Origin of the sequence: Bradyrhizobium sp. R2.2-H (assembly GCF_004346455.1) — a bacterium.
GTDB lineage: Bacteria > Pseudomonadota > Alphaproteobacteria > Rhizobiales > Xanthobacteraceae > Bradyrhizobium > Bradyrhizobium diversitatis.
The window spans coordinates 227,618-338,507 of the sequence record NZ_SMBR01000005.1 but is presented as its reverse complement, the minus strand read 5'-3'; the positions used below and the strand labels follow the sequence as shown (position 1 = coordinate 338,507).

General features: G+C 65.3%; 113 protein-coding genes and 1 riboswitch (2 of these 114 cut by a window edge). Of the genes, 63 read left to right on the top strand and 50 right to left on the bottom strand.

Annotation, left to right across the window (positions count from 1 at the left end; translation table 11 throughout):
- Together EDE08_RS15740 and EDE08_RS15735 are read left to right on the top strand one after the other, a co-directional pair.
- Positions 1–612, top strand: the 3' portion of a protein-coding gene (locus EDE08_RS15740) for a TetR/AcrR family transcriptional regulator (protein WP_131869709.1). The gene continues 24 nt to the left of window position 1, outside the view; 612 of the gene's 636 nt are visible here — the last part of the coding sequence; its start codon lies beyond the left edge, outside the window; it ends in the stop codon at positions 610–612.
- Positions 613–655: 43 nt separating this feature from the next.
- Positions 656–1,000 (top strand): DUF6665 family protein, encoded by a 345-nt coding sequence (locus EDE08_RS15735; protein WP_131869708.1) that lies wholly within the window; start codon positions 656–658, stop codon positions 998–1,000.
- Between the two features lie 40 nt (positions 1,001–1,040).
- Here the strand turns inward: EDE08_RS15735 and EDE08_RS15730 are convergent, their stop codons facing one another.
- Together EDE08_RS15730 and EDE08_RS15725 are read right to left on the bottom strand one after the other, a co-directional pair.
- On the bottom strand, positions 1,041–2,246 hold the full coding sequence (locus EDE08_RS15730; protein WP_131869707.1) for an extensin-like domain-containing protein: 1,206 nt from the start codon (positions 2,244–2,246) through the stop codon (positions 1,041–1,043).
- Between the two features lie 350 nt (positions 2,247–2,596).
- Positions 2,597–3,499, bottom strand: coding sequence for a hypothetical protein (locus EDE08_RS15725; protein ID WP_131869706.1), 903 nt, complete (start codon positions 3,497–3,499; stop codon positions 2,597–2,599).
- A gap of 608 nt (positions 3,500–4,107) precedes the next feature.
- On the opposite strand from EDE08_RS15725, the gene EDE08_RS15720 reads away from it, so the two are divergent.
- Positions 4,108–4,851 carry a DUF2147 domain-containing protein gene (locus tag EDE08_RS15720; protein WP_131869705.1) on the top strand — a complete coding sequence of 248 codons (744 nt, stop codon included), beginning with the start codon at positions 4,108–4,110 and terminating at the stop codon, positions 4,849–4,851.
- Between the two features lie 322 nt (positions 4,852–5,173).
- Complete coding sequence (locus EDE08_RS15715; RefSeq protein ID WP_165935974.1) at positions 5,174–6,556, top strand: FecR domain-containing protein; 1,383 nt, start codon at positions 5,174–5,176, stop codon at positions 6,554–6,556.
- A gap of 105 nt (positions 6,557–6,661) precedes the next feature.
- Here the strand turns inward: EDE08_RS15715 and EDE08_RS15710 are convergent, their stop codons facing one another.
- On the bottom strand, positions 6,662–7,228 hold the full coding sequence (locus tag EDE08_RS15710; protein WP_131869703.1) for an NUDIX hydrolase: 567 nt from the start codon (positions 7,226–7,228) through the stop codon (positions 6,662–6,664).
- Between the two features lie 66 nt (positions 7,229–7,294).
- Positions 7,295–8,158 carry an archaetidylserine decarboxylase gene (gene asd, locus EDE08_RS15705; RefSeq protein ID WP_131869702.1) on the bottom strand — a complete coding sequence of 288 codons (864 nt, stop codon included), beginning with the start codon at positions 8,156–8,158 and terminating at the stop codon, positions 7,295–7,297.
- A gap of 35 nt (positions 8,159–8,193) precedes the next feature.
- Between asd and EDE08_RS15700 the strand changes: the two genes are divergently transcribed.
- Entirely contained in the window at positions 8,194–9,858 is a 1,665-nt protein-coding gene (locus tag EDE08_RS15700) for an aminotransferase class III-fold pyridoxal phosphate-dependent enzyme (RefSeq protein WP_131869701.1), read from the top strand.
- A gap of 306 nt (positions 9,859–10,164) precedes the next feature.
- On the opposite strand, the gene EDE08_RS15695 is transcribed toward EDE08_RS15700, so the two are convergent.
- From EDE08_RS15695 to EDE08_RS15685, 3 genes are all read right to left on the bottom strand, one after another.
- Positions 10,165–10,824 (bottom strand): hypothetical protein, encoded by a 660-nt coding sequence (locus tag EDE08_RS15695; protein WP_061877543.1) that lies wholly within the window; start codon positions 10,822–10,824, stop codon positions 10,165–10,167.
- A gap of 176 nt (positions 10,825–11,000) precedes the next feature.
- The gene (locus tag EDE08_RS15690; RefSeq protein ID WP_061877542.1) at positions 11,001–11,690 is read right to left on the bottom strand and encodes a class I SAM-dependent methyltransferase; all 690 of its coding nucleotides are present in this window, start codon (positions 11,688–11,690) and stop codon (positions 11,001–11,003) included.
- Between the two features lie 33 nt (positions 11,691–11,723).
- Positions 11,724–12,776: a glycosyltransferase family 4 protein gene (locus tag EDE08_RS15685; protein ID WP_131869700.1), complete on the bottom strand. Its 1,053-nt coding sequence runs from the start codon at positions 12,774–12,776 to the stop codon at positions 11,724–11,726.
- Positions 12,777–13,049: 273 nt separating this feature from the next.
- Here EDE08_RS15685 and EDE08_RS15680 point away from each other — a divergent pair, with 273 nt between their 5' ends.
- Positions 13,050–13,775 (top strand): L,D-transpeptidase, encoded by a 726-nt coding sequence (locus tag EDE08_RS15680; RefSeq protein ID WP_131869699.1) that lies wholly within the window; start codon positions 13,050–13,052, stop codon positions 13,773–13,775.
- 97 nt (positions 13,776–13,872) lie between these two features.
- Positions 13,873–14,298 (top strand): c-type cytochrome, encoded by a 426-nt coding sequence (locus EDE08_RS15675; protein ID WP_131869698.1) that lies wholly within the window; start codon positions 13,873–13,875, stop codon positions 14,296–14,298.
- A 203-nt stretch (positions 14,299–14,501) separates the two neighbouring features.
- Here the strand turns inward: EDE08_RS15675 and EDE08_RS15670 are convergent, their stop codons facing one another.
- Both EDE08_RS15670 and EDE08_RS15665 read right to left on the bottom strand, forming a co-directional pair.
- On the bottom strand, positions 14,502–14,780 hold the full coding sequence (locus EDE08_RS15670; RefSeq protein ID WP_131869697.1) for a hypothetical protein: 279 nt from the start codon (positions 14,778–14,780) through the stop codon (positions 14,502–14,504).
- The gene (locus EDE08_RS15665; protein ID WP_131869696.1) at positions 14,777–15,571 is read right to left on the bottom strand and encodes a DUF899 domain-containing protein; all 795 of its coding nucleotides are present in this window, start codon (positions 15,569–15,571) and stop codon (positions 14,777–14,779) included. Before EDE08_RS15665 ends, EDE08_RS15670 begins: the two co-directional genes overlap by 4 nt.
- A gap of 147 nt (positions 15,572–15,718) precedes the next feature.
- On the opposite strand from EDE08_RS15665, the gene EDE08_RS15660 reads away from it, so the two are divergent.
- The 7 genes from EDE08_RS15660 (at position 15,719) to EDE08_RS15630 (ending at position 24,276) form a co-directional block, all read left to right on the top strand.
- Positions 15,719–16,939, top strand: coding sequence for a helix-turn-helix domain-containing protein (locus EDE08_RS15660; RefSeq protein WP_131869695.1), 1,221 nt, complete (start codon positions 15,719–15,721; stop codon positions 16,937–16,939).
- 29 nt (positions 16,940–16,968) lie between these two features.
- Positions 16,969–17,607 (top strand): Vgb family protein, encoded by a 639-nt coding sequence (locus EDE08_RS15655; RefSeq protein ID WP_131869694.1) that lies wholly within the window; start codon positions 16,969–16,971, stop codon positions 17,605–17,607.
- A 236-nt stretch (positions 17,608–17,843) separates the two neighbouring features.
- On the top strand, positions 17,844–19,412 hold the full coding sequence (locus EDE08_RS15650) for a DUF4403 family protein (protein ID WP_131869693.1): 1,569 nt from the start codon (positions 17,844–17,846) through the stop codon (positions 19,410–19,412).
- 323 nt (positions 19,413–19,735) lie between these two features.
- The gene (locus EDE08_RS15645) at positions 19,736–20,845 is read left to right on the top strand and encodes an ABC transporter ATP-binding protein (RefSeq protein WP_131869692.1); all 1,110 of its coding nucleotides are present in this window, start codon (positions 19,736–19,738) and stop codon (positions 20,843–20,845) included.
- A gap of 56 nt (positions 20,846–20,901) precedes the next feature.
- Positions 20,902–21,960, top strand: a complete 1,059-nt coding sequence (locus EDE08_RS15640; RefSeq protein WP_131869691.1) for an ABC transporter substrate-binding protein — start codon at positions 20,902–20,904, stop codon at positions 21,958–21,960.
- Between the two features lie 238 nt (positions 21,961–22,198).
- The gene (locus EDE08_RS15635; RefSeq protein WP_131869690.1) at positions 22,199–23,449 is read left to right on the top strand and encodes an ABC transporter permease; all 1,251 of its coding nucleotides are present in this window, start codon (positions 22,199–22,201) and stop codon (positions 23,447–23,449) included.
- Positions 23,446–24,276: an ABC transporter permease gene (locus EDE08_RS15630; RefSeq protein ID WP_165935942.1), complete on the top strand. Its 831-nt coding sequence runs from the start codon at positions 23,446–23,448 to the stop codon at positions 24,274–24,276. The genes EDE08_RS15635 and EDE08_RS15630 overlap by 4 nt, the downstream gene beginning before the upstream one ends.
- Before the next feature lie 108 nt (positions 24,277–24,384).
- Here EDE08_RS15630 and EDE08_RS15625 read toward each other — a convergent pair whose 3' ends face one another.
- Both EDE08_RS15625 and EDE08_RS15620 read right to left on the bottom strand, forming a co-directional pair.
- The gene (locus tag EDE08_RS15625) at positions 24,385–24,900 is read right to left on the bottom strand and encodes a PRC-barrel domain-containing protein (protein WP_131869689.1); all 516 of its coding nucleotides are present in this window, start codon (positions 24,898–24,900) and stop codon (positions 24,385–24,387) included.
- Positions 24,901–25,128: 228 nt separating this feature from the next.
- Entirely contained in the window at positions 25,129–25,707 is a 579-nt protein-coding gene (locus EDE08_RS15620) for a hypothetical protein (RefSeq protein ID WP_131869688.1), read from the bottom strand.
- A gap of 179 nt (positions 25,708–25,886) precedes the next feature.
- Between EDE08_RS15620 and EDE08_RS15615 the strand changes: the two genes are divergently transcribed.
- Together EDE08_RS15615 and EDE08_RS15610 are read left to right on the top strand one after the other, a co-directional pair.
- Positions 25,887–26,627, top strand: a complete 741-nt coding sequence (locus EDE08_RS15615) for a response regulator (RefSeq protein WP_061877526.1) — start codon at positions 25,887–25,889, stop codon at positions 26,625–26,627.
- An 11-nt stretch (positions 26,628–26,638) separates the two neighbouring features.
- Positions 26,639–27,961: an ATP-binding protein gene (locus tag EDE08_RS15610; RefSeq protein WP_131869687.1), complete on the top strand. Its 1,323-nt coding sequence runs from the start codon at positions 26,639–26,641 to the stop codon at positions 27,959–27,961.
- 6 nt (positions 27,962–27,967) lie between these two features.
- Here EDE08_RS15610 and EDE08_RS15605 read toward each other — a convergent pair whose 3' ends face one another.
- Positions 27,968–28,183, bottom strand: coding sequence for a hypothetical protein (locus EDE08_RS15605; RefSeq protein WP_028178064.1), 216 nt, complete (start codon positions 28,181–28,183; stop codon positions 27,968–27,970).
- A 286-nt stretch (positions 28,184–28,469) separates the two neighbouring features.
- On the opposite strand from EDE08_RS15605, the gene EDE08_RS15600 reads away from it, so the two are divergent.
- From EDE08_RS15600 to thiC, 6 genes are all read left to right on the top strand, one after another.
- A complete protein-coding gene (locus tag EDE08_RS15600; RefSeq protein WP_131869885.1) occupies positions 28,470–29,012 on the top strand; it encodes a lytic transglycosylase domain-containing protein in 543 nt (180 codons plus the stop codon).
- Between the two features lie 194 nt (positions 29,013–29,206).
- Positions 29,207–29,335, top strand: a riboswitch (TPP riboswitch).
- Positions 29,323–30,345, top strand: a complete 1,023-nt coding sequence (locus tag EDE08_RS15595; protein ID WP_131869686.1) for an FAD-dependent oxidoreductase — start codon at positions 29,323–29,325, stop codon at positions 30,343–30,345. (Overlaps the previous riboswitch by 13 nt.)
- A gap of 24 nt (positions 30,346–30,369) precedes the next feature.
- On the top strand, positions 30,370–30,567 hold the full coding sequence (gene thiS, locus EDE08_RS15590; protein ID WP_131869685.1) for a sulfur carrier protein ThiS: 198 nt from the start codon (positions 30,370–30,372) through the stop codon (positions 30,565–30,567).
- Positions 30,568–30,823: 256 nt separating this feature from the next.
- Entirely contained in the window at positions 30,824–31,606 is a 783-nt protein-coding gene (locus tag EDE08_RS15585) for a thiazole synthase (RefSeq protein ID WP_131869684.1), read from the top strand.
- On the top strand, positions 31,593–32,201 hold the full coding sequence (locus EDE08_RS15580; RefSeq protein WP_131869683.1) for a thiamine phosphate synthase: 609 nt from the start codon (positions 31,593–31,595) through the stop codon (positions 32,199–32,201). Before EDE08_RS15585 ends, EDE08_RS15580 begins: the two co-directional genes overlap by 14 nt.
- 184 nt (positions 32,202–32,385) lie before the next feature.
- A complete protein-coding gene (gene thiC, locus EDE08_RS15575) occupies positions 32,386–34,284 on the top strand; it encodes a phosphomethylpyrimidine synthase ThiC (protein WP_131869682.1) in 1,899 nt (632 codons plus the stop codon).
- A gap of 92 nt (positions 34,285–34,376) precedes the next feature.
- On the opposite strand, the gene EDE08_RS15570 is transcribed toward thiC, so the two are convergent.
- Entirely contained in the window at positions 34,377–35,390 is a 1,014-nt protein-coding gene (locus EDE08_RS15570; RefSeq protein ID WP_131869681.1) for a hypothetical protein, read from the bottom strand.
- Positions 35,391–35,588: 198 nt separating this feature from the next.
- Between EDE08_RS15570 and EDE08_RS15565 the strand changes: the two genes are divergently transcribed.
- The 4 genes from EDE08_RS15565 (at position 35,589) to EDE08_RS15545 (ending at position 38,767) form a co-directional block, all read left to right on the top strand.
- Complete coding sequence (locus tag EDE08_RS15565) at positions 35,589–36,101, top strand: mismatch-specific DNA-glycosylase (protein WP_131869680.1); 513 nt, start codon at positions 35,589–35,591, stop codon at positions 36,099–36,101.
- 259 nt (positions 36,102–36,360) lie between these two features.
- Positions 36,361–37,011, top strand: coding sequence for a glutathione S-transferase family protein (locus EDE08_RS15560; RefSeq protein ID WP_131869679.1), 651 nt, complete (start codon positions 36,361–36,363; stop codon positions 37,009–37,011).
- A gap of 260 nt (positions 37,012–37,271) precedes the next feature.
- Positions 37,272–37,811, top strand: coding sequence for a hypothetical protein (locus EDE08_RS15550; RefSeq protein ID WP_131869677.1), 540 nt, complete (start codon positions 37,272–37,274; stop codon positions 37,809–37,811).
- 260 nt (positions 37,812–38,071) lie between these two features.
- The gene (locus tag EDE08_RS15545) at positions 38,072–38,767 is read left to right on the top strand and encodes a glutathione S-transferase family protein (protein ID WP_131869676.1); all 696 of its coding nucleotides are present in this window, start codon (positions 38,072–38,074) and stop codon (positions 38,765–38,767) included.
- 144 nt (positions 38,768–38,911) lie between these two features.
- Here EDE08_RS15545 and EDE08_RS15540 read toward each other — a convergent pair whose 3' ends face one another.
- On the bottom strand, positions 38,912–39,346 hold the full coding sequence (locus EDE08_RS15540) for a hypothetical protein (protein WP_131869675.1): 435 nt from the start codon (positions 39,344–39,346) through the stop codon (positions 38,912–38,914).
- Positions 39,347–39,827: 481 nt separating this feature from the next.
- On the opposite strand from EDE08_RS15540, the gene EDE08_RS15535 reads away from it, so the two are divergent.
- From EDE08_RS15535 to EDE08_RS15525, 3 genes are all read left to right on the top strand, one after another.
- A complete protein-coding gene (locus EDE08_RS15535; RefSeq protein ID WP_131869674.1) occupies positions 39,828–40,211 on the top strand; it encodes a RidA family protein in 384 nt (127 codons plus the stop codon).
- Positions 40,212–40,352: 141 nt separating this feature from the next.
- Complete coding sequence (locus tag EDE08_RS15530) at positions 40,353–40,613, top strand: hypothetical protein (RefSeq protein WP_131869673.1); 261 nt, start codon at positions 40,353–40,355, stop codon at positions 40,611–40,613.
- 183 nt (positions 40,614–40,796) lie between these two features.
- Entirely contained in the window at positions 40,797–41,048 is a 252-nt protein-coding gene (locus EDE08_RS15525) for a hypothetical protein (RefSeq protein ID WP_131869672.1), read from the top strand.
- 88 nt (positions 41,049–41,136) lie between these two features.
- Here the strand turns inward: EDE08_RS15525 and EDE08_RS15520 are convergent, their stop codons facing one another.
- On the bottom strand, positions 41,137–41,622 hold the full coding sequence (locus EDE08_RS15520; RefSeq protein WP_131869671.1) for a J domain-containing protein: 486 nt from the start codon (positions 41,620–41,622) through the stop codon (positions 41,137–41,139).
- A 111-nt stretch (positions 41,623–41,733) separates the two neighbouring features.
- Here EDE08_RS15520 and EDE08_RS15515 point away from each other — a divergent pair, with 111 nt between their 5' ends.
- The 3 genes from EDE08_RS15515 (at position 41,734) to EDE08_RS15505 (ending at position 43,731) form a co-directional block, all read left to right on the top strand.
- Positions 41,734–42,501: an SDR family NAD(P)-dependent oxidoreductase gene (locus tag EDE08_RS15515; RefSeq protein WP_131869670.1), complete on the top strand. Its 768-nt coding sequence runs from the start codon at positions 41,734–41,736 to the stop codon at positions 42,499–42,501.
- Positions 42,502–42,765: 264 nt separating this feature from the next.
- Positions 42,766–43,014, top strand: a complete 249-nt coding sequence (locus tag EDE08_RS15510; RefSeq protein WP_061879477.1) for a helix-turn-helix domain-containing protein — start codon at positions 42,766–42,768, stop codon at positions 43,012–43,014.
- A 183-nt stretch (positions 43,015–43,197) separates the two neighbouring features.
- A complete protein-coding gene (locus EDE08_RS15505; RefSeq protein ID WP_131869669.1) occupies positions 43,198–43,731 on the top strand; it encodes a collagen-like protein in 534 nt (177 codons plus the stop codon).
- 9 nt (positions 43,732–43,740) lie between these two features.
- Here the strand turns inward: EDE08_RS15505 and EDE08_RS15500 are convergent, their stop codons facing one another.
- Together EDE08_RS15500 and EDE08_RS15495 are read right to left on the bottom strand one after the other, a co-directional pair.
- A complete protein-coding gene (locus EDE08_RS15500; protein ID WP_028182408.1) occupies positions 43,741–43,956 on the bottom strand; it encodes a hypothetical protein in 216 nt (71 codons plus the stop codon).
- A gap of 94 nt (positions 43,957–44,050) precedes the next feature.
- The gene (locus tag EDE08_RS15495) at positions 44,051–44,320 is read right to left on the bottom strand and encodes a DUF2277 domain-containing protein (protein ID WP_131869668.1); all 270 of its coding nucleotides are present in this window, start codon (positions 44,318–44,320) and stop codon (positions 44,051–44,053) included.
- Positions 44,321–44,602: 282 nt separating this feature from the next.
- Here EDE08_RS15495 and EDE08_RS15490 point away from each other — a divergent pair, with 282 nt between their 5' ends.
- Complete coding sequence (locus EDE08_RS15490; RefSeq protein WP_131869667.1) at positions 44,603–44,956, top strand: hypothetical protein; 354 nt, start codon at positions 44,603–44,605, stop codon at positions 44,954–44,956.
- A gap of 71 nt (positions 44,957–45,027) precedes the next feature.
- Positions 45,028–45,630, top strand: coding sequence for an MSMEG_1061 family FMN-dependent PPOX-type flavoprotein (locus EDE08_RS15485; RefSeq protein WP_131869666.1), 603 nt, complete (start codon positions 45,028–45,030; stop codon positions 45,628–45,630).
- A gap of 182 nt (positions 45,631–45,812) precedes the next feature.
- On the opposite strand, the gene bfr is transcribed toward EDE08_RS15485, so the two are convergent.
- The 3 genes from bfr to EDE08_RS15470 form a co-directional block, all read right to left on the bottom strand.
- Complete coding sequence (bfr, locus tag EDE08_RS15480; protein WP_024339472.1) at positions 45,813–46,301, bottom strand: bacterioferritin; 489 nt, start codon at positions 46,299–46,301, stop codon at positions 45,813–45,815.
- A 131-nt stretch (positions 46,302–46,432) separates the two neighbouring features.
- Positions 46,433–46,705 carry a (2Fe-2S)-binding protein gene (locus EDE08_RS15475; protein ID WP_061879473.1) on the bottom strand — a complete coding sequence of 91 codons (273 nt, stop codon included), beginning with the start codon at positions 46,703–46,705 and terminating at the stop codon, positions 46,433–46,435.
- Positions 46,706–46,867: 162 nt separating this feature from the next.
- Positions 46,868–47,176 carry a hypothetical protein gene (locus EDE08_RS15470; RefSeq protein WP_131869665.1) on the bottom strand — a complete coding sequence of 103 codons (309 nt, stop codon included), beginning with the start codon at positions 47,174–47,176 and terminating at the stop codon, positions 46,868–46,870.
- Positions 47,177–47,305: 129 nt separating this feature from the next.
- On the opposite strand from EDE08_RS15470, the gene EDE08_RS15465 reads away from it, so the two are divergent.
- Both EDE08_RS15465 and EDE08_RS15460 read left to right on the top strand, forming a co-directional pair.
- The gene (locus EDE08_RS15465) at positions 47,306–47,626 is read left to right on the top strand and encodes a hypothetical protein (RefSeq protein ID WP_131869664.1); all 321 of its coding nucleotides are present in this window, start codon (positions 47,306–47,308) and stop codon (positions 47,624–47,626) included.
- Between the two features lie 213 nt (positions 47,627–47,839).
- Positions 47,840–48,124, top strand: coding sequence for a hypothetical protein (locus EDE08_RS15460; RefSeq protein WP_028179902.1), 285 nt, complete (start codon positions 47,840–47,842; stop codon positions 48,122–48,124).
- A gap of 81 nt (positions 48,125–48,205) precedes the next feature.
- Here the strand turns inward: EDE08_RS15460 and EDE08_RS15455 are convergent, their stop codons facing one another.
- Complete coding sequence (locus EDE08_RS15455; protein ID WP_131869663.1) at positions 48,206–49,432, bottom strand: lytic murein transglycosylase; 1,227 nt, start codon at positions 49,430–49,432, stop codon at positions 48,206–48,208.
- 7 nt (positions 49,433–49,439) lie between these two features.
- On the bottom strand, positions 49,440–51,089 hold the full coding sequence (gene ettA, locus EDE08_RS15450) for an energy-dependent translational throttle protein EttA (protein WP_028179900.1): 1,650 nt from the start codon (positions 51,087–51,089) through the stop codon (positions 49,440–49,442).
- A 233-nt stretch (positions 51,090–51,322) separates the two neighbouring features.
- Between ettA and EDE08_RS15445 the strand changes: the two genes are divergently transcribed.
- Together EDE08_RS15445 and EDE08_RS15440 are read left to right on the top strand one after the other, a co-directional pair.
- Complete coding sequence (locus EDE08_RS15445; RefSeq protein ID WP_131869662.1) at positions 51,323–51,538, top strand: hypothetical protein; 216 nt, start codon at positions 51,323–51,325, stop codon at positions 51,536–51,538.
- A gap of 129 nt (positions 51,539–51,667) precedes the next feature.
- On the top strand, positions 51,668–52,630 hold the full coding sequence (locus EDE08_RS15440; RefSeq protein WP_131869661.1) for a D-2-hydroxyacid dehydrogenase family protein: 963 nt from the start codon (positions 51,668–51,670) through the stop codon (positions 52,628–52,630).
- Between the two features lie 57 nt (positions 52,631–52,687).
- Here the strand turns inward: EDE08_RS15440 and EDE08_RS15435 are convergent, their stop codons facing one another.
- Positions 52,688–53,872, bottom strand: coding sequence for a L,D-transpeptidase family protein (locus tag EDE08_RS15435; protein ID WP_165935975.1), 1,185 nt, complete (start codon positions 53,870–53,872; stop codon positions 52,688–52,690).
- 367 nt (positions 53,873–54,239) lie between these two features.
- On the opposite strand from EDE08_RS15435, the gene EDE08_RS15430 reads away from it, so the two are divergent.
- Positions 54,240–55,007 carry a hypothetical protein gene (locus tag EDE08_RS15430; protein ID WP_165935943.1) on the top strand — a complete coding sequence of 256 codons (768 nt, stop codon included), beginning with the start codon at positions 54,240–54,242 and terminating at the stop codon, positions 55,005–55,007.
- Positions 55,008–55,148: 141 nt separating this feature from the next.
- Here EDE08_RS15430 and sseA read toward each other — a convergent pair whose 3' ends face one another.
- The 3 genes from sseA to EDE08_RS15410 form a co-directional block, all read right to left on the bottom strand.
- Complete coding sequence (sseA, locus tag EDE08_RS15425) at positions 55,149–56,003, bottom strand: 3-mercaptopyruvate sulfurtransferase (RefSeq protein ID WP_131869658.1); 855 nt, start codon at positions 56,001–56,003, stop codon at positions 55,149–55,151.
- 139 nt (positions 56,004–56,142) lie between these two features.
- Positions 56,143–56,556 carry a rhodanese-like domain-containing protein gene (locus EDE08_RS15415; protein WP_028179894.1) on the bottom strand — a complete coding sequence of 138 codons (414 nt, stop codon included), beginning with the start codon at positions 56,554–56,556 and terminating at the stop codon, positions 56,143–56,145.
- Between the two features lie 129 nt (positions 56,557–56,685).
- Positions 56,686–57,861 (bottom strand): vWA domain-containing protein, encoded by a 1,176-nt coding sequence (locus EDE08_RS15410; RefSeq protein ID WP_131869656.1) that lies wholly within the window; start codon positions 57,859–57,861, stop codon positions 56,686–56,688.
- Positions 57,862–58,126: 265 nt separating this feature from the next.
- Between EDE08_RS15410 and EDE08_RS15405 the strand changes: the two genes are divergently transcribed.
- Both EDE08_RS15405 and EDE08_RS15400 read left to right on the top strand, forming a co-directional pair.
- Positions 58,127–58,372, top strand: coding sequence for a GlsB/YeaQ/YmgE family stress response membrane protein (locus EDE08_RS15405; protein ID WP_131869655.1), 246 nt, complete (start codon positions 58,127–58,129; stop codon positions 58,370–58,372).
- Between the two features lie 106 nt (positions 58,373–58,478).
- Positions 58,479–59,321 (top strand): AAA family ATPase, encoded by an 843-nt coding sequence (locus tag EDE08_RS15400; protein WP_061027206.1) that lies wholly within the window; start codon positions 58,479–58,481, stop codon positions 59,319–59,321.
- A gap of 810 nt (positions 59,322–60,131) precedes the next feature.
- Here EDE08_RS15400 and EDE08_RS15390 read toward each other — a convergent pair.
- The 6 genes from EDE08_RS15390 to EDE08_RS38460 form a co-directional block, all read right to left on the bottom strand.
- The gene (locus EDE08_RS15390; RefSeq protein WP_131869654.1) at positions 60,132–60,578 is read right to left on the bottom strand and encodes a hypothetical protein; all 447 of its coding nucleotides are present in this window, start codon (positions 60,576–60,578) and stop codon (positions 60,132–60,134) included.
- Between the two features lie 130 nt (positions 60,579–60,708).
- Positions 60,709–62,355, bottom strand: coding sequence for a GMC family oxidoreductase (locus EDE08_RS15385; protein ID WP_131869653.1), 1,647 nt, complete (start codon positions 62,353–62,355; stop codon positions 60,709–60,711).
- A 222-nt stretch (positions 62,356–62,577) separates the two neighbouring features.
- Positions 62,578–63,171, bottom strand: a complete 594-nt coding sequence (locus tag EDE08_RS15380; RefSeq protein WP_131869652.1) for a GNAT family N-acetyltransferase — start codon at positions 63,169–63,171, stop codon at positions 62,578–62,580.
- Between the two features lie 160 nt (positions 63,172–63,331).
- Complete coding sequence (locus EDE08_RS15375) at positions 63,332–64,258, bottom strand: SMP-30/gluconolactonase/LRE family protein (RefSeq protein WP_131869651.1); 927 nt, start codon at positions 64,256–64,258, stop codon at positions 63,332–63,334.
- Between the two features lie 244 nt (positions 64,259–64,502).
- Entirely contained in the window at positions 64,503–65,348 is an 846-nt protein-coding gene (locus tag EDE08_RS15370) for an AraC family transcriptional regulator (protein WP_131869650.1), read from the bottom strand.
- Between the two features lie 12 nt (positions 65,349–65,360).
- On the bottom strand, positions 65,361–65,522 hold the full coding sequence (locus tag EDE08_RS38460; protein WP_165935944.1) for a hypothetical protein: 162 nt from the start codon (positions 65,520–65,522) through the stop codon (positions 65,361–65,363).
- On the opposite strand from EDE08_RS38460, the gene EDE08_RS15365 reads away from it, so the two are divergent.
- Positions 65,521–66,624 (top strand): mandelate racemase/muconate lactonizing enzyme family protein, encoded by a 1,104-nt coding sequence (locus EDE08_RS15365; RefSeq protein ID WP_131869649.1) that lies wholly within the window; start codon positions 65,521–65,523, stop codon positions 66,622–66,624. The genes EDE08_RS38460 and EDE08_RS15365 overlap by 2 nt on opposite strands.
- Positions 66,625–66,633: 9 nt before the next feature.
- On the opposite strand, the gene EDE08_RS15360 is transcribed toward EDE08_RS15365, so the two are convergent.
- The gene (locus EDE08_RS15360) at positions 66,634–66,990 is read right to left on the bottom strand and encodes a hypothetical protein (RefSeq protein ID WP_131869648.1); all 357 of its coding nucleotides are present in this window, start codon (positions 66,988–66,990) and stop codon (positions 66,634–66,636) included.
- A gap of 184 nt (positions 66,991–67,174) precedes the next feature.
- Here EDE08_RS15360 and EDE08_RS15355 point away from each other — a divergent pair, with 184 nt between their 5' ends.
- The gene (locus EDE08_RS15355) at positions 67,175–67,399 is read left to right on the top strand and encodes a hypothetical protein (RefSeq protein WP_024339451.1); all 225 of its coding nucleotides are present in this window, start codon (positions 67,175–67,177) and stop codon (positions 67,397–67,399) included.
- A 279-nt stretch (positions 67,400–67,678) separates the two neighbouring features.
- Here EDE08_RS15355 and EDE08_RS15350 read toward each other — a convergent pair whose 3' ends face one another.
- Complete coding sequence (locus EDE08_RS15350; RefSeq protein ID WP_131869647.1) at positions 67,679–68,335, bottom strand: glutathione S-transferase family protein; 657 nt, start codon at positions 68,333–68,335, stop codon at positions 67,679–67,681.
- Positions 68,336–68,484: 149 nt separating this feature from the next.
- On the opposite strand from EDE08_RS15350, the gene EDE08_RS15345 reads away from it, so the two are divergent.
- Positions 68,485–69,708: a polyhydroxyalkanoate depolymerase gene (locus EDE08_RS15345; protein ID WP_131869646.1), complete on the top strand. Its 1,224-nt coding sequence runs from the start codon at positions 68,485–68,487 to the stop codon at positions 69,706–69,708.
- Between the two features lie 6 nt (positions 69,709–69,714).
- Here EDE08_RS15345 and EDE08_RS15340 read toward each other — a convergent pair whose 3' ends face one another.
- The 6 genes from EDE08_RS15340 to EDE08_RS15315 are packed head-to-tail and all read right to left on the bottom strand — an operon-like array spanning position 69,715 to position 77,443.
- Positions 69,715–71,583 (bottom strand): ABC transporter ATP-binding protein, encoded by a 1,869-nt coding sequence (locus tag EDE08_RS15340; protein ID WP_131869645.1) that lies wholly within the window; start codon positions 71,581–71,583, stop codon positions 69,715–69,717.
- A 9-nt stretch (positions 71,584–71,592) separates the two neighbouring features.
- The gene (locus tag EDE08_RS15335) at positions 71,593–72,519 is read right to left on the bottom strand and encodes a 2-hydroxyacid dehydrogenase (protein WP_131869644.1); all 927 of its coding nucleotides are present in this window, start codon (positions 72,517–72,519) and stop codon (positions 71,593–71,595) included.
- A gap of 7 nt (positions 72,520–72,526) precedes the next feature.
- Positions 72,527–73,855 carry an NAD(P)/FAD-dependent oxidoreductase gene (locus tag EDE08_RS15330; RefSeq protein ID WP_131869643.1) on the bottom strand — a complete coding sequence of 443 codons (1,329 nt, stop codon included), beginning with the start codon at positions 73,853–73,855 and terminating at the stop codon, positions 72,527–72,529.
- A 40-nt stretch (positions 73,856–73,895) separates the two neighbouring features.
- Positions 73,896–74,771, bottom strand: coding sequence for an ABC transporter permease (locus EDE08_RS15325; protein ID WP_131869642.1), 876 nt, complete (start codon positions 74,769–74,771; stop codon positions 73,896–73,898).
- A gap of 2 nt (positions 74,772–74,773) precedes the next feature.
- Positions 74,774–75,724, bottom strand: coding sequence for an ABC transporter permease (locus EDE08_RS15320; protein WP_131869641.1), 951 nt, complete (start codon positions 75,722–75,724; stop codon positions 74,774–74,776).
- A gap of 27 nt (positions 75,725–75,751) precedes the next feature.
- A complete protein-coding gene (locus EDE08_RS15315; protein WP_131869640.1) occupies positions 75,752–77,443 on the bottom strand; it encodes a peptide ABC transporter substrate-binding protein in 1,692 nt (563 codons plus the stop codon).
- A 220-nt stretch (positions 77,444–77,663) separates the two neighbouring features.
- Between EDE08_RS15315 and EDE08_RS15310 the strand changes: the two genes are divergently transcribed.
- Positions 77,664–78,296 carry a cupin domain-containing protein gene (locus EDE08_RS15310; protein WP_131869639.1) on the top strand — a complete coding sequence of 211 codons (633 nt, stop codon included), beginning with the start codon at positions 77,664–77,666 and terminating at the stop codon, positions 78,294–78,296.
- A gap of 58 nt (positions 78,297–78,354) precedes the next feature.
- Here EDE08_RS15310 and EDE08_RS15305 read toward each other — a convergent pair whose 3' ends face one another.
- Positions 78,355–79,380 carry an AraC family transcriptional regulator gene (locus EDE08_RS15305; RefSeq protein WP_131869638.1) on the bottom strand — a complete coding sequence of 342 codons (1,026 nt, stop codon included), beginning with the start codon at positions 79,378–79,380 and terminating at the stop codon, positions 78,355–78,357.
- 188 nt (positions 79,381–79,568) lie between these two features.
- On the opposite strand from EDE08_RS15305, the gene EDE08_RS15300 reads away from it, so the two are divergent.
- The 6 genes from EDE08_RS15300 to EDE08_RS15275 all read left to right on the top strand — a co-directional run bounded on the left by EDE08_RS15300 (position 79,569) and on the right by EDE08_RS15275 (position 88,430).
- Positions 79,569–80,018, top strand: coding sequence for a cupin domain-containing protein (locus EDE08_RS15300; RefSeq protein ID WP_024339447.1), 450 nt, complete (start codon positions 79,569–79,571; stop codon positions 80,016–80,018).
- A 184-nt stretch (positions 80,019–80,202) separates the two neighbouring features.
- On the top strand, positions 80,203–81,696 hold the full coding sequence (locus EDE08_RS15295; protein WP_131869637.1) for a flavin-containing monooxygenase: 1,494 nt from the start codon (positions 80,203–80,205) through the stop codon (positions 81,694–81,696).
- 99 nt (positions 81,697–81,795) lie between these two features.
- Positions 81,796–82,866, top strand: coding sequence for a hypothetical protein (locus EDE08_RS15290; protein WP_131869636.1), 1,071 nt, complete (start codon positions 81,796–81,798; stop codon positions 82,864–82,866).
- Positions 82,867–82,935: 69 nt separating this feature from the next.
- Positions 82,936–83,931 (top strand): NAD-dependent epimerase/dehydratase family protein, encoded by a 996-nt coding sequence (locus EDE08_RS15285; protein WP_131869635.1) that lies wholly within the window; start codon positions 82,936–82,938, stop codon positions 83,929–83,931.
- Between the two features lie 136 nt (positions 83,932–84,067).
- Positions 84,068–85,261, top strand: a complete 1,194-nt coding sequence (locus tag EDE08_RS15280) for an efflux RND transporter periplasmic adaptor subunit (RefSeq protein ID WP_131869634.1) — start codon at positions 84,068–84,070, stop codon at positions 85,259–85,261.
- 13 nt (positions 85,262–85,274) lie between these two features.
- A complete protein-coding gene (locus EDE08_RS15275) occupies positions 85,275–88,430 on the top strand; it encodes an efflux RND transporter permease subunit (RefSeq protein ID WP_131869633.1) in 3,156 nt (1,051 codons plus the stop codon).
- A 120-nt stretch (positions 88,431–88,550) separates the two neighbouring features.
- On the opposite strand, the gene EDE08_RS15270 is transcribed toward EDE08_RS15275, so the two are convergent.
- Both EDE08_RS15270 and EDE08_RS15260 read right to left on the bottom strand, forming a co-directional pair.
- Positions 88,551–90,818, bottom strand: coding sequence for a cation:proton antiporter domain-containing protein (locus EDE08_RS15270; RefSeq protein ID WP_131869632.1), 2,268 nt, complete (start codon positions 90,816–90,818; stop codon positions 88,551–88,553).
- A gap of 397 nt (positions 90,819–91,215) precedes the next feature.
- Entirely contained in the window at positions 91,216–92,388 is a 1,173-nt protein-coding gene (locus EDE08_RS15260) for an MFS transporter (RefSeq protein WP_131869630.1), read from the bottom strand.
- 50 nt (positions 92,389–92,438) lie between these two features.
- Between EDE08_RS15260 and EDE08_RS15255 the strand changes: the two genes are divergently transcribed.
- Together EDE08_RS15255 and EDE08_RS15245 are read left to right on the top strand one after the other, a co-directional pair.
- Positions 92,439–93,275, top strand: coding sequence for an AraC family transcriptional regulator (locus tag EDE08_RS15255; RefSeq protein WP_165935945.1), 837 nt, complete (start codon positions 92,439–92,441; stop codon positions 93,273–93,275).
- A gap of 295 nt (positions 93,276–93,570) precedes the next feature.
- Positions 93,571–94,923 carry a malonyl-CoA decarboxylase gene (locus EDE08_RS15245; protein WP_131869627.1) on the top strand — a complete coding sequence of 451 codons (1,353 nt, stop codon included), beginning with the start codon at positions 93,571–93,573 and terminating at the stop codon, positions 94,921–94,923.
- A 689-nt stretch (positions 94,924–95,612) separates the two neighbouring features.
- Here the strand turns inward: EDE08_RS15245 and tarD are convergent.
- From tarD to EDE08_RS15220, 5 genes are all read right to left on the bottom strand, one after another.
- A complete protein-coding gene (gene tarD / locus EDE08_RS15240; RefSeq protein ID WP_131869626.1) occupies positions 95,613–96,782 on the bottom strand; it encodes a D(-)-tartrate dehydratase in 1,170 nt (389 codons plus the stop codon).
- A 154-nt stretch (positions 96,783–96,936) separates the two neighbouring features.
- Entirely contained in the window at positions 96,937–97,179 is a 243-nt protein-coding gene (locus EDE08_RS15235) for a DUF3297 family protein (RefSeq protein ID WP_029674077.1), read from the bottom strand.
- Positions 97,180–97,190: 11 nt separating this feature from the next.
- The gene (locus tag EDE08_RS15230; RefSeq protein ID WP_061879436.1) at positions 97,191–97,667 is read right to left on the bottom strand and encodes a glutathione peroxidase; all 477 of its coding nucleotides are present in this window, start codon (positions 97,665–97,667) and stop codon (positions 97,191–97,193) included.
- A 2-nt stretch (positions 97,668–97,669) separates the two neighbouring features.
- Positions 97,670–99,070 carry an amidase family protein gene (locus tag EDE08_RS15225; RefSeq protein WP_131869625.1) on the bottom strand — a complete coding sequence of 467 codons (1,401 nt, stop codon included), beginning with the start codon at positions 99,068–99,070 and terminating at the stop codon, positions 97,670–97,672.
- Between the two features lie 140 nt (positions 99,071–99,210).
- A complete protein-coding gene (locus tag EDE08_RS15220; protein ID WP_028177529.1) occupies positions 99,211–99,468 on the bottom strand; it encodes a DUF6894 family protein in 258 nt (85 codons plus the stop codon).
- A gap of 247 nt (positions 99,469–99,715) precedes the next feature.
- On the opposite strand from EDE08_RS15220, the gene pqqA reads away from it, so the two are divergent.
- The 10 genes from pqqA (at position 99,716) to EDE08_RS15165 (ending at position 109,992) form a co-directional block, all read left to right on the top strand.
- Positions 99,716–99,796: a pyrroloquinoline quinone precursor peptide PqqA gene (gene pqqA / locus EDE08_RS15215; protein WP_007595659.1), complete on the top strand. Its 81-nt coding sequence runs from the start codon at positions 99,716–99,718 to the stop codon at positions 99,794–99,796.
- Positions 99,797–99,930: 134 nt separating this feature from the next.
- The gene (gene pqqB / locus EDE08_RS15210) at positions 99,931–100,860 is read left to right on the top strand and encodes a pyrroloquinoline quinone biosynthesis protein PqqB (RefSeq protein WP_131869624.1); all 930 of its coding nucleotides are present in this window, start codon (positions 99,931–99,933) and stop codon (positions 100,858–100,860) included.
- A complete protein-coding gene (gene pqqC, locus EDE08_RS15205; protein ID WP_131869623.1) occupies positions 100,857–101,636 on the top strand; it encodes a pyrroloquinoline-quinone synthase PqqC in 780 nt (259 codons plus the stop codon). The genes pqqB and pqqC overlap by 4 nt, the downstream gene beginning before the upstream one ends.
- Before the next feature lie 10 nt (positions 101,637–101,646).
- On the top strand, positions 101,647–101,958 hold the full coding sequence (gene pqqD, locus EDE08_RS15200; protein ID WP_131869622.1) for a pyrroloquinoline quinone biosynthesis peptide chaperone PqqD: 312 nt from the start codon (positions 101,647–101,649) through the stop codon (positions 101,956–101,958).
- Positions 101,955–103,136 carry a pyrroloquinoline quinone biosynthesis protein PqqE gene (pqqE, locus tag EDE08_RS15195; RefSeq protein WP_131869621.1) on the top strand — a complete coding sequence of 394 codons (1,182 nt, stop codon included), beginning with the start codon at positions 101,955–101,957 and terminating at the stop codon, positions 103,134–103,136. The genes pqqD and pqqE overlap by 4 nt, the downstream gene beginning before the upstream one ends.
- Positions 103,126–104,112 (top strand): prolyl aminopeptidase, encoded by a 987-nt coding sequence (gene pip, locus EDE08_RS15190; protein ID WP_131869620.1) that lies wholly within the window; start codon positions 103,126–103,128, stop codon positions 104,110–104,112. Before pqqE ends, pip begins: the two co-directional genes overlap by 11 nt.
- A gap of 24 nt (positions 104,113–104,136) precedes the next feature.
- Positions 104,137–104,814 carry a DUF4286 family protein gene (locus EDE08_RS15185; RefSeq protein WP_131869619.1) on the top strand — a complete coding sequence of 226 codons (678 nt, stop codon included), beginning with the start codon at positions 104,137–104,139 and terminating at the stop codon, positions 104,812–104,814.
- 375 nt (positions 104,815–105,189) lie between these two features.
- Entirely contained in the window at positions 105,190–106,989 is a 1,800-nt protein-coding gene (locus tag EDE08_RS15180) for an FAD-dependent oxidoreductase (RefSeq protein ID WP_131869618.1), read from the top strand.
- On the top strand, positions 106,959–108,806 hold the full coding sequence (locus tag EDE08_RS15175; protein WP_165935946.1) for a 2-oxoacid:acceptor oxidoreductase subunit alpha: 1,848 nt from the start codon (positions 106,959–106,961) through the stop codon (positions 108,804–108,806). Before EDE08_RS15180 ends, EDE08_RS15175 begins: the two co-directional genes overlap by 31 nt.
- A 130-nt stretch (positions 108,807–108,936) precedes the next feature.
- Positions 108,937–109,992 (top strand): 2-oxoacid:ferredoxin oxidoreductase subunit beta, encoded by a 1,056-nt coding sequence (locus EDE08_RS15165; protein WP_131869616.1) that lies wholly within the window; start codon positions 108,937–108,939, stop codon positions 109,990–109,992.
- Here EDE08_RS15165 and EDE08_RS15160 read toward each other — a convergent pair whose 3' ends face one another.
- Entirely contained in the window at positions 109,993–110,442 is a 450-nt protein-coding gene (locus tag EDE08_RS15160) for a DUF4399 domain-containing protein (RefSeq protein ID WP_131869615.1), read from the bottom strand.
- Between the two features lie 117 nt (positions 110,443–110,559).
- Positions 110,560–110,890, bottom strand: partial view of an SUMF1/EgtB/PvdO family nonheme iron enzyme gene (locus EDE08_RS15155; RefSeq protein WP_131869614.1) — the final stretch only. The gene runs 1,199 nt beyond the window's last position; 331 of the gene's 1,530 nt are visible here — the last part of the coding sequence; its start codon lies beyond the right edge, outside the window; its stop codon occupies positions 110,560–110,562.

Sequence of the window (110,890 nt, the reverse complement as noted above, 5' to 3'; positions counted from 1 at the left end):
CCGCAGGTTGTCCATGAAGAGGACAGCTCCAAGCGCCGCCAGATCCTCGACGGCGCCCGCAAAGTGTTCATGGACCTCGGTTTCGATGGCGCCAGCATGGGCGAGATCGCGCGCGCCGCTCAGGTCTCGAAGGGCACGCTCTACGTCTACTTCGCCGACAAATGCGCGCTGTTCGAAGCCATCCTCGAGCAGGAAGCGCTCCAGCACGGCCAGGTCGTGTTCAATTTCGATCCCGCCCGTGATGCCAAGACCACGCTGAGGGAGTTTGGCCTCGCCTACCTTCACTTGGTCTGCCGGCCCGGTGGCGGATCGGCGATCCGCACCGTGATGGCGATCGCCGAACGCATGCCGGATGTCGGCCGCCGCTACTATGGGCGCGTGCTCGACAAGTCCATCAACCGCCTCTCCGGTTATCTCAAGGCCCGCGTCGCCGCGGGCGATCTCGAGATCGACGATTGCGATCTTGCCGCCTCGCAGTTCATGGAGCTGTGCAAGGCCTCGCTGTTCCTGCCCTTCGTCTTCCAGGCCGCGCCCGCGCCCTCGGAACAGCGCATGACCGAGGTGGTCGACAGCGCAACGCGGATGTTCCTGGCGGCGTACAAGGCGAAGTAGCAGCGCGTTGCGCAGACGGGCCGGGCGGCACTATATTGCGGCCATGTCTCGTGATCTTCGCCCGCCGGTCGACATCCTCCACTATGAGATCGTTCAGGAACAGGCCTCGGCGCTTGGACGGATGGGCCGCGCGCTTGAACAGAGTCTTGCGCGCTTGCGCGAATTCGACGCCGCCCACGCCCCCTCGGAGGTTCCGGCCGCGATGCAGCCGGCCAGGCGCAAGCTGGTGATGGAAGCCGGCCACGCGCTTTGGATGTTCGTCGTCCAACGTGAGGCGTCCGGCCTGCGCGACAGCCGCCACATCATGCGCACCTACAACGTCCCGAGTGAGGTGCAGCGCTGCATGGGGCTGGCCCCGGCACCGTCAAGCCGGGCTCGTAGATCGTAGCATGTATGGAGCGAAGCAGGATACGGTAACGATCGCGCCACTATTCGTCGATGTAATCGTCGTCTTCGTGCTTGCGTGCCATGCTCTTGCGCGCACCGAGTGAACCGGTCACCGATGGCTCGCGCGCACTCGCATAGGGGCTGCGCGATTGCGCGCGCGCGGCGACCTCCTCGCCGGACACGGCGGCTGGCTGGCAGATCAGGCGGCGGCTGGCGCGGCGCATCAGGTCGACGTGAATGTGATCGTAGTGAAAGACGTTCGAGCCAGGCGCGAGCACGGTGGTGAAATGCGCACACGCTCCCGATTGCACGTCGCGCAGGAAACCCTGTTCCTCCGGCATGCCGCGCCAGCCGCCCTTCACGGTCACGCGGCGGCCGTCGGCGAGCACGAAGGCGGAAATGTCGAGCGCGTTGCCGAAGGCGTGCTCCGAGATATGAGCCCGCGAGTTGCCGTTCATGCCGCGGCATGAATAGGCGGAGATCTGCTTGATCTCGGCGACGCGGACGCCGAACCAGCGCATCGCCGAGGGCTGCACCGTGTCGGCGAGCCAGCGGTCGAGTTCGGACACGATCGGACAGGCCAGCGTCGCCGTCGGCTTGATCGCGACGGGCCCGACCGCGGTGACGGGATTGCCCTGCGCCGGACCAAGGCGCGGCAGTGGCTGCTGCGCCGGCGCCTGCGAGTAAGGCGCTGGCCGTGCCGGATAGCTCGGCGCATTCATGTAGCGCGCAGCCCCGGCGGCATCGGTGCCTTCGGGCGGCAGATCGATCTCGTCTTCCTGCGGCGCCACGCCGGGCGCGTTCAGCGACATCGGCCCGGTCGCGGCCCCGTAACCGGACGGCTGGCGCGTCGTGCTCTCGGGATAGTTCGACCGCGGCGGATAGGAGGAGGCCGGGTAGTTCTGACCCTGCGGATAGTTCGATTGCGGTTGTGTCACCGGCCAGCGCGGCTGGTTTCCGATGCTCCCCGGCGGACGCAATGGCTCGTCGGCAAAGCCATAGGTGCTGGAGGCTTCTCCGATCGCTGCGACCTTGAGTGGAAACTCGGCACCGCACTGGCCGGGACCGGAAATCGGGTCGATGCGGACGATGTCCGCGCTCTCCTTCACCGCGCCCGATTTCAGGCATGCGGCTTCTGCCTCGGCCCGCCACGGTTCGCGTTCGGCCTGGAAGAAGCCGCGTCCGCAACCCGCTAGCGAAACAAGGACGATGGAGCCGACGAGATACAAACGAACTCCGCGCGTCATGCACGCACGTTCGGTGAATTTACTTAAAGACTCTTCAACATGTTGATTTCAGCCTTCCTTAACCATGGCGGGCGCGCGCTGCCGGCTGCCGACGATGAGCGACAGCGAGACTGCCTTTTTCGCGAGCTGACTCTCTGTTAACCATGATGGTCATGGCAGGGCGCGCGACCATCGGGAGCGACCTCATGACGTTGGCCGGCAGACTGAGCGTTATCACCGCCTACCTCGCCATGGCCTTCGTCGGCGCTATCGTCCTCGGCATGATCTAGAGGCGTTCACCGACCGCATCACAGCCTGCCATCAGGCCGCCGAGGCTCTAAAGCGGTGTGAATGCCGGCCTGAGCCGCGTGCTATCCAACCGAGCTCTGCATCAGCGAGTGAAACATCAGGTATCGCGGCATGGCGCCGTGGACGAACAGCGATGCACCCGGAACCGCTGCGACGTTGGGGTCGGCAACGTCGAGGAAGCTCGACGACTTGCCGAGGTCCTGCCACCGCGGCAGCGGAATGTGGATCCCCTTGTTGAGGCGGAATTCCTGCACGACCTGGTTCAGCTTCACCGGCCGCTGGTCGTAGGTCAACACTTTCGGGGCGAAAGACCGCAGTCCCTCACTCTTCTCCCTGCTCGTCGAGAAGCGGCCGTCATAGTCCCACACCTCTTTCAGAGCGGGCTTGAGGTCCTTGGCTCGGTTCAGGAACGTGCTCATGTACTGGACGCCGGCGCTGTAGCTCGCCGTGATCACCTCCTTGAGGTCCATATCCTCGCCTTTCCGTCCCGGAAAACGCTGGTCGCGGATATGCCTCAGGATCAACTCGATCAAATCTTTCCACTTGTCGGGAAACACGCCGCACGTTTCCGTCGACGCGAGGCTGAAGATCGGCATGATGAGCACGATCTTCTTGTTCGACGCGGCGAGCTGGGCGCCCTGCTGCTCGCAGTAACGGTAGATGTTGTGCCAGCCGCCGGTCTGGTCCGCGTACTGTCCGTCGTCGTATCCGGCCCGTGGTGTGGGCAGCGGATGGAAGAAGATGAGCGCGCGGGTGAACTCGGTCGTGCCGTCCGGCACCACGGCGCATACGCGCGCCGGCAACCCTCTCGCGTATGCAAACACGAAATTCCTGAACCCGTTGTGCCCGGTCGTCCCCGACCGCAACACCCTGTCGGCCACGACCGTATCCGGAGCGGCGACCTGGAGCCTGTCGTTCGCCGGAAACGCCTTGGCGCTCGGATGATCCTTGAGTTCTCGAATCATGGGGACGCTCTGCGTCTCGAGCGGCCTCTTTGGCTCCCGCTCGACTTCACGCGGCGAGCGGTGCTCCAGCTCGGGAACGTCTTTCACCATGCGTGACCCCTTGTTCGTCGTGGACGGAGGAGGAGCGCGTCAGTGACGGCTGGCTGCGCAGGAAGGCAGAGCGATCAATTCAAGCCGGAGCAATCAACTTAATCGAAGGGCTACAGGGAGTCCAGAAGTCGATGCGGTTGCAAATGGGCGAGAAGCGGACAGCGTCGACACATTCTGACGCGAATGATGGATGTCAGTTGCCCAATTGAGAAAGCCGCAACGATATTCATTCCCAAGTTCATTCCCAAGAACGCGTGGCACGGATTCATTGCTCCCGATAACGAGTTGTTGTTGCTCCGGGTCACGGCGCTTGCCGGTCTGGATGGCTTTCTCCGCAAGACCAAGCATGCAGCGAGGCGCTGTTCCGACCGCGAGCCGCCCGACACTTCGCGCTGCGCGGGCCGGTGGCCGTGACTTCAGTCACAGAGGGAGCGAGGCTTGCGGCCTAGGGTCGAACCACGCTCGCTGGCCTGGCGACATAGACCATACCCGCTCAAGGCTGCATCTTTGGAGGTCTCATGAAGAAGCTCTATTTCGCCGCCACCGCGCTGTTGCTCGCATCCACCGCCGTGGCGCATGCCGGCAACGTGATCACCTTCCAGATCGAAGGACAGAAGATCCAGATCCAGGCGCCGAAGAATTGCAGCTCGCTGAACTGCGTCACGATCGTCGCGCCAGGCCTGTCCAAGAAGCCGATCACGCTGAACAATCTCGATCTCAATGGTTTCGGCTCCGAGGACGATGATGATGACGCGACGTCCGGCGCGACGACGACGGCGCAGGGGGCGCCGGCGCCGACCGCTCAGCAGCCGGCACCGCCGACAGAGGTCCAGCCGACCGCGCCCGCCGCGCCCACGGTCACAGCGCGGGCTGCGCCGGCACCGGCGCCGGTCGCAGCACCCGCTCCCGTTACGGCACCCGCACCGGCCGTCACAACGCCGGCGCCTGCGCCGGTTGCCGCTACCCCTGCTCCTGCTCCGGTCACGCCGATCGGCCTGTGGGCGACCGAAGAGAACAAGGGCAATGTCCGCGTCGAGCCGTGCGGCGCCAATCTCTGCGGTTACGCCGAGAAGACCAATGCGCGCATCCTGATCAACATGAGGCCCGACGGCTCGAAGTGGAGCGGCCGCATCCACGATCCCGACTCCGGCCGCAACTACGATTCCACGATCTCGATGAAGGGTCCGAATGCGATGCGCGTGCAGGGCTGCGCCTTCGGCGGCATGTTCTGCGGCGGCCAGACCTGGAAGCGCGTGAGCTGATATTACCGCCGTCATCCCGGGGCGATGCGAAGCATCGCACCATGGTGCGCAATTGAGCACCTGAGGATCTCGCGCGACGGCTTCACTCTGTCCCCTCACCCTGAGGAGCCTGCGCAGCAGGCGTCTCGAAGGGCGAGGCCCAGATCCCGGCCTGCATGGTTCGAGACGCGCGCAAGGGCGCGCTCCTCACCATGAGGGGATAGAGCGCCCTCTGTTGTTCGCCTCTCCCGTGCGGCACCTATTCATCCACCATTCAGCTGCGCCCGGCTGAAATCCGCGGCTCTCGCCTCGCGTTCTTCACCGGGACCTCCTTGTGACTTCATTGGTGGTATGGCGCCGCTTCGCATTCGCGCTTGCTCTGATGGCCTTGCCGCCGGCAGGCAGCAGCGTAGCTTGTGCGTCCGATACCGTGGAGCTTGCACAGGCACAGCCGATACCCGGCCCCTCCCCGACGCCGTCGGCCTCACCGGCACCCGCTGCAGACGCGCAGCCCGCCGCCGTCGAGCCGATCGGCAACGTCGCGACGGTGACGGGGATCGCGACCGTGATCCGCGACAAGAACTCCTATCCGCTGCGCGTGCGCGACGACATCTATCTCAACGACGTGGTGCAGACCTCGTCGAACTCCTCGCTCGGCATCACCTTCAACGACGCCACCACGTTCAATCTCTCGGCCAGCGCCAAAATCACGATTGACAACTACGTCTACGAGGACGGCGGCAGGCAGAATTCGGCGATCTTCGACGTCGGCAAGGGCACGGTTGCCTTCGTGGCGGCAGCGGTGGCGAAGACCGGCGACATGAAGATCACCACGCCGACGGCAACGCTCGGCATCCGCGGCACCACCGGCGTCGTCGAGGTGCCGGAAGGCGCGGCGGCGAGCAGGGCCAGCAACGTCAACATCAAGCTCTATCCCGACGCCGACGGCCGGGTCGGTCACATCGACGTCGACGACCGCGGCAGCGGCACGCGGCTCGGCGCGCTGACACAGGCGTCCAGCGGCTTTGCGATCCGGCCCGACGCACGCGGCGCCGGCGGCGTCATGCGCTTTGCCGCGGTACCGATCACGATTCCCGCGCAGCAGATCGCGCGCGACCGCGGCTTCGTCAGCCAGGTGCATCTGGCACAAACCACGGGCCGGCAGATCGTCACCGAGCAGCGCGACTTCCGCCGCGCCAATCCGGGCGCGTTCAGCCGCATTCCGCGGCCGGTCCAGCCGCAGCAGCGGCAATTGCGGCCGACGACGGCACCCGGACAACAACCACAGCGCCGGAACGGACAGCCTGGTCAGGATACCCGCCCAGGTCAGCAGAAGGGCACACCAGGCCGCCAAGGCGCCCAGCCGCCGCGGCAGCAAGGACAAGGCGGCGCCATGCAGCCAGGCGCGCCGCGCGCCGGCCAGGGGCATCAGCGACAAGGCGAGCGGGGACGAGCGCCTCAACGTGAAGGCCAGCGACAAGGCACGGGTCGGCCCGTTGCTCCAGGCATCGGACGAAGCATGCAGCCTGGTGGCGAACAGCAGACACAGCCGCAAGCACCGCGCACGGGATTGCAGCCTGGCCAGCCAACTCAACCGCCTGCGGCCCAACAACCAGGCGGCATGCAGCGACAAGGTGGCTTCCAGCGGCGCCTCCCCGGCGCACAACGCCCCGCAGCGCCGCGCAGGCTGGCGCCAGCCCCGAGGGACAGGAGAGAGCGGCGGTGACAGCGTCGCCTCAGCGTGAGGCTCGGCGTCGAGCGAAATCCGCTGCTTCTCCTCGTCATTGCGAGTGCACCAAATTGCAGGCCGATTTGACGGCGTAGCGAGCGCTCACGCCTCGCCGCGCAGCCACGCCTTCACCTTCTGCAGCAAACCGTGGCGCAGCTCATCGACAGAGGCCGCCTCGGCCGGCGTCAGCGTCTGCAAGGCGGCATCGATGTCATCGGCCGCTTCCGCCGGCTCGGGCGGCGGCAGCGACGCTGCCAGCCCTGCCGCCTCGAGCGCGATCGGACCGACCTGGTTGAGAAACGCGCGTTCATATTCGCGCGACAGGCGGGCAATCGCATCGTCCAGCGTCAGCCAGTCGACCGCCTTGATGTCGTTCATCAGCTTGCGGACCGGTCCGCCGTCAGCTTCCATCCGCCAGAAATGCACGACCTTGGAGCGCCCACCGGACTGATAAACGAGGGTGCCCAGAAATTCGTGCACGGCGACGTCGTGACCGGTCTCCTCCAGCACCTCGCGGTGCGCGGCCTCCTTCGGCGTCTCGCCGTCGTCGAGCTTGCCCTTGGGGAGGACCCATTCGTTGCGCTTGCGCTGGCGCACGACCGCGATCAGCGGCGCCGAGCCACGCCGCAGCACAATACCACCCGCGGCCATGACCGGCGCCCGCGCCATCGCTCACACATCCGAAATCGTCGTTCCCGATAGACGATATAGCCAGCGGCGACGGCAGATTGAAGGCTACTTTTTCCTCAAGAGCGCTTGACCCGCGCGAATGCGCGAGCCCTCGCCGATGCCGTCGCAGAAGTTGAAATCGCCAGGCGCCAGGATGATGATGGTCGAGCCGTGCTCGAACCAGCCGAGCTCCTCGCCCTTGGCCACGTTGACGTCACAGGGGAAATTGACCGGCCCCTTCGTCTGCGCGTTCAGCACCATGTCGAGGAAGTGCAACCGGATGCTCGCGACCAGGATCGCCGCAACTGGCACCAGTGTCACCGCTTCGCCGGTGGAGAGGTGGGTGCGGATCACCGCGCGCTCGTTCTTGCAGAACAGACGCTCGACGCGCTTGAGCGCGATCGGGTTGACGTTCCAGACGTCGCCGTGGATCAGCGTGACACGTTCGATATGGGCGTCATAGGGCGCGTGGAAGCGGTGATACATGCTCGACGTCAGCCGCAGCGTGACGAAGGAGCCGTTGCGGTGCTGGTCGACCAGCGCGGAATCGCCGAGCAGGTCGAGCAGCGAATAGGGCGCACCCTTGACCTGGAACAGCTCGGTGTCGGCGATCTTGCCGTGGGCGCCGACGATTCCATCAGAGGGGCTCGCCACCACCGCCGGATCCGGATCAAACGGCCGCAAGCCCGGCTTCAGCTCCCGGGTGAAGCAGTCGTGCAGGCTCTTGAAATGGGTCTTGCGCGCCTCCGACAGATCGAGGTCCGAGAACAGCTTCCACAGCGCGATCGAGAAGTCGCGGACGAGCGGATTCTCGACCTTGGAGAACCAGCCCATGAAGCGGGTCAGGGCCGCGCGGGGGATGCGGTTGGTCAACAGGAAGTTGAGGTCTTCCTGCTGGGTGAAAGAGGCGATGAGGGCTTTGACTGTCATGAATCTGTCAGCTCGCAGGGTTAGCGCTTGTTGTCATGGAAACGACACTCCCGATTCTCTCGATGTCCGTGGCCGCCGCAGCGTCCGCTGCCGCCGCCTTCCCGAAGCTCAAGGCGCGCATCGAACTCTCCCGCGCCAAGCACCGGTCGCTCGCCGGGCACTCCAAGATGTCGCGCCGGGTAGCGCGGCTGCTGCCGTTCTACGAGTACGGAGAGAACGACTATTTCTCCTGCGACGGTGCGCCCGCGAACATCGCCGCGCAACGCAAGGACGGCTTCTTCCGCCTCGCCCGCCTCTACGCCGAGCGCTACCCGAAGGGCCGCGCGATGACGAAGGAGGCGGCGGAGAAGATCTCCGACCTGAACTTCACCGAGAGCTACCGCGTGCCGTTCCAGTTCTCGCGTCTCGTCCGCGAGCACCTGGGCACCTCGACCTTCATGGAGTCCTCGCGCGGCGCCACGGTCACCGACGTCGACGGCAACACCTCTTACGATCTCACCGGCTCGTACGGCGTCAACATCTTCGGCAACGACTTCTACAAGGAATGCATCGAGGGCGCCGAGAAGCGGGCGCATGCGCTCGGACCGGTGCTCGGCCCCTACCACCCCGTGATCCTCGACAACGTGACCCGGCTCTGCCGGATCTCGGGCCTCGACGAAGTCTCGTTCCACATGTCCGGCACCGAAGCCGTGATGCAGGCGGTGCGGCTGGCGCGCTACCACACCAGGCGTACCCATCTCGTCCGTTTCGCCGGCGCCTATCACGGCTGGTGGGGCGACGTGCAGCCCGGCGTCGGCAATCCCATCCCCGCGCACGAGACCTACACCCTCGCCGAGATGTCCGAGAAGACGCTGCACGTGCTGAAGACGCGCAAGGACATCGCCTGCGTGCTGGTCAATCCGCTGCAGGGCCTGCATCCGAACGCCAACGCGCCCGGCGATTCCTCGCTGGTCGATTCCTCCCGCGGCGGCAATTTCGATCGGGCCGCCTACACGGAGTGGCTGAAGAAGCTGCGCGAGGTCTGCACCGAACGCAGCATCGTCCTGATCTTCGACGAGGTCTTCGTCGGCTTCCGTCTCGCCGCCGGCGGCGCCCAGGAATATTTCGGTGTGCGCGCCGACATGGTGACCTACGGCAAGAGCCTCGCCGGCGGCCTGCCGGTCGGCGTGGTCTGCGGCAAGAAGGAATTGATGCGCCGCTTCCGCGACGATCGTCCCGCCGACATCTGCTTCGCCCGCGGCACTTTCAACTCCCACCCCTACGTCATGACGGCGATGGACGAGTTCCTGAGCCGGCTCGCCAGCCCGAACTTCCGCGCGGTCTATGACGGCCTCGAGGAAATCTGGAACGGCCGCGTTCAAAAGCTCAACCGGATGATGGAGAGCGCCGACCTGCCGGTGCGGTTCGCCAACTTCTCCTCGATCTGGACGGTGAAATACACCACGCCGTCCCGCTACAACTGGATGCTGCAATACTACCTGCGTGCCGAGGGCCTGGCGCTGAGCTGGGTCGGCACCGGCCGGCTGATCTTCAGCCTCAACTACACCGACGCCGACTTCACCGAGGTCGCCGAACGCTTCGTCCGCGCCGCGCAGAAGATGAAGGCGGACGGCTTCTGGTGGCACGACGGCGCGCTCACCAACAAGCAGATCAAGCGGCAGATACTGAAAGAGATGCTGGCCAAGCGCTTCGGGCGCTGAGGCTTCGTCACACACATCCCCGAACGCCGCTGCCAATTCCCCCTCGCCCCGCTTGCGGGGAGAGGGTCGGGGTGAGGGGGACTCTCCGCGCATGCGGTTAGAGTTAGTGGACACCCCGCCAGCAGCACCCCCGCGGAGAGCCCCCCTCACCCGAATTTGCGCTCCGCGCAAATTCGACCTCTCCCCGCACGCGGAGAGAGGTGAAGGAAGCATCGCGTTCGCAACCCCCAAGACGTGGATGCCCGGCACGAGGCCGGGCATGACGTAGCCATCAGACATCGGAGCGTGTCGCGTGCGCAGCGCGCTTCAGGCGTGCTGCTCTTCGAGCACGGGCTCATCGATGAAGCCCAGCGTGTGCTCGGGATTGAGGTGCAGGCCGGGATCCATCAGCTCGCCGCGCATCAGCGCCAGCGGCGCTTTGTGATAGAGCATCAGGTCGTGGAACGGATCGGTCAGGATCTTGGTCATCCAGACGAGGCCGGTCTCGACGTCGCGGATGAAGAACAGGTGCACGGTGCGGAACAACAGGCCGCCGCCGCCGACCACGAGCCAGATCTTCGCCACCTGCCGCATGAAGTCAGTCGCGCTCTGCCAGGGCGTGAAGATGCCGAACAGGGTGGGATCGACGACCAGCACCAGCGGCGAAAGCGCCCAGATCGCCATCAGCACCACCTTGCGCTGCAGGTTGTAACCGACCTTGATCTCTTCCTTGTATTCGTGCGTCGCCTGGTTGACGTGATCGTAAGTATGCGGCTCGAAGAAGAAGTGACCGGCCTGGCGCGAGGTCATCGACACCAGCCATCCGACCAGCGCGGACACGACGGGATCGATGAACAGCCAGACATAGGCGAACAGGAAGCTCAGCGCGCTGACGAAGTGCAGGCTCTGGTTGATGCGGCTGTGGTGATAGTAGCGATGGTCGTCCCAGCGCTGGATCCGCAGCTGCTCGAGATAGTTCTTGATCATGCTCTCCCCCAAAATGCTTTCGGGTACGGGATTACAGGGATTCGATGTAGGCCGTGTGACATCATCATTTTGTCATGTGACGATGCGCAGCGGCGCGGTGACGCACGGGTTACTCTCTCCCCTCATCCTGAGGAGCGCGCTCTTGCGCGCGTCTCGAAGGATGAAGGCCGAGGAACTCAAGCCGCCTTGGCGACGTCGACCTTGCGGAAGCGCACCAGCGAGAAATGACCGAGCGGCGGGATCAGGCGGCGCTCGGCGAGCTCGATACCGTTCGCACCGGAGAGCCACTTGGCATAGCGCGACCAGGCGAATTCGGCCGTGCGGAAGCCGAGCGGGCGCACCACCGGCTGCAGCTTCTGCTCGATGAAGCGGCGCATGCCGGTGTCGGCGCTGACGCGGGTGAGGATGATCAGCTCGCCGCCGGGGCGCAGCACGCGGGCGAATTCGTCGAGCGCCTTCTCCGGGTTCGGCACGGCGGTGACGACATATTGAGCCATCACCACGTCGAACGAATTGTCGGGGAATTCGAGCTTCTCGGCGTCCATCACCGCGAGGCCCTCGACGTTCTTCAGCTTCTGCTCCTTCACCCGGCGGCGGGCCTTGTCCAGCATCGCTTCCGAAATGTCGGTGCCGAAGATGCGAACATTGGGGGCATAGAGCGGCAGCGAGATGCCGGTACCGACCCCGACCTCCAGCACGCGGCCGCCGATCTTGTTGGTGGCCGCGATCGCGGCCTGCCGCCCCTTGGCGAACACGCCGCCGAACACGAGGTCGTAGACCGGCGCCCAGCGGTCATAGGCCTGCTCGACCGTGCCACGGGTGAGGTCGAGCTGCTGCGTGCCGTCAAGGTTCATGATCTTAGCCATCGATGTGGTTCTCGCTGTTGTTCGAATTGACGATCAGCTGCGCACCGGCCGCCGCGCCATGATCGGCGAGGCACGCAAGGCGCGGCTGGGCTGAAGAGAGGTGAGATTGCCGACGAACTGGCGCGCGCTGTTCTCCCAGGAGCGCTCCAGCGCGAAATTGCGGCAGGTCTCGCGCGACATCGTGAGCGCGCGCAGGCACGCGGTGCGCAGGTCGTGGTCGATCGCGCCGATCGGGTGATCGGCAATGACGTCCTTCGGTCCCGTGACCGGAAACGCCGCGACCGGCGTGCCGCAGGCGAGCGCCTCCAGCTGCACCACGCCGAACGTGTCGGTCAGGCTCGGAAACACGAAGACGTCGGCAGCGGCGAGATGCGCGGTCAGATCCGCGCCCTTCTTCTCGCCGAGAAAGACCGCGTCCGGGTACTTCTTTTCGAGCGCCGCCTTCTGCGGGCCGTCGCCGACGACGACCTTGGTGCCGGGCAGGTCGAGCGAGAGGAACGCTTCGAGATTCTTCTCCACCGCCACGCGGCCCATCGTCATGAAGATCGGGCGCGGCAGGTCGAGCTCGGCCGGACTATCGGGATGGAACAGTTCGGTGTCGACGCCGCGCGTCCAGAAGCCGAGCCGCTTGAAGCCGCGCTCGGACAGCTCCTGCCGCAGCGAGGGCGTCGCCACCATCGTCATGGCGGCGGCATCGTGGAAGTGGCGCAGCACGGCATAGCCGATTGCGGCCGGGATACCGGTCCGCACCGCGACATATTCCGGAAAGCGCGTCGTGTAGGAGGTGGTGAAGGCAAGCCGGTTGCGGCGGCAATAGGCGCGCGCCGCCCAGCCGATCGGGCCCTCGGTCGCGATGTGCAGCGCGTCCGGCGCCGCCCGCTCGATCCGCCGTGCGATCTCCTTCGCCGAAGGCAGCGCAAAGCGCAGGCCCGGATAGGTCGGCAGCGGCCAGGACGGAAAGCCGTCCGGGGTGAGGAAGTCGATCTCGACGTCGAGGGCCCTGGCCGCATTCGCCAGCGAAGTCAGCGTCCGGACCACGCCGTTGACCTGCGGATGCCAGGCGTCAGTCGCGATTAATACCCGCATGGGGAAATCCCGAGAGTTTGATGATTCTCAGGCATCGACCATCAACGAAGGATATTTCAGGCGTGTGACGTCACAGAAGTGTCGGCGTGCTGTTTTGTTCGTTAACGGGCGCACGGAGCCACGAAACCGTCATGAAACAATCCTTTCCGCGACGAAACCGTTTTCGGTTTTCCGCGCAAATGTCCCGAAACGTTTCGCCGTTAGGACTTGAGGCAACGGAGCACCGAAATGGTGCCGCGGTGATCAGAAACACCGAGCAAACAGGGGCGACCAATGTTCAATCTGGATATGTTCAAGACGTTTTCGCGCGCGGCTGCACTCAGTGCCGTCGCGGTCTCCGCAATCGCGTTCGCTAGCGCAGCCGAGGCCGCGCCGGTGCAGATCTTCCCGTTCTTCCAGCCGCTGCCGCCGATGACCGCGCCGCAGCCGCTGCAGCCCTATCAGCCGTATCAGCCCTATCAGGCGCCGACCTACCAGACCGAGCCCTCCGAGGAACAGGACGCGGTCGAGCTGCCGGCCCGCTTCCGCCGCCAGACCGTTGCTTACGCGACGCGAGAAGCGCCGGGCACGATCATCATCGATACGCCCAACACCTATCTCTATTACGTGCTCGGCAACGGCCAGGCGTTGCGCTACGGCATCGGCGTCGGCCGCGATGGCTTCACCTGGTCCGGCATCCAGTCGGTGAGCCGCAAGGCGGAGTGGCCGGCTTGGACTCCGCCGCCGGAAATGATCGCCCGCCAGCCCTATCTGCCGCGCCACATGGCCGGCGGCCCCGGCAATCCGCTCGGCGCCCGTGCGATGTATCTCGGCGGCACCATTTACCGGATCCACGGCACCAACGCGCCCGAAACCATCGGCAAGCGTGTCTCCTCGGGCTGCATCCGCATGACCAACGAGGACGTCACCCACCTCTATTCCCGCGTGAACGTCGGCACCAAGGTGATCGTGCTGCCGATGACCGAGCGCAGGGCCGAGCTCGGCACGGCAACGCGCTGAACGACCGGACATTGTGACGCAAGCGGCCCCGGAACCCGCCGGGGCCGTCTTTGTTTGCCCTCGACATCCCGACGCGCCTGTTGCGGCGCGATCCCCGATGGAGGCGCAAATGCAACCACGCCTGCAACCTTCGTCAAAAGCGTGGGTGCACGCGATCGGCGCCGGGGCACTGACGCTGCTGTTGTCCGCGCCCTTCTCACTCGCGCAGCAACCCGCGAGTGACGATAAAGGCCAGCAGGCCTTCAACAACTCCTGCCGCACCTGCCACTCCATGAAGGAGGGCGACAATCGGCTCGGTCCCAACCTCAACAAGATCGTCGGACGCAAGGCCGGCTCGCTGCCGAACTACAACTACTCCTCGTCGATGAAGGAAGCGGGCTTCGCCTGGGACCAGGACAAGCTCACCCGCTTCATGGTCAAGCCGGACGAGGTCGTCTCCGGCCACAAGATGCAGCCCTATGGCGGCGTCTCGGCAGAGGAAGCGAGCAAGGTGTTTGCGTATCTGCAGGGAGCTTCGCAGTAACAGGCCCGACAATGCCGGGCCGTTCTCGTTTGGCGCTGGTGCCCGTGGCCATCCTTCGAGACACCCGCCTTCGGCGGTCCCTCAGGATGAGGACTGAGTGCGGGGCAGCTCTGTAGCCGCGGCGGCGATGTCGATTAGCCTCATCCCGAGGAGATCGCGAAGCGGTCGTCTCGAAGGACGAGGCGTTCACGTCGGCGGCGCACTTACCGGCTGACTGCACGCCGCCATTCTGCGATCAATCTCAGCCACGCCGATGCATGAAACGCGCTCATCAAGAGATACATCGGTATCATCCCGCCGAGCACGGAATCGTGCCCGGCTGCGCACAGGATATCTGCCGAGCCATTGTCGAGCATGACCGTCAGCACGGCCATGATCGCGAAGGTCGGCGTGGCCGCCAGAGCGAGCCATCGGGCGAGGTGACCCGCGGTCCCGGCGCCGTCGTGGCCGGCGCCGGGAGCCGCGCTGAGCGGAGCGGTCATTTCCGTTCCCCCGCGGCCTCCTCGCGAAAGGCCTTCTCGCCGGCGTCCGAGATCTCGACCCATTTCTTGTCGGGCTCGGCGCATTCGGTGTAGCTGTCGTGCCAGTTCCACCATTTGTAGGTCGGCGTCTGCGGATAGCCCTCCGGCGAGTCCTCCCACACCTCCTGGCGGCCGAGCGGGGTGATGTCGAGATAGTTCCAGGTGCCGCCCATCTGCTCGTCACCCCGGCTCTTGACGAAATAGGTGCGAAAGATGCGGCTGCCGTCGCGATAGAACACGTTCGTTCCGTGCCACTCGCCGACGCCGAAATCGGCATCGAAGCTGTCGGTGATGGTAACCCAGGGCATGGTCCAACCCATCCGCTTCTTCAGCCGAGCGATGTCGGCCTGCGGCGCGCGCGAGGCGAACACCAGCGTGGTGTCGCGGGCGTTGAGGTGCGCGACATGGGCGACCTGGTCGGCCACCATGGAGCAGCCGCGGCAGGCATGTTCGGGCCAGCCGAACACGCCGGGCTCGAAGAACGCGCGATAGACGATCAGCTGCCGCCGGCCCTGGAACAGGTCGAGCAGACTGAGCTTGCCGCCGGGCCCCTCGAACGCATAGGTTTTGTCGACAGCCATCCACGGCATCCGGCGCCGCTCGGCGGCCAGGGCATCGCGGGCACGGGTATGCGCCTTTTCCTTCACGAGCAGTTGCTGACGGGCTGCCTCCCAGTCCTGCGGCGACACCACCGGCGGTGTCTGCATGGCGGTCTTTCCGTGCGTCGCTGCGTTGTCTGCTGAACTCATCATGGTCCTCCAATTCCCTTGCCTGGGCGAAGCTCCGCCGCACCTTGACGGTCGCGGAACCGATCGTCCCTCGCCGCACATCGTCGGCCGTCAGCGATTTCTGGCACCGGACAGCTGCGCGGTGGGAGTAACAAGTGTGGCGGGATTGACATGGAGTCGCTGATCACCGCCGCGGCGCGCGCGCTCGAAGCCGGCGATCCGCTCGGCGCGCTGAACCGCGTTGCGTTGCGCAACGATGCGCCGTCGCTCGCGCTACGCGGCATCGCGATGGCGCAGCTCGGCGATCTCGCCAAGGCCAAGACGCTGCTGCGAAGCGCCGCGCGCACCTTCGGTCCGCGCGAGGCGGTGGCACGCGCAAGATGCGTGGTGGCCGAAGCCGAGATCGCGCTGGTCTCGCGCGATCTGAGCTGGCCGGTGAAGACCCTCGCGGCGGCACGCGCGACGCTCGAGAACCATGGCGATCTCGCCAATGCCGCCCATGCGGGCCATATCGAGGCGCGCCGTTTCCTACTGGTCGGGCGCCTCGACGAGGCCGAGCGCACGCTGGCTGAAGTCCGTCCCGCGCCGCTCCCGCCCGCCTCCCAAGTCGTCCGCGAGCTCGTGGTCGCCGGCATCGCCATCAGGCGGCTCAGAACGAAAGACGCGCGCACGGCCCTCAGCCGCGCGGCTCACGCAGCGCGGCTGGCCAAAATCCCGGCGCTCCTGGCAGAGGTCGACAGCGTGAGCCTCATGCTCGACACGCCGGCGGCGCGCCTGATCGCGCGCGGCAGCGAACATCCGTTGCTGCTCGGAGAGATCGAACGACTGGCGACCTCGACGGCGCTCGTCGTGGACACCTTCCATCATGTCGTGCGCAGGCAAGGCATCGCGGTGTCGCTCGGAACGCGCCCCGTGCTGTTCGCGCTCGCGCGCCTGCTGGCGCAGGCATGGCCCGCCGATGTCTCGCGAGAGGCGTTGATATCAGGCGCCTTTCACGCAAGGCATGCCGATGAATCGCACCGCGCGCGATTGCGCGTCGAGATCGGACGGCTCCGCACCAAGCTGAAGCCACTGGCCGAAATCAGCGCGACGAAGCCGGGCTTTGTGCTGACGCCGCGGAAGACGCGCGACGTCCTCGTGCTGGCGCGGCCCCTCGAGGAGAAGCACGCGGCCGTGCTGGCCTTTCTCGCCGACGGCGAGCCATGGTCGAGCTCGGCGCTCGCCCTTGCGCTTGGGATCAGTCCGCGCACCGTGCAGCGGGCGCTCGACGAGCTGGCGCGGTCGCACAAGGTGCAGTGCTTCGGACACGGACGGGCACGCCGCTGGATGACGCCGCCTGTTCCGGGTTTCCCGACAGGCTTGTTACTCCCCACTCCGCTCCTGAAGACGTAGGATGCGTGCAAGCATCAGGGAGCGAGCACATGAAACGTTCAACCGCCGAGATCGTCACCGAATATGGGCCCTTTCCAGGCGTGGAAGCCGTGCATGGCGTCAGCTACGACGGCAAGCATGTCTGGTTCGCATCCGGCGACAAGTTGAACGCTGTCGATCCGGCCAGCGGCAAGATCGCGCGCTCCATCGACGTCGCCGCGCATGCGGGAACGGCGTTCGACGGCCGGCACCTGTTCCAGATCGCCGAGGATCGCATCCAGAAAATTGATGCCGCCTCGGGCGAGGTGCTCAGCACCATTCCGGCACCCGGCGGCGGCGGCGATTCCGGCCTTGCCTGGGCCGAGGGCTCGCTCTGGGTCGGACAATATCGCGAGCGCAAGATCCATCAGGTCGATCCCGAAACGGGAAAGGTCCTCCGCACCATCGAGAGCAAGCGCTTCGTGACCGGGGTGACCTGGGTCGACGGCGAACTCTGGCATGGCACCTGGGAAGGCGAGGAGAGCGATGTGCGGCGAATTGACCCTGATACGGGCAAGGTGCTGGAGCAGCTCGACCTGCCCGCCGGAACGGTGGTGTCGGGGTTGGAATCCGACGGCGGCGACCGCTTCTTCTGCGGCGGCGGAGATCGCGGCAATGTGAGGGCGATCCGCCGTCCTCGGCGCGGCTAAAGCATGATCCGGAAAAGTGCGCGGCGGTTTTCCGAGAAGATCATGCTTAAACGACAACCTGGAGCGCGATGCCGATTCATCCCGATCGCATCGCGCTTTAGCCCGCAATGCTTGAACGCTTGGTAACGGCGCGTTCGCTTCCGTTAACCTGTTCGCCCCAATTCCACCCCACCGGTGCGCTCTAGCGCCCTCTTCGCCCGCCCTGTAGAATCCCACCGGGGCTGCTTGGGGGATTGATGCGACCGACGTTGAATCTGAAGACCATCCTGATCGGCCTGGCAGTGCTCGCGGCGTCGTTCTTCATCAGCCTGAAGGCGATGGACTTCCTGTCGCCGCACGCGCCGAACGCGGCGCCGCCGGTCGCACAACTGCCGCCGCTGCCGCCGGCGTCGAAGAGCTCCATCGTCATCGCGCCGGTGGCCATCGCGCTATCTGCGATCCGCGAGCAGGCCGAGAAGGCCGCGCCGCGCAATTTCGCCGGCAAGGCCGACAACCCGATCTCGCAAATCCTGGAGAACGCCGATATCGGCTGGTCCGCGGCACGCGGCCCGATGGCAGCTAGCGGCGACAAGGACGTGCTGACGATCTCGACGCCGCTCAGCGGCAGGCTGAACGTGACGGGGTCGCTGTCGTCGAAGGCCACGGGCGCGCTCGGCGACGCGCTCGGCAGCGTGCTCGGCGGTGACGCGGCCAAACGGATCGGCGCCGTCAACATCAAGAACTTGAACGCCAGCGCCGAGATCAAGGGCAACGTGGTCGTCACCTCGCGCCCGAAACTCGCGGCCGCCTGGCATCTGGAGCCCAATCTCGGCGCCCAGGTCAATCTCGGCGACACCAATCTCGCGGTCGCCGGCGCCAAGGTCAACGTGCCGGCGCAGGTGAAGCCGCTGATCGACAAGACGGTCGGCGAGCAGATCAACGCGGTCGCCGAACGCATCCGCAACGATCCTTCGCTGCGAGAGAACGCCAGGGTGCAATGGGCCAAGGCGTGCCGCTCGATTCCGCTGCAAGGCTCGGGCTCCTCGGCCGCGCTACCGCCGCTCTGGCTCGAGATGAAGCCGGTGCGCGCGATCGCGGCGCAGCCGCGCGTCGATGCGCAGGCCGTGACGCTGCTGCTCGGCCTCGAGGCCGAGACACGCGTGACCTCGGCGGCGACCAAGCCGGAGTGTCCGTTTCCCGACAAGATCTCGATCGTGCCGCCGACCGGCACCGGTGTGAGCATCGGCGTGCCGATCGACGTACCGTTCACCGAGATCAACAAGCTGATCGCAGCGCAGATGGTCGGCCGCACTTATCCCGAGGACGGCTCCGGCCCGGTCGACGTCACCGTCAAGAGTGCCAACGTGACCCCTTCGGGCGACCGGCTGCTGATCTCGCTTCTGGTGCGCGCCAAAGAGAAGAAGAGCTGGTTCGGGCTCGGCGCCGAGGCGACGGTGCACATCTGGGGCCGGCCGATGCTCGACCAGGCGCGGCAGACGCTACGGCTCGCCGACATCGAGCTCGCGGTGGAATCCGAGGCCGCCTTCGGCCTGCTGGGCGCCGCCGCGCGCGCGGTGGTGCCGCAGCTGCAGCAGGCACTGCTGCAGAGGGCAACGCTCGATCTGAAGCCGATCGCCGCGAACGCCCGCGAGAAGATCGCGGCCGCAATCGCCGACTACCAGAAGAGCGAGGACGGCCTCAAGGTCGAGGCCAAGATCGACAGCCTGACTCTCGCCGACATCGCCTTCGATTCCAAGACCCTGCGCGTGGTCGCGGAAGCCGGCGGAACGCTGAATGTGTTCGTGACGAAGCTGTCGGGAATGTAGCACGCCTCCACAGAGCTATCGCATTTGACTTTGTTGCGCGACCTGCGCGCACGCCTCGTCCTTCGAGACGACGCTTACGCGCCTCCTCAGGATGAGGCTATTCGGCCTCAGTGCCCTTTGAACTGCAGCCACGCACTCCGTCCTCATCCTGAGGAGCCCGCCCAAGGCGGGCGTCTCGAAGGATGACCGCAGGAAAGAGCTCTGAAATGCAATAGCCCTGCCACTCACCGGACCCGCACACGTCCTCGTCGCTTGCGCCGCTGGCATTCTCGCTGCACGATGCTAATCTCGCATGGCATTGGACGGGACAACGCGAGGACGACATGGAAGCCGGCATGGTCACACCTGCGCCGGCACTGGTACGCTTTTCCGGCATTCAGAAGACCTATGATGGCGAGCATCTCGTGGTGAAGAACCTCGATCTCGACATCAGGAAGGGCGAGTTCATCACCCTGCTCGGCCCCTCGGGCTCGGGCAAGACGACGACGCTGATGATGCTGGCCGGCTTCGAGGTGCCGACCCATGGCGAGATCTACCTCGCGGACCGCCCGATCAAGAACGTGCCGCCGCACAAGCGCGACATCGGCATGGTGTTCCAGAACTACGCGCTGTTTCCACACCTGACGATCGCGGAAAACATCGCCTTCCCGCTCTCCGTTCGCAAGTCGAGCAAGGCGGACGTTCAGGACCGCGTGAGGGCGGCGCTGCGCATGATCAAGATGGAAACTTTTGCGCACCGGCGGCCCGGGCAGCTGTCCGGCGGTCAGCAGCAGCGTGTGGCGCTGGCCCGCGCGCTGGTTTTCAATCCGCAACTCGTGCTGATGGACGAGCCCCTTGGCGCCCTCGACAAGCGCCTGCGGGAGCAGATGCAGCTGGAGATCAAGCAGCTGCACGAGACCACGGGCATCACGATCGTCTACGTCACCCACGATCAGAGTGAAGCGCTCACCATGTCGGACCGCATCGCCGTGTTCAACGACGGCATCGTGCAGCAGATCGACAGGCCCGATGCGCTGTATGAGCAGCCGGTGAACAGTTTCGTCGCCCACTTCATCGGCGAGAACAACGTGCTCCCCGGCACCGTGGAAACCGTCGAAAGGGACTATTGCCGCGTCGCGCTGGCCGGTGGCGGCACTGTCGCCGCACGGGCGGTCAACGTGTCAGGCGCGGGCGCATCGACCTCCCTGTCGGTGCGGCCGGAGCGTGTCGCGATTGTTCGGGATGGCAGCGCCAGCGAGGGACCGAACCGGCTGCCGGCAAGAGTGCGGAACACCATCTATCTCGGCGACCACGCGCTGGCCGTGCTCGAGGTCGCCGGCAACGGCGAGTTCATGGTCAAGCTTCAACCGGGAGCGCATCACGGCCTCCCACAGGGCGAATGCGTCTTCATCACCTTCCGCCCGGAGGACTGCCTGGCCCTCGATCCCGTCTGATCAGGACCCGCATCGATCAACCTCAACGCAACTCACATGTAGAAGGAAAAAGAATCATGTTGAAGCGCAAGATTGGCAAGATCGCTCTGGGTTTGGTCGCGGCACTGAGTGCCAGTGCTGCGCTGGCCACGGTTGCAGAAGCGCGCGACCTCACCGTCGTGTCGTGGGGCGGCGCGTATCAGGATGCGCAGAAGAAGGTCTATTTCGAGCCGTTCAAGAAAGCTTCCGGGATTCCCATGAACGACGAGTCCTGGGACGGCGGCGTCGGCGTGTTGCGCGCCAAGGTGCAGGGCGGCGCTGCCACCTGGGACGTCGTCCAGGTCGAGAGCGACGAACTGGCGGTCGGCTGCGAGGAAGGCCTGTTCGAGAAGCTGGATTATTCCAAGATCGGCGGCGAGGCCGCCTATATCCCGCCATCGGTCAACCCTTGCGGCGTCGGCGCCATCCTCTACGATTTCGTCCTCGGCTACGACAAGGACAAGCTGAAGCAGGCCCCCGGCGGATGGGCCGACTTCTTCGATACCAAGAAGATTCCGGGCAAGCGCGCCTTGCGTCAGGGCCCGAAGACCACGCTGGAAATCGCCCTCATGGCCGACGGCGTTGCGCCGAAGGACGTCTACAAGGTGCTGGCGACCGACGAAGGCATCGATCGCGCGTTCAAGAAGCTGGACACCATCAAGGGCGACATCGTGTGGTGGAAGGCCGGCGCCCAGCCGCCGCAATTGCTCGCCTCCGGCGAGGTGGCGATGACCTCGGTCTACAATGGCCGCATCGACACCGCGAACAAGAACGAGAAGAAGAATTTCGGCATGGTGTGGGACGGAGCGCTGTTCACCCTCGACAGCTGGGTCATCCTGAAGGGGAGCCCGAACAAGGACGCGGCCTACAAGTTCCTGGACTTCGTCGGCAAGGCGGAGAACCAGTCAAAGCTGTCGGAGAACATTGCTTATGGCACGTCGAACAAGGATGCCGCCGCTCTGCTGGCGCCCGCCGTTCTGAAGGATCTGCCGACTGCGCCTGACAACATCAAGAACGCGGTTGAGATCAACGTTGCCTTCTGGCTCGAGAACATCGACCGCCTGACCGAGCGCTTCAACAAATGGGCGGCGAAATAGCGCGCGGCAGCACTGCCGTGCCAAGAGCATTGGAAGCAGTTTCGTTGCGGCCATCCTTCGAGACGCCCGCTTTAGGCGGGCTCCTCAGGATGAGGATGGAGTTTGGGGCAACGACTCTACGGGCACCGCTGTCGAGGAGCCTCATCCTGAGGAGACCGCGAAGCGGTCGTCTCGAAGGACGAGGCGCTTGCTCAGGCCGCCCTGAAACAAGAGACCATTGGTCAAAGAGGTTCGCGCGATGATAGCGGCGTCCCTGACCGCGACCGAGGTGCCGCTCAAGCGCCGATTGAAGCGCGCCGAGCGGACGCGCCAGGTCAAGGCGTTGGCGCTGGTAGCACCGCTTCTCGTCTTCCTGCTCTTCACCTTCGCCGGGCCCATCGCCGGCATGCTGTGGCGTGCGGTCGACGACCGCGAGGTCCGTCAGGTTCTGCCGAACACCTTGGCTGCGCTCGCCGCGTGGGACGGCAAGGACCTGCCGGACGAAAACGCCTACGCTGCGCTGGCAAGCGACATCCTGGCGGCGCGCGCCTCCGGCACCATCGCCATCGCAGCCAAGCGGCTGAACTACGCGCTGAACGGCTTCCGCACGATCCTGACCAGCACGGCCCGCAATCTGAAGGCGGAGCCGGAGCGAGGGACGGCCAAGGAGACGCTGGGCAGGATCAACCCCGCCTGGCGCGACCGCACCACCTGGACGACGATCAAGGGCGCCGGCGGTCCACTGACCAGCTTCTACCTGCTGGCGGCGCTCGACCTGACGCGGAACGTGGACGGCGCGATCGTCGCAGCCCCGCCGGACCAGGCGATCTATCGCAGCCTGTTTGCCCGCACCTTCATCATCAGCCTCAGCGTCACCGTACTCTGCCTGATCCTCGGCTTCCCGGTCGCTTACCTCCTGGCGACGCTGCCGCCGGCCCGGTCGAATCTGCTGATGATCTTCGTCCTGCTGCCGTTCTGGACGTCCCTTCTGGTCCGCACCTGCGCCTGGATCGTCCTGTTGCAGAGCAAGGGAGTCGTGAACGACAGCCTGCTGTGGCTCGGCATCGTCGACGAGCCGTTGCGCCTGATCTACAACCGCTTCGGCGTCTGCGTGGCCATGACCCACGTTCTGTTGCCGTTCATGATCCTGCCGCTGTACAGCAGCATGAAGGCGATCTCGCCTGCCTACATGCGTGCCGCGGCCTCGCTCGGTGCGCCACCCCTCACCGCCTTCCTGCGCATCTACCTGCCTCAGACCCTGCCCGGCATCGGCGCGGGAAGCCTGCTCGTCTTCATCCTGGCGCTCGGCTACTACATCACGCCGGCGCTCGTCGGCGGTGCCGCCGACCAGATGATCAGCTACTTCATTGCGCTCTACACGACCGAGACGGCCAATTGGGGCCTCGCTTCGGCTTTGGGTGCGGTGCTGCTGCTGGCCACCGTTCTGCTCGCCCTCGTCTACGGCAAGCTGGTGCAGGGACAACAGGTCACGGGAGGCATGAAGAATTGAGCGATAGCCCCTCCCTCCGCACGCCCAGCCAGCGCATCGCGTGGACCGCGACGATCATCGTCTCCACGCTGGTGTTCGTCTTCCTGATCGCGCCGATCCTGGCGTTCATGCCGCTGTCCTTCAGCTCGGGCTCGTACCTCACCTATCCGCTGCCGGGCCTTTCCTTGCGCTGGTACGACGATTTCATCAGTTCGCCGCGCTGGATGAACTCGCTGAAGAACAGCATGATCATCGGCGTCGCCTCAACGGCGCTGTCCATGGTCCTTGGCACGACGGCCGCGCTGGGGCTGGCGCAGTGGAAGAGCCGGTTCAAGCCGCTCGTGCTGGCTTTCGTGCTCTCGCCGGTGGTCGTGCCGGGGGTCATCACCGCGGTCGGCCTGTATTTCTTCTTCGCACCGATCGGGCTGACCGGCAGTTATCTCGGCCTGATCCTGGCCCACACCGCGCTAGCGACGCCCTTCGTGGTGATCACGGTCGGTGCGACGCTGCAAAGCTTCGACACCAATCTGGCACGCGCCGCCGCCTCGCTCGGCGCCTCGCCGCTTCAGGCGTTCCGCCGCGTGATCCTGCCGCTGATCCTGCCGGGCCTGGCGTCGGGTGCGCTGTTCGCCTTCGCGACCAGCTTCGACGAGGTCGTGATCGTGCTGTTCATGGCAGGCCCCGAGCAGCGCACCCTGCCGCGCGAGATGTTCAGCGGCATCCGCGAGAACATCAGCCCGACCATCACGGCAGCCGCGGTGATTCTGACGACGGTCTCGGTCATCCTCCTCGCCACCCTGGAGGGCCTGCGCCGGCGCAACGAACGGCTCAAGGGCACCGGGGCCTGACCGGCGGCGTCGCAATTTCGTGGCGAGCTGCTCGCGATGGCGAAAAGACACGACAGCGCGCCCAGTGAGAACCGGGCGCGCTTCGTTCAGGCAGTTACGCGAGCCGCATTACTCCGAGTACTTGAACTCGGGCATGTTCTTCAGCTCGTCCTTGCTGGCGTTGAACACGGCGTGGTCCGGATACCATTTCGACGTGGACGACGTCGCGGTCGCAGCGGGCCTGTCGGTCGCAGCGCCGGTGGTGGTGGTGGTGGTCGCGCCCGGCTTGGCGCTCGTGCCGGTATAGGCGACGGCCTCGTTGACGAACTTCAGCTTCTCATAGGGCACGGCGACCAGATGCTCGCCCACGCCGAGGAAGCCACCGACGCCGATCACGGCGATCTTGATGTCGCCGTTCTTGTCCATCAGCAGATCATTGATCGTGCCGATGTTCTCGTTGGCTTCGTTGTAGACCTTCAGGCCGTCCATCTTGGACGTACGCCACTGGCCCGTTGCGGTCGTGGAAATCGTCGTGGCGGCCGCGGTCGGCGCCTTGTCGGTGGTGGCGGTCGGCGCTTGCGCGAACGCGGCGGTTGCAAGAAGTGCGGTGCCGGCAAGGCCGGCGGCGATCGATTTCGTCAGCATGTTGTCCTCTCCTTCACAGAAAACTCGTGCTGGGAAAACAGCGCTGATCACTTGCAGTTCCTTGCGCGCTGCAATTTCGTCGCGCAATGCGCGAGCGGCGGAAATCACGGCTTGTGTTCCTGCGTCACTCAGGAACATTTTTGCGATGCACGGTTCCCCGCCGACAATCATGCGCCGGGGGCGACGCTTGACCGCGGCGAGGACCGCGCCGACCTCAACTCGCTCAGGTCAGCTCTTGAAGTCGATCAGGAGCGCGGAGAAATCCGAGCTGCTCGATGAGCTGCCGTTGGCTCCGTAGGACGATGCCGACGATTGCGACTGTTGCAGCGCCTGCAGGAACTGCTGGAGGATCTCGGCCGTGGTCTGGTCCGTCGAGCTGCTGCTCGTCGAGTCCGTCGTCGTCGAATCCGAAGAGTCGTCGCCCGGCGGCGGACCGGGCGGCGGGCCGCCTGCGCCACCGGCGCCACCGGCGCCACCGGCTCCACCCGCGCCGCCCGCGAAGGCGGATTGAAACACGTTTTTCAGCTCCTCGGCCTGGTCGGAGGTCAGCGTCCCATTCGACACTTCGGTCGAGATGAGGTCGTCAATCTTCGACTGCATCTCCTCCTTGGAGGGAGGCGCGCCGCTCGACTGCTCGCTCGATCGGCTCTGCTGGAGCGCCGTGTCGATATCGGTCAGCGCCGTCGAGAGCGCGGTCTGGTCCGACGACGAGATCGTGCCGGTGGAGACTTGCGATTGCAATTCCTGCTGAAGCCGCTGGAGCGGCGATTGATAGCTGCCGGCGGAGGCCGCCGAAATCGAGGTCATGATGGCTCCGTGCTGTTGCGGGGTTTCGTCGCGGACCACGCCACGGTATGGTTAACGGCCTTAACGCAGTCTTGCCGCTCCGCCATCCGTCGATTGCCGCTCGTTGCAGGCAGCCGAACAGAAACAAACCGAAACAAAAATATCCGCCATTTGGCCCGAATCCTGGTCAAATAAATCGCATGGCCATCCCCAATCCCAACATCCTCGTCGTCGAGGACGACCGCGAAACCCGGGCGTTGATCGCGAAATATCTGCGCAGCAACGCCTGCAACGTCACCGCCGTGAGCGATGGCCGCGAGATGTCGCGCGCGATGGCCGACCATCGCGTCGACCTCATCATTCTCGACGTCATGCTGCCCGGCGAAGACGGCCTCAGCCTGTGCCGCAAGGTGCGCGCCGAATCGCAGACGCCGATCATCATGCTGACCGCGCGCGGCGAGGACGTCGATCGCATCGTCGGCCTCGAGATGGGCGCGGACGACTATCTGCCGAAGCCGTTCAACCCGCGCGAGCTGCTCGCACGCATCAACGCGGTGCTGCGCCGCCAGGCCGCGGCGCAGGCGGCGAGCGCGGTCGAAGGCGCGAGCACGCTCGCCTTCGAAGGCTGGCGCATCGATCTGCGCCTGCGCGAATTGCGCAATCCCGAGGGCGCGCGCGTTGCGGTGACCAGCGCCGAGTTCGATCTGCTCAGGACGTTCTGCGAGCGGCCCGGCCGCGTGCTATCGCGCGACAGCCTGCTCGACCTCACGCAGGGGCGCAACGCCGGCTCGTTCGAGCGCTCCATCGACGTGCTGGTCAGCCGCATCCGCCGCAAGATCGAGCCCAATCCGGCCGATCCCACCCTCATCAAGACGGTGCGCTCCGGCGGCTATCTGTTCACGCCGAGGACGGAAGCAGTCGCGACGCCTCTGAGCGGCTGAGCCTGCCTGAGATGAAGCCGCCCGGGTTCTTCCACCTCAACGGCATCGGCGGGCAGATCGCCGCGCTGGTGCTGGCGTCGACTGTCGCACTCCATCTCGTCGTCACCACCGCTTTCCTGATCGGCCGGCCCGACCGCCAGGAGACGCCGCCGGACGGCGCCCATCAACTGACCGATGCCGCACAGCTGCTCGCCGCGGCCGAGGCGAGCGAGCGGCCGCGCCTCGTCGCCGATCTGGCGCGCGCCTTTCCCAGGCTCGGCATCGAAATGCTGGCACCCGGCACCGCGGCCGTCGAGACGAGCGACGGTCCGCACCTGCGCGAGATGCGCCGCCACCTCCCCCCGGGCTTCAAGGCGGTGCAGCTCGCCCCGGACGGGAATGCGCGCCGCGTCGGCATCGAATTTCCCGACGGCACGGTGATCGCAGCCCGTGGCGATGGCGGCCCGCGGCCGATGTTCTGGGGCGCGCCCTGGCTGATGGCGCTGATGACCGCCTTCATCTGTGTCACCGTGCTTGGCCTGTGGGCGGCGCGTACGCTGACGAGGCCGCTGTCGTCCTTCGCCAAGGCCGCCGAGAATTTCAGTCTCGACCGCACCTCCGAGCCGCTGCCCGAGCGCGGCCCGGAAGAGATCCGCCAGGTCGCGCGCGCGCTCAACCGCATGCAGGAGCGGATCGCGCGGCTGATGGCGGATCGCACGCGGATGCTGGCCGCGATCAGCCACGATCTGCGCACGCCGATCACGCGGCTGCGCCTGCGTGCCGAGTTCATCGAGGACGAGGGCAACCGCAGGCGCATGCTGATCGATCTCGACCAGATGCGCTCGATGCTGGAATCGGTGCTGTCGCTGCTGCGCAACGATCGCAAGATCGAGGCCTTGACGCTGGTCGACATCGCCAGCACGCTCCAGCTCATCGCCGACCAGTTCGGCGACATGGGTCATGTCGTGCGATACGACGGGCCGGCCTCCGCGACCGCCGCCGCGCGGCCCGACGATCTGCATCGCGGCGTCACCAACCTCGTCGAGAACGCGGTGCGCTTCGGCGCCGAGGTGACGATCCGCCTCGTCGTCTCGGGCACGACGCTCGTCATCGACGTCGAGGACGACGGCCCCGGCATTTCGGATGCGCGCAAGCAGGAGATGCTGGAGCCGTTCGTGCGCGGCGACGACGCGCGCACCATGGACGAGTCCACCGGCTTCGGGCTCGGCCTCTCGATCGCGCGCGCGATCGCGATCACCCATGGCGGCGAGCTGTCGCTGCACGACCGCGAGCCGCATGGCCTGATCGTGCGGATGCGATTGCCGATCTGGCAGGAGCCGCGGCTCGCGGCTTGACGCACCTCACGCCGCGAGCGGCGGGTGCTCGACAGCCTCATGCGGGAAGATTGCCACCGCCTCGAAGCGATAATTGCAGGCGCGGCAGGTCCAGAGGTAGGAGACGCGCCCCTCGCCCGGCTCGATCCAATCGGGCTGGGCGATCGGCGTGCCGCACTGGGCGCAAGGGTTGTGTCTGGGGATATCGCCGGTGTGTGCACTGACGAGGCTGGCTTTTGTCATGGCACCTCTCCCGATTTGCAGCGCTTGCGTGCTCGCTTTCGCGAGCCGGCACGAATAGACAGGCGTGCTGTCGCGCGCGGGGGTCATCCGCCCCGGAAGCCCAACTACGCCAGCTTTGAGTCGTAACGGCGGCACGGCACCGCAAAAACGTCAGCGGCGTCGTTTGGTCACATCATCGCCGTGTTCGCGGGCCTAAAGCATGATCCGGAAAAGTGCATCGCGGTTTTCCGAGCAGATCATGCTCAAACGATAAGGCAGCCGGACCCAGGCAAGTCGGGAATAAATGATGAAAATTTTACGCGTCGTCTCGCTGCTCGCGGCCGGATCGATTTTGCCGCAGGCCGCTATTGCCGGCGAAGCCGAATATGCCGAGATGGTCGCAGCCCATGCCCGCGCCAACGGCGTGCCGGAAGCGCTGGTGCATCGCGTCATCATGCGCGAGAGCCGTTACCAGCCGCACCTCGTCGGCCGCGGCGGCACGATCGGGCTGATGCAGATCAAGCTCGCGACCGCCCGCGGCGTCGGCTACACCGGCGACGCCGCCGGCCTGCGCGATCCCAACACCAATCTCACCTATGCGGTCAAATACCTCGCCGGCGCCTATCGCGCCGCCAACGGCGATCATGCCCGAGCTGTGCGTTATTTCGCGGGCGGCTATTACTACGCTGCAAAGCGCCAGCGGCTGGAGCAGCAGCAGGGGATGGTGCAACAGGCCAGCAACGAGACGTGGCTGGAGCCGAACGGCAATCCGCAGCCGATGTTCGGCGCGGCGCCGCAGCGCAAGCTGGCGCAGCGCGTCCGCAATGCGCGGGCGCAGGCCCTGAAGTAGTTTTCGTGTCCCGGAACAAGACGCAACGCTCGAGCGTTGCGTCGCAGAGCCGGGACCCAACGCTCCACGCAAAAATGGGCCCCGGCTCTGCGAGGCATCACGCCGCCAAGAGGCAGCGCGCTGCATCGCGTCCGGGGCACGGTCGGGTTCCCGGCAACACGCGTTGACCGCCCCGCCCCCCTGGCATACATTAGCACCGTTCCGAGGGGTGCTCCGAGGAGGAGCTGAGATACCGCTAAATGGGCAATAACGCCCAGGACCGCGGTGACCCTTTGAACCTGATCCGGGTCATGCCGGCGAAGGGACAGGGATGTTGCAGACCACCAAGCGACCGGATTCCCCGGTATCCATCATCGGCGCAGGCATTGCGGGAGCGTGGCAGGCCTTGCTGTTCGCACAGGCCGGTCACGCCGTCACCTTGCACGAGCGCGGTGACGAGGCGATGACGGACGCCACCAGCCATTGGGCCGGCGGCATGCTCGCGCCCTATTGCGAGGCCGAGGTCGCCGAGCCCATCATCAGCCGCCTCGGGCTGCGCTCGCTCGACATCTGGCGGCGCGAGCTGCCCGACACGCCTTTCAACGGCTCGCTCGTCGTCTCCCATCCGCGCGAGCGCAACGATTTCGAGCGCTTCGCCCGCATGACCGAGGGCCACGAGCGGCTGGACGCCGCCGGCCTCGCCGCGCTGGAGCCTTCGCTGGAGGGGCGCTTCCGCGACGCGCTGTTCTTCCCGGCCGAGGGCCATGTCGAGCCGCGCCGCGTGCTGCCGAAGCTGCACGAGCGCATCCGCGCCGCCGGCGGCACCATCCGGTTTTGCAGCGACGTCACTGCAAACGATCTCGCAAAGGATCCCGAGGGCATCGTGATCGACTGCCGCGGCATCAGTGCCCGCGGCGAGCAGCCCGAGCTTCGCGGCGTCAAGGGCGAGATGATCCTGATCGAGACGAACGAGGTGCAGCTGGCGCGTCCGGTGCGGCTGATCCATCCGCGCTGGCCGCTCTACGTGATCCCGCGCGAGGCGGGCCTGTTCATGCTGGGCGCGACCTCGATCGAAACAGAAGACACCGGCGTCAGCGTGCGCTCGGCGCTGGAGCTTTTGGGCGCGGCCTATACGGTGCATCCGGCGTTCGGCGAAGCCCGCATCCTCGAATTCGGCTCAGGGCTTCGGCCTGCCTATCCCGACAATTTGCCGCGCATCGGCATTCGCGATGGCAAGATCAGCGTCAACGGGCTCTACCGCCACGGCTTCCTGATCGCGCCTGCGCTCGCCGAGCTGACGCTGGCCTATGTCCAGCGCGGCCAGATCGACAATGAGGTGATGCAATGCGGGTGATCGTGCAATGCTGGTGATCGTCCAATGCTTGTGATCGTCAACGGCGAGCAGCGCGAGGTGACTTCCGCCAGCGTCGATGCGCTGCTCAACGAGCTCGACTACGAGGGCACCCATTTCGCCATCGCGCTGAACTACGACGTCGTGCCGAAAAGCCGCTGGGCCGAGACCGCGCTGAAGGCCGGCGACGAAATCGAGATCATCACGCCGCGGCAGGGAGGGTGAGCGGGATGAGTGAAGCTATCGCCGTCCTTCGCCTCTCCCCGCCTGCGGGGAGAGGCCGGAATTTGCAAAGCAAATTCCGGGTGAGGGGGACTCTCCGCGAGTCCGACTGTCACCGTCCCCGCGGAGGCTCCCCCTCACCCATAGCCGATGCTGCGCATCGGCGTTCTACTAAGAAGAGCGGCGGCCGCAGGCCGCCGATGCCTCTCCCCGCAAGCGGGGCGAGGGAGCGCAGTGAATTCGAGGAGACACCTTCAACATGGTGACCTTCTACGGCAAGACCTTCGCCTCGCGCCTCCTGATCGGCAGCGCGCTCTACCCCTCGCCCGCGATCATGCAGGACGCGATCCGCGCCTCCGGCGCGGGCATCGTCACGGTGTCGCTGCGGCGCGAATCCGCCGGCGGCAAGAGCGGCGACGCGTTCTGGAAGCTGATCCGCGAGCTCGACGTCACCGTGCTGCCGAACACAGCGGGATGCCGCACCGTGCGCGAGGCCGTGACCACCGCCAAGCTGGCGCGCGAACTGTTCGGCACCAGCTGGATCAAGCTCGAAGTCATCGCCGACAACGACACGCTGCAGCCCGATGTCGTCGGCCTGGTCGAAGCTGCCAGCATCCTGGTCAAGGACGGCTTCGAGGTGTTCCCCTATTGCACCGAGGATCTCTCGGTCGCGAGCCGCCTGGTCGAAACGGGGTGCAAGGTGGTGATGCCGTGGGCCGCGCCGATCGGCAGCGCGAAGGGCATCACCAACCGCGACGCGCTGAAGCTGCTGCGCGACCGGCTGCCCGACATCACGCTGGTGGTCGATGCCGGCCTGGGCGCGCCCAGCCACGCGGCGCAGGCGCTCGAACTCGGCTACGACGCCGTGCTGCTCAACACCGCCATCGCCAAGGCCGCCGATCCCGTCGCGATGGCCAACGCCTTCCGCCTCGGCTGTGATGCCGGCCGCACCGCCTACGAAGCCGGGCTGATGAACGCCCGCGACTTCGCCTCTCCTTCAACCCCTGTCGTTGGGACCCCGTTCTGGCATGCCGTATCCTGATCGATTCTATCCCGTCGTCGACAGCCTGCAATGGGTCGAGCGGCTGACAAAACTCGGCGTCGGCACCATCCAGCTGCGCGCGAAGGAACTCGACGATTCCCAGGCGCTGCAGATCGTCACCGACGCGCTGGCGATCACCAAAGGCACGCAGGCCAAGCTGGTGGTGAACGACTATTGGCGCGCGGCGGTCGTCGCCGGCGCAGAATATCTGCATCTCGGCCAGGAGGATCTCGCCGAGGCCGACCTCAAGGCGATCCGCGAGGCCGGCCTCAAGCTCGGCATCTCCACCCACGACGACGACGAGCTTGCGGCCGCGCTCGAAGCCCAGCCCGACTACGTCGCGCTCGGCCCGATCTTCTTCACCACGCTCAAATCGATGCGCTTCGAGCCGCAGGGCATCCCGAAGATCACCGAATGGAAGCAGCGCATCGGCAACATCCCGCTGGTTGCCATCGGCGGCATCAAGTTCGAGCACGCCGCGGAGATCTTTGCCGCCGGCGCGGATTCGATCGCGGTGGTCAGCGACGTCACCCAGAACCCCGACCCCGATGCCCGCGTGCGGCAATGGCTCGGCCTGTCAAAGGAGGCGGCGTGATGGTCGCTCCGCCCTCACCCCGCACTTCGCCGTCATCGCCCGGCTTGACCGGGCGATCCAGTACGCCGCGCCGTCTCGGCTTGAGCCGCACCGCCGCGGAGTACTGGATCCCCGCCTTCGCGGGGATGACAGCGGTAATTGCCTCTCGCGCAGCGAAACTAACGAATTAAACCGGAGGATCCCCATGAACATCCGCTCCAACCCGCAACAGACCGTCCCCGCCGTCACCACCGGCCCCCTTCCCTCCTCGCGCAAGATCTTCGCGACGCCTGACGCCGCGCCCGACCTGCGCGTGCCCCTGCGCGAGATCATCCTCTCCGAAGGCGCGGGCGAGCCGAACCTGCCGGTCTACGACACCTCCGGCCCCTACACCGACCCGAGCGTGACCATCGACGTCAACGCCGGCCTGCCGCGCGACCGCAAGCAATGGGTGCTGGAGCGCGGCGGCGTCGAGGAATATGAGGGCCGCCAGATCAAGCCGGAGGACAATGGCAGCGTCTCCACCGACAAGGCCGCGCGCGCCTTCTCGGCCTATCACAAGCCGCTGCGCGGCCTCGACGGCCACAAGATCACGCAGCTCGAATTCGCCCGCGCCGGCATCATCACCAAGGAGATGATCTACGTCGCCGCGCGCGAGAATCTCGGCCGCAAGCAACAGCTGGAGCGCGCCGAAGCAGCCCTCGCCGACGGCGAAAGCTTCGGCGCCTCGGTCCCCGCCTTCATCACGCCGGAGTTCGTGCGCAGCGAGATCGCGCGCGGCCGCGCCATCATCCCCTCCAACATCAACCACTCCGAGCTCGAGCCGATGATCATCGGCCGCAACTTCCTCACCAAGATCAACGCCAATATCGGCAACTCCGCCGTGACCTCGTCGGTCGAGGAAGAGGTCGAGAAGATGGTGTGGGCGATCCGCTGGGGCGCCGACACCGTGATGGACCTTTCGACGGGGCGCAACATCCACACCACCCGCGAATGGATCTTGCGCAACGCGCCGGTGCCGATCGGCACCGTGCCGATCTACCAGGCGCTGGAGAAGTGCAACGGCGATCCGGTCAAGCTGACCTGGGAGCTCTACAAGGACACCCTGATCGAGCAGTGCGAGCAGGGTGTCGATTATTTCACCATCCATGCCGGCGTGCGCCTGCAATACATCCACCTCACCGCGAGCCGCGTCACCGGCATCGTCTCCCGCGGCGGCTCGATCATGGCCAAGTGGTGCCTGGCGCATCACAAGGAGAGCTTCCTCTACACCCATTTCGACGAGATCTGCGACCTCATGCGCAAGTACGACGTCTCGTTCTCGCTCGGCGACGGCCTCCGTCCAGGCTCGATCGCCGACGCCAACGACCGCGCGCAGTTCGCGGAGCTGGAGACGCTCGGCGAGCTCACCAAGATCGCGTGGGACAAGGGCTGCCAGGTCATGATCGAAGGCCCCGGCCACGTGCCGATGCACAAGATCAAGATCAACATGGACAAGCAGCTCAAGGAATGCGGCGAGGCGCCCTTCTACACGCTTGGACCGCTGACCACCGACATCGCGCCGGGCTACGACCACATCACGTCAGGCATCGGCGCGGCCATGATCGGCTGGTTCGGCTGCGCCATGCTCTGCTACGTCACGCCGAAGGAGCATCTCGGCCTACCCGATCGCAACGACGTCAAGACCGGCGTCATCACCTACAAGATCGCCGCCCACGCCGCCGACCTCGCCAAGGGCCACCCCGCCGCGCAACTGCGCGACGACGCCCTCTCCCGCGCCCGTTTCGAATTCCGCTGGACCGACCAGTTCAACCTCGGCCTCGATCCGGATACCGCCAAGAGCTTCCACGACGAGACCCTGCCGAAGGAAGCCCACAAGGTCGCCCATTTCTGCTCGATGTGCGGCCCAAAATTCTGCTCGATGAAGATCACGCAGGACGTGCGCGACTATGCAGCGACGCTGAACGATCCGAACTCGGTGGGCATGTCGATGAGCGGCACGGCCGAGGACGGCATGGCCAGGATGAGCGCGAAGTTCAAGGAGATGGGCAGCAGCGTGTACTTGGATGCGGAGAAGGTGAAGGAGAGTAATCGGGTGTTGTGAGGGCTCTCTACTTCAAGCCGAAGAAGGAAGGCCGGGCGACACCCCGGCCTTCATTGATTGCAAGATTCGTTGTCAGGCTCGCCAGAACTTAGTCACTGATCCAGAATTGAGACGGAGTCTTTTGTCAGCTCGAATCGAACTTCATCTATTTGGAGCCGGCTTAGTGCATCGGCAAGGTCAGGCGCTAAAGATTCATCCGCGGGCAAGACGATGGTCATTCGGCACGGCTTCTTCCGACCATGCACCAAGAGCTGACCTACCGCCGAATAGATCGATGAACGATCTGCGCTTGGTTTGACCTCAAAGATTTCTACTAGGTCGTTACCGTTCGCGACGCCGAGATCGATATACACATTCTTCACAATACGACATCGCCTTGGAAGCCGTTTAGCTGATCGCCACAATTGCAGTGCATCGACTATCTCTCCATGTCTGGAGATATAGTCGATTTCGCTGCTTCGCCGTCCCTTTCGCCGACCGCGCCCTTCCGAGAAATAATGTTCGAACTCTCGCCGCTCCTTGAGGAACTGCGGTGACTGGATTTCACCTGTACGCGCCGCCTTCTTGAACCCCCTTACCAAGTCGATGTAGCGGGCTGCGGACTTCGCCGCGACTTGCCCCTCAATGGGCATTACTATCAGGCCAGATCGGACCTCCCCCGATGAATCAACAACATCAACTACATCGTAATGCTTACGGACTGCCCACGTAAGAAAGCTGCTCTTGCCTACTCCTTCCGTGCCTCCGCCTACACGCCCTGAATGCAAAAGGTATATAAGTCCGGTTTCGGTAGCCCGCGCGAAGAAGCCAGCGGCCAGATCGTTTCGACCTTCATAGGTCGTATTGACTTCGACCGTTATCGATACGCCGGGGTGCTCACTTAGTACGCCGAACCAATTTAGGCGCCTCTGAGTGAACGCATCCGCATCGCAATCATCAGTCCAGAACCAATGCTGCCCGTTTGTGGCTACCTTAGCTCCCTTCACCCGTCCGCCTGGATATCCGATGTCCCTTGTCGCCGTCTTCGCAAACGCGCTCCGCATAGTTCGGGAAAGCTTCTTGTGCGCACGGTCGATATCCGAGCGATCTTCGAGATATTGAAACAACTTATCCTCCGAGATCGTCAACTTTTAGATGAAATGACGAATCATACTACCTATTTCCGGAAGCGCAATCACATCTGCTTAGTTTGAGTTGAGTGCCACTCGAGCTCTTTTCCGTCGCCAGACTGCAAACTCTCCATCAGACTATGCATCATCGGAGATTCACTTTGCGACTTTAATGCCAACACTCGGACCGGCAAATTGACCAAGACGACACTCGATACCCTCCCCGACCAGCTCCGCCCCAACCTCCGCCTCGTCTTCGTCGGCACCGCCGCCTCGACGCGTTCGGCCGAGCTCGGGCACTACTATGCCCATCCCGGCAACCGCTTCTGGCGCGCGATCCATGAGGCCGGGATCACGCCGCGGCGCTATCAGCCGGGCGAGTTCGCGGAGTTGATCGCGCTCGGGATCGGCTTCACCGATCTCTGCAAGACGGGCGCCGGGATGGATTACCAGATCGCGGCGGAGACGATCGACGTGCGGGGCTTTCGGGCGAAGATGGAGAAGTACCGGCCGCGGACGATTGCGTTCACGAGCAAGAAGGCGGCGAGCTTGTTTTACGGCAAGCCGTCAGTTGCGATTGCGCTGGGACGGCAAACGCGCGATGGAAGCTGGCCGGAGACGTTCGTGCTGCCTTCGCCGTCAGGCGCGGCGTCCGGGCATTGGACGCTGGAGCCGTGGCGGGAGCTTGCGGCTTGGATCGCCGCGTAGGTTCAGCGAACAATAGCGCGTCACATTCCGCTGTCGTCCCCGCGAACGCGGGGACCCATAACCCCAGGGAGTAGTTTGGCGGAGACTCGGCATTTCGGTACTGCCACCAACCGCAACAGATAGATCTCGCGGTATGGGTCCCGGCGTTCGCCGGGACGACACCGTTGGTTTGGCGGCACGCGTATAAAAAGGAACGTTGTCGGAATCCGCGCAGCCCATTCGTCCTCTGGACCAGGCGCGACCACATGGAGCCCCCCAGATGCCTCCCACCATCACTGCCTTCGCGAACTCGCCCGATCGCGGCCGCGGGCAGGCGCGCGACATGCGGGTTCGCTGGGCGCTGGAAGAAGTCGGCCAGCCCTACTACGCTCGCCTCGTCTCGTTCGAAGAGATGAAGCAGCCGGCGCATCTTGCGCTGCATCCGTTCGGGCAGATCCCGACCTATGAGGATGGCGATCTCGTGCTGTTCGAGTCCGGCGCGATCGTGCTCAACATCGCCGAACGTCATGCCGGGCTGCTGCCGCTTGATGCGAACGCGCGGAGCCGTGCGATCGCGTGGATGTTCGCGGCCCTGAACACGCTGGAGCCGCCGATCGTCGAGCTCGGCATGGCCATGCTGGTCGAGCGCAACGAGAGCTGGTACGCGGAGCGATTGCCCCTGCTGCAGGACCGCGTCCGTGTCAGGCTCGGCGAACTGTCCCGCCGCCTCGGCGGTGCCGACTGGCTCGACGGCGCGTTCAGCGCCGGCGATCTCCTGATGGTGACGGTGCTGCGCCGGTTGAACGCATCTCGCCTGCTCGACGAGTACCCTGACATCGCCGCCTATGTCGCCCGCGGCGAGGCGCGGCCGGCGTTCAAGCGGGCGTTCGAGGCACAACTGGCGGTGTTCACCGCCGCGTCGCGTTCGTAATTCGTAGGGTGGGTTAGACGTGCGGCTGCGCGAAGCGCAGACCGGGGCTACCCCAACCCTACGACACCATCGCTCCCCTCTCCCCGATCCGCCTTGTCCCGATCCGCAATCACGGTCTTCCGCATCTGCGGCACGGCCTGCATGACGCGGCTCGCCCTCGTACGGTCGCGGCGTCTTGACTTGCGAGGCTCGCTCCCGCAAGACGAGCACCGGATGCATGTGCACGTCTGGTACAATTCGAGGGATGGGGCGTCTTGAAAATGGCGAACATCGCGTGGAATCAAATCCCGCGCCTTTGCATGGTCGGGCTCGCGTCCGCGCTGCTCTCGGCCTGCTTGTCTGCCCCGGAGCAGACGACGGCAACGTCCGCGACACCGGCTCCGCCAAAGGCAGGCCATGCGTCCGTCAACATCGGGCGGCCCTTCGGCTTCAATACCAGCGTCTTTGCCCTTCCAATCGAGGTCGATGGCAAGCGGCTGATGTCGCTTCCGCCCGGACAATACACGACGGTCGATCTGCCACCCGGGCCGCACAGCGTCGGCTCCCCCAACGAATACTGGACGCGGGTGATTTCGGGCGTGCCACATCCGGCTGAATTCACGGTGGAGGCCGGCAAATCTTATTACCTGCTCCCGAAGTCCTGGGGCGAGGACGCCGGCTACAGATACACGATGGTTGGCGCGTCCGTCGTTCCCGAGAAGAACGGAATCAACCACAGCACCTTCTCAGTTCAAGTCGCCGCAGTGAATGACGCCCCGCCGGCGGAATTCAGAAAACTCACCTACACCAAGGCGCAGTAGCGAACAACTCGCAGCTCGTAGGCGGGTCAGCGTCCTCCGTAGCTCGTAGGGCGTGGTTAGCCTCGGGCTGCGCGAAGGGCAGTTCCGTGCCGTAACCCACCTCTTCTTCATCCACGGCGACAGAAGTGGTGGGTTACGGCGCATGGCCTGCGCTTCGCGCAGCCGTGCGTCTAACCCAGAGAGCTGCGCCGGACCGCTGCCCATTGCGTCCATCGCGGCGCCCCTGCATTCTGGGCTCGCCAAGATAGAGGAGCCCGCCGATGCTGACCCTCTACTCCTACCCCAACCTCTTCGGCGTCGCCGACAACAACGGCTATGGCCTCAAGGTCTATGCCTTCCTGAAGCTCGCGGGCGTGCCGTTCGTCCAGGAGCACGTCTTCGATGCTTCCGCTGCGCCGCGCGGGCAGCTGCCTTACATCGTCGACGACGGTGAGACCATCGGCGACAGCGAGGCCATCATCGCGCATGCGGTCGCGAAATATCGCCTGACCATCGATGCAGCATTGTCCGCGGAGCAGCGCCGCGCCAATCACCTCATGACGCGCATGCTGGACGATCTCTACTGGGTGATGTCCTATTCGCGCTGGAAGGACGAGCGCTTCTACCCAGCGTTCCGCGACGGCTTCATCGCGCAGCATCCGCAGGTCAGTAGCGATGGCTTCGAGAAGGCGAAGGCCTACAACGCGCAGCGCTATCACTACCAGGGCATCGGCCGCTACACACCCGAGCAGGCCTATGCGCGGGGGCTTGCCGATCTGCAGGTGCTGGCCGAGATCGTCCCGGCCGCGGGCTTCGTCCACGGCGCGTCGCCGACCAGCGTCGATGCCGGCATCTACGGCTTCGTCGCCAACATCCACTATTTTCCGATCCCGACGCCGCTGAAGGTCTTCGTCGATGCGCACGAAAATCTCGTCGCGCATTGCGAGCGGATTCACGGGATGGTCGAAAAATCGTAGGGTGGGTTAGCTTCGGGCGGCGCGAAGCGCTGTCCGAAGCGTAACCCGCCGCTGTTCGTCTCCGGAGACGCCAAAGAGGTGGGTTACGCCCCGCGGATTCGCTTCGCGCATCCGCAGGGCTAACCCACCCTACGGCACCTCGCCTTACCGCATCGTGATCGCGAGCCCCGAGAGATCCGCGTTCGCCATCAACCCGACCTGATGACCCGTCAGCTCCAGCACCGCACCCTTCTGGTTGGTCAGCACGATGGCGCGGGCGCCGCGGCCGACGGCAAGGCCGGCACCGGCGGCGCCGTAGACGCCGGCGACGTCGGAGGGGCGGTTGATGTTGGAGACGCGCCCGCGCAGCACGGTTTTCGAGCCGCCGAACACGAGGCCGTAGTCGAGGCCGCCGGTGGAGAGCGCATAGGAGCGGCCGCGGAAGTTGAGCACGCCCGAGCCGCCGGAGCCGCCGATGATCCAGCCCGCCTTGTAGATCGTCAGCGTCACGAAGCCGCTGTCGGCCCGCGCCGCGGTCGAGAGGCCGGCCAGGGCGGCGATGGCGACCAGCGCGGCGCGAAGGGTGGATGCGATCTTCATGGGTGTCTCCGGGGGCTATTTTTCAAGAGTGGATTCGAATCAGACGCGGCGAATGTATCCGATCGATCGCGGCGGCAACATGATGGGGCGGAGGATGTGGGTTGCGAGGTGCAGCAACACCCTCAACCGCCATCGCCCGCCTGGTGCGCAATTGTGCACAGGGGCGGGCGATCCAGTATTCCAGAGGCCTGCGTTGGGAAGCTCACTCTCGCCACGTCCGCCGCGGCGTACTGGATGCCCCGGCCAAGCCGGAGCATGACAGCAGACATTGGGGCCGCGCACCGACCTTCGCCAGCATGCCATAATGCCCCTGTATTGCCCGACGGAGCAAGCGAATGCTTCGCCTTTCACGAATTCTGGAAAACATCAATGATTCCCGTGCGGCGCCTACTGTGCATGGGGTTGTTTTCGCACTTTCGTTTTGCGAGGCTCCTCCCTCGCCACCGTCCAAGCGTCCCGCGACCGTCCTTGAGGTGATCCCATGCCGATCCAGCATTTCGCGCCCCCGCCGCACGTCAAGGCGCCGCCGCTGTCCTTTGCGACGCGCGTCGGCGATCTCATGTTCGTCTCGGGCATTCCCGGCTTCGACGCATCAGGCGCGCTGCCCGACGGCTTCGAGGCGCAGTTCGCCAACGTCGTCGTCAACATCCGCCGCGTGCTGGACGAGGCCGGCGCCACCTTCCGCGACCTCGTCAAGGTCAACGTGCTCTTGACCCGCGCCGGCGACGTCGCCGCCATGAACGCGCTCTATGCCGGCGCCTTCGGCCCGCCGCCCTATCCGGCGCGGACGACGTGCGTGGTGCAGGCGCTGCCCAGGCCGGAGATGCTGATCGAGATCGAGGCGGTGGCGTCACTGGCGCGGTGAGCGTGTGGCCTGCCGGGCACGCGGCCGAACCAAATGCGAGCGGAACGACTGACATGTCCGTGAGCGGCTGCGCCCCGGCTTGCAAAGATCCTGCTTTTACCGCACGAACTCTAAGATCCACTTTCCCACAGGAGATAGTTCATGCGTCGCGTTCTCGCCCTCTGTGCCGTCGCCGGCATCACTAGTTCCGTGTTCGCCGTGCCGGCCTCGGCGGCGGTCGGCTATTACGTGATCCGCTGGGACAACACCGGCATCTGCCAGGTCTGGAACGAGGACTTGAAGTACAAGCCGTTCCAGATCGGCGCATCGACCTACAAGGTCGTCAGCAAGCCGTTCCCGACCTTCCAGCAGGCTTCCGACCTCCAGATCAAATTGCGCTCCGAGCGGAAGTGCACGCTCTGAACGCGCTCACGACGGACCGGATTCGAAGGGCGGGTCGCGCGAGCGATCCGCCCTTTGCTTTGAACCTCGGCGCCAGGCGGAACTACTCACATCTTGTCCGGGGCGCTGGCTCAACCGCGTCCCGCGCACCCCTCCCGTCATTGTCGGGAGGCGCATCACGTCTTTCATTTTGAGGAGCTGATCATGCGTCGTATTTCCCTGCTGTGCGCTGCCGTCGGTGTTGCCGTCACCGCCTTCGCCGCCGCGAGCCCAGCGGAGGCCAGCTATCATCTGATCCGCTGGCAGGACAGCGGCTTCTGCCAGATCTGGGACGAGAGCATCCCGACCACGCCGTGGCCGGCGGGCTACCACCGCGCCAGCGCGAGCGTGCCGACCTTCATCGACGCCCTCGTCATGAAGGACGCCGCCCTCAAGAACGGCCAGTGCACCTGGTAACAATTCGATCGGCGAACGAAGAACCGGGCAGGACGCCAGCGTCCCTGTCCGGTTTTTTTGTGCGGCGTGAACGAGAGCCGAGGCGCCCTCACGCGTCCTTGTGCGCGCCGGGATGGATCAGGAGATCGCGCGCGGCGGCGAGGTCGATGAAGCCTTGCGCGCTACCGCCCCGGTCGGGATGCATGCCTTTGGCGGCGCGGCGATAGGCCTGGTTGATGTCCTCGCAGGTGAGCTGCACCGCGAGCGGGAGGCCGAGCACCTCGCGGGCGCGGTCCTCCCTGGACATCTGCTTCGGCATGGCGTTGCGGCGGCCGAAGCGCGGGGCGGAGAGATCGTGGACGACCTCGAGCACAACGCCGAGACGGCGCTGGGCCGCCAGCGTCACACTGTGATCGTCATTGTCGACGGCCTGGCGCAGCACCGGCAGGGCCTGCTCGGCGGCCTGGCGCAGCGTGACGTCGCTGCTCATCCGCGCGATCTCGGCGACGAGCCGGCCCGCCTCGGCCCAATCGGGCGCGTCCGCCGACCGCAGCCGTTCGAGACCGAGTTTCCAGGAGTCCAGCCGTTCCATCATGCGCGCAACGTTTAGCAATCAGGATCAGTATGCCAAGGCCGCCGTTTCCGCCCTCTTAATTTCGAGTTAGCTTTTCATGAAACTTCGAAAAGAAACCGGGAGGAATATGTCATGGCATTGCTCGCAAACCACATCGCCGTCGTCACGGGTGCCGGCTCCGGCATCGGCCGGGCGATCGCGGCCGGCTACGCGCGCGAGGGCGCACAGGTGGTGCTGCTCGACGTCAACGCCGAGACGGTGGCGGAGGCCGCGCAGGAGATCCGAACAGCGGGCGGCAAGGCCGAGAGCTTTCCGCTCGACGTTGTCAGGCGCGAGGACTGCTTTGCCCTGGCCAAGCAGGTCGAGGCCAAGATCGGACAGGTCTCGATCCTCGTCAACAATGCCGGCATCACCCGCCGCAACGCCTTCACCGCCGAGACCGAGACGGTGGCGAAGGACTGGAACGACATCATCTCGCTCAACCTCAACGGCGTCTTCAACATGACGCAGGCGTTCCTCGCACCCTTGCGCGCGAGCAAGGGCCGCATCGTCAACATCGGCTCGATCCAGTCCTTCGTCCATCTGCGCACGCCGAGTTCGGCGGCCTACACGACCTCGAAGCACGGCGTGCTCGGCTTCACCAAGGCGCTCGCCGCCGAGCTCGGCAAGGAAGGCGTGCGCGTCAACGCGATCGGTCCCGGCTTCATCGAGACCAACATCAACGCCAACGTGCGCGCAACCAATCCGGCGCTGGTGCAGGCTTTCCTCGATCACACCCCGCTGGCGCGCACCGGCAAGCCCGAGGACATCGTCGGCCCCGCGATCTTCCTGGCGTCGGACCTGTCAGCCTATGTCACCGGAACGATCGTGATGGTGGACGGCGGGTACCGCACGGTGTGAAACCGCGCGGCCTCTCGGCACACGAAGTGTCATCGCCGGCGAAGTGGGGGATGACGGTGAGTTTGTCGCGCGAGATAGGTCCGCATCGCGATGCATCTTGCGCCAATCGCGGCGGCTTCGCGGCATTCCCGGGGTCAATTGGTGGGTTCGCTCCCGATTAACCTTTCATTAACCAAACAGGACCACCGTGAAATTACGGCTTGGGGTCGTTGTTCTCGATCCGCTTCCAATGATGGAAGCGGGCGTTGATCGGGGAGTGTGTTGATGACCACTGTTCATGTCGCTGCGTCCGAACCGGGCGCGCAATTCCTAGCCCCTAATCAGATCGTTCCGATGCTGATCGGCGCCACGGTCGACGAGGTCGAGCGTGAGCTCGTGCTTCAGACGCTCGCACGCTGCGACGGCAACCGCACGCGTGCAGCGCGCGTGCTCGGCCTGTCGGTGCGCACGCTGCGCAACAAGATCAGGCTCTACGCCGCCTCCGGCATCGAGGTGCCTGCCTATCAGGACTGACGGGTGACATCAGTCCGCCCGCGACAAGCGATGTAGCTCGCGCCGCAGATACATGCCCGCGATGACCGCAAGCGCGATCATCGCGACCGAGATGTTGATCAAGCCCGACACGGTGCGCGGGCAGAATTGCTGCTGTCGTCAAAGGCCGCTAAGTAGCTTGCTTCCGGTCAAGGGAGCAGTGACGTGGCAGACGATCAGGGACGACGGCAGGGACCTCAGGGTCCGCGCGGGCGGCAAGGCGAGCCGGGGCGGCCGGGGCCGCAGGGCCATCCGGGCCGGCGCGGCCCGGACGGGGCGCGCGGCAAGCCCGGACCGCAGGGCAAGCCGGGGCCGGTCGGAAAGGCTGGCCCGCCCGGCAAACCCGGTCCGCAAGGCAAGCAGGGCGAAGCCGGCCCGCGCGGCGAAGCCGGCCCGCGCGGCGCAGCCGGCGCGCCGGGACCTGCCGGACCTCAGGGACCGGCGGGGCCGCAAGGCCCGCGCGGCGAGCCGGGTCCGCCCGGCCAATTGCCGTCGATCGAGCAAGTCCTGCCCTGGCTCGACCAGCTCTTCGACGCCTGGGACGAACGCCGCCGCCAGCGCGAGCGCGAAGCCGCTGAGCGCGAAGCGCTCGCGGTCGCCGTCCAGGAGCCAGACGAGACATTCGTCGATGACGAGAGCGATGACGGCGACGACCACAAGAAGAAAAAGAAAAAGAAGAAGCACGGCGACAAGGCCTAGGAGACGGGTCTATTTCGGCCGATCCTCGTCTCGCGGCAACATGCCCATGCGCTCGAACTGCCAGCGCATCGCGCGATACCAGAGATAGCCGACCGCCGCGCCGCACAGGGCGAGGATGACCATGTTCGCGCTCGAGAACGAGCCGCTCCACCACATCATCCACGCAGTCCACAGCAGCGTGAAGGCGATGGCACCTGCTTTCAAGGGAAGAAGGGGGCGGCTCATGGTCGTGCTCCGGGCGGTCAAAACCCCGGCCGACACCATCGCAAGTTGACGCAGCAGATACCGTGAGCCAGATCACGGAGTGCGCCGTTCGAGCTCACGAACCGAAGCGCAGCCGCGAGCGCTCTCTCGCCTTTTCCGCCTCGACCTCACGGTCGCGCGCCGGCGCGTGGGTATGCAGCGACGTCAGGAGTTTTCGTGCGGCCTCCGCGACCTCCGCCACCGCACGCTCGAACGCCGCCTCGTTCGCCTGCGACGGCCTGTTGAAACCGGACAGTTTTCGCACGAACTGCAGCGCACTGGCATGGATCTCGTCCTCCGTCGCCGGCGGCTCGAAATTGAACAGCGTCTTGATGTTGCGGCACATGCACTCTCTCCCGACGTTTTCTCGAAGACGAAGGTCTGGGCCGAAATCCTACATCCGCCTTCGCGCTTCTGCGAAGTTCCATCGCGCCATGCCGATCAACTCCGTGGCTGCGCACCGCCACAAGCTGTCTCATCTCGCAACGCATCATGTGCGACGCCCCGGCGCAGCGTATTATTTGAGCATGCATTGCGCCGACAGCTCGGGCTTAATTGCGCCGACGATACGAATCGGCGCGCGGGACAATCGCGCGCCAGTGGCACGATACGCGATGAGGAGGATCGCATGCACAGGCTGGCACTGTGCGTCTGGCTGGCTGCAACGACAGCGCTCTCGAGCGCGGCGTTCGCGTTCGACAACGGCCAATACGACCACGTCCCGCCCGATATCCGCGCCTGGTTCAAGAGCGTGATCGCGCCGAACGGCGTGCCCTGTTGCGACATCTCCGATGGCCATCGCACCGAGTATGACGTGCGCGGCGGCGCCTATTGGGTGCCGATCGACGGACAATGGATGGAGGTGCCCGCGCGCGCCATCATCCGCGACCGCGGCAATCCGGTCGGCCAGGCCGTGGTGTGGTACGTCCACCATCGCGGTGCCATCATCATCAGTTGCTTCGTGCCGGCGGATGCAGTCTAGCGCGCCGGATTTCGTTGGCTGGGGGGGCCTGATCGGCTAGCTTGAGGACAAGCTGATACGGAGGCACGCCGTTGACCGATCTTAGCGCCGAAGACCTCGCCGCCATCTACGCCAAGCCGACCCCGCGCGTGATCGCGAAAGCGCGGCCGGCGATCGATGCGCATGCGAGGAAGTTCATCGAGATATCGCCGTTCTGCGTGCTCGCGACCTCGGGCGCGGACGGCAGCGTCGACGCCTCGCCGCGCGGCGGCGGCATCGGCTTCGTCCAGGTCGCCGGTCCCAACCAGCTATTGATGCCCGACCGCTCCGGCAACAACCGCATCGACAGTTTTCGGAACGTCGTCGAGGGCTCGGGCTTCGTGCAGCTGCTGTTCTTCGTACCGGGAATCGACGAGACGCTGCGCGTCGGCGGACGCGGCACGCTGTCGGCCGATCCGGATCTGCTCGCCGCCATGGTGGAGTTCGGCAAGCCGCCCCGCGCGGTGCTGAACGTCGCGGTCAGCGAGGTCTATTTCCACTGCGGCAAGGCGCTGATGCGCTCGAAGCTGTGGTCATCCGAGAAGGTACATCGATCGGTGATGCCGAGCATCATCGAGGTCATTCACGACCAGACGGGCTTGGGAGAACCGGAGAGCCAGGAGATCGTGGAGGCTCGGTACAAGACGCAGCTGTAGGCGAGCGACAATCGCGGTGTCGTCCCGGACAAGCGAAGCGCAGATCCGGGATCCATAGCCACAGGACATCGTTTGGCGAAGACTCGTCGTTCGGTACTGCTACTGGCGACGATCGATAGATTCCGCGGTATGGGTCCCTGCTTGCGCAGGGACGACGCCGGGTGCGCGGCTGGCGCCGGAGCTTAATGCCCCTCGCCCTCGAGCCCGCCGACGTGCTTCTGGGTGTAGAGCTCGAGACCGATGCGACCAATCAGGTCGAGCTGGGTTTCGAGGAAGTCGATGTGGTGCTCCTCGTCGCTCATCAGCTTCTCAAACAGGTCACGCGTGACGTAGTCCTTGGCGCCGTGACAGTAGGTCGCCGCTTCCTGGTAAAGCGCACGCGCGCTCATCTCGGCGGCGAGATCGCATTCGATGATCTCCTTGACGTTCTGGCCGATGCGCAGGGGATCCAGCACCTGCATGTTCGGAAAGCCGTCGAGGAACAGGATGCGCGCGGTGAGCTTGTCGGCATGCTCCATCTCCTCGATGGACTCCTTGCGCCAGACCTTGGCCATGTCCAAGAGGCCCCAATTGTCGAGGAAGCGGTAGTGCAGCCAGTACTGATTGATCGCAGTCAGCTCGTGACGCAGTGCCTTGTTGAGATAGTCGATGACCTTCGCGTCGCCCTGCATGGTTCACTCCAGCTTTGCAGTCCAAATCGGCCCTAACCGAGTTTAGAATGCTTCTAAATGAGTTTGCGCATGCCGGCAACCGGCTATGCGGACGCAGCCGGGGAAAAGGTCAGCTGAGGATGCGGAAGTTTTCAGCAGGCCGCGAGGGCGAATTGGGCGGGTTCGGCCGTCTCGTCATTGGCGGCGACGGTATGGCCATGGGGACAGCCGGCGCAGCAAGACTGGGCGCAGGGGCCAAGCGCTTCGTCGATGATGGTCTTGATGGTCCGGGCACAGCGGCCGCATTCGGCGCTGCAGCCGAGACATCCATAGACCTGCTTGGCATGGCGCACGGCGTCGTCGGAGTCGGCGACGGCGGCGCGGATGTCCTCATCGCTCAGCACGTTACAGGAACAAACGATCATGGAAGCGGCAGGCCCTTCGGTGATGCGCCATCATCGATATTTAACGGGCCGGCCGGATGCAAAAGGAAAAAGCGGTATTTGAAGCTATTCCAAACTGGCCCGGCAATCAGCCTAGAACGGCTCTAAAATCAGGTGTTGCGGTTGATCAAGCTCGTGGCGGAGCTAATCGCCGCCACCGCCTCCACCACCATCGCCGCCACCTCCGCAGTCCCCGCCATTGCTGCCGCCATCGCTGCTGGAACAGCTCCCGTCGGTTGAATTCCCCGAACGGTCGCTGGAGAACCAGCTTCCCAACGACAAGCCGTCGCTTGTCCCCATGTAGGTGTCGGCGCCACTACCACCGCTATCACCGCCGGCCCCGACGCGCGTGCGCCGCCGGCCCCGGTTCTGGAGGTGAGCGATCCAGCCGTAGCCGATCGCGAAGACGACCCCAGCAGCAATCAATGCATTGACCATCGCGTTGCCCATCATCGTCTCCTGATGAAACTGGGGGCCATGCCGGTTTGGTCGTCTCCGGCAAAGGGGCCGTTCATTGATCATTCAAGCGAAGTATGGAACCTTGTGCCCCCAAGAGTTCCCACGTGTGATAAGGTCAAGCGCATGAAGAAGTCGCTCCTGGCAGTCGCTGCCGTCCTCACTCTGGCCCTGACGGCCGGCACACCCGCCCATGCCCAGCGCGGTGTCGCAGCGGGCGTGGCGGCCGGGATCATCGGCGGCGCCATCGTCGGTGGCGCACTGGCCTCTCCGTATTATTACGGACCAGGCCCCCGTTATTACGAACCGGGCTACTACCCGCCCCGCTACTACGCTCCCGGTCCGGGCTATGTCGCCGACGACTACTACGGCAACTGCGTCTGGCAGAAGCAGCGCTTCTGGGACGGCTATGCCTGGCGCGTCCGCCGCGTCAGAGTTTGTGGCTGAGGCGCGCTTAACCGGTTCACTACGGATGCGCCGTTCATCTCCGAGCCCGAAAAAGACCGCTTTTTCTCGTCACAGCTCCGTGTGCGTTTACCGTGGATTGACCATTTGCGCGCTTCCTAACCGCAAGGCCAAATTCCATCAGAGTGTGCGTGAACCTTTGAAACCCGGGCCATCCCTTACAGGGGAAGTCCATCTCCCAGGAGAGCCAAGAGCATGAAGAAGACTTTGGTTGCCGCCCTCACGGTTGCAACGGTCGCCGGTTCGCTGGTGACCGCAACGCCGCCGGCGAAAGCCGGTGACAACATCGGTGCCGGTATCGCGGCCGGCCTGATCGGTGGCGCGATCGTCGGCGGCGCGATCGCCTCGAGCCGTCCGGCCTATGGCGGTCCCGTTTACGTGGCCGAGCCCGGCCCGCCGCCCCCGCCCTGCTACTGGCAGCGCCAGCGTTATTGGGACGGTTATGGCTGGGTCGTTCGCCCGGTTCGCGTCTGCTACTGATCTGATCCGCACGGCGCTCACAAGCGCCGCGATCAAAGCCCGGCCGAGACCATCGGCCGGGTTTTTTCTTTTGGTCCTGCGCTATCGCCCCGCCTGGATCGAGCGCAGCACTTCTTCGCTCGGCCAGCAATCGACCTTGAGGCCGGCCGACTTCTGATAGGCGCCGAGCGCGGCGCGCGTTTGCATGCCGGCCTTGCCGTCGATCTTGTCCTTGTAGAGCCCGACGCGCGCCAGCTCGCGCTGCATGGTCTCGACGTCTTTCGTGCGCAGCTGCTTCGAAGCCGACCACCGCGTTGCGAATGGCAGCGGGCCGGTCATGCGATCGCTGAGATGGCCGACGAACAGCACGTAGAGATCGGAGAAATTGTATTCCTTGATCACGAAGTAATTCTTCGTGGTCAGGAACGACGGGCCGTAGATGCCTTCCGGCTGGAGCAGCGAGGCCTGCTGCGCCTGCTCGGCGGCACTGAGCCTCGCGCCACGCACCGGCACAAAGCCTTCGCGCAGCCACTGGCCGATCGGCTTCGTCACCTCCGGTACGCCCGTGGTGCAATCGACCTTCGCGGGCGCCTGCACCTCATAGGCCCAGCGCACACCGCTCTGCCAGCCCTTGTTGACGAGCTGCTGCGCGGCGGAGGCCAGCGCATCCGGCACCGAACGCCAGATGTCGATACGGCCGTCGCCGTCGAAGTCGACGCCGTGCTTGTAATATTCCGACGGCAGGAACTGCGTCAGCCCGGTGGCGCCGGCCCAGGACGAGCGCATGTCCTTGCGCGTCACCACGCCCTCGCCGAGAATCTTGAGCGAGAGGATGAACTCGTTGCGATACTGGTCCTTGCGACGTCCGACATAGGCTTGCGTCGCCAGCACGCGCACGAGATCGTAGGGCAGCGTGTAGCGGCCGTAATCGGTCTCACGGCCCCAGATCGCCAGCATCACGGTGGCGGGCACACCGGAGCTTTTCTCGATCTCGGTCAGCGCGGTGCGATATTTTTGCAGCAGCCGCTGCCCTTCGCCGGCGAGCCGCGCGATCGACGCTTCCCTGACGTAATCGGCCGGCACCTGCACGAACTCGGCCTGCGACGGCGCACCTAGCGCAGGCCGGCCCGGCAGAAGCAGGTCGGGCAGCTTGTAATCAGGCTCGAGCCCGCGCGTCTCTCGCTCGAAGGTCGCGCGCGAGACGCCCGCGGCCTGCGCTTCCGGCCAGAGCGAAGCGATGAACTGCGTGAAGGCCGCGTCTGCTGCGCGGGCGGACGACCAGCCGCAGGTGAGCACGATCACCGCAGCGATGAGCGCCCGCCGCATCATGCCGCCATCACCGCGTCAGCTTCTTGTACTTCACGCGGTGCGGGATGATGCTGTCCTGGCCGAGGCGGCGCATCTTGTCCTTCTCGTAATCCTGGAAGTTGCCCTCGAACCATTCGACATGGCTGTCGCCTTCGAAGGCCAGGATATGGGTCGCGATACGGTCGAGGAACCAGCGATCGTGGCTGATGATGACGGCGCAGCCGGCGAAATCCTCCAGCGCCTCTTCGAGCGCGCGCAGCGTATCGACGTCGAGGTCGTTGGTCGGTTCGTCGAGTAGCAGAACGTTGGCGCCGGACTTCAGCATCTTGGCGAGATGAACGCGGTTGCGTTCACCGCCGGAGAGCGCACCGACCTTCTTCTGCTGGTCTGCGCCCTTGAAGTTGAACGCCGAGCAATAGCCGCGCGAGTTCACTTCCTTCTTGCCGAGCAGGATCAATTCGTTGCCGCCGGAGATCTCCTCCCACACGGTCTTCTTGCCGTCGAGCGCATCGCGCGACTGGTCGACATAGCCGAGATGCACGGTCTCGCCGACCGTGATCGTGCCTGCGTCCGGCTTCTCCTGGCCGGTGATCATCCTGAACAGCGTGGTCTTGCCGGCGCCGTTGGGGCCGATCACGCCGACGATGCCGCCGGGCGGCAGCTTGAACGTGAGATTGTCGATCAGGAGGCGATCGCCAAAACCTTTGCTGAGACCCTCGAAATCGACCACGTTGGCGCCGAGCCGCTCGGCCACGGGAATGATGATCTGCGCGGTCTGGGTCTGTTTCTCGCTGGCCTTCTTGAGCAGTTCCTCGTAGCGCTGGTAGCGGGCTTTCGATTTGGCCTGGCGAGCCTTGGGCGAGGACGCGACCCATTCCTGCTCGCGGGCGAGCGTCTTCTGGTGTGCCGCGTCCTCGCGGCCCTCCTGCTCCAGGCGCTTCTGCTTCTGCACCAGCCAGGACGAGTAGTTGCCCTCGTAGGGAATGCCTCGGCCGCGATCGAGCTCGAGGATCCAGCCCGTAACATTGTCGAGGAAGTAGCGGTCGTGGGTGACGATCAGGATCGCGCCGGGATAGTTGCGCAAATGGCCTTCCAGCCACGACACGGACTCGGCGTCGAGATGGTTGGTCGGTTCGTCCAGCAGCAGGAGTTCGGGCTGGTCGAGCAGCAGCTTGCACAGCGCGACGCGGCGGCGCTCGCCGCCGGAGAGCTTGGTCACGTCGGAGTCATCGGGCGGGCAGCGCAAGGCATCCATGGCCTGGTCGACCTTGCTGTCGAGATCCCACAGGCCCTGGGCCTCGATCTCGTCCTGGAGCTTGGTCATCTCGTCGGCGGTCTCGTCGGAATAGTTGACCGCGAGCTCGTTGTAACGGTCGAGGATCGCCTTCTGCTTGGCGACGCCCTGCATGACGTTCTCGCGCACGGACAGCTTGGGATCGAGCTGTGGCTCCTGTTCGAGATAGCCGACGCGGGCGCCCTCCGCGACCCAGGCCTCGCCGGTGTACTCCTTGTCGAGGCCCGCCATGATCTTGAGCAGCGTCGACTTGCCCGAGCCGTTGACGCCGAGCACGCCGATCTTGGCGTCGGGGTAGAAGCTCAGGTGGATGTTATCGAGCACCTTCCGGGTCGGGTAGCTCTTGGTCAGGCCCTGCATGAAATAGATGAACTGGCGCGCCATCGGTCCCGTGACACCTTCGATTTGAGGAAATTTGCTTGCCGCCGATGTAACGATCCCGCCCCAAAAGGGCAATGTTTTCCGTCCGTTCACCACGGATGAATACGGAATGGACACCATCCGGACGCCAATCCGGACAATTGAAACTATCTTTTAATAAATCAGGCCGAAAGCTCGGTTTCGCGCGGAAACAGCGCCACCCGCCAGAATGAACGGGAGCACAGCGAGGCCGCATCATGGCTCTGATCGAGACGCATTCTCATCCTGTTCCGGCAGGAGCCGGCCACGTCCTCGGGGTCGTTTCGGAGGTCAAGGGCTTCTGGAAGCGCTTCTTCACCACCGCCTTCAATCGCTACCGGCCCGAACTGCACTACATGCGTGGACCCGGTCCCGCCTGGCGCGCCAAACACGGCATGGATGCGCCGTTCCGCCTGACGCCCCGCGATCTCTGAGCGCCTCCTCCCTATCGGACTTTTGAAGTCGTCAGCTGCTTGCGCACAGGTGTGATTGCGCGCAACCATGGCCGGGCTCCGACGACGGTGCCCGCCTGCGCCGTCATCTCTTGCCGTGGATGAACGCTGATGAGCCGGCTGCGCTGTGCAATTCTCGACGATTATTTCAACCTCGCGCTCGACGTCGCCGACTGGCAGAAACTGTCCGACCGGGTCGACGTCACCGTGTTCAGCCATCCCTTCGCTTCGGAGCAGGCCGCGGCGAGCGCACTGGCGGACTTCGACGTCATCTGCGCGATGCGCGAGCGCACCGCTTTTCCCAAGAGCCTGTTCGAGAGCCTGCCGAAGCTGAAGCTGCTGCTGACATCAGGCATGCGCAACGCTTCGATCGACATGGAGGCCGCGAAGGCGCGGGGCATCGCAATCGGCGGCACGCAATATTCGCGCGATCCCACGGCGCCGCTCGCCATGGGCCTGATCCTGGAGCTGACCCGCGGCATCGGCCGCGAGAATGCGCGCATGCATGCGGGCGAGCCCTGGCAGACCTTTGCCGGCGTCGAGATCGAGGGCTTGACGCTCGGCATCGTCGGGCTCGGCAAGCTCGGCAGCAAGCTGGCTGGGATCGCGAAAGCGTTCGGCATGAACGTGATCGCCTGGAGCCCGAACCTCACGCCGGAGAAGTGCAAGGAGGCCGGCGTCGGCTATGCCAGCAAGGAGGAGCTGTTCGCCAAGGCCGACATCGTCACCATCCATGTGGTGCTCAGCGAGCGTTCGCGCGGGCTGGTTGGAGCTGCCGATCTCGCGCGGATGAAGCCGACTGCCTTTCTCGTCAACACCGCGCGCGGGCCGATCGTGGACGAGCAGGCGCTGCTCGAGGCGTTGCAGCAGCGGAGGATCGCAGGCGCCGGCTTGGACGTGTTCTCGGTCGAGCCGCTGCCGGTCGACCATCCCTTCCGCAAGCTCGACAACCTCGTGCTGACGCCGCATCTCGGCTACGCCACCTCCGACGGATTGCGCATCCATTACGGCCAGATGGTCGAGGCGATCGACGCCTTTACCAGGGGCGGCGAGCTGCCGCGAAGGCTGGCCTGAAATGAAAAGGGCGCGCCGACGGCACGCCCTTTCTGCAATCTGATAGGGACGAAGCGCTCAGCGCACGGTGACCGGCGCGGGCAGCGGCGGCACGACCGTCGGCTGGGTGCCGGGGACTGGGCCGGCCTGAGCCGCGACGGATGCAGCCCCCTGCGTCGGCGCAGCGGAGGCAGTCGCCGTTCCCGGCGGCGGGCCGCCCGGCAGCACCACCACGCGGGTGCCGACCTTGACGCGATCGAACAGGTCAGAGACGTCCTCGTTGAGCATACCGATGCAACCGGAGGAGACGAACTTGCCGATCGTCGAGGGCTGGTTGGTGCCGTGGATGCGGTAGACGGTCGAGCCAAGATACATCGCGCGGGCGCCAAGCGGATTGCCCGGGCCGCCGGCCATGAAGCGCGGCAGGTAGGGCTGACGCTCGATCATCTCGGTCGGCGGATGCCAATCCGGCCACTCGGCCTTGCGGGTGATCTTCTGCACGCCGGTCCAGGTGAAACCGTCGCGGCCGACGCGGACGCCGTAGCGGATCGCACGGCCATTGCCGAGCACGTAATAGAGATAGGTATTGGGCGTATCGACCACGAGCGTGCCGGCCGGCTCCTTGGTCTGGAACGCGACCTCCTGGCGGCGCAGGTTCGGCGGCAGCTGCACCGGCGCAGCATCGGGCTGCTCCTCGGGCGGCAGCGCGGCCAAAGTCATCGGCCGGCCATCGGCGCCGACGGGCGGCTGGGCGGCATCGACCGTCCCGGTCGCGGCGGGACCGCCGACCGCCTCGGGCGGACGCAGGCCATCACTGGCGGGCGCCTGTTGCCCCGGACGATTGGCATAAATCACCGGCGGCGGACCGGCGGGCCGGCCGTAGCGCGGATCGTCGGGCGACATCACGGGCCCCTGGGGCGCCGCCGAATAGACCGGCGGAGCGCCAGCCGGACGACCATAACGGGGATCATCCGGAGACATCACCGGCCCCTGCGGGGCGGCCGAATAGACCGGAGGCGCGCCGGCCGGGCGACCGTAGCGCGGATCGTCGACTGGGCCGGGCGGCGGCAGCGAGGCCTGCGGCATGGCGTCGTCGTCTTCGTCCAGCGCGTCGAAATTCGGCGTGCGGTCACCGGGCCGATATTCGGCCGGGGCGCCATAGCTCGGCGCCTGCTGGACCGGATAGCTCTGAGCCTGAGCGAACGAGGTTCCCGCCGCAGCGACTGTTGCGGCAGCGCATATCGTCAGAAAGTGTTTGATCATCATCGCTCTTGTATAGTCCCGAAGCCCGATCGGACCGTTAACGGCCAGATGACGGAAGATAGCGGCACATTCAAGACATATCAGGCCTATTTGCGCCGGATTTGCCGATTTGTGATCCGCAAGACGACCGTTGCCCCGTTGCATCACGGGGCTGAAATCGTATTGCGCCATCAATTGCCGCGTTGTTCGGCCGCGATTTTAGCGGAACGGCGCGAGATCGTTGCGATATGGTCGAATCAGCCTGATTCGCCACCTTTCCGAGCTCCGATCCCGCGTGGCGAACGCGGCAATCAGTACCGTCACCGCGTTCAGATGGCTCTTTGGCCCAGGCCTCCTCGCCGCCGGGGCGGAAATTCGCAATCGCTCGATGCTTCCCGGCTTTCGCTTCCTGTTTGCCGCGATCCTGTTGTCAACCTCCATCCTGGTGTTCGGCCTGGGAGCCGCCGCGCTGCTGCGGGCGACCCATCAGCAGTATGTCAGCAACCCCTCCTGGCGGAATGGCCCGCAGGAGCAGGTGTTTGCGCAAGTGCCCGAACCGGCTCAGCCGGTGCTCGCGGTGCTGCGGGCGGAGCCGGAGATCGCGCCCGCCCCCGCACCGTCACTGCGCGACCGGGTGCCGACGATCGGGCTGCCGGCGAGCGGGTCCGAGCAGGTGGCCGCGCTGACGAGCGAGGCTGACCCTCAGCCTCAGGTCACTGAAGCCGCGCCTCCGGCCCCCGAGCCGGCCAAGCCCGAGCCGATGACGGAAGCTGAAGCGCCAGCGCCCACCGACACGCTCACTCAAGCCGACACGACGGCCTCGATTCCCGACGCCAAGCCTGACTCGCAACCTGCCGCTGTCGCGACCGCCAGCGAGCCGGCACCGGTCGATCCCAGTGCCGCCCTCGCCTCCTCGGCGCCCGACGTCGCTTCGAGCAAGCTGGCCGCGCTGAACGATCCGGCGACGACGGCCGTGAAGGATGCGCCGGCGAAGGCCAAGGTCGAGAGCAAGGCCGACGACAAGGCGACCAAGCGCAAGGCGAAGGCGAAGAAGCCGCACCGCGTGGTGCGGCGCCCGCCGCCTCAGCAGTTGCAGCAGCAGCTGGATCCGTTTGGACAGCAGACGTTTGCCACGACGACCACGCGTACGCGGTGAGGCGCCTTCCTTGCGGCCCTGCAATCGTTTCGACGATCGTCATGCCCGGGCTTTGTCCCGGGCATCCACGTTCTTTGTGCCGCGCCTCAAGACGTGGATGGCCGGGTCAAGCCCGGCCATGACGATGTGGAAATAGCGAGGCTACGCCGGACCGGTTGCGATGGCCGGGCCGCCGGCCTGGCCCCATTCCGACCAGGAGCCGTCATAGAGCGCGGTGTCGGTGATCCCCAGGCGATAGAGCGCGAGCGTCAGCACGCCGGCGGAGACGCCGGAGCCGCAGCTCGTGACGATCGGCGCGTCCAGCTCGACGCCGGCGCCGGTGAAGGCAGCGCGCAGCTCCTCCAGCGGCTTCATCTCGCCGGTCGCGGCGTCGAACAGCAGATTGTAGGGCACGTTGCGCGCGCCGGGGATGTGCCCGGAGCGGATGCCCGGCCGCGGCTCGGGCGCGCGGCCTTCGAAACGGTCGGCGGCGCGCGCATCGATCACCTGCTCCTTGCGGCTTTCGACATTGGCGATCAGCTGCTGCATGCTGCGCACGCGGTTTGAATCATAGCTGGCCTTGAACGTCGCAGGCTTCGGCTTGACCTCGCCACTCTCCACGGGGCGGCCCTCGGCACGCCACTTCTTCAGGCCGCCATTGAGGATGCGCACATTGCCGTGGCCGTAGGACAGGAACATCCACCACGCGCGCGGCGCGGCGACCCAGCCGCCGGCATCGTAGAGCACGACAGTGTCGCTGTTTGCGATGCCGAGATCGCCGACGTCGCGGCCGAACTGCTCGGCGCTCGGAAACATGTGCGGCAGCGGGTTGGAATGATCCGACACCGCATCGACGTCGAAGAACGCGGCGCCCGGCAGATGCGCGGCGAGATAGTCGTCCTTCGGCAGCGGCAAGACGCCCGGCAGCTTGAAGCTGGCGTCGAGGATCTTGACGTTGGAATCGCCGATGTGCGCGGCGAGCCATTCGGTGGAGACGAGGGGGTCGGTGGCGGTCATTGGCATGCTCCGGCAATTGTCTCGGTCGTCATGGCCGGGCCTGTCCCGGCCATCCACGTTCTGTCCTGTGGCGAAGACGTGGATGCCCGGGTCAAGCCCGGGCACGACGGAGTATGTGAGGCGAGGGAGGTGTGCCCCCTCACCCCTTCTTCTTCGGCTCCCACTTCTCCGTGGGACCGCCGGCGTCGCGCCAGGCGGCGTAGCCGCCGGCGATGTGGGCGACGGGCTTGAGGCCCATGTCCTGCGCGGTCTTGGCGGCAAGCGCGGAGCGCAGGCCGCCGGCGCAGTGGAACACGAATTTCTTGTCCTCCTGGAAGATCGGCTTGGCGTACGGGCTCTGCGGGTCGATCCAGAATTCCAGCATGCCGCGCGTGCAGGCGAACGCGCCGGGAATGCGGCCGTCGCGCTCGATCTCGCGGGGGTCGCGGATATCGACGATGACGACATCGCCGTTCTTGGAGATCTCGATGGCGTCCTTGGCGGTGAGAGTCTCGATCTCGGCATTGGCCTCGTCGATCAGCGCCTTGATGCCGCGGGTGATGGTCTGGGGCATATATGTCTCCCTCTTGTTGTCATTCCGGGGCGCGCGCAGCGCGAGCCCGGAATCCATTCCTCTACATGCGCTGCGGCCCGATGGATTCCGGGTTCGCGACTTCGTCGCGCCCCGGAATGACAGCAACCATCAGTGCGTCAATTCCTTCATCGCGTTCTCCAGCCCCTCGATCGTGATCGGATACATCCGGTTGGCGAAGATGCGCTTGATGATGGTGGTGGATTCCGAATAGTCCCAGTGCTTCTGCTGCACCGGGTTCAGCCACACGGTGTGCGGATAGGTGCGGATGATACGGTCGAGCCAGACCGAGCCCGGCTCCTCGTTGACGTGCTCGACGGAGCCGCCGGGCACCATGATCTCGTAAGGCGACATCGAGGCGTCGCCGACGAACACGACCTTGTAGTCGTGCGGGTATTTGTGCAGCACGTCCCAGGTCGGCGTGCGGTCGGTGAAGCGGCGCTTGTTCTGCTTCCACACGCCTTCATAGAGGCAGTTGTGGAAGTAGAAATACTCCATGTGCTTGAACTCGCTCTTCGCCGCCGAGAACAGCTCCTCGACCTGCTCGATATGCGCGTCCATCGAGCCGCCGATGTCGAAGAACACCAGCAGCTTCACCGCATTGCGCCGTTCGGGGCGCATGTGCACGTCGAGATAGCCGTGATTGGCGGTCTCGCGGATGGTGGTGTCGAGATCGAGCTCGTCGGGCGCGCCGGTGCGCGCGAACTTGCGCAGGCGTCGCAGCGCCACCTTGATGTTGCGGATGCCGAGCTCGACATTGCCGTCGAGATCCTTGAATTCGCGCTTGTCCCACACCTTCACGGCGCGGTTGTTGCGGTTCTTCTCCTGGCCGATGCGCACGCCCTCGGGATTGTAGCCATGGGCGCCGAACGGCGAGATGCCGGCGGTGCCGATCCACTTCGAGCCGCCCTGGTGCCGTCCCTTCTGCTCCTCGAGGCGCTTCTTCAGGGTCTCCATGAGCTTGTCCCAGCCCATGGCCTCGATCTGCTTCTTCTCTTCCTCCGTCAGGTACTTCTCGGCGAGCTTCTTCAGCCACTCCTCGGGGATCTCCGCCTTGTCCATGGCCTCGAGCAGGCTTTCCAGCCCCTTGAACACCGTGCCGAAGACGCGGTCGAACTTGTCGAGGTTGCGCTCGTCCTTCACCAGGGAGGCACGGGACAGATAATAGAAATTCTCGACCGTGTAGTCCGCGAGGTCAGCGTCGAGCGCCTCCATCAGCGTGAGGTATTCGCGCAGCGTCACGGGGACCTGCGCGTCGCGCAGAGAGGTGAAGAATTGCAGGAACATGGCTGACAGATTGCCCGTCGGGGGACGAACGTCAAGGGGCGGAGCTCCACCTCTCCCAGAGGGAGAGGTCGGCACGCAGTGCCGGGTGAGGGGTTTCGCGTCCTCGTGGGACCGGCGGCCCCTCACCCGGATCGCTGACGCGAACCGACCTCTCCCCGCTGGGGAGAGGTGAACCACGCGCGTCGGCGGACCAATTCAACGTGGACCCGAGGCCTTTTTGCTCTAGAATTGCCCTTCTCACGGGGTTGTTTTGGGGACGTTTGCAATGGGAATTCTCGCAGCGCTCATCATTGGCGCGATCGCAGGCTGGCTCGCGGGCAAGATTGTCCACGGGGCGGGATTTGGGCTGGTCGGCAACATCGTCGTCGGCATCATCGGCGCACTGGTTGCGGGCTGGGTGCTGCCCCAGCTGCACATCCAGCTCGCCACCGGCACGTTAGGTGCCATCGTGGACGCCACGATCGGCGCGGTGATTGTGCTGGTCATCCTTTCGCTGATAAAACGGGTCTGAAAGCCTGACCGAACCAGGAACGGCCGCCATGCGCGGCCGTTCGCTTGTCGTGACCAAGGCAACGAAATTGGCATTGCCTCACGACGACGACCAACAAGGACGCGCGATGAAATTTACCGGCACCAAGGACTATGTTGCGACCGACGATCTCAAGGTCGCCGTCAATGCCTCGATCGTGCTCGAGCGCCCGCTCCTGGTGAAGGGCGAGCCTGGCACCGGCAAGACGGTGCTGGCGGAAGAAGTGGCGAAGGCGCTGAACGCACCGCTTTTGACCTGGCACATCAAGTCCACCACCAAGGCGCAGCAGGGCCTCTACGAATACGATGCGGTCTCGCGCCTGCGCGACAGCCAGCTCGGCGACAGCAGGGTCTCCGACATCAAGAACTACATCAAGCGCGGCAAGCTGTGGGAAGCCTTCACGGCCGAGCAGCGCCCGGTGCTCCTGATCGACGAGATCGACAAGGCGGACATCGAATTTCCCAACGACCTGCTGCTCGAGCTCGACCGCATGGAATTCCATGTCTACGAGACCGGCGAGACGATCAAGGCCAAGCAGCGCCCGATCATGATGATCACCTCCAACAACGAGAAGGAGCTGCCGGACGCGTTCCTGCGCCGCTGCTTCTTCCACTACATCAAGTTCCCCGATGCCGACACGATGGGCCGCATCGTCGACGTCCACTTCCCCGGCATCAAGAAGCGCCTCGTCGAGGAAGCGCTGCGCATCTTCTTCGAGGTACGCGAGGTGCCCGGCCTGAAGAAGAAGCCCTCTACCTCGGAGCTTCTGGACTGGCTCAAGCTGCTGCTCAACGAGGACATGAGCGTCGAGCAGTTGCGGGAAAGGGACCCGCGAAAACTGATCCCGCCGCTGCACGGCGCGCTGCTCAAGAACGAGCAGGACGTGCACCTGTTCGAGCGGCTGGCGTTCCTGAGCCGGAGGGAAGTGTAGGCGCGAACTTGCTTGCGATAGCGTCCGCTATCGCTCCCATCACCGGTGTCATTCCCCGCGAAGGCGGGGAATCCAGTACGCCGCAGCCTGTCGGCTCAATCACAACAGCCTCTGGAATACTGGATCGCCCGCCCCTGTGCGCAATTGCGCACTAGGCGGGCGATGACGGCGATTGTGTAGATACAGTCACAGCTTCGCAGCCTCGCGGCGCATCTCGCCCGAGCTTTGCTTCATTGCCTGCCCTCAAAGAAAAGGGCGCAGGGAAGACCGGGTGCCGACGGGCACCCGCGGTCTGCTGCGCAAAAAGCACACGCAGAAAACCGCACAGCAGCATACAGGTGTCGCCGAACACTCGGCCTTCCCTGCGCGATGGTCGGACGGCTTATGCCGTGCTCTCCCGGGAGCCGAGTTCCTTCTGGCCTCCCTCGCCCCGCGAATTGGCGATGCCGTCTGCCCGGTTGGGCTCGCGCGCATCTTCGCGGACAGCTTGACCGTAGCAACGACGGCCAGAACCACACGGTTTTGCCGTACGCAGCTCATCCGGCTTCGCCAAAGAGGCTTCGCCGGACTTCAGCGCCGCTCGTCCGCACGAAGCCTCGGGCTCACAGGGACTACCCGCCCTGCCCGCGCCATCTCGTGCCGACGCTGCCGCGTCCACCGCAACCCGGCCCGCGTTTCGAACGACTCGCGAACCGCCCCTCTCCGTCGGGCCGGGCTGTTTCGATCTATGCCGCAATTCCGAATTTCGGTAAAGTGGAATATTTTCGCACGGAGGGGTTGACGGGGTGGCGGGGTGTTTTGCCCGACGGGCTAACTCAGCGCAGGCCGTGCGCTACGGCCAAAATCGATATACCCTTCCATGGTCAAACAAAAGCACCACCGCGCATTCGGACCGACGAGATAGTGATGCTGGGGAACCTCAAGGAGGACGGGAAGTACGCGCCTCATCGTCTCCACGGATGCAGCGAGGGCGAAATCAGTGCCGCTGTCGCCAACATAGAGAACCGTCCCCTTCAATCCGAGGCGATTGCAGATCTCATCGAAGAACTCGACAAACTTCTTCGATCGATCAAATCCCTCATTGTCAGCGCATTCGATGGCATCGGATACGCGTGTCCAATCGATCTTCGAACCGCACGTGGGATATGTGCTCTCAAGCAAACGGAAGACATCGCTCGCGTCTCCGGCCTCAATCAAGCTGCCGCCGTCAAAATCGGTTCTTAGAGCCTGCCGGATCTCGTCGTCATACGTGCTCATGTTCAGCAACAGCTCGTAGGATGGATTAGCGACAGCGTAACCCACCTCTTTTGTTTCAGCACTGGTAGACTTGGTGGGTTACGCAAACGGCCGCGCTTTTGCGCGGCCGCCCACCCTACAAGTTCGTGCCTCACGCCACCGCAGCGTCCGGGATGCGCGCGGCTTCCATCGGCTGTTTGCCGCGGATGAGGTCCGAGGCGCGGTCGGCGATCATCATGGTGGAGGCGTTGAGGTTCGCCGAGATCATGCGCGGCATCACCGAGGCGTCGATCACGCGGAGGCCTTCGAGGCCGTGGACGCGGAGCTGGTCGTCGACGACCGCCCAGGTCGAATCCGCCGGGCCCATGCGACAGGTGCAGCCGGGGTGGAAGGTGGTGGTGCCGCGCTCGGTGGCGGCGTGCAGGAACTCGTCGTCGGTGTTGACGTTGGGGCCGGGGAAATCCTCGTAGGCGTAGTAGGGCGACAGCGGCGCGGACTTCAGGAGCTTGCGCGCGAGCTTCATGCCGCCGACGACGACGCGGCGGTCGAGCTCGGCATCGAGATAGTTGGTCTGGATGATCGGCGGCGCGAATGGATCAGCCGAGCGGATGCGGACGTAGCCGCGGCTCTCCGGGCGCTGCTGCCAGGATGCGACCGTCATGCCGGGCTCGTCCTCGAGCTGGCCCTGCACGCCTTCCTTGTAGCTCGCCGGCGTGAAGGTGAGCTGGAGATCCGAGCTCTCCGCGCTCTCGCCGGAGTGCCAGAAGCAGTAGACCATGGTCGGCGACAGCGACAGCAGGCCGCGGCGCGCGGTCGCCCATTTCAGCGCCTCGATCCAGAGCGAGAGGCCGCGGCGGAGCTCGTTGATGGTCTTGATGTCCTTGACCCGCGCCACCGTGCGCGGGGCGTAATGGTCCTGCAGGCCCTCGCCGACCGGAAGCGCGTGACGCACGGCGATGCCGTGCTGCTGCAGCAGATCCGGCGAGCCGATGCCGGAGAGCTGCAACAGCTGCGGCGAATTATAGCTGCCGCCGGAGAGGATCACCTCCTTGTTGGCGCGCACCTCGACGGGATGCCCGCCGCGGCCGCCCTTCATGTAGCGCACGCCGACGGCGCGCTTGCCTTCAAAGATGATCTCGGTGGCGTGCGCATGGGTATGGACATGCACGTTCGGCCGCTTCATCGCCGGCTTGAGGAACGCGGTCGCGGCGGAGACGCGCAGGCCGTTGTTGATGGTGCGCTGGCAGTAGGAGACGCCTTCCTGGGTCTTGCCGTTGTAGTCGGGGTTGCGGGGAATGCCGAGCGAGACCGCGCCCTCCATGAAGGCCTCGCAGAGCGGATCGCGCCAGTCCATGGTGGTGACCGTGAGACTGCCCTCCCGGCCGCGATAGAGCGCCTCGCCCTCGCCGACCCGCTTCTCCAGCCGCCGGAAGTAAGGCAGCACGTCGGCATAGCCCCAGCCGCGATTGCCCATCTGGGCCCAGGTGTCGAAATCCATGCGCTGGCCGCGATTGTAGATGTGGCCGTTGATGGAGGACGAGCCGCCGAGCGTCTTGCCGCGCGGCGCGTAGATGCTGCGCCCACCGGTCCAGGGCCCCGGCTCCTGCTGATAGGCCCAGTTGATGCTCTTCATGTGGAAGGTCTTGATGAAGCCCGCCGGCAGATGGATGTAGGGATGCCAGTCCCTCGGGCCCGCCTCGAGCACGCAGACGCTGACATTCGGATCTTCGCTGAGCCGGCTGGCGAGCACGCAACCGGCGGAGCCCGCGCCGACGATCACATAATCAAATCTATCCATGGTCCCTCGGCCGCCCCTAGCATGTCTCGATATTGAGTGAATTGCAGCCGCGGATTCCGACACCTCTCCCATAGGGAGAGGTCGATTTGCGCAGCAAATCGGGTGAGGGGCTCAAGTCCCACGAGAGACCGGTCCCCTCACCCGGCGCTACGCGCCGACCTCTCCCTATGGGAGAGGTGATCGAGCCCGCGGCGACATCGTTACGAAAAGCACACATGATCCCTAACGCGGCTTGTCGTTGAGCTGGAATTCGAGATGCGCCTGCACCGTCGGCCATTCGGCGGCGGTGATGCTGTAGACCACGGTGTCGCGCAAGGTGCCGTTCGGCGCGATCTGGTGGCTGCGCAGGATGCCGTCCTGCTTGGCGCCCAGGCGCTCGATGGCGCGGCGGCTCTGGTGGTTGAAGAAATGGGTGCGGAACTCGACCGCGATGCAGTCCAGCGTCTCGAAGGCGTGGCGCAGCAAGAGCAGCTTGCACTGCGTGTTGAGCGGGCCGCGCTGCGCGCCCTTTGCGTACCAGGTCGAGCCGATCTCGACGCGGCGGTTGCCGGCGTCGATGTTCATGTAGGTGGTCATGCCGACGATCCTGCCGCCGGCATCGAACACGGTGAACGGCAGCATTGAGCCGCTGGCCTGCAGCCCCAGGCGGCGGTCGATCTCCTTCGCCATGCCCTCGGCCGTGGGGACCGCCGTGTACCAGAGCTTGAAGAGTTCGCCATCCTTGACGGCCGCGACCAACCCTTCGCGGTGATCGTGCGACAGCGGCTCGAGATGGGCGTGCTGTCCACGCAGGGTGACGGGATCGGGCCAGGGCATTTTCTTACTCCATAATGACTGTCGTCATTCCGGGGCGCGACGAAGTCGCGAGCCCGGAATCCATAACCACCGTCTGGGGTTATGGATTCCGGGCCTGCGTGCTGGCGCACGCATCCCGGAATGACGACGGATGTATTGGCACGGCTTTGTCCAGATACATTCACTTGTTCAAAAAGTTCAACGGCAAACCGCCGCGCGGCCAGTCCATGGCGATCAGTTCGCCCTTGCCGGACAGCGTGATATAGGCGGTCTTCAGCTCGGGGCCGCCGAAGGCGATGTTGGTGGTGACGCGGTCGCCGGTCGGGACCTGCTCGACCAGGGTGCCGTCGGGCGCGATCACCGAGATGCAGCCGGAGACGAGGGTGGCGACGCAGACATTGCCGCCTCCCTCCACCGCGAGCGAATCGAACATCTGGTAGCCGCCGAGGCCGCAGATCGGCTTTCCCCGCTCGCCGCGGTAGATCACGTCGCGCGGCTTGAGCGTGCCGGGCGCCGAGAGTTCATAGGCCCAGAGCCGGCCGGTCGGCGTCTCCGCGATGTAGACGGTGTTCTCGTCCGGCGACAGCCCGATGCCGTTGGCCGGCAGGATTCCGTGCACGACCTCCACGATCTCGCTCATGCCGGGCTTGAGGTAATACATGCCGCCGACGTCCATCTCGCGCGCGCGGCGCTTGCCGAGATCGGAGAACCAGAGGCCGCCCTGCCTGTCGAAGACGAGATCGTTCGGCCCGCGCAGATCGTGCGCGCCGCACTTGGTCACGACGGTCTCGACCTTGCCGGACCGCAGATCGACGCGCTGGATCGCGCCGCCGAGATAATCGTCGGGCTGCGGACCCGGCATGATCATGTTGCGGGTCGGGATCCAGGAGAAGCCGCCATTGTTGCAGATGTACATCTTGCCGTCGGGGCCGAGCGCGGCGCCGTTCGGACCGCCCGGAATCTTGGCGACGATCTCCTTGCGGCCGTCAGGATAGACGCGCGTCAGGCGCTGGCCGCGGATCTCCACCAGCACCACCGAGCCGTCGGGCATCACCACGGGGCCTTCGGGAAATTCGAGGTCGGTGGCGAGAACGCGGATGTTGGACATGTGAGAACCCTCCCGGCTGCTTGTTATGGCTTGCACGGGATGTCCGGCACGGGCTCCGCAGGCAAGATTTGCCTGCGGTTATGACAAAGTCGCCAAGCCTTGCCAAGCAAGCCGGACGGTATGCCAGCGTTGCACTGCAAAGCGCGATGAAGGTCATCGCGCCTTGCGTCCTCGTCCGAGCATGATCCTTCCGGAAAACCGCTGCGCACTTTGCGCTGACGCGGCCCTTCGGCTCCGGATCATGCTATTCCCTCACCGGCAACCAGATCTCGAAACCGCCATTGCCGGTTGCAGGATCGAACGTCTCGTCGTAGCGCTCGAAGTTCGGCGCGTCCGCGGCTTTGAGACCGGATGCCGGCAGCCACTGATTCCAGATCGTGTTCACGGTGCGCCGGATCGAAGCGACGTGCTCGGTATGCGTGAACACGGCATAGCGCTGCTCGGGAATGCGGACGCGGCCGAAGCGGCGCGGCAGGTCGGAGAAATCGGCGACCTCGATCCCGGCGATATAGTCGAAATTTCCGGCGTCATCGCCGTTGCAGCAGACGCCGTAGGCGACTTGGATTTTTCCTTGGCCGACCCGCGCGGGAATGTCGGCGATCTCCTGATGGAAGCGTTGCCAAAGACCGGGGATCATGGCGCCGTTGTCGCAGGAGATGCGCTCGGCGGAGCCGGCGACGAGGAAGGTCTTTGCGGTCTCGAAACGCGGCGGGGCGAGTGTATCGAGCATCGTGGAATCCATGAGGATCGCCTCCTGAAGCTTGAGCTGGCCGACGCACGTTGCCGCCCTCACCGCTTCGGGCGTGGTGCCGAAATGGTCGCGGAACGCGCGGGTGAAGGCTTCGTGGGAGCCGTAGTCCGCCTCCAGCGCCAGCGACAGGATGTCGGGTGCGCCCTTTGCCAGACTGCGCGCCGCCTCCGTCAGCCGGCGCGCACGCACGTACCGCATCACCGGCAGACCGGTGGCTGCGGCAAACGCACGCACGATGTGGAACCGCGACACGCCTGAGATCGCCGCGATCTCGTCGAGTGTCATCGGCTCGGCCAGATGGCTCTCGATATACCAGAGCGCGCGCTGGGCTGGATTCATGACGGTTCAGGCTCACGTTCGAAGCGCGGCGATGATGCTCCGGTCTCTGCCGCCCTGCTTGATCGGCATTGCTGTCCTTCGCATCAGGATAGCCCGGCAATCGTCGCTGGCAACGCCCTGCTGTTCATGGCTACACTCGTCGAAACCGCTCACGAGAAAGAGGAACCGGGTCATGGAAATCACCGATGTGCGGGCGCACCATATCCGCATCCCCTATGACGCCGGTGTCGCAAGCTTCCGCCAGGGTGCTTCCGCGATTTCCGCGCTCGACATGGTCCTCGTCGAGGTCACGACCGATTCCGGGCTGACCGGCTGGGGCGATGCCTTCGCCTATGTCTGCCCGCGCACCACGCGCAGCGCCGTCGAGGAGATGATCGCGCCGCAGGCCCGCGGGCTGAAGGTGCCCGATGCTGCCGGCATTCCCGCGGTGATGGAACAGATCCAGCGCAATCTGCATCTGTTCGGCCGCTACGGCATCACCATGTTCGCGATCTCCGGGCTCGATATCGCATTGTGGGACCTGGCTGCGAAGATCAAAGGCGTGCCGGTGCATCGCCTGCTGGGCGAGATCAGGCGCACGGCCATTCCGGCTTACGCGAGCCTCCTGCGGATCGGCTCGCCCGACAACATCGCCGCCGAATGCAGGAAGGCGCTCGCGCTCGGCTATGCCGCGATCAAGCTGCACGAGACCACGGCCCCTGCAGTGTTCGCCGCGCGCGAGGCGATCGGGCCAGCCATTCCGCTGATGGTCGACATGAACTGTCCGTTGACTGGCGAACAGGCGATCGCGTTTGCGAAAACATGCCGGGAGGCGCAGCCGATGTTCCTGGAGGAGCCGGTCTGGCCGCCGGAAGACTTCGCCACGCTCGCCGACGTCCGCAGCAAGGGCGGGCTCGGCGTTGCCGCCGGCGAGAATGCCTGCACCGAATATCAATTCCGCCAGATGATCAAAGCGGGCGCGGTCAGCCACGCCCAGCCCTCGGTCATCAAGGTCGGCGGCATCACGGAATTCCTGAAGGTCGCGACGCTGGCCGATCGGCTCGGCGTCAAGATCGTCCCACACTCCCCTTACTTCGGCCCCGGCCTGCTGGCGACGCTGCATCTGCTCGCAACGCGCGACGACGGGCTGGTCGAGATGTTCTATCTCAAGCGCGAGGCCTGCCTCTGGGGCGGACGCGCCGATGTCGATGCCACCGGCCATGTCGCGGTGCCCTCAGGCCCCGGGCTCGGCTACGACCCCGATCGTGCCGTGATGGAGCGCTATCGCATCGCGTGAACGGCGCGCTTATTTCGCGGCGTCCTTGGGCGGCGGCGCATCCTGCTTCTTCTTCAGATCCTCGGCGGTCTTCGCCTGCGCGGCCTGAACCTCGCCGAGCGTCTTCTGCAAGCCGGCGAGGCTCGACTTCAGCGCTTCGATCTGGCGATTGGCGGCATCCAGCTTCTGCTGATGATCACGGGCGAGCTTGGCGATCGTCTTCTGCAGGAAATCGACATTGCTCTGCAGGCAGCTGGTGCGCCGCTCCATGGTCTTCTCGACGGTGCAGATCTCGATCCCGGGCACGTCCTGCGCGCGGAGCGGCAGCGGCGCCAGCGCTGCGAGCAGCAACATCGCGAAACAAATGCCGGTGTTTCGAAGCAGCATGCAGGTTCCTCGTCCGATCGATCACGGCAATGTGCGCCGTTTGCGCGCCGCAGCGTGACGCTACCACACTCGTACCGCATTCTCGCGTTGAGCTTGCGTCTGTTCCCAGGGATGGGGAACGATGATCCGCACGCGGAAGAAGTGGGCACTCTTTCCGCGGCTTTGTTTAGGGGAGATTTTTGGAATGGCAACGCGCGACAGACGTTTGGCGGAGTTCGACGGAGCCGGAGAACCACCGCCGGGCCTGCCACTCGAAGTGCTCTGCGAGGATCACAGCGGAACATATCAACTGCCGTTCGCCTGCCGCTACGTCGAGGGACGCTGGCAGAACCACGAGGCCGGCATCGCGGTCGAAGCAACCGTCATCGGCTGGCGCCTGCCGCGCGTGAAGCAGCGCGGGGCCGCCTGAGAGCGGTTTCTGTTTCAAAATGCGACGGCGCCGCGCTCCGCCTTAACCTTCGGAACGCGGCCCGAACGAATCACGTCCGAATCAGCCGGAAGGCCGTGTACGCAGCTGTTCACGGCTAGATGTCGACATGGCTGTGCGGGCGCGCACAATATCTGCGCAGCACGCGGGATGGGCCCGGCCTGTCACCGGCGCCAAAGGTTAATCGCGGCAAAGGCATCGCTGTGGGGCCGCCGCGCGAGGGCGCCGCCCCCGAAACAGGCAGGACGGCGCAACACCTGCCTAATATTCGACCTCGAGCTCCTCGATCTCGGCTGGCTCCTCCCGCGCCGCAGCGATCCATTCCTGCATCTCCGGCATGGCCATGATGGTATCGGCATAGGCCTTCAGGCGCGGCTCGAGCTTGACGTCATAGGTCACAAAGCGCGTCACCACCGGGGCGTACATCGCATCCGCCATGGTGCGCCGCGCGCCGAACAGGAAGGGGCCGCCCGATTTCTCCAGGCAGTCGCGCCAGATGAAGGAGACGCGGTCGATGTCGGCCTGCGCCCGCGACCAGATCTTGAAGCCGGGAAAGTGTCCCTTCAGGTTGACCGGCAGCGAGGCGCGCAGCGTGGTGAAGCCGGAATGGATTTCGCCTGAGATCGAGCGGCAATGGGCGCGCTGGATGCGGTCGGCCGGCAGCAGGCCGGCGTCCGGCATCACCTCGGCGAGATATTCGGCGATCGCCAGCGTATCCCAGACCACGGCGCCCTCGTGCCGCAGGCACGGCACCAGGATCGACGACGACAGCAGCAAAATCTCGGCGCGTGCCGACGCATCGTCCGGGGCGGTGACGATCTCCTCGAAATCGAGCCCGGAGAATTTCGTCAGCAGCCAGCCACGCAGCGACCAGGACGAGTAGTTCTTGCTGCTGATGGTCAGTGTCGCCTTCGCCATGTGGCCTCTTCCTTGGTCCGACTTCAGCCCGGCCCGCTCTGTGCTTCCCGTGTCATGCGCAGCAAGCGACGTGCCAATTCAGCGGCGACCCGGACTGCCGTCTGGCGTCCTTATTGCATGGCAGCACGGGACGGGATGGGCGTTTCAGCATGATGTCAATGTTTTATCAGGCCTTTCAAAACCACATGGACCTGACGGCGCCATGGCGCGCAGGGGCTTCATCGGCACTCAAATTCCTCAATCTGGTGCCGCAGGGCAGGTCGGATCAGGTCGTCGGCCGGCTGTCGGCCGCGCTGGAGCTGATCTCGCGCTCCACTCTGACCTATGACCGGCCGGCCTACGGCATCGACAGTGTCATGGTCGGCAACCGCGAGATCGCCGTGACCGAGGAGATCGCCTACGCGACGCCGTTCGGCTCGCTGCTGCACTTCAAGAAACACGGCGTGGCGGAGCAGCCGCGCATGCTGCTGGTGGCGCCGATGTCCGGCCATTTCGCGACGCTCTTGCGCGGCACCGTGAAGACGCTGCTGCAGGACCACGACGTCTACATCACCGACTGGCACAATCCGCGCGACATCCCGCGCAGCGAGGGCCGCTTCGGGCTCGACGACTACACCGATCATCTCATCGACTTCCTGGGCCAGCTCGGTCCGCGCCCGCACATGGTGGCGATCTGCCAGCCGTCGGTCTCGGCGCTCGCGGCCGCCGCCGTGATGTGCGAGGGCAACCATCCGTCACGCCCGGCGACGCTGACGCTGATGGCGGGGCCGATCGACACACGCATTCAGCCGACCCGGGTCAACGAGTTCGCCAAGAGCCGGCCGATCGACTGGTTCGAGCAGAACCTGATCAACTACGTGCCGGTGCAGTGCCGCGGCGCGCTGCGCAAGGTCTATCCCGGCTTCGTGCAGCTCACCGCTTTCGTCTCGATGAATCTCGAGCGCCACATCAAGCAGCACATGGATCTCGCCAACCACATCGCCAAGGGCGAGAAGGAGAAGGCGGCGACCATCAAGACCTTCTACGACGAATATTTCGCCGTGATGGACCTGCCGGCGGAGTTCTACATCGAGACCGTGCGCGATGTGTTCCAGGAGCACCTGCTGCCGCAGGGCAAACTGATGCACCGCGGCCGCCCGGTGAACACCAAGGCCGTCAGCCGCATGGGCCTGATGACGGTCGAGGGCGAGAAGGACGACATCTGCTCGATCGGCCAGACGCTCGCCGCGCAAGACCTCTGCACCGGCGTACGCGCCTATCGGCGCGTCCACCACATGCAGGCCGGCGTCGGCCATTACGGCGTGTTCTCCGGCAAGCGCTGGAACAACGAGATCTACCCGCTGCTGCGTGATTTCGTGCACGTCAATTCGTGAGGCGCCTCAGGCCGACCATTCCTCGCCCCAGACCTGCACGACGTGGCCGGGCGAGACCTCGCGATATTGCCGGCGAGGCGGCTGGTGCTCCGGCGGGCGCACCGGGCTTCTGATCTCGTCGTTCGAGGCCTCGCGCCGGACGCCGCGACGCGACGGATCGGGCACCGGCACGGCGGCCATCAACTTCTTCGTGTAGGGATGCTGCGGATTGCCGAACACCGCAGCGCGCGGGCCGATCTCGACGATCTCGCCGAGATACATCACCGCGACGCGATGGCTCATGCGCTCGACCACCGCGATGTCGTGGGAGATGAAGAGATAGGCGAGGCCCATGCTGGCCTGGAGGTCGAGCATCAGGTTGACGACCTGCGCCTTGACCGAGACGTCGAGCGCGGAGACGGCTTCATCCGCGACGATCAGCTTCGGCCCGAGCGCGAGCGCACGCGCGATGCAGATGCGCTGGCGCTGTCCGCCGGAGAACTCGTGCGGGAAGCGCGCCGCCATGTCGGCGGTCAGGCCGACGCGGACGAGCAGGTCGGCGACCTTGTCGCGGGCCTGAGCTGCCGTGGCAAGGCCGTTGGCGAGCAAGGGCGCAGCGATCGCCGTTCCCACCGACATGCGCGGATTGAGGCTCGCGAACGGGTCCTGGAACACGATCTGCATCTGCTTGCGAAAATCGCGTAAGGCCCGGCCGTTCATGGCCAGCACGTTCTCGCCGTCGACCAGGACCGTCCCGCTGTCCGGCTCGAGCAGCCTCAGGATGGAGCGCCCCGTCGTCGACTTGCCGCAGCCGGATTCGCCGACCAGCGCCAGCGTCTCGCCGGCGCGCAAGGTGAAGGAGATGTTCTCGACCGCGTGGACCCGGCCCGAGACCTTGCCGAACAGGCCCGAGCGGATGGGGAAACGCGTGGTGAGGTTTGAGACCTCGAGCAAAGGCCGCTCGGTGGGTGAGACCGTATCGGGCGTCTCGGCCGGCTCGTCCGATGTGCCGGTCACCTTGTCGACGATCGGAAAGCGCATCGGCCGCGTCCGCCCGTCCATCGAACCGAGCCGCGGCACGGCCGCGAGCAGCGCGCGTGTATAGGGATGGAGAGGCGCGGCGAAGATGCGGGCGGTGGCGTCCGTCTCCACCGCCTGCCCGCCATACATCACCACGGTGCGGTCCGCGATCTCGGCGACCACACCCATGTCATGGGTGATGAAGAGGATCGACATCCCCTCCTCCTGCTGCAGCTCCTTCAAGAGCTCGAGGATCTGGGCCTGGATGGTGACGTCGAGTGCGGTGGTCGGCTCGTCCGCGATCAGGAGCTTCGGTCTGCAGGCCAGCGCCATCGCGATCATCACGCGTTGGCGCATGCCGCCGGAGAAGCGATGCGGATGTTCGTGGAAGCGGGATGTCGCCGCGGGGATGCGGACGCGATCGAGCAGGCGGATGGTTTCCGCCTCGGCCGCCGCGCGCGACAGGCCGCGATGCTGGATCAGCGCCTCGGCGATCTGGAAGCCGATGGTGAGCACCGGATTGAGGCTCGTCATCGGCTCCTGGAAGATCATGGCGACGTCATTGCCGCGAATGCTGGTCATGCTCGCCTCGGGCAGCGCGAGCAGATCCCGTCCGGCCAACATGACGCGGCCCTCGACGCGACCGATCTCCTGCGGAATCAGCCGCATGATCGAGAGCGCAGTGACGCTCTTGCCCGAGCCGGACTCGCCGACGATGGCGACGGTCTCTCGGGCTGCGATGTCGAACGAGACGTTGCGGACGACCGGGATCCATCGCCGCTCGAGCATGAAGGAGGTGGTGAGGCCGGCGACCGAGAGCACGGGGGCCTGCGTGTTGGCAACGGCCTGATCAGATCTTTTTGTGCCGATGCTCATGCGATTGCCCTAATAGCCGCGCGTGCGATCAACAAGCCCCGGCAGCTCCTCGCCGCGACGATGACGGGCGATGACGTCGAGCACGAAATCGACCGCCGTATCGGGCGTCGTCATGCTGGCATTGTGCGGCGTCAGCAGGATGCGCGGATGGCTCCAGAACGGGTGGCCTACAGGCAGCGGTTCGGGATCGGCGACGTCGAGCACCGCGCCGGACAGCGCGCCGCTGTCGAGGGCAGCAAGGAAATCGGCCTCGACGAGATGTGGGCCACGGCCGACATTGACGAGCCCTGCCCCGCGCGGCAGCCGCGCGAACAGGTCGGCATTGAGAATGCCGCGCGTCTCGTCCGTCAGCGGCAGCAGGCAGACGAGAATGTCGGTCTGCGCGAGAAACTCCGGCAAAGAATCAGTGCCCGCGTAACAGGTGACGCCTTCGATCTCGCGCGGCGAACGATTCCAGCCCGATAGCGGAAAGCCGAACGCCTTGAGACGTTCGAGCACGGCCTGGCCGAGCTGGCCCAGTCCCATCACGCCGACACGCCGCCGCTTCGCCGGCGTGATCCGGATCTCGCGCCAGACCTGCTGCTTCTGCTGGTCGATGAAATCCAGGAGATCGCGATGCAGCGCGAGCACGGCCATGGTGACGTATTCGACCATGGTCTCGGCGATGCCGGGCTCCAGCATGCGGACCAGCGGAATGTGCGCCGGCACTTTCGTCGTATCGAACTGATCGACGCCCGCGCCGACCGAGAAGACCAGTTCGAGATTGGGAAAGGTCGTCGCGATGTCATCCGGCGGCACCCACGCCACCAGATAGCGGACGTCGGCGGGATTGCCGATGCCGGGCCAGAGCCGGAACGGCACGTCGGGGGCGCGCTCCGCGAAGAAGCGCGCCCATTCGGCACCGCGCACCATGTTGGCCTTGTAGAGAACCGTCATGCCGCGCTCAGAACGGGCTGACCGGCGCGAGCCGACGGCCGTCGATCATGCGCTTGTGGCTGTAGGCGGCGGGATCGACCAGCGGCGTCGCGCCCGTCACGAGGTCGGCCGCAAGCTTGCCGGCCGCAGGGCCGATGCCGAAGCCATGGCCGGAGAAGCCGGTGGCGAGGAAGAAGCCCGGCAGCGCATCGACCGGCGAGATCACGGGAATGGTGTCCGGCGTGCAGTCGATCGTGCCGCCCCAGGCTTCCGCGATCTCGATGTCCTTCAGCTCGGGATTGGACTTGATCAGCGCCGCCAGCGCCGAGTTGACGAGCGACATGTCGGGCGCGGGATCGCGCACGCGTTCGGCCTCGAACGGCGATGGCTTGTCGAAACTCCAGCTGGTGCCGCGCATAATCTGATCGAAGAACGACTTGCCGAATGAGAGTTTCAATCCGTTCTTGCGGTGCTGATAGGTCGGCCAGAACGTGCGTGCGTAACGGAACAGGTCCGGCGACAGCTCGACCGTGCCGCGGTTGCGCAGCGCCAGCGTGAAGCCGCCGTCGAGGCGGCGACGGATGCAGTAGAAATCGGTGCCGAGCGCGCCCGACGTGATCTCCGGCCCCGGCGTGGTCCGGCACGCGGTGGCGTTGACGAGACCGATCGGCAGCTCGATGCCGTGACGACGGCAGAACAGCGACGACCAAGCGCCTCCCGACAGCAGCACGGATTGGGTGCGGATCGTGCCCTTCTCGGTGACGACCGCGCTGACTCGCCCGCCGGTCGTCTCCAGCCCGCGCGCGGCGCAGCCCTGATGGATGGTGACGCCGTGTTTTCGCGCGGCGGTGGCGAGCGCGGGGACGGCCATCGACGGTTCGGCGCGGCCGTCGCTCGGCGTGTGCAGGCCGCCGACCCATGTGTCGGCATTGTCAGGCATGCGCTCGGCGACCTCGGCCGGCGTCAGGACGGTAGAGTGGACCTGCATCTCGCGCGCGACCGCGGCCCAGCGCTCCCAGCTTGCGAGCTCGTCCTTGCTCTTGGTCAGGAACAGGACGCCGGTGCGGCGGAAGCCGGCATCGACGCCCGCATCGTTCTGCATGTCTTCCCACAGAAGCAGCGCCTCGCGCGCCAGCGGAATCTCCTCGCGGGCGCGGCCCTGCTGCCGGCACCAGCCCCAATTGCGGCTGGACTGCTCGCCGCCGACATGGCCCTTCTCGACCAGTGCGACCGAATGGCCCTTCTTCGCGAGATGATAAGCCGCGGAGACGCCGATGACGCCGCCGCCGATGACGACGATATCCACCTGCTGCGGCAAGCGTTCGTCGCTGTTGATACGGTTGAGCGGCGGGGACATGGGGCACTCCTGGAGTTCAGTTCGATCGAGGTCTTGCTCGTCATGGGATGTTCATTCGCGGGTCGAGCGCGTCGCGCAGGCCGTCACCGAGAAAGTTGAAACTGGTCACCGCGAGCGTGATGGCGAGGCCCGGCGCGATCGCGAGCCAGGGCGCGCTGGTGAGATAGATCTGCGCGTTGTTGAGCATGTTGCCCCAGCTCGCGGCCGGCGGCTGGATGCCGTAGCCGAGATAGCTGACATAGGATTCGAGCAGGATCGCTTTCGCGACGTTCAGCGTCGCCGCCACCACGATCGGTGCGATCGCGTTGGGCACGAGCTCGCGGAACATGATCCGCAGGTTCGACGAGCCGAAGGCGAGCGCGGCGACCGCGAACTCGCGTTCCCGCAACGACCGCACCTGGGCCTCGACGACGCGAGCGACGGCCATCCAGGCCGTCGCCGCGATCAGCACGGTGGTGGTGACGAGGCCGGGCTCGGTGAGCGCGGCCAGCGCCAGCAGGAGGAAGATGGTCGGAAAGCACAGCACGGCATCGACGAGCCGCATCAGGACCGCACCGACCACGCCGCCATAGAAGCCGGCGAAGGCGCCGACGGCAATTCCGACCGCCATCGCGATCACCATCGCGACGATGCCGATCGAGAGCGAGACGCGACCGCCCATCATCAGACGCGCCAACACGTCGCGGCCGAGCTCGTCGGTGCCGAGGATGTGTGCGCCCGAGAGCGGCGGCGCGAACCGCTTCATGATGTCGATATAGGTGTCGTCGAACGGCAGCAGATAGGGGCCGAACGCCGACCCGAGGACGAGAACGAGAATGATCACCGCGCCCGCGAGGGCGAGCCGGTGGCGACGAAAGCGACGCCACGCGGCCTGGCCGGGCGCGAGCTGAACGGTGGAGATGGTCGCAGCCGTCATCGCTAGCCCACCCGGATGCGCGGATCGACGACGGCATAGAGGATGTCGGCGAGCAGGGAGCCGATCAGCACCATGGTCGCCGAGAACATCAGGATGCCCATCACCACGGGATAGTCGCGATAGCCGATGGAATCGAGGAACAGCCGACCCATGCCGGGCCAGGTGAACACGGTCTCGGCGACCAGCGCGCCGCCGAGCAGCGTCGGAAACTGCAAGCCCGCCACCGTGATCATCGGCAGCAGCGCGTTGCGAAGCGCGTGCACCGTGAGAATGCGCCATTCCGGCATGCCCTTGGCGCGCGCGGTGCGGATGTAGTCCTGGTTGATGACCTCGAGCATCGAGGAGCGCATAAAACGGCCCCACATCGCTGTTTCGACCAGCGCCAGCACCATGGCCGGCGCGATCAGATGATGCAGCAGGTCGAGGAAGGAGCCGTCGCCGATGGTCTGTCTGTTGCCGGCCGGCAGCCAGCCGAGCTTCACGGAGAAGACATAGATGGTGACGAGGCCGAACCAGAAGGTCGGGATCGACAGCGCGATCATGGCGCCGACGGTGGCGAGCGTATCGAACAGCGAGTAGCGGCGCAGCGCGCCCAGGATGCCGATCCAGCAGCCGAGCAGCACCGCGATGATGGTCGCCGTCGCCATCAGCTCCAGCGTAGCGCCGAGATGCGAGGAAATCACCGACAGCACCGCCTCGCCGTCGCGATAGGAGCGACCCCAATCGCCTCGTACCATGCGCCCGAACCAGTCGAGATATTGGACCGGCAGCGGCCGATCGAGACCGAGCTGCCTGGTGACGCGGTCGAGATCCTCCTGCGTCATCTGCCCGGAGACGGCAAACTGCGACAGCGGACCGCCCGGCGCCAGATGCAGGATGGCAAAGCCGATTCCCGAGACGATCACGAGCAACATGATCGCCTGTGCCAGGCGATTGACGACGTAGCGGGCCATCTCAGGCAATCCAGCGGATTGGACGCATCACGCCCAATACCATTCGCGCATGTTCCAGCTGTTGATCGACATGTTGATGTTGGGACGGAAGCCTTGCAGCCCCTCCTTGATGCCCTCGGCGATGAAGCCCTGGAACAGCGGCAGGATGGCGAGGTCGTTGCGGATCAGCTTTTGCAGCTCGCCATAGGTCGCCTTGCGTTGCGCCAGGTCGAATTGCTTGGCACCTTGAGACAACAGCCGGTCGGCCTCCGCGCTCTGGTACTGATAAGTGTTGTAGCCGCGGCCGCCCTTGGCGGGAATGGCGCCGGAGCCGAAGCGCGGCGTCACGTCGGGGTCGCTGCCGAGCATGAAGTTCACCGACACCAGCACCGAGTTGAACTTCGACTGCTGCCAGAACTCGCCCCAGATCACCGCCGCCGGCATGTTGTTGACGCGCATCGCAGCGCCGATCGCGCGCCAGTCCTGGATCAGAAGCTGCTGGGTCTGCTCGCGCACCGCATTGCCCGATGTCGTCGAATTGGTGAATTCGAGCTTGACGCCGCCCTTTTCGCGCACGCCGCCGGAGCCGCGAACCCATCCGGCCGCATCGAGCAGCGCGTTGGCCTTGGCGGGATCGTATTTGTGCTGCGGCAGACCTTGCTGGAACGGCCAGGCCTGCTGCGGCACGAAGCTCTCGGTCAGCGTCGGCAGGCCGTAATTCAGCGCGTCGATGATCGCCTGCTTGTTGATTGCGAGATAGAGCGCCTCGCGCACGGCGCGATCAGTGAAGGGGCCAAAATCCAGGTTCGGCGCGATATGCTCTACCGAGGAGGTCGAAGAGACGAAGATCTTGCGGCCCTTCAGCGTCTTTGCCTCCTGCACGAAGTTCGGCAGGATGCCTTGCAGGCCCGTGTAGTCGACCTGACCGGTGCGGAACTGAGTGTAGAGCACGGTGAGATCAGGAATGTATTTGAAGACCACGCGTTCGAGGTACGGCCCCTTGCCATGATAGCCGGTGTGGGCGTTCAACTGGATATGGTCGCCGGGCACACGCTCGCCCCAGCGAAACGGGCCGGTTCCGACAGGCGCATTGTGGAACGGTGAGGCATTCGGATCGGACACCTTCTCCAGAATGTGCTTGGGCACGATGAAGGTGAACGACGCCAGGATCGACATATACGGCGAATAGGGCGCTTCCATTCGCCAATGGATCTCGTCGGGCGCCACGACGGTGATGTCCTTGACGAGGCTATGGCCGACCCGGCTGCGCGCCCGGAAAGCGGGATTGTTGATCAGCTCGATGGAGAATTTGACATCCTCCGCGGTGAACGGCGTGCCGTCGTGCCACTTCACGTCGCTGCGGAGCTTGATCTTCCAGGTCAGGCCGTCGGCCGAGAGGCCGCCATTCTCGATGGTCGGGACTTCGCGGGCGAGGTCGGGGACGAACTTGCCGTTCGGCTCGATGTACCAGAGCGGCGAGAACACCTGCCACCAGATGCCCTGGTCGACCTCAATGCCGGGCATCAAGGGATGGAAGACGGTCGGCTCCTGCGACAGCGCCGCGATCACCTGGCCGCGCGGTTTGTCCGGCGGATTGGCGGGTCGTTCGGTCTGCGCGAAGGCGCTGCCTGAAAGCGTCCATCCCGCCGCTGCCCCCGCACCGAGCTGGAAGAATTGACGGCGATTCGGAATGCCGAGATGCAGTGCCCCAACGCCGAGCTTGCCGGTGTCGCCTGCCATGACCACTCTCCGTTGTCGCACGCGGCACCGTCTCCCGCGCCCCCGAGACCCCGGCAAAAGGGACAGGAGTGGGCTTTAGTGCTTCTTAATTTTTCAGCCAAAATTTCATCATGACTAAATACGGCTGTCAATCGCATTGCTAGTATGCGCAACCTTTTCAGTCGTACTAAAGCCATGAGACCGATGCGGTCCGAGGTGAGATGATGCATGGGAGAGCGACATGGATGGTCGCGGCGATACGAACGGCACGAAAGACGCTCCGGCGATCGAAGCTGACGATGCGGTCGACCAGCGCCTCGGTGAAACCGTGCGGCTGCTGCGGCAGCGCGCCGGCCTCTCGATCCAGGACGTCGCCAACAAGACCGGCCTCTCCACCGGCATGATCAGCCAGCTCGAACGCGCGCGCGCCATGCCGTCGATCCGCACGCTGCGCCTGCTCAGCATCGCGCTCGACGTTCCCATCTCCTATTTCTTCGAGAGCAGCGATCCCGCCGACGTGCCGCGCTACATCGTGCGCAAGACGAACCGGCGGCTGCTGCGGCTCACCGCCAGCGGCGTGGTCAAGGAAGCACTGACCCCGGAAGGCAAAGGCCAGATCGAGCTCTACGAGCTCACGCTCAATCCCGGCGCCTCGTCCGGCACCGACTTCCTGCAGCACACCGGCGAGAAGGCCGGCTACATTCTCTCGGGCAGCCTGCGGCTCTGGCTCGACAACCAGGCCCACCTACTGGAAGCCGGCGACAGCTTTCGTTTTCCGAGCATCGTGCCGCACATGTTCGACAACCCGACCCAGCAGGTGGCGCGCGTGATCTGGGTGACGACGCTGCGCGAGACCGATCCGCCGGCGGGTTGAGGCGCCCCGTCCACTCCTGGTGACACGGACCGCCGCGCGAGCCTAACTTCATCCCGCCTCAGCTCATCCTTCGCCGCAGCGTTGCCGACGGCGTCTCGCCGAATTTTTCGCGGTAAGCGCCGGCCATTCGGCCGAGATGAGTGAAGCCGAGATCGAAGGCGAGGTCGGTGATGGAGACGCCGGCGGAGGCCTGCGCGAGGCGCGCGTGGAGGCCGGCGAGCCGAATGTCGAGCAGCATCTGTGAAATGGACACGCCGAAGTGACGGCGGAAGCCGAGCTGGAGCGCGCGGATGCCGATGCCGGACACGCAGGCGAGCTCCTCGAGATCGAGCGGCTCGCCGGCATTGTCCGCCAGATGATCGCGCGCGGCGCGGAGCGCACGCGGCAGGCGCTCGGCCTGTCCTGAGAACGTCCGGATCGCATCCGACAAGCCATGCCGCTGCCCGTTGAGGAGATGATCGAGCAGCAGCTCGCGCCAATCGGCCATCGCGACCGGCGAAAGGCTGCCTGACGGCCCGAGACGTTCGGCAAGCGTCATCAACCCGGCGAGGCTGCTCTGCAAGGCCCGCCCGGACGGCGCGTCCAGGTCGATCGCGGGATCGAATTCGACCACTCCGGTCGCCCTGCCCGACAGCGCCGCTGCGCGCTGCTCGACCAGGCGGCGGTCGAGCAGCAGGATCGCCTGCGCGCAGTCAGCCCAGATCATCCGGGTCGGGACGGTCGGCGACAATAGCGACGCCGTCCGGTCCGGCGCGACATCGAGCTCGCTGACGCCGGCACGAATGCGGGCGCGGCCCGCAAGCGGGACCTGCACCAGGAAGAAGCGCTCGAGGCAGCCGGGATCGATGCCGACCGATCCGCCATAGGCGACGTAGTTGATGGAGAAGCCGTCGAAATCAGCGCAATTGTGCCGGGCGGAGAAGCCGTCCGCCCGCGCCTGCGCCGGCTTGAGATCGTGCGGACAAAAGATTCGCCCGATCTGCTCGGCCGCTTCGTCGACGTCATCCGTGGTGACGCGGGCGAAGGCCGCAAGCCGCTCGGCTGCGGGCGCCATCGCATTCGTTTCCAGCACGGCTGCGGACATCGTCGACCACGCTTCGCGTCACGGAATTGCTTTAAGCCTATAATAGTTCACCAGACGCGAAAAGGGGTGCGCCATGAAATCGCCCGTGCTGCATGGCAACAGCCGTATCCGGATTCGTTTAGCGGATAGACAAGCGGCCCCTGGCTGGTCGACGCTCCGTCCCCGCCGGTATCCATGAGGAGGTGAGCATGACTGCACTCGAAAAGGGCATTACTGCAAACGGCACGGGCTATGGCGGGAAGAGCTGGAATATCCTGGGCCAGGTCTATTTCCCCAAGGCCGTCACCGACTCCACCTTCGCTTTCGAGACCAACAGCGATCCCGGCCAGTTCGTGCCGGTGCACATCCACCCGACCCAGGATGAGTTCATCCTGGTGCAGGAAGGCACGCTCGACCTCAAGCTCGACGGCCAATGGGTCAAGGCACATGCCGGCGACCTGGTCCGCATGCCGCGCGGCATCCCCCACGGCTATTTCAACAAATCCGACAAGCCGTGCCGCGCGCTGTTCTGGGTTTCGCCGATGCAGAAGCTGGAGGCGCTGTTCAACCAGCTGCACAATCTGACCGACCCGGCCGAGGTCGTGCGCATCTCCGCGCTGCACGAGGTCGACTTCCTGCCGCCCGAGGCCAACGACTAAAGCGCGATCATCGCGCTTTAGGTTGTTGTTTGAGCATGATCTTTCCGGAAAACCGCTACACACTTTTCCGGATCATGCTCGAGGCGACCCGCCTTCTCGTCCACTTTCATCTGCTTGCAGCTCGGCCGGCCGCGCCTTGCGGCCGAACGTGGCCGCTTGCGCACCATACACATCGAGCAATCCCATGGTCAGCCCAAAACATGTCTGCGTGATCGGCGCCGGCGTCTCCGGCCTTGCCGCCGCGAAAGCATTCTCCACCCGAGGCCACCGCGTCACCATCGTCGAGCGCAGCTCGGATCTCGGCGGCGTCTGGGAGCCGGCGCGCTCCTATCCTGACGTGCAGACGCAGAGCCCGAAGGAGCTCTACCGCTACACCGACCGCGCCATGCCGGAGGCCTATCCGGAGTGGCCGACCGGGCCGCAGGTCCACGCCTATCTCGCCGACTACGCGAAGAGCTTCGGTCTCGACCGCATGCTGCGGCTCGACACCGAGGTTGCCGGCATGGAACGGCGCGCCGACGGCAGACCGGGCTGGACACTCGCGCTGAAGAACGGCGACGGCGCGACGACCAGCGAAGATTTCGATTTCGTCGCGATCTGCACCGGGCAGTTCAACGAGCCGCGCGAGCTGCATTGCCCCGGCGAGGACGGCTTTCTGGCGCAGGGCGGCCAGGTCCTGCACTCGTCGAAATACGGCGATCCGACGCTGGCGAAGGAACGCCGCGTCGTCGTGCTCGGCGGCTCGAAGTCGGCGACCGACATCGCGGTGAACGCGGTGAAATCGGGCGCGCGCGAGGTGACGATCGTGATGCGCGAGCCGGTCTGGCGCATTCCCTATTTCATCGGCGGCCTCGTGAACTTCAAGCGCATCCTCTACATCCGCGCGCAGGAGGAGATGTTTCCGGGCTGGGGCATCGGCCCGATGGCGCGGCTCGCGCATCGCATCGCCGCGCCGCTGGTCTGGGCGAATTGGCGCGGGCTGGAGAGCCTGTTGAAGGCTCAGCTCAAGCTGAAGCAATGCAAGATGGTGCCGAAGGAGCGGATCGAGGACGGCGTCAACTGCTCGGTGCCGATCGCGACGCCCGGCTTCTACCCGATGGTCGCCGACGGCCGCATCAAGGCGGTGTTTGGCACCTTCGACCATTATGAAGGCGACAGCATCGTGATGAGCGGCGGCGAGCGCGTCGGTGCCGACGTCGCGGTGCTCGCGATCGGCTACAAGCTCGGCGTGCCGTTCCTTCCCGAAGCTTACAGGCAGAAGCTGGTCGATGCCGACGGGCAATACCGGCTCTATCGCCTGATCGCCAATCCCGATCTGCCGGAGCTCGGTTTCGTCGGCTTCAACTCGTCGTTCTGCACCGTGCTCTGCGCCGACCTCGCCGCCAACTGGCTGGTGCGCTATGCCGACGGCCAGCTCGCCAACCAGCCGACGGCGCAGGCGATGCGCGACAACATCGAGATGATGCTGCACTTCAAGCGCGTCGAGCGGCCGGCGGCGGGCGTCTATGGCGGCCTGTGCGTCGCGCCCTATCACTACCGTCATTTCGACGAGCTGATGGCCGACATCGGCGCGAAGAACCAGAAACGCGGCGGGCTCGCCGGGCGCTTCTCGCCGCCGGACGCCGATGAATATGCCAAGTTCCTGGCTTCCGCGCCGGAGTACCCGGTGACGGCGTGACGGCTGGCGGGTTGGCATCGACCCGAACTCGCGGCTCGCCAGACCAGCCCGCATTGCCTACGATTCCGACTGCCGAATCGGCCAGCCCGGGAGCACGCGATGGAACCAAGACGTCACGCCGCCGCGATGGTCGCCGTGCTTGCCCTGCTTCTCGCGGCGCCTGCCATGGGACAGAGCGCGCTCACGGCCAGGCAAGCGGAAGCGCTTGCCGCCTATGATCGCGCGCTCGGCGATTTCAAATCCATCCTCGCCGAGCGACGGCGCCAGATCGAAGCGAAGCAGCCGCTGCCGAACCTGCCGGGACAGGCGCTCTACCTCGCGCGCGTCGCCGTCATCAGCAGCTACAAGGACCTCACCGACGCGATGCCGTCGCGGATCGGCCGTCCCAACAAGTTCGAGATTCCACCGGCCTATTTCGATGCCGACATCGAGCCGCTGGTCGACGAATATGGAAAGCTGTTCGACATCATGGAGGCACCGCCTGCCAGCGCGCAGGACTCGCCAACGCCGTTCAAGGACGTGGTCGATCTCGCCGTTGCGATCGCGCGCGCCAAGGGGCTGGCGCCTGGACATGCCGAGACTGCGGGCCGCATCAGCCTCGGGCTGTTCTTTGCGGAAACCAATGGCAAGCAGAACGTCCGCAACGCGCGCTCGAACACCTATATGGGCAGCTTCCAGACCGGCCCGTCCGAAGACCGCAACGGCCGCCGGAAATGGGAGGCTGTCAAGGGCGACATCGCCGCGATCGACCCGGGGCTGAGTGCGCGCGACGACAGGGAAGAGGCCCGGGCCCGCGGCACCGATCACCGCTTCAACCACTGGACCAACGTTCGCAACGGCCTGATGAACGCGCACGCTGACCTGTTCCGTGAGATCCCTGGAATCGTGAAGACGCTGCCTGACCCGATCGACCAGATGAAGCTGTTCGAGCTGATCCAGATCGTGCCGACCCCGACCAGGTCGGCGCTCAAATCGGGCGATCTCCTGAACTACCGGGTCTCCAGCCCCACGATCATGAAGCACCTGCGCAACAACAGCATCTTTGCCTTCGGACAGGCCGACCGGGCGCGCAGCTCGGCAAGCTACCGCGATATCCTCGCTGCGATGTGGCTGTTCAACCGGAAGTTCGAGCGCGCGATGGCGAAATATGCGGAGATCAGGCCGCGCTGATGGATCGGTTGCAACCGCCGGTGGAGATTGTAGTCTCGCGACCTCATCGGCCACACGGGACCCCGGTTCATGCGCGTTCTCATTCTCGGCGGCAGCCAGTTTCTGGGGCGTGCGATCGCAAGCCATGCTTGCGCGACCGGCCATGACGTGACCTGCGCTGCCCGCGGCCTTGCGGGGCCGATTGCCGCGGGCGCGCGCTTCGTGCGAATCGACCGCGACGTCGCCGACGGTCTTGCGCCGCTTGCGGGCGAGACATTCGACGCCGTGGTCGATGTCTCGCGTCATCCCGGCCAGGTCAGCCGCGCGGTCGCCGCGCTGAAGCGGCCGGGCGTGCATTGGACCTTCGTATCGACGATCAGTGTGTATGCGGATAACCGCATTCCGGGGCAACGCGCCGACACCGCGCCGCTGCGCGAGCCCAGTTCAGAGGAGATCGAGCACAGCACCGACGCGATCTACGGCGCCGCCAAGGTCGCCTGCGAACAAGCGGTCGGCAACGACGCCTTCATCTGCCGGGCCGGCCTCATCGCCGGGCCGGAAGACCCGACCGGGCGGTTCGCCTACTGGCCGGCGCGGCTGGCGCGCGGCGGCGAGGTGCTGGCGCCGGGATCGCCGGAGGATGCCGTCCAGTTCATCGACGTGCGCGACCTCGCGCAATGGATCGTGCATGCGGCAGAGATTCGCCTCACCGGAATCTATGATGGGATCGGGCCAATTCGCACGCGCGGCGAATTCCTGGCCGAGTGCGCATCGGCGCTGAACGCATCATGCACCTTCACCTGGGTCGATCGCGCCTTCCTCGAGACGCATGACGTGCGGCGCTGGGCAGGCCCGCGATCGTTGCCGATGTGGCTGCCCCTGCCCGACTTCGCCGGATTCCTGACACGCGACACCTCGCCGGCACGCGCGGCCGGACTGATCTCGCGACCGGTCACGGTCACCGCACGCGACACGCTTCAATGGCTCAACGCCAGCAACGGTCCGGTCATCGGGCTTACCGCCGATGAGGAGCGGGACGTGCTCGCGGCCTGGCATACGCAAGGGGCGGCTGCGACCCGGATCTAGCCCCATCGCGCTGACGTAGCATTCCGTCCCGATGGATGAGGTCACTCGAGGCCGGGGACTGCCATGGCTATGGTGTTCCACGGCCAGTCATTTGTTGCTAGCCTGCCGCACCGACAGACACTTCGGGGACCATCGAATGACCTCAGCGAATCCCGCATCTCCCGCACGGCGCAATGGAGTGTGGCGACATATCGGGCGGGGATTGGCCATCGCGGCATCCATGGCCGCGCTCGCCGGCTGCGAGGACAAGAACACGTTCGTGGCGCCGCCCCCGCCCAAGGTGGACGTCGCGACGCCGGTGCAGCGTGCGGTGACGCGCTACATCGAGGCCACCGGCAACACCGCACCGATCAAGAGCGTCGACCTGGTCGCACGCGTGCAGGGCTTTCTGCAAACGATCGATTATCAGGACGGCACTTTCGTGAAGCAAGGCACCCAGCTGTTCACGATCGAGCCTGAGACCTACAAGCTCAAGCTCGAGCAGGCGCAGGCGGCCGAGGCCGGCGCGCAGGCCTCGCTGCGGCAGGCGGAAGCCGATTACAAGCGGCAGGCCGAGCTGGTGCAGCGCCAGGCGGTCTCCCAGGCCACGCTCGACACCTCGACCGCGAACCGCGACAACGCCCAGGCCAATCTCCAGCAGGCCCAGGCCAACACCAAGCTCGCCGAAGTCAATTACGGCTATACCAAGGTGACAGCGCCATTCGACGGTATCGTCAGCGCCCATATGGTCTCGATCGGCGAGCTCGTCGGCGTCTCCTCGCCGACCCAGCTCGCCACCATCGTGGCGATGGACCCGATCTATGTGAACTTCACCGTCAATGAACAGGACGTACTGCGCATTCGCGCCGAAGCGGCACGCCGCGGGATGACCGCCGCCAACCTCAAGCAGTTTCCGATCCAGATCGGCCTCCAGACCGAAACCGGCTATCCGCACGAAGGTCATCTCGACTACGTTGCGCCGACCTTGAACCAGTCGACGGGTACGCTGGCGGTCCGCGGCCTCGTTCCCAACGACAAGCGGGTGCTGTTGCCCGGCTATTTCGTCCGGGTCCGCGTGCCCTTCGACCAGGAGAAGAACGCGCTGCTCGTTCCCGACACCGCGCTCGGCAGCGACCAGGGCGGCCGCTATCTGCTGGTGGTCAACGGCGACAACATCGTCGAGCAGCGCATGGTGCAGATCGGCTCCGTCGACAACGGCCTGCGCGTGATCGAGAGCGGCCTGAAGCCGGACGACCGCGTGGTGATCGCAGGGCTGCTGCGCGTCATCCCGGGCCAGAAGATCGACCCGCAAGCGACGAAGATCGACCAGTCTCAGGCCTCGGCCAAGTGAGGGGCTGCCAGCCATGATCTCGAAATTCTTCATCGAGCGGCCGGTCCTCTCGAACGTCATCGCGCTCCTGATGATCCTGATCGGCGGCGTCGCGCTGTTCAACCTCGCCATCGCGCAATATCCCGACGTGGTGCCGCCGACGGTGCAGGTCACCACGCGCTATCCCGGCGCCAGCGCCAAGACGGTGATCGATACCGTTGCCCTGCCGATCGAGCAGCAGGTCAACGGCGTCGAGGACATGCTCTACATGCAGTCCTACAGCGGCGCCGACGGCACCTACACGCTGACCGTGACGTTCAAGATCGGCACCGACCTCAACTTCGCGCAGGTGCTGGTGCAGAACCGCGTCTCCAGCGCATTGTCGCAGTTGCCGCAGGCGGTGCAGAACCAGGGCGTCACGGTGCAGAAGCGATCGACCTCGATCCTCTTGTTCGTGACGCTGACATCGCCGGATGCGCGGTACGACAGTCTCTTCTTGAGCAATTACGCCACCATCAACATCCGCGACGAGCTCTCGCGCCTCCCCGGCGTCGGCAACGTCACCGTGTTCGGCGCCGGCCAGTATTCGATGCGGGTCTGGCTCGATCCGAACAAGCTGCAGGCCAGGAACCTGGTGCCGCAGGACGTGATCCAGGCGATCCAGCAGCAGAGCCAGCAAGTCTCCGCCGGCCAGGTCGGCGCGCCGCCGACACCGCCGGGACAGGCGTTCCAGTACACGCTCAACGTCAACGGACGGCTCGAGGACGTCGGCCAGTTCGAGAACATCATCGTCAAGTCGGGCGCTAACGGCGATGTCACGCGGGTGCGCGACGTCGGCTGGGTCGAGCTCGGCGCGCAGACCTACAGCCAGATCTTCTCGCTCAACAAGCAGCCGGCGGTCGGCATCGGCGTCTTCCAGTCGCCCGGCGCCAACGCGCTCCAGGTCGAACAGGCCGTCGAGAAGAAGATGGCCGAGCTGGCCAAGCAATTCCCTGAGGGCATCAAGTACGACACGCCGTTCGACACCACCAAGTTCGTCGAGGCCTCGGTGCATGAGGTCTACATGACGCTCATCGAGGCCGGCCTGCTCGTGCTGGTCGTGATCCTCGTGTTCCTGCAGGACTGGCGCGCGATGCTGGTGCCGGCGACCACCGTGCCGGTCACCATCATCGGCGCCTTCGCGGCCATGGCGGCGCTCGGCTTCACCGTCAACATGTCGACGCTGTTCGCGATCGTGCTCGCGATCGGCATCGTGGTCGACGACGCCATTGTCGTGGTCGAAGGCGCCGCGCACAACATCGAGCAGGGCATGAACGGCCACGACGCCGCGATCAAGGCGATGGACCAGCTGTTCGCGCCGATCGTCGGCATCACCCTGGTGCTGATCTCGGTGTTCCTGCCCGCCTCGTTCCTCGCAGGACTCACCGGGCGCATCTATTCGCAATTCGCGCTGGTGATCGCCGCGACCGCGCTGCTCTCCGCCATCAACGCGGCGACCTTGAAGCCGACGCAATGCGCGCTCTGGCTGCGGCCGCCAGTGCCGCCGGAGCAGCGCAATTTCTTCTATCGGGGCTTCAATGCGGTCTACAACCGTGTCGAGCGCGGCTACACGCGGCTGATCACGTTTCTCGTCAGGCATGCCACTATCTCGGTCGCGTTCGCGCTGCTGATCATCGGAGGCAGCGTCTACGGCCTGTCGCGGGTGCCGACCGGCTTCCTGCCGATCGAGGACCAGGGCTACCTGATCGCCGCGGTGCAGCTGCCCGACGGCGCCGCGCTGGAGCGGACCCAGAAGGTGCTCGACAGAGCAAGCGAGCTGATCAAGGACACCCCTGGAGTCCAGCAGGTTATCACCATCGCAGGCATCTCGGCGCTCGACAACAGCGCCAGCCTCGCCAATGCCGGCGTCGCCTACATCATCCTGAAGGACTGGGACGCCCGCAAAGGGCCCGGCGAGGATCTGCGCTCGCTGGTCTTTGGCCTCAACGACAAGCTCGCGACCATCATGGAAGCGCGCGCGATCGTGCTGCCGCCGCCCCCGATCCAGGGCATCGGCAACGCCGCGGGATTCTCGATGCAGGTCGAGCTGCGCGACGGCAACAGCGATTTCGCCAAGCTGCAGGCGATCACCGCGGCCGTGGTCTCCAACGCGCAGAGCCAGAGCGCGCTGCAGCGCGTGCAGTCTTCGTTCCGTTCCTCGGTGCCGCAGTTCAACATCGAGATCGACCGCGTCAAGACCCAGACGCTGCATGTCACCACGGACCAGGTGTTCTCGGCGCTGTCGACCTATCTCGGCTCGTCCTACGTCAACCAGTTCAACAAGTTCGGCCGCGTGTTCCAGGTCTACACCCAGGCCGATCCCGCCTTCCGCGTCACCGAGCGCGACATCGCCAACATGCAGGTGCGCAACTCGAACGGCGACATGATCCCGATCGGCACCGTCGCCAAGATCACGCCGGCGACGGGTCCGTCGCTGATCAGCCTCTACAACCTCTACCCGTCCGCGACGGTGATCGGCCTGCCGGCGCAGGGCTACTCCTCGGGCCAATCGCTGAAGCTGATGGAGGAGGTCGCCGACAAGACGCTGCCGCCGGGCACCGGCTTTGAATGGACCGCGATGTCGTATCAGGAGAAGGCGGTCTCGAACCAGATCTACTGGGTGTTCGGCCTCGCCATGCTTTTGGTCTATCTCGTGCTGGCCGGCCAATACGAGAGCTGGTACGCGCCGATCTCGGTGATTCTCGCGGTGCCGCTGTCACTGCTCGGGCCGATGCTGGTCCTCTCCGCGCTCAAGATCGACAACAACCTCTATTGCCAGATCGGCCTGATCCTGCTGATCGCGCTGTCGGCCAAGAACGCCATCCTGATCGTCGAGGTCGGACTCGAGCTGCACGGCCGCGAGGGCAAGCCGATCATTGAATCCGCGATCGAAGCCGCGCGCGCCCGCTTCCGCCCGATCCTGATGACCTCGTTCGCCTTCATCCTCGGCGTGGTGCCGCTGGTGCTCGCCACCGGCGCCGGCGCCAGCGCGCGCAAGTCGATCGGCATCACCGTGTTCTCGGGCATGCTGGCCTCGACCTGCCTCGCGGTGCTGTTCGTGCCGGCCTTCTTCGTGGTGGTGCAGCGCTTCGAGAACTGGCGGGCGTCGAAGAAGGCACCGAAGGCGCAGCCGGTGGCGGAGGTGAAGTAGGCGACCGCTATCGATCACGATCGTCATTGCGAGCGCAGCGAAGCAATCCAGAATCTTTCCGCGGTGAGAGTCTGGATTGCTTCGTCGCTTCGCTCCTCGCAATGACGGTGGAGAGAGATTTCAAGCCCTCTCCGCCGGCGCCTGCCGGGCCTCGCCGCTCGACACCAGGAGCACCGAGACCTTCGACTGCCGGAGCACGGCGTCGGCGACGCCGCCGAAGGAAAGGTGGTCGGCCTGGATGCGGTCGACGCCCATGACAACGAGGTCGACGTCGGTGGTGTCGATCTCACGGAGGATCGCCGCCTCCGGCGCCCGGTTCACCCGCAGCGTGGTGGTGATGTCGACGTCGTAACGGGCGGCGAGATCGCTGGTGTCCTTGAGGATGCCTGTCTCCTGGCTCAGTCCGCGGGAGACCACGCGCTGCGCGCCCTTGTCCCGCGTCGTCGCCACATAGATCACCCGCAGCGAGCCCGATCCGGCCTGCGCCAGCGCCACCGCCACCTCGGCCCCGCGTTTGGAGACGGCGCTGCCTGAAACGGGAACGAGGATGTTGAGCGCGTCGGGCATCGGCTGCTTCAGGTGCTTGCCCTTGGCCGCGACGATCGCGAGCGGTCCTTCGAACGCCGCGGCGATGTCGTCGATCCTCCGGTCGAAGCGGTCCTTGGTCGCGGTCACCCTGTCGATGCCGACGACCAGAAGATCGAAGCCCTTGCGCGCTTCGTCGGCGATGGTTGCGCCGAGCTCTGCCTGCCTCGCACGGGTGACGACATCGACGTTGCCGGTGTCTCCATCACCCTTGACGGACACCGTCTCGGCGGCCTTCTTCACCACGGCTTCGTGGCTTTCCTCCTCGCCGCGTCCCTTCCCCTGTTCCTTGGCGCGCTCGCCGATATGCAGCACGGTGATCGGCAGTCCGCGCATGCCGGCGATCAGGCCCGCGATGTAGGCGGCGAAGCCGGCGTTGACGCTTTCGTCCACCGCCAGCAAGGGGCGCTCGAGATTGGCGACGAAGCCGCGCTTCTCGAATTCCTCGCGCTCCAGCCGCTCCCTCTCCTCCTCGTTCATCGGGAGCCTCGCCAGCGCCGCGCGCAGCATCGGCGGCATCGCCATCGTGGTCACGATCGCCATGGTCACGATCATCGTGAACAGGTTCTGGCTGAGCACGCCGATGGAGAGGCCGATGGTGGCGATGATGACCTCGGTCGACCCGCGCGCGTTCATGCCGCTGGCGAGCGCCAGCGACTCCCGATAGCTCAAGCCGCCCGCGGTGCCGCCGACAAAGGCGCCCCCGAACTTGCCGACGCTGGCGATCACCACCAGCAGGCCGGTGAGCATCAGGAGGTTGGGATCGCGCAGCACCGAGAGATCGGCGCTGAGGCCGGCGAGGCCGAAAAACACCGGCATGAAGAAGCTCGAGATCAGTCCGCGCAGGCGCTCGTCGATCTGCCGCGTCAGGATCGGGGACTCGCCGACCAGGATGCCGGCGACGAAGGCGCCTAACACGGTGTGGACGCCGATCAGATGCGTGATCATCGCCATGACGCTCATCAACAGCAGGATCACCGTGATGACGGCCGCCGCGCTGACGAGATTGTCGTTGGCCCAGCGGATCAGCAGGAACACCAGGCGGCGCCCGATGGTGAAGCTGACGGCCAGGAAGGCCAGCGTTCCCAGCACGGCTTTCGCCACCGAGGCGATATCGAGCGTGCCGTGCGAGGCCACGCTGAAGATGACCGCGATGATGATCCAGCCGATGGTGTCGTCGATGACGGCGGTCGCGACGATGATCTGCCCGACATTGCGGCGCATGAAGTTCATCTCGCGCACCACCACGGCGACGATCTTCACCGAGGAGATCGACAGTGCGGTGCCCATGAACAGCGAGGCCACGAGGCGCTCCTGCGGATTGGGCAACAGCGCGTCCGGCAGGAATTCACCCAGCGCAAAGCCGCAGGCGAAGGGCACGACGATGCCGGCGATCGAGATCGCGATCGCGGCCCTGCCGACCTTCCGGACCAGCTTGAGGTCGGTCTCCATGCCGGTGAGCAAAAGCAGCAGCAGGATGCCGACTTGCGCGATGCCGTCGATCATCGCCTTCTGCTCGGGCGTCTTCGGGAAGATCGCGGCTTGCGCCTCCGGCCAGATCCAGCCGAACAGCGAGGGCCCAAGGATGATGCCGGCGAGCAGTTCGCCGATCACCGAGGGCTGGCCGATCCGCTGCATGACCTCGCCGAGCCCGCGGCCGACCGCGATCAGCAGCACGATCTGCACGATCAGGAGGAATTCCGACGGGCCGGCCGATTTGCCCGCTTCGGCACTGGCCGCAATGGTGGTGAGGACAAGCGCCGCGGGGACGAGGACAACCGGTCGGAGCAGGCGCCATGGCATGCAGGTGTTCTTCCCCCTTCATCCGCCCCGGTGTCGGGGCGCCACAGGGACAGAACCCGCGGAAGGCGGCGCGGGTTCCGCCGCGCGCGGCGGGGTCAAAAACGAAAGTGCGAAAACAACCCCATGCACAGTAGAGATGGGCTTGAAATTGCTCGAAAAAATTTCGGGCTTGCCGAAACGGCTTGCTCCGTCGGGCAAAACACCGGCAGAATGGCATGATGAGCCCCGTCATCCCCGCCGTGGGAGCGCATCTCTCTATCGTCATTCCGGGGCGTCGCGCAGCGACGAACCCGGAATCCATTTCTCCACAATCTCTGCCGCCCGATGGATTCCGGGTTCGCGCTTGCGCGCGCCCCGGAATGACGATGTGGAGACAGTTGCCCGCCTTTCAACAATCCTACGCCGCCTGCGGCGTCCTGATCTCGCGCGGCAGGATGATCGCGGCCGCGATCGCGAGCAGGCAGAGGGCGGCGAAGGCGTGCAGCATGGTGACGAAGCCGCCCTGCTCGTAGAGCCAGGCGACCAGACCGACGGAGGCGCCGGCCGCGGTGAAGCCGACGAAATAGCGCACCGCATAGGCGCGCGAGCGCCACTCCTCGGTGGTGTACTTGCCGACCATGGCGTCATTCACCGTGACCTGCCCGAACGCGCCCATGACGATGCCGATCGAGACGATGATCAGCGGCAGATTGCTCAGGCTGGCGGCCAGATAGAGGAACGGCGCCAGCATGAAGGACAGCGGCAACGCCACCGTCTTCAGCGAGTAGCGGTCGAGCAGCCGGCCGATCGTGTACTGGGTCATCGCGCCGAACACGTAGACGCAGGCGGCGATGATTCCGAGCAGCGCCGGGCTGCTGGTCAGGTCCGCGAGCCGCTCGGCGAACAGTTTCGGCAGCGCGACGGTGACTGCGTTGAAGGTCGTGGAGATCGCGATCACCACGATCAGCAGCGCCAGGATCACGCGCCACATGTCCTGCCTGGCGACGCGGGCCTGCGCCGCCGCCTGCTTGCTGCCCTTGCGGTCCTCGTGCACGACCGTCATTGCAAACGCAATGCCGATCAGGATCGTGACGACACCGGGAACGATGAACGCAAAACGCCAGCCGAGATACTGGCCGACCACGCCGGTGACAAGAGCCGAGGACGCCACCCCGAGATTGCCCCAGACACCATTGATGCCCATCTCGCGGCCGAGCCGGTCGGCATAGGACACGATCATGGCGGTGCCGACGGGGTGATAGATCGAGGCGAAAATGCCGATCGCGAGCAGCGCAGCGCCGAGCTGCACGGGGGTCTGCACGAAGCCGACCGCGATCATGGAGGCGCCGATGCCGACGAAGAAGATCAGCATCATGTGGCGGCGGCTCCAGCGGTCCCCGAGCCAGCCGGTCAGCAGCGAGCCGGCGCCGAACGCCACAAAGCCTGGTGTCGCGTAGGGCAAGAGTTCCGAATAGGTCATACCGAGCGCCGGCCCCATGATGATGACGGCGGCGGCGAAGATCAGCATCGAATAATGGTCGATGAAATGGCCTGCGTTGACGAAGCCGATCACCCGGCTGGGGCTGTTCATTCCGAATCCTCTCCTGCTCCAAATCGGTTATATGTCGGAGCCATGACGGGATGCTGCCAATGACTGTCTTGAAAAGGCCAATCTTGGAAACGCCAAGCTTGGAAACGCCAATCCTGCGGGAGGTCCGGGGCAACCACCGCTCGCCCGCGGGCGTGCACCTGGTCGCACGCGACTATCCCAAAGGCCTGCGGCTCGATCCGCACATGCACCGCGAGGCGCAGCTGGTCTATGCCGCGAAGGGCACGATGCAGGTCACGACGCCCGCGGGACGTTGGCTGGTGCCGCCGGACCGCGCGGTCTGGGTTCCGGCCCAGCTCGAGCACGCCATCGACGTCCTCGCCGACATCGAGATGCGCACGCTGTATTTCGACCTGCCCTGGCTGAAGCGCGAGCAGCGCTACGAGGGCCTGACCAGGGAATTCGTGGTGCGGGTGTCGCCACTGCTGCACCAGGCGATCCTGGCGCTGTTCGATGCCCGCAATACGGAGGCGCGGACCGAGCTGCTGGTGCGCCTGGTGATGCTGGAATTGCACCAGGCCGAGGATTCCGCCACCTTCCTGCCACTGCCGCGCGAGCCGCGCTGCCGCCGCGCCGCCATGATCGTGCTCGACGACCCCACCGGCCTGCACGACATCGACACGCTGGCGCGCGAGGTCGGAACCTCCGCCCGCACGCTGTCGCGGTTGTTCTCGAGCGAGACGCAGCTGAGCTTCAAGAGCTGGTGCCAGCGCGCCCGCATCGCCTCCGCGATCCAGCGCCTGTCGACGGATGCGAGCGTCTCGGTGAAGCAGCTCGCCACCCAGCTCGGCTATGCCAGCGTGCCTGCGTTCTCGGCCGCGTTCCGCCAGGTGACGGGGCGCACGCCGACGGAGTTCGCGAAGGGGTGAGGAACACTCTGGATGGCGCTGGCACAATGAACGCAAGGGCCGTCATGCCCGGGCTCGTCCCGGGCATCCACGTTCTTTGTGCTGCGTGGCAAGGCGTGGATGGCCGGGACAAGCCCGGCCATGACGACGTGGAGGCTTGGACGTCCAGCGCGCACCGCCTTCGCGGGACATGTCGGCATTCTCGAAACGCACCGCCCAACTGAAGTTGCCAAATTCCCCCGCTTGATTGTGATCGGCTTCCGCCCAAATCTTGTGTAAACTTCCGCAACGCACAAACCGGAATTGAAAAGTCCAGATGGCCAATGCCTTCTTCTCCGACCTGCTCGCCACCATCTCCGAGCGCGGCCGCACGCTGCTTCGCCGCGGGGACTCCGCCGATGCCAAACGGGATGCCGATGGGCTGATCGAGCTTTGCGATGCGTTGCTGTCGGGCCGGGGCGAAGCCTCCGGGACCGCGATAGCGCGTGAGGTGCTCGACATCTACCGGGAGTTGGATGCGGCAGGACGCCGCGCCTTCTTCGAGGGACTGGTGCGCGATTTCGGTCCCGATCGGGAGCGTCTGTCCAAGGCGATCGAGCAATGGCGCGCCAAGCCGAGCGACGAGGATGCGAGCTCGTTGCACTTCGCCTCCGAGCCGCGGCGGCAGGAGCTGATCCGCCGCCTCAACCGCGCGCCGGGCGGCACCGGCGATCTCGTCAACATGCGCGCCGATTTGCTCGGCATGATGAACGGGCACACCGATCTCGCCGCGCTCGACCGCGACGTCTCGCACCTTCTCTCTTCGTGGTTCAACAGGGGGTTTCTCGTGCTGCGCAGGATCGACTGGTCGACCCCGGCCAACATCCTCGAAAAGATCATCCGCTACGAAGCCGTGCACGAGATCTCCGACTGGGACGATCTGCGCCGCCGCATCGATCCGGTCGACCGCCGCTGCTACGCCTTCTTCCATCCCGCGATGGTCGACGAGCCCCTGATCTTCGTCGAGGTGGCGCTGACCGAGACCATCCCGGGCGCGATCGCGCCGCTGCTCGCGGTCGACCGCCAGCATCTGCCGATCGAGCGCGCGCGCACCGCCGTGTTCTATTCGATCTCCAATACCCAGCGCGGCCTCGGCGGCATCTCCTTCGGCAGCTTCCTGATCAAGCAGGTGGTGGAAGAGCTGCGCCGCGAATTGCCGAAGCTCGACACCTTCGTGACGCTGTCGCCGGTGCCCGGCTTCATGGCTTGGGTGAGGCAAGACAAGGACCTGCCGCTGTCGGACGATGACCGCGAGTTGCTGAAGCGTCTCGACGAGCCCAAATGGTTCGAGAGCCCCGAGACGGCGGCGCTGCTGCGCAGCGTGCTGGAACCGCTCGCCGCGCACTATTTCCTCAAGGCACGCACGCCGAAGGGCCGGCTGATCGATTCCGTCGCCCGCTTCCATCTCGGCAACGGCGCGAGGCTCGAGCGCATCAACTGGCTCGGAGACCTCTCGCTGAAGGGCCTGCGCGAGTCGGCAGGCATCATGGTCAACTACCTCTACCGCCTCGATGACATCGAGAAGAACCACGAGGCCTACGCCAATGACGGCGAGGTGGTCGCGTCGAGCGCCGTGAAGAAGCTGCTGAAGGGTGAAGGGCGACGGCTGCTGGATATGCGGTTGTCGTAACGACACACTCGGTCGTCGTCCCGGACAAGCGTAGCTCCCGACAACGCGTAGCGTTGTCAGGAGCGAAGCGCTGATCCGGGACCCATACCCACAGGAGGTCGTGGTTACGGGGACTCGGAGTTATCAGCTTCGCGAAACGACGCCTGCCTGGGAGTATGGATCCCGGATCGGCGCGCGCTTGAAGCGCGCTTGTCCGGGACGACACTGAGTATGTGGCGCGGCCGTCGCTCAACAAACAGTCGTCGTCCCGGACAAGCACAGCTCTCGACAACGCGTAGCGTTGTCGAGAGCTAAGCGCAGATCCGGGACCCATAACCACAGGAGAGCGTGGTTACGAGGACTCGGAGTTGTCAGCTTCGCAAAACGAGGTCTGCCTGGGGTTATGGGTCCCGGATCGGCGCGCGCTTGGGCGCGCTTGTCCGGGACGACAGCGAGTGTATGGCGCGGCCGTAGCTCGACACTCGGTCGTCGTCCCGGACAAGCGTAGCTCTCGACAACGCGTAGCGTTGTCGAGAGCTGTGCGCAGATCCGGGACCCATAGCCACAGGAGAGCGTGGTTACGAGGACTCGGAGTTGTCAGCTTCGCAAAACGAGGTCTGCCTGGGGTTATGGGTCCCGGATCGGCGCGCGCTTGGGCGCGCTTGTCCGGGACGACAGCGAGTGTATGGCGCGGGCTTCGCGCCTCACTGTCACTCCGCCAGCGCCTTCATCTGGGCGTAGAGATCGGACTTGCCTTCGAAGCCGATGCCTGGCAGCTCCGGCATGGTGATGTGGCCGTTCTCGACGCGGACGCCGTCCGGGAAGCCGCCATAGGGCTGGAACAGGTCGGGATAGCTTTCGTTGCCGCCGAGACCGAGGCCGGCTGCGATGTTGAGCGACATCTGGTGGCCGCCATGCGGGATGCAGCGGCTGGGCGACCAGCCGTGGGTCTTCAGCACCTGAAGCGTGCGCTGGTATTCGCACAGGCCATAGGACAGCGCGCAGTCGAATTGCAGCCAGTCGCGGTCGGGTCGCATGCCGCCGTAGCGAATGAGATTGCGGGCGTCCTGGTGGCTGAACAGGTTTTCGCCTGTCGCCATCGGGCCTGGATAGAATTCGGCGAGCGCAGCCTGCAGCGCGTAGTCGAGGGGATCGCCGGCCTCCTCGTACCAGAACAGCGGATAGTCCCGCAGCATCTTGGCGTAGGCAATCGCCGTCTCCAGGTCGAAGCGGCCGTTGGCGTCGACGGCGAGCTGCGCGTCCTTGCCGATCTCTTCCAGCACGGCCTCGATGCGCTTACGGTCCTCGTCGATATCGGCGCCGCCGATCTTCATCTTCACGACGTTGTAGCCGCGATCGAGATAGCCGCGCATCTCGCCGCGCAGCATCGACAGGCCCTTGCCGGGATAGTAGTAGCCGCCGGCGGCATACACGAAGACGCGCGGATTGGCAGTCAGGCCGTGACGTTCGGCGAGCAGGCGAAACAGCGGCTTGCCGGCGATCTTCGCCACCGCGTCCCACACCGCCATGTCGATGGTGCCGACTGCGACGGAGCGCTCGCCATGTCCGCCCGGCTTCTCGTTGGCCATCATTGCGGCCCAGACCTTGTCGGGGTCGAGATTATCGCCGGCTTCATCGAGCAACGACCTCGGATCGGCTTCGAGGATGCGCGCGGCGAAGCGCTCGCGGATCAGGCCGCCCTGTCCGTAGCGGCCGTTGGAATTGAAGCCGTAGCCGACGACGCGCTTGCCGTCGCGGACCACGTCGGTGACGACGGCGACGAGGCTGGTCGTCATCTTCGTGAAGTCGATATAGGCGTTGCGGATCGGGGACGAGATCGGTTTGGTGATCTCGCGGACGTCGACGATGCGGACGGACATGGGTTCTCTCTTCCTGGCTAGCTCCCTCCACTCGTCATGGCCGGGCTTGACCCGGCCATCCACGCCTTTTCCACGGAGCAAGTTCGAAGACGTGGATGCCCGGGTCAAGCCCGCGCATGACGACGGAGGGTGTGGTGCGCCCGACGCGCGATAGCTATTTCTTATCCCTGAAATACGGCTCGACCGGCCCGTGCACCTTGATGGTCAGCGGGTTGCCGTGGCGATCCTTGGCGTTGCCGGCGGTGACGCGGACCCAGCCTTCGCTGATGCAGTACTCCTCGACATTGGTCTTCTCGATGCCCTTGAAGCGGATGCCGACGTCGCGCGCCAGGATATCCGCGTTGTAATAGGGGCTGTTCGGGTCGACCGAAAGGCGGTCGGGAAATTCGTCGCTCATGATTGTCTCGCTCACAACAGGGTCTCGATTTGCTGCCGCAATCCTTCGGGCCGTGCGGTCGGCGCGTAGCGCGCGACCACCTTGCCGGCACGGTCCACCAGGAATTTGGTGAAATTCCATTTGATGGAGGCGCCGAGAAGGCCGGATTGCTGACGTTTCAGGTAGTCATAGAGAGGATGCGCCTTCGGCCCGTTGACGTCGATCTTCGCAAACAGCGGGAAGGTGACGTCGTAATTGGTCGAGCAGAATTCCTGGATCTCGCTCGCGCGCCCCGGCTCCTGCGCCCCGAACTGGTTGCAGGGAAAGCCGAGCACGGAGAAGCCGCGCGGCGAGAGATCGCGGTAGAGATCCTCGAGGCCGCGATATTGCGGCGTGAAGCCGCATTTGCTCGCGGTGTTGACGATCAGCAGCACCTGTCCCTCGAAACGCCTCATCGGTACCTCCTCGCCGGCAAGCGAGTTGGCCTTGAAGTCGTAGATGGCGGTCATCGCTAGCCCACGGGATCGATCGGCGACGGCGGCACGCCGCCGGCCTCGATCGCTTCGCCCGCGAGCAGGCAAAGGTCTTCGCGGTAGCGGCCGGAGACGATATGCACGCCGACCGGGGCCTTGCCGACGAGCCCGGTGGAAACCACGAGGCCCGGCAGGCCCATGAACGGAATGGCGATCTGCGGCAGCTGCGCCTCCCAAACCCGCTTGAAGGATTCGTCGTCCTTGCGGTCGAGATGATCCGGGAACGGCAGCTCGCCGGAGACCGGCGTCAGCAGCACGGCGTACTTCTCGAAGAACAACATCCATTCGCGGGTCAGCGCGGCTCTTCGGGTCAGCGCCTTGGCGTAGTTCGCCTGGTCCATCGGCGTAACCCTGGCGCGGTTGCCGCGCAGGCAGGCCAGCGCACCGGGATCGCCCTCGCGCTCGGCCATCTCGAGCTGCGCATCAAATCCGTCGCCGAGCCAGAGCTTGATCTGCCACTCGACCGCCTCGCGCATCGGCGGCGTGTCGTCGATGATGTCGACGGTCCAGCCGGCGCGTTCGAGCCGCTTGCCGGCGTCGCTCACCGCGGCCTTCACCTCCGGCGTGGTGGCAAGGCCGCCCGGGTTGAGGCAGAGCGCGGCGCGCTTGTCCCGCGCGGGGCCTAGCAGCGGCACCGGCACGAACCAGGGATCGCGGATGTCGCGGGCCGACATCGCCTCGAGCGAAATCCTGATGTCGTTGACGGTGCGCGCCAGGGGTCCCGACACCGCCATGATCTGCGGCCCGATCGGGCGCTCCGGCAGCGCCGGATTGAAGGCAGGGATGCGGCCGAGCGTCGGGCGCAGGCCGTGGACGCCGCAGGCATAGGCGGGATAGCGGATCGAGCCGGCGATGTCGGTGCCGTGGGCGATGTGGCCGATGCCGGCCGCGACCGCCGAGCCGGCGCCGCCGGAGGAGCCGCCCGGCGTCAGCGCGGCGTCGCGCGGGTTCTTGGTGTCGCCATGAATGAGATTGGTGGTGAACCAGCGGTAGGAGAAGGCCGGGCAATTGGTGCGGCCGAGCAGGACGGCACCGGCTTTGCGGAAATTGGCGACCACCGGATTGTCCTCGCGCGCGATGAGGTCGCGCTGGAGCTTCAGGCCGTTGGTGGTGGCAAAGCCTTCCTGGTCGACATTGGCCTTGATGGTGACGGGCACGCCGGCGAGCACACCGGGGTCCTCCCCCCGGGCGATGGCGGCATCGACGGCATCAGCCTGCCTGAGGACGTCGTCCGGCCGGTGGTCGATCACCGCGTTCAGCGCGGGATTGACGGCATCCAGGCGCGCGAGGCCGGCCTGCGCAGCCTCCCTGGCGGAGACCTTCCTGGATTTGACGAGGGTGGCGAGGTCGGCAGCCGACAGGCGCCAGAGATCTTGCATGGCTTGCTCCGTGTAATCGGCGTCTTTTAGCGCCGGGAACGCGGCAAAGCCATGCGGATTTCGCGGGGGTGAGGCGGTCGCTCACCTCTCCCCGGCGGGGAGAGGTGGACACCGCCGCCTCAGCCATGGCTGACCCGCGGCTAATGCCTTGTCGCGGACTGGTCGGGGATGTCGAGCAGCGCCTCGGTGAAGGGAAACTCCAGCACGATCTCCCCATCATCGTCGGTCACCTCGATGACCGCCTCGAGCAGCGCCGGCTGTGCGCCCTCGGACTTCACCACCTCCAGGATCATCTGGCGGGCGACCTCCCAGGCGCGGTCGGGGTTGCGCAGGTCCTCGCCGTCGGGGTCCACGATCAGCTCGTCGCCGATACGGGTGTTGAAGAAGTATCTGGGCATATCGAGATCCAGTTGGTTCGCCTGTATCGGATTGAAGCTGCACTGCACTCCACAACAGCTTTATCAGGGCAGGGTTCGCGACCGAATGCGTCTGACGCAAGGCAGCGCTTCAGAAGTGATGTTCCCCTAGCATTTTTCGCGGCGCAGCATGACCTTCTCGGGAAAATTTCACTGGCGAAGTTCTCCGCCAGCATTAGTCTAACAGGTGGGCGGATACGTCCCGAATTCGCGAATATGGAGAGCCGAAATGGCCTGGAAAGCCCCGAAGATCGTCGAAGTGCCCTGCGGCATGGAAATCAACATGTATGTGAGCGCCACCCGCAAGTAAGCGGTTGGTGAGATTGCGTTCCGCGCAGGTGGATCTTTCGCCCCGAGCTCTTTCGGTCACGATACGTTTCCGGAAGACAGGTTTTGTGTGGGCCTGAGATCCACCTCGCGACTTTACCTTCCAGGAGACGGATCATGCTTCGCGTCGTCGTCCTGGGCGCCGGGGCCGGCGGCGGAGTTCCGCAATGGAATTGCGGCTGCGAGGGCTGCCGAGCGGCCCGTAGCGGCGGCCACGAGCTGCAAAGGACGCAGGCCTCGGTGGCCTTCAGCGGCGATGGCGAGCACTGGTTCCTGATCAACGCCTCCCCCGACCTGCGGCAGCAATTGAATGCCACGCCACAGCTGCACCCCAAGGCGGGCGCACTGCGTCACTCGCCGATTGCGGGCGTGATCCTGACCAACAGCGAAGTCGATGCGGTGGCGGGCCTGCTGTCGATGCGCGAGAGCTCGCCGTTCACAATCTATGCGCATGAGAAAGTGCTGGCGATTCTGGACAGCAACAGCATCTTCAACGTGCTGAACGAGAAGCACGTGCGGCGCCAGCCGATCGGCATCGATGAGCCGTTCGAGCTCCGCCTGCCGGATGGTGCGCGCTCCGGCCTGGCGGTGCTGCCCTTCGCGGTGCCGGGCAAGTCGGCCTGGTATCTGGAAGGCAAGGCGCATCCGGGCGGCGAGAACGGCGACGGCGACACGCTGGGTCTCAAAATCACCGACAAGGCCACGGGCAAGTGCTTCTACTTCATCGCGGCCTGTGCCGAGGTGACCGACGCGCTCAAGGCCGAGATCGACGGCGCCGCACTGGTGTTCTTCGACGGCACGGTCTGGCGCGACGACGAGATGATCCGGGCCGGACTCGGCCACAAGACCGGCAAGAGCATGGGACATGTCGCCATGTCCGGCGACGACGGCGCGATCGCGCGGCTGGCCGACCTCAATATCGACAGGAAGCTGTTTCTGCATATCAATAACTCGAATCCGGCGCTGCTGCCCGGCTCGCCCGAGCGCAAGGCCGCCGAGCAGGCGGGCTGGCAGATACCCGCGGATGGAACGGAGATCGTGCTGTGAACGCCGCATCACTGACTGGAATGACCGCGCTCTCGATCGGCAAGGACATCAGGCTCACTAGCGCCGATGAGCTCGAGGCGACGCTGCGCCATATCGGCGCGACGCGCTATCACAGCCTGCATCCGTTCCATAAGCTGCTGCATGGCGGCAAGCTGAACAAGGGCCAGGTGCAGGCCTGGGCGCTCAACCGCTACTATTACCAGAGCACGATTCCGATCAAGGACGCGGTGGTGATCTCGCGCTTCCGCGACCGCGCCACGCGCCTGGAATGGCGCCACCGCATCGAGGACCATGACGGCGATGTCGGCAGCGAGGGCGGCATCGAGCGCTGGCTGAAGCTGACCGAAGGGCTCGGGCTCGATACGGCCTACGTGGAATCCACCGAGGGCATCCTGCCGGCGACGCGCTTTGCGGTGGAAGCCTATGTCCACTACTGCCGCGAGAAGAGCCCGCTGGAGGCGATCGCCTCCTCGCTCACCGAGCTGTTCGCGCCGAACCTGCATGAAGAGCGCATCGCCGGCATGCTGGAGCATTACGATTTCGTCAATCCTGATATCATGAGCTACTTCAAGCGCCGCCTGACCCAGGCGCCGCGCGATGCCAATTTCGCGCTGGACTATGTCAAGACGCATGCGAGGACGCCGGAGGAGCGCGCCTCCGTCTGCAATGCGCTGATCTTCAAGACCAACGTGCTGTGGGTGCAGCTGGATGCGCTCCAGCACGCCTATGTCGAGGGCCACATTCCGCCGGGCGCATTCGTGCCCAAAGCGAGCTGAAGGACGAGCGATGGCCGGGCCGCGGAACATCAGCGTCAGCGAGGCAAGCCGCCCCGTGCTGCCACGGCACGCCAAGCTGAAATATGACGAGACGCGAAAAGTCTGGGTGATCCTGGCGCCGGAACGGGTGCTGGCGCCCGACGAGATCGCGGTCGAGGTGCTGCAGCTCTGCGACGGCCAGCGCAATGTCGGCGACGTCGCCGATCAATTGGCCACGAAATACGCCGCGCCCCGCGAGGCGATCCTGGCCGATGTCATCGCCATGCTGCAGGACCTCGCGGACAAGGGCTTTCTCACCGAGATCAGGGAGAAGACGTCATGAGCGACGTGACCATCCCACCCAGCGACAGCCTCGCGGTGCTGGAGAAGCAGCGCTCGACGGCGGAGACCTTCGGCATTCCGCTCGCGGTGCTGCTCGAGATCACCCATCGCTGCCCGCTGCAATGCCCCTATTGCTCCAACCCGGTCGAGCTCGACCGCTCGGCCAAGGAGCTGACCACGGACGAGTGGAAGAAGGTGCTGAGCGAGCTCGCCGAGATCGGCGTGCTCCAGGTGCATTTCTCCGGCGGCGAGCCGACCGCGCGCAAGGACCTCGTCGAGCTGGTGAAGCACGCCAGCGACGCCGGGCTCTACACCAACCTGATCACCTCGGCCGTGCTGCTGACGCGCGAGAAGCTCGGCGATCTCGCCGATGCCGGGCTCTGCCATGTGCAGATCTCTTTCCAGGGCATCGAGGAAGGCCTCGCCGATCGCGTCGCCGGCTACAAAGGCGGACATCGCAAGAAGCTCGAAGTCGCGAAATGGACGCGCGAGCTCGATCTGCCGCTCACCGTGAACGCGGTGATGCATCGGCAGAACCTGCATCAGCTCCCCGACATCATCCAGATGGCGCTCGATCTCGATGCCGACCGACTCGAGGTCGCCAATGTCCAATATTACGGCTGGGCGCTGAAGAACCGCGCCGCGCTGATGCCGACCGTGGCTCAGCTCGACGAATGCACCCGCCTTGTCGAGGAGGCGCGCGAGCGGCTGAGGGGCCGGCTGACGATCGATTACGTCGTCCCTGATTATTACGCGCTGCGGCCGAAGAAATGCATGGGCGGCTGGGGCCGGCAGTTCTTCAACATCTCGCCCGCCGGCAAGGTGCTGCCCTGCCACGCCGCCGAGAGCATCACCGGGCTCGGCTTCGAATCCGTGCGCTCCAACCATTCGATCGCCTGGATCTGGCAGAACTCCGAGGCCTTCAACCGCTATCGCGGCACCGGCTGGATGAAAGAGCCGTGCAAGTCCTGCGAGTTCCGCGAGATCGATTTCGGCGGCTGCCGCTGCCAGGCCTTCGCGCTGACGGGCGATGCGGCCAATACCGATCCGGCCTGCGCGCTGTCGCCGCTGCACGAGACCATCTTCAAGCAGGCCGAGCGCGAGGCCGAGGGCGAGACCAACCGCTTCCTCTATCGCAATTTCGCCGGCGGCACTCTGGAATCCGAGAATGATGCCTGACGCCGACGCGGCCAGCGCGGTCAAACGCGCCGATCCCTTTGCGCCGCTGACCTCCGAGATGCTCGATGTCGGCGACGGCCACGAGCTCCATGTCGAGAGCGTCGGCCGCGCTGACGGAATCCCTGCGGTCTATCTGCATGGCGGGCCGGGCAGCGGCTGCCAGCCCGACCATCGCCGGCTGTTCGACCCTGATCGTTTCTGCGCCGTATTGTTCGACCAGCGCGGCTGCGGCCGCAGCAGGCCCAAGGGATCGCGCGCGCACAACACCACGGCGCATCTGGTCGCGGACATGGAGAAGATCCGCGAGAAATTCGGCATCACACGCTGGATGGTGGTCGGCGGCTCCTGGGGCGCGACGCTGGCGCTGGCCTACGCCGAGGCGCATCCGGAGCGCGTCTCCGGCATTGCGCTGCGCGCCACGTTCCTCGGCACGCGGGCCGAGGTCGAGACGGCCTTCACCTCGCGCCTGTCCCAGTTCTATCCCGCGCTCTACGAGGATTTCCTGAGCGTGCTGACGCCGGAAGAGCGCGAGCAACCGGTGGGCGCCTATTGGCGCCGTATCCTCGATGCCGATCCTGCCGTGCACGGTCCCGCGGCGCGGGCCTGGCACGACGTTGAACGCACCCTGTCCGAGCACAAGCCGGCACGGACCCGGCTGGACCTCGCCGCGCTGAACGTCTGGCGCACACTGCCGGCGACGCCTTTCATGGAGGCGCATTATTTCGTCAACGACAGCTTCATGAGCGAAGACCAGCTGTTGCGAAACGCGCATCGGCTCGCCGGCATTCCCGGCATCATCGTACAGGGCCGCTACGACCTGTTATGTCCGCCCGGGACATCCCAGGCGCTCGCGAAAGTTTGGCCGGGTTCCGAGATTCGCGTCGTGGAAGAGGCCGGACATTCGCTCTATGATGGCGGCGTGAGGGATGCCGTCATGAAGTCGATTGCGGACCTCGCGTCGAAGGCCGCGCGCTAGCGCCCATCACAGGACAACACGAAAATGCCGCTCGCCGCGAAAGGCATACTGCTGACGTCGATGAACATCGACGCAGCCGACGAGGCCGATTTCAACCGCTGGTACGATCGCGAGCATCTGGAAGAGCGCGTCGCGATCGAGGGGTTCCTCGAAGCGCGGCGCTATGTCGCGCATGCCGCCAATCCCAAATATCTCAGCCTGTATTCGACCGCGACGCTCGACGTGCTCGACAGCCCCGCCTACCGGGCGCGGCTCGCGAATCCGACCGACTGGTCGCGGCAGACCATGGCACGCTTCAAGGACATGCTCCGCGTCGTCGCACGCATCACGATCAGCAACGGCACCGGGCGCGGGGCCGCGCTCGGCCTGGTGCGTCTGCGGCCGACGCCCGACAATGCCGCATCCTGGCGTGATGCACTGCAAGACAGACTGATGCCGGAGACACGCGACGGCATCATCTCCATGCATCTGCTCGAGAGCGAGCCGGAACTGTCGGGTGCAACGGCAGGAATTCCGGCGACAGCCAACGAAGGCGCGCGCGACTGGTTCGTGCTGATCGACGGCACGCATATCGGCGCAGTCTCGGCCGTGATCGCCGAGCGCTTCACGGGACCTGCCGCATCGCCCTTGCCGCCTCCCGTCTCCGTCGGCACCTATTGCCTGATGTGGGATATTGCGAAGAGCGACATCGCGCAGAACTGATCTCACGATGACGATGTGGAGGCAGGCGTGCGCCTCTCTTCTGTCATTCCGGGGCGGTGCGCAGCGACGAGCCCGGAATCCATTTGTCCGCTGACTCGCGGTCCGATGGATTCCGGGCTCGCGCCGATCGGCGCACCCCCGAATGACGGAGAGTGATGCTGCAGCGCACGCGCAGCGCATGCCGCCGTTAATGCTGTGCACGCGTAGCTCCCATGAAAGCCGTGCCGCGCGCAAATTTGCCGTTGTACTTCGGAACGGTTCTAATAAGCTAACCCAATGACGTCATTCAGAAACCGGATCGAGACGCGTTAAGCGTCCGCCACGCTCAAACAAAAAAGGCCGCGGGGTCTTTGAGCCTGCGCGGACAGGGTAGGAATGAAACCGACCGATATCGCGGCCCCCGACTACTTTCACAAAGTGGTCGATTGCCAATGGGCCTGTCCTGCACACACCCCGGTTCCCGAATACATCCGATTGATCGCACAGGGCCGCTACAGCGACGCCTATATGATCAATTGGAAGTCGAACGTGTTTCCCGGCATCCTGGGACGCACCTGCGATCGTCCATGCGAGCCCGCGTGTCGCCGCGGACGCGTCGAGGAAACCCCTGTCGCGATCTGCCGCCTCAAGCGCGTCGCCGCCGACTTCAAGGACGACATCAGGCAGCGCCTGCCGCGGCCCGCGCCGAAGAACGGCAAGCGTATCGCGCTGGTCGGCGGCGGCCCCGCCTCGCTGACGGTGGCGCGCGATCTCGCGCCGCTCGGCTATCACTGCACCGTGTTCGACGGCGATCCCGAGGCCGGCGGCATGATGCGCACGCAGATTCCGAAATTCCGCCTGCCCAACTCCGTGATCGACGAGGAGACCGGCTACATCCTGGGTCTCGGTGTCGAGTTCAAGGGCGGTCACCGCATCGACAGCATGAAATCGCTGCTGGCGGAGAAATACGACGCGATCTTCGTCGGCTCCGGCGCGCCGCGCGGCCGCGAGCTCGACATTCCCGGCCGGAAGGAAGCCGCCGGCAACATCCATATCGGCATCGAATGGCTGGCCAACGTGTCGTTCGGCCATGTCGACAAGGTCGGCAAGCGCGTGATCGTGCTCGGCGGCGGCAACACCGCGATGGATTGCTGCCGAACCGCGCGCCGCCTCGGCGGCGAGAAAGTCACGGTGATCGTGCGCTCCGGCTTCGAGGAGATGAAGGCCTCGCCGTGGGAGAAGGAGGACGCGATCCACGAGGATATTCCGATCCTCAACTACATGGTGCCGGTGGCATTCAAGCAGGTCGCCGGCAAGCTCATCGGCGTCACCTTCCAGCACGTCAAAGCCGAATATGACGCCAAAGGCCGCCGTAACCTCGTGCCTTCGGGCGACCCCGATCAGACCATTCCCTGCGACGACGTGCTGGTCGCGGTCGGCCAGGAGAACGCCTTCCCCTGGATCGAGCAGGATTGCGGCATCGAGTTCGACAAATGGCACATGCCGAAGGTCGATGCGAAGACATTCGTCTCGACCAACCCTAAAGTGTTCTTCGGCGGCGACGCCGCGTTCGGGCCGAAGAACATCATCTGGGCGGTCGCGCACGGCCATGACGCCGCGCTGTCGATCCACAAGATGCTGTCGGGTGAGGATATCAGCGAGCGGCCGCTGCCGGAGGTGCATGTCTCCTCGCAGAAGATGGGCATCCACGAATGGAGCTATGACAACGACATCTCCGTCGACAAGCGCTACAAGGTGCCGCATCGCGACAAGGTCGTCGCGCTCAAGGACATCCGCGCCGAGGTCGAGCTCGGCTACGACGTCAAGCTTGCGCTCGGCGAGGCGCATCGCTGTCTGAACTGCGACGTACAGACCGTGTTCTCGACCTCGCTCTGCATCGAATGCGATGCCTGCGTCGACATCTGCCCGATGGATTGCATCACCTTCACTGATAACGGCGAGGAAAGCGACCTGCGCCAGCGCCTGAGGGCGCCTTCACTCCATCCGGACCAGGATCTCTACGTCTCCGGCGACCTCAAGACCGGACGGGTGATGGTCAAGGACGAGGACGTCTGCCTGCATTGCGGGCTGTGCGCCGAGCGTTGTCCCACCGGCGCCTGGGACATGCAGAAATATTTGATCGATATGACCCACGCAGGTTCGACATGTCCGACAAAAAGCCGATCAGCAGCGTAAACGACTTCGTCGTCCGCTTCGCCAACGTCAACGGCTCGGGCTCGGCCAGCGCCAACGAGATGTTCGCCCGCGCGATCCTGCGCCACGGCGTGCCGGTGTCGCCGCGCAACATCTTCCCCTCCAACATCCAGGGCCTGCCGACCTGGTACGAGGTGCGGGTGACGGAAGCCGGCCATCTCGGCGCCCGCGGCGGCGTCGACATGATGGTGGCGATGAACCCGCAGACCTGGGACAAGGATGTCGCCGGCATCGAGCCCGGCGGCTATCTGTTCTACGATTCCACCAAGCCGATGCCGTCGACCAAATTCCGCGACGACATCACCGTGATCGGCGTTCCGCTCACCGCGATCACCAACTCGACCTACACCGATCCGCGCCAGCGCCAGCTGTTCAAGAACATCATCTATCTCGGCAGCCTCAGTGCGCTGCTCGACATGGACCCAAAGCTGATCGAGCAGCTGATCGGCGAGCAGTACAAGGGCAAGGAGAAGCTGCTCTCCTCCAACGTCCACGCGCTGCATCTCGGACGCGACTGGGCGCTGCAGAACCTGAAATGCCCGATCGGGCTCAGGGTGAAGAAATCCGACAAGGTCGGCGACCGTATCTTCATCGAAGGCAACAGCGCCGCCGCGCTCGGCGCGGTCTATGGCGGCGCCACGGTGTGTGCGTGGTACCCGATCACGCCGTCCTCATCGGTGGCGGAGGCTTTCACCGCCCACTGCAAGAAGTACCGGCACGATCCGGAGACGGGCAAGGCGAAGTACGCGATCGTGCAGGGCGAGGACGAGCTGGCCTCGATCGGCATCGTCATCGGCGCATCTTGGAACGGCGCCCGCGCCTTCACCGCGACCTCCGGTCCCGGCATCTCGCTGATGACGGAATTCATCGGCCTCTCCTATTTCGCCGAGATCCCGGCCGTGATCATGAACATCCAGCGCGCCGGCCCCTCCACGGGCATGCCGACCCGCACCCAGCAATGCGACATCATCGCCTGCGCCTATGCTTCGCATGGCGACACCAAGCATGTGCTGCTGTTCCCGGAAGATCCCGCCGAGGCGTTCGAGTTCGCGGCGGCCGCCTTCGACCTCGCCGAACGGCTTCAGACCACGATCTTCCTGATGCTCGATCTCGACATCGGCATGAACCACCGGCTCTGCCGCCCACTGAAATGGGACGACGCCCGGCAATACGACCGCGGCAAGATCATGACCGCAGAGATGCTGGAGGAGGGCCGCGACTTCGGCCGCTATCTCGACGTCGACGGCGACGGCATTCCCTACCGCACCTATCCCGGCACCCATCCGACCAAGGGCTCCTACTTCACCCGCGGCACCTCGCGTGATCGCTATGCGCGCTACTCCGAGGAAGGCACGGTCTATGCCGACAACATGCAGCGCCTCGTCCGCAAGTTCGAGACTGCGCAGGATCTGGTGCCGCGGCCGCTGCAGGCCAATGCGGAGCGTCCGACCAAGTATGGCGTGATCTATTTCGGCTCGACCTCGCCGGCGATGGACGAGGCGATCGGGTTGCTCGAGGCGCGCGGGCATCAGCTCGACCGCCTGCGCATCCGCGCCTTCCCGTTCCATTCGAGCGTCGCGAGCTTCCTCGCCGAGCACGATTTCGTCTATGTGGTCGAGCAGAACCGCGACAGCCAGCTCCGCCAGCTCATCGTCAACGAGAACGGCATCGATCCCGTCCGCCTCGTGCCGATCGTGCATTACGACGGCACGCCGATCACCGCCCGGTTCATCGCCAAGGCCATTGGCGACCACCAGGATCACCTCAAGGTGACCCCGCTCCGCAAGGCCGTGTCATGACACGCGATTCATTCTCTCCGCCGTCTTGCCCGCGCTTGTCGCGGGCATCCACGCCTTTCTTCTCTCCGGCCAGGACGTGGATGGCCGGGACAAGCCCGGCCATGACGAGGCTGGGACTACGGGTGCTCGTATGACCTACATCGCAAAGCCGAAATTCCATCATCCGGGCCTCAAGAAGAACGAGCTCGGCTACACCCATCGCGACTACGAGGGCAAGATCTCGACGCTTTGCGCGGGCTGCGGCCACGATTCGATCACGGCCTCGATCATCGAGGCCTGCTACGAACTCTCGATCGAGCCACACCTGGTGGCAAAGATCTCCGGCATCGGCTGCTCGTCGAAGACGCCGGACTATTTCCTCGGCAATTCGCACGGCTTCAACTCCGTGCACGGCCGCATGCCCAGCGTGCTGACCGGCGCCAACCTCGCCAACCGCGACCTGATCTATCTCGGCGTCTCCGGCGACGGCGATTCCGCCTCGATCGGTTTCGGCCAGTTCGCGCATTCGATCCGCCGCGGCGTCAACATGACCTATATCGTCGAGAACAACGGCGTCTACGGCCTGACCAAGGGCCAGTTCTCGGCGACCGCCGACCGCGGCTCGAAGAGCAAGAAGGGCGTCACCAATACCGACAACCCGATCGACCTCGTCGCGATCGCCCTGCAGTTAGGGGCCACCTTCGTCGCGCGCTCGTTCTCGGGCGACAAGACCCAGCTGGTGCCGCTGATCGCCGCCGCGATCGGCCACAAGGGCGCCTCCTTCATCGACGTCATCAGCCCCTGCATCGCCTTCAACAACCACGCCGGCTCGACCAAGAGCTTCGACTATGTCCGGGAGCACAACGACGCGGTGAACCGGCTCGACGTGCTGGTCGGCCGCGATCCGATCGCCGTCGATTACGCGCCGGGCACGGTGCAGGTAGTCGAGCAGCACGACGGCAGCAGGATTGCGCTGCGCAAGATCGATGCCGACTACGATCCGCATGACCGCCTGGGCGCGATGACCTTCCTGCAGAAGCACGCCGCCAAGGGCCAGATCGTCACCGGCCTGCTCTATGTCGATCCCGACGCGGAGGACATGCACGAGCATCTCAATACGGTCGAGACGCCGCTCAACAGCCTGGAGGCGGACTCGCTGTGCCCGGGCTCGGCGGTGCTGGACAAGTTCAACGCCAGCCTGCGGTGATCATCGGCGCCGGACCGAAACGGGCTGCCTGACTCGCACGGTGATCTTCTCGGACACGACGGGCGGTTCGAACGGATAGTGCTTCGCATCGCCGAGCACCAGCTGCAGCGTGTGCGTGCCGGGCGGAAGCTCGAGAAACGTCTCGGTCTGCCCTGCTCCGAAATGCAGATGGGACTTGTCCTGCGGGATCGGCTCCTTGGGATCGATGGGAGTGTTGACGTCGACCAGCAAATGATGATGACCGGCGTTCTGGTAGTCGTCGCCGGCATGCGTCACGCCCATGTTGCGCAGGCCGAACCGGACCCAGAACCCGCCACGGACTTTCTGCCCGTCCTGCGGCGTGATGAAATAAAGCTTCGCGTCCTTGGGGGCGGTCTTGCCCTGCGAGTAAGCCGTGCCCGGCAGCAATGCGAGCGCCGCCGCCAGCGCCGCGCAGCAAATGATCTTCATCAAACCTACTCCAGCTCAAAAAGCGCGATGCGATCAGGAGGAATCGTCATCGCGTTTGGGTTATTGTTTGAGCATGATCCTTTCGGAAGAGCGCCGCACGCTTTTCCGGATCATGCGTCAGGGACTGAGCGCGACCCGGAATCCATGCGTGGGGTAACGGACATTGGTATCGTAGCCATCGCGATTGGACGGCCGCACGTATCTCGAATCGTTCTTCCAGGAGCCCGAGCGCAGGACGTGCGACGAGCAATCGCCGCTCGTCCATGCCGAACCGTCGACCGGCGCACCCTGATAGTTCTTGTGCCAGCAGTCCTCGACCCACTGGTCGATGCCGCCGCCCATGTCATGGAGCCCGAATGGATTGGGTTTGAAGCTGCCGACCTTCGCCGGCTGCTCGGCGGCGAGGTCGCCGCAGTCCTTGCATCCGGCCATGCCCGGCTGGAGCTTG

Excerpts from the sequence above, each read along its gene's own strand:
- EDE08_RS15735 (WP_131869708.1), top strand. The coding sequence starts at position 656 with ATGTCTCGTGATCTTCGCCCGCCGGTCGACATCCTCCACTATGAGATC.
- EDE08_RS15730 (WP_131869707.1), bottom strand. The coding sequence starts at position 2,246 with ATGACGCGCGGAGTTCGTTTGTATCTCGTCGGCTCCATCGTCCTTGTT.
- EDE08_RS15725 (WP_131869706.1), bottom strand. The coding sequence starts at position 3,499 with ATGATTCGAGAACTCAAGGATCATCCGAGCGCCAAGGCGTTTCCGGCG.
- EDE08_RS15720 (WP_131869705.1), top strand. The coding sequence starts at position 4,108 with ATGAAGAAGCTCTATTTCGCCGCCACCGCGCTGTTGCTCGCATCCACC.
- EDE08_RS15710 (WP_131869703.1), bottom strand. The coding sequence starts at position 7,228 with ATGGCGCGGGCGCCGGTCATGGCCGCGGGTGGTATTGTGCTGCGGCGT.
- asd (WP_131869702.1), bottom strand. The coding sequence starts at position 8,158 with ATGACAGTCAAAGCCCTCATCGCCTCTTTCACCCAGCAGGAAGACCTC.
- EDE08_RS15700 (WP_131869701.1), top strand. The coding sequence starts at position 8,194 with ATGGAAACGACACTCCCGATTCTCTCGATGTCCGTGGCCGCCGCAGCG.
- EDE08_RS15695 (WP_061877543.1), bottom strand. The coding sequence starts at position 10,824 with ATGATCAAGAACTATCTCGAGCAGCTGCGGATCCAGCGCTGGGACGAC.
- EDE08_RS15690 (WP_061877542.1), bottom strand. The coding sequence starts at position 11,690 with ATGGCTAAGATCATGAACCTTGACGGCACGCAGCAGCTCGACCTCACC.
- EDE08_RS15685 (WP_131869700.1), bottom strand. The coding sequence starts at position 12,776 with ATGCGGGTATTAATCGCGACTGACGCCTGGCATCCGCAGGTCAACGGC.
- EDE08_RS15680 (WP_131869699.1), top strand. The coding sequence starts at position 13,050 with ATGTTCAATCTGGATATGTTCAAGACGTTTTCGCGCGCGGCTGCACTC.
- EDE08_RS15675 (WP_131869698.1), top strand. The coding sequence starts at position 13,873 with ATGGAGGCGCAAATGCAACCACGCCTGCAACCTTCGTCAAAAGCGTGG.
- EDE08_RS15670 (WP_131869697.1), bottom strand. The coding sequence starts at position 14,780 with ATGACCGCTCCGCTCAGCGCGGCTCCCGGCGCCGGCCACGACGGCGCC.
- EDE08_RS15665 (WP_131869696.1), bottom strand. The coding sequence starts at position 15,571 with ATGATGAGTTCAGCAGACAACGCAGCGACGCACGGAAAGACCGCCATG.
- EDE08_RS15660 (WP_131869695.1), top strand. The coding sequence starts at position 15,719 with ATGGAGTCGCTGATCACCGCCGCGGCGCGCGCGCTCGAAGCCGGCGAT.
- EDE08_RS15655 (WP_131869694.1), top strand. The coding sequence starts at position 16,969 with ATGAAACGTTCAACCGCCGAGATCGTCACCGAATATGGGCCCTTTCCA.
- EDE08_RS15650 (WP_131869693.1), top strand. The coding sequence starts at position 17,844 with ATGCGACCGACGTTGAATCTGAAGACCATCCTGATCGGCCTGGCAGTG.
- EDE08_RS15645 (WP_131869692.1), top strand. The coding sequence starts at position 19,736 with ATGGAAGCCGGCATGGTCACACCTGCGCCGGCACTGGTACGCTTTTCC.
- EDE08_RS15640 (WP_131869691.1), top strand. The coding sequence starts at position 20,902 with ATGTTGAAGCGCAAGATTGGCAAGATCGCTCTGGGTTTGGTCGCGGCA.
- EDE08_RS15635 (WP_131869690.1), top strand. The coding sequence starts at position 22,199 with ATGATAGCGGCGTCCCTGACCGCGACCGAGGTGCCGCTCAAGCGCCGA.
- EDE08_RS15625 (WP_131869689.1), bottom strand. The coding sequence starts at position 24,900 with ATGCTGACGAAATCGATCGCCGCCGGCCTTGCCGGCACCGCACTTCTT.
- EDE08_RS15620 (WP_131869688.1), bottom strand. The coding sequence starts at position 25,707 with ATGACCTCGATTTCGGCGGCCTCCGCCGGCAGCTATCAATCGCCGCTC.
- EDE08_RS15615 (WP_061877526.1), top strand. The coding sequence starts at position 25,887 with ATGGCCATCCCCAATCCCAACATCCTCGTCGTCGAGGACGACCGCGAA.
- EDE08_RS15610 (WP_131869687.1), top strand. The coding sequence starts at position 26,639 with ATGAAGCCGCCCGGGTTCTTCCACCTCAACGGCATCGGCGGGCAGATC.
- EDE08_RS15605 (WP_028178064.1), bottom strand. The coding sequence starts at position 28,183 with ATGACAAAAGCCAGCCTCGTCAGTGCACACACCGGCGATATCCCCAGA.
- EDE08_RS15600 (WP_131869885.1), top strand. The coding sequence starts at position 28,470 with ATGAAAATTTTACGCGTCGTCTCGCTGCTCGCGGCCGGATCGATTTTG.
- EDE08_RS15595 (WP_131869686.1), top strand. The coding sequence starts at position 29,323 with ATGTTGCAGACCACCAAGCGACCGGATTCCCCGGTATCCATCATCGGC.
- thiS (WP_131869685.1), top strand. The coding sequence starts at position 30,370 with ATGCTTGTGATCGTCAACGGCGAGCAGCGCGAGGTGACTTCCGCCAGC.
- EDE08_RS15585 (WP_131869684.1), top strand. The coding sequence starts at position 30,824 with ATGGTGACCTTCTACGGCAAGACCTTCGCCTCGCGCCTCCTGATCGGC.
- EDE08_RS15580 (WP_131869683.1), top strand. The coding sequence starts at position 31,593 with ATGCCGTATCCTGATCGATTCTATCCCGTCGTCGACAGCCTGCAATGG.
- thiC (WP_131869682.1), top strand. The coding sequence starts at position 32,386 with ATGAACATCCGCTCCAACCCGCAACAGACCGTCCCCGCCGTCACCACC.
- EDE08_RS15560 (WP_131869679.1), top strand. The coding sequence starts at position 36,361 with ATGCCTCCCACCATCACTGCCTTCGCGAACTCGCCCGATCGCGGCCGC.
- EDE08_RS15550 (WP_131869677.1), top strand. The coding sequence starts at position 37,272 with ATGGCGAACATCGCGTGGAATCAAATCCCGCGCCTTTGCATGGTCGGG.
- EDE08_RS15545 (WP_131869676.1), top strand. The coding sequence starts at position 38,072 with ATGCTGACCCTCTACTCCTACCCCAACCTCTTCGGCGTCGCCGACAAC.
- EDE08_RS15540 (WP_131869675.1), bottom strand. The coding sequence starts at position 39,346 with ATGAAGATCGCATCCACCCTTCGCGCCGCGCTGGTCGCCATCGCCGCC.
- EDE08_RS15535 (WP_131869674.1), top strand. The coding sequence starts at position 39,828 with ATGCCGATCCAGCATTTCGCGCCCCCGCCGCACGTCAAGGCGCCGCCG.
- EDE08_RS15530 (WP_131869673.1), top strand. The coding sequence starts at position 40,353 with ATGCGTCGCGTTCTCGCCCTCTGTGCCGTCGCCGGCATCACTAGTTCC.
- EDE08_RS15525 (WP_131869672.1), top strand. The coding sequence starts at position 40,797 with ATGCGTCGTATTTCCCTGCTGTGCGCTGCCGTCGGTGTTGCCGTCACC.
- EDE08_RS15520 (WP_131869671.1), bottom strand. The coding sequence starts at position 41,622 with ATGATGGAACGGCTGGACTCCTGGAAACTCGGTCTCGAACGGCTGCGG.
- EDE08_RS15515 (WP_131869670.1), top strand. The coding sequence starts at position 41,734 with ATGGCATTGCTCGCAAACCACATCGCCGTCGTCACGGGTGCCGGCTCC.
- EDE08_RS15510 (WP_061879477.1), top strand. The coding sequence starts at position 42,766 with ATGACCACTGTTCATGTCGCTGCGTCCGAACCGGGCGCGCAATTCCTA.
- EDE08_RS15500 (WP_028182408.1), bottom strand. The coding sequence starts at position 43,956 with ATGAGCCGCCCCCTTCTTCCCTTGAAAGCAGGTGCCATCGCCTTCACG.
- EDE08_RS15495 (WP_131869668.1), bottom strand. The coding sequence starts at position 44,320 with ATGTGCCGCAACATCAAGACGCTGTTCAATTTCGAGCCGCCGGCGACG.
- EDE08_RS15490 (WP_131869667.1), top strand. The coding sequence starts at position 44,603 with ATGCACAGGCTGGCACTGTGCGTCTGGCTGGCTGCAACGACAGCGCTC.
- bfr (WP_024339472.1), bottom strand. The coding sequence starts at position 46,301 with ATGCAGGGCGACGCGAAGGTCATCGACTATCTCAACAAGGCACTGCGT.
- EDE08_RS15475 (WP_061879473.1), bottom strand. The coding sequence starts at position 46,705 with ATGATCGTTTGTTCCTGTAACGTGCTGAGCGATGAGGACATCCGCGCC.
- EDE08_RS15470 (WP_131869665.1), bottom strand. The coding sequence starts at position 47,176 with ATGATGGGCAACGCGATGGTCAATGCATTGATTGCTGCTGGGGTCGTC.
- EDE08_RS15465 (WP_131869664.1), top strand. The coding sequence starts at position 47,306 with ATGAAGAAGTCGCTCCTGGCAGTCGCTGCCGTCCTCACTCTGGCCCTG.
- EDE08_RS15460 (WP_028179902.1), top strand. The coding sequence starts at position 47,840 with ATGAAGAAGACTTTGGTTGCCGCCCTCACGGTTGCAACGGTCGCCGGT.
- EDE08_RS15455 (WP_131869663.1), bottom strand. The coding sequence starts at position 49,432 with ATGATGCGGCGGGCGCTCATCGCTGCGGTGATCGTGCTCACCTGCGGC.
- ettA (WP_028179900.1), bottom strand. The coding sequence starts at position 51,089 with ATGGCGCGCCAGTTCATCTATTTCATGCAGGGCCTGACCAAGAGCTAC.
- EDE08_RS15445 (WP_131869662.1), top strand. The coding sequence starts at position 51,323 with ATGGCTCTGATCGAGACGCATTCTCATCCTGTTCCGGCAGGAGCCGGC.
- EDE08_RS15440 (WP_131869661.1), top strand. The coding sequence starts at position 51,668 with ATGAGCCGGCTGCGCTGTGCAATTCTCGACGATTATTTCAACCTCGCG.
- EDE08_RS15435 (WP_165935975.1), bottom strand. The coding sequence starts at position 53,872 with ATGATCAAACACTTTCTGACGATATGCGCTGCCGCAACAGTCGCTGCG.
- EDE08_RS15430 (WP_165935943.1), top strand. The coding sequence starts at position 54,240 with ATGCTTCCCGGCTTTCGCTTCCTGTTTGCCGCGATCCTGTTGTCAACC.
- sseA (WP_131869658.1), bottom strand. The coding sequence starts at position 56,003 with ATGACCGCCACCGACCCCCTCGTCTCCACCGAATGGCTCGCCGCGCAC.
- EDE08_RS15415 (WP_028179894.1), bottom strand. The coding sequence starts at position 56,556 with ATGCCCCAGACCATCACCCGCGGCATCAAGGCGCTGATCGACGAGGCC.
- EDE08_RS15410 (WP_131869656.1), bottom strand. The coding sequence starts at position 57,861 with ATGTTCCTGCAATTCTTCACCTCTCTGCGCGACGCGCAGGTCCCCGTG.
- EDE08_RS15405 (WP_131869655.1), top strand. The coding sequence starts at position 58,127 with ATGGGAATTCTCGCAGCGCTCATCATTGGCGCGATCGCAGGCTGGCTC.
- EDE08_RS15400 (WP_061027206.1), top strand. The coding sequence starts at position 58,479 with ATGAAATTTACCGGCACCAAGGACTATGTTGCGACCGACGATCTCAAG.
- EDE08_RS15390 (WP_131869654.1), bottom strand. The coding sequence starts at position 60,578 with ATGAGCACGTATGACGACGAGATCCGGCAGGCTCTAAGAACCGATTTT.
- EDE08_RS15385 (WP_131869653.1), bottom strand. The coding sequence starts at position 62,355 with ATGGATAGATTTGATTATGTGATCGTCGGCGCGGGCTCCGCCGGTTGC.
- EDE08_RS15380 (WP_131869652.1), bottom strand. The coding sequence starts at position 63,171 with ATGCCCTGGCCCGATCCCGTCACCCTGCGTGGACAGCACGCCCATCTC.
- EDE08_RS15375 (WP_131869651.1), bottom strand. The coding sequence starts at position 64,258 with ATGTCCAACATCCGCGTTCTCGCCACCGACCTCGAATTTCCCGAAGGC.
- EDE08_RS15370 (WP_131869650.1), bottom strand. The coding sequence starts at position 65,348 with ATGAATCCAGCCCAGCGCGCGCTCTGGTATATCGAGAGCCATCTGGCC.
- EDE08_RS15365 (WP_131869649.1), top strand. The coding sequence starts at position 65,521 with ATGGAAATCACCGATGTGCGGGCGCACCATATCCGCATCCCCTATGAC.
- EDE08_RS38460 (WP_165935944.1), bottom strand. The coding sequence starts at position 65,522 with ATGACCCGGTTCCTCTTTCTCGTGAGCGGTTTCGACGAGTGTAGCCAT.
- EDE08_RS15360 (WP_131869648.1), bottom strand. The coding sequence starts at position 66,990 with ATGCTGCTTCGAAACACCGGCATTTGTTTCGCGATGTTGCTGCTCGCA.
- EDE08_RS15355 (WP_024339451.1), top strand. The coding sequence starts at position 67,175 with ATGGCAACGCGCGACAGACGTTTGGCGGAGTTCGACGGAGCCGGAGAA.
- EDE08_RS15350 (WP_131869647.1), bottom strand. The coding sequence starts at position 68,335 with ATGGCGAAGGCGACACTGACCATCAGCAGCAAGAACTACTCGTCCTGG.
- EDE08_RS15345 (WP_131869646.1), top strand. The coding sequence starts at position 68,485 with ATGATGTCAATGTTTTATCAGGCCTTTCAAAACCACATGGACCTGACG.
- EDE08_RS15340 (WP_131869645.1), bottom strand. The coding sequence starts at position 71,583 with ATGAGCATCGGCACAAAAAGATCTGATCAGGCCGTTGCCAACACGCAG.
- EDE08_RS15335 (WP_131869644.1), bottom strand. The coding sequence starts at position 72,519 with ATGACGGTTCTCTACAAGGCCAACATGGTGCGCGGTGCCGAATGGGCG.
- EDE08_RS15330 (WP_131869643.1), bottom strand. The coding sequence starts at position 73,855 with ATGTCCCCGCCGCTCAACCGTATCAACAGCGACGAACGCTTGCCGCAG.
- EDE08_RS15325 (WP_131869642.1), bottom strand. The coding sequence starts at position 74,771 with ATGACGGCTGCGACCATCTCCACCGTTCAGCTCGCGCCCGGCCAGGCC.
- EDE08_RS15320 (WP_131869641.1), bottom strand. The coding sequence starts at position 75,724 with ATGGCCCGCTACGTCGTCAATCGCCTGGCACAGGCGATCATGTTGCTC.
- EDE08_RS15315 (WP_131869640.1), bottom strand. The coding sequence starts at position 77,443 with ATGGCAGGCGACACCGGCAAGCTCGGCGTTGGGGCACTGCATCTCGGC.
- EDE08_RS15310 (WP_131869639.1), top strand. The coding sequence starts at position 77,664 with ATGGATGGTCGCGGCGATACGAACGGCACGAAAGACGCTCCGGCGATC.
- EDE08_RS15305 (WP_131869638.1), bottom strand. The coding sequence starts at position 79,380 with ATGTCCGCAGCCGTGCTGGAAACGAATGCGATGGCGCCCGCAGCCGAG.
- EDE08_RS15300 (WP_024339447.1), top strand. The coding sequence starts at position 79,569 with ATGACTGCACTCGAAAAGGGCATTACTGCAAACGGCACGGGCTATGGC.
- EDE08_RS15295 (WP_131869637.1), top strand. The coding sequence starts at position 80,203 with ATGGTCAGCCCAAAACATGTCTGCGTGATCGGCGCCGGCGTCTCCGGC.
- EDE08_RS15290 (WP_131869636.1), top strand. The coding sequence starts at position 81,796 with ATGGAACCAAGACGTCACGCCGCCGCGATGGTCGCCGTGCTTGCCCTG.
- EDE08_RS15285 (WP_131869635.1), top strand. The coding sequence starts at position 82,936 with ATGCGCGTTCTCATTCTCGGCGGCAGCCAGTTTCTGGGGCGTGCGATC.
- EDE08_RS15280 (WP_131869634.1), top strand. The coding sequence starts at position 84,068 with ATGACCTCAGCGAATCCCGCATCTCCCGCACGGCGCAATGGAGTGTGG.
- EDE08_RS15275 (WP_131869633.1), top strand. The coding sequence starts at position 85,275 with ATGATCTCGAAATTCTTCATCGAGCGGCCGGTCCTCTCGAACGTCATC.
- EDE08_RS15270 (WP_131869632.1), bottom strand. The coding sequence starts at position 90,818 with ATGCCATGGCGCCTGCTCCGACCGGTTGTCCTCGTCCCCGCGGCGCTT.
- EDE08_RS15260 (WP_131869630.1), bottom strand. The coding sequence starts at position 92,388 with ATGAACAGCCCCAGCCGGGTGATCGGCTTCGTCAACGCAGGCCATTTC.
- EDE08_RS15255 (WP_165935945.1), top strand. The coding sequence starts at position 92,439 with ATGCTGCCAATGACTGTCTTGAAAAGGCCAATCTTGGAAACGCCAAGC.
- EDE08_RS15245 (WP_131869627.1), top strand. The coding sequence starts at position 93,571 with ATGGCCAATGCCTTCTTCTCCGACCTGCTCGCCACCATCTCCGAGCGC.
- tarD (WP_131869626.1), bottom strand. The coding sequence starts at position 96,782 with ATGTCCGTCCGCATCGTCGACGTCCGCGAGATCACCAAACCGATCTCG.
- EDE08_RS15235 (WP_029674077.1), bottom strand. The coding sequence starts at position 97,179 with ATGAGCGACGAATTTCCCGACCGCCTTTCGGTCGACCCGAACAGCCCC.
- EDE08_RS15230 (WP_061879436.1), bottom strand. The coding sequence starts at position 97,667 with ATGACCGCCATCTACGACTTCAAGGCCAACTCGCTTGCCGGCGAGGAG.
- EDE08_RS15225 (WP_131869625.1), bottom strand. The coding sequence starts at position 99,070 with ATGCAAGATCTCTGGCGCCTGTCGGCTGCCGACCTCGCCACCCTCGTC.
- EDE08_RS15220 (WP_028177529.1), bottom strand. The coding sequence starts at position 99,468 with ATGCCCAGATACTTCTTCAACACCCGTATCGGCGACGAGCTGATCGTG.
- pqqA (WP_007595659.1), top strand. The coding sequence starts at position 99,716 with ATGGCCTGGAAAGCCCCGAAGATCGTCGAAGTGCCCTGCGGCATGGAA.
- pqqB (WP_131869624.1), top strand. The coding sequence starts at position 99,931 with ATGCTTCGCGTCGTCGTCCTGGGCGCCGGGGCCGGCGGCGGAGTTCCG.
- pqqD (WP_131869622.1), top strand. The coding sequence starts at position 101,647 with ATGGCCGGGCCGCGGAACATCAGCGTCAGCGAGGCAAGCCGCCCCGTG.
- pqqE (WP_131869621.1), top strand. The coding sequence starts at position 101,955 with ATGAGCGACGTGACCATCCCACCCAGCGACAGCCTCGCGGTGCTGGAG.
- pip (WP_131869620.1), top strand. The coding sequence starts at position 103,126 with ATGATGCCTGACGCCGACGCGGCCAGCGCGGTCAAACGCGCCGATCCC.
- EDE08_RS15185 (WP_131869619.1), top strand. The coding sequence starts at position 104,137 with ATGCCGCTCGCCGCGAAAGGCATACTGCTGACGTCGATGAACATCGAC.
- EDE08_RS15180 (WP_131869618.1), top strand. The coding sequence starts at position 105,190 with ATGAAACCGACCGATATCGCGGCCCCCGACTACTTTCACAAAGTGGTC.
- EDE08_RS15175 (WP_165935946.1), top strand. The coding sequence starts at position 106,959 with ATGTCCGACAAAAAGCCGATCAGCAGCGTAAACGACTTCGTCGTCCGC.
- EDE08_RS15165 (WP_131869616.1), top strand. The coding sequence starts at position 108,937 with ATGACCTACATCGCAAAGCCGAAATTCCATCATCCGGGCCTCAAGAAG.
- EDE08_RS15160 (WP_131869615.1), bottom strand. The coding sequence starts at position 110,442 with ATGAAGATCATTTGCTGCGCGGCGCTGGCGGCGGCGCTCGCATTGCTG.